Origin of the sequence: Mariniflexile fucanivorans (genome assembly GCF_004341235.1) — a bacterium.
Taxonomy (GTDB): domain Bacteria; phylum Bacteroidota; class Bacteroidia; order Flavobacteriales; family Flavobacteriaceae; genus Mariniflexile; species Mariniflexile fucanivorans.
Genome location: NZ_SLUP01000002.1, coordinates 57,672 through 173,014, shown reverse-complemented (window position 1 = coordinate 173,014; position 115,343 = coordinate 57,672). Strand labels below are relative to the sequence as shown.

Below are 115,343 nucleotides of genomic sequence, written 5' to 3'. Positions count from 1 at the left end.
GTTTTTAAAACCTGTGAGGTCTTTTTATGACGTACAGTTTTTAAAATTCATTTATTAGTTTAGTAAATAAAACATACAACTTGAAAAATCACAAAGCTATTTATATTTCGAATAACGATGATAAAGTTCAATTAATAGAGCGCATTAGTTCAGGCATTACTTTTGAAGATGTTACAAACTTAAAACCCGCTCTTTTTTCTGAAATTACGCTGAATAAATTTATTGAAGAAGAAATAATACATGGCCATTTTGGTGTAGAAACGGAAACAAAAAATAGTTTACTACATTCCTCGGAAGGCGAACGTAAAAAAGCCTTACTAGATTACATCATTTCACAAAACCCCGATTATATTATTGCCGATAATATTTTCGGTAATTTAGATGTAGAAAAACAAGTTGCCATTGAAAAAACATTTGCCTATTTAAGTAGTAAAACACTCATCATTCAAATAACAAATAGAAAGGAAGAGATTTTAGCATTTATAAAAAACACTTATAAATTAGAAGGTAAAACACTAGTTACTTTCAATCATAAAGAAATAACAAACACAAGCACTTCATTAAGTTTTGTGGAAGCCTTACCACAACCATACCGTCCTATTTCAGAAAACATCAATCCGTTAGTAAAATTCAATAAAGTATCTGTAAATTACAGCGACCGTCCTATTTTAAATGCCATTTCTTGGGAAATTAAACGCGGTGAGTTTTGGCAACTCATCGGTGCGAACGGCTCAGGAAAAAGCACGATGTTAAGTATGATTTATGGAGATAACCCAAAAGCATTTGGGCAAGATATTACCTTATTTGGTGTAAAAAAGGGGAGTGGCGAAAGCGTTTGGGATATTAAAAGGAAAATTGGTTATTTTTCTTCCGAAATGTTACGTGGTTTTAAACGGTTGGATTCTATTGGTAATATGATTGTATCTGGTTTTTTTGATTCTGTTGGGCTTTATAAAGAACCCACCAACGAGCAAATTAAAATAACCGAACAATGGCTGCATGTGTTAAAAATGTACGATATACGCAAGCAAAGTTTTTTAGATTTATCAAAAGGGCACCAACGCTTGGTTTTAATTGCCAGAGCCATGGTAAAACACCCACCATTACTTATTTTAGACGAACCCACAAATGGACTGGACGATTTTGATGCCAAACTATTCTCCGAACTTATAAATAAAATTGCCAAAGAAACAGATACTGCTATTTTATATGTATCCCATAGAAAAGAAGCAGGTTTAAACCCAAGTTTTATTTACCAATTAACACAAAACCCAACAGGCTCTACAGGTAAACAAGAAACTGCTTAGTAGTATTTATGTCTTTTTTTATTACGGTATTTATTTACAAAATAAATTTTATATTTACGTAGTAACAACAAAAAACGCATCATATTCTTACTTAGGTGCCGGCAATTTGGAATAAAAGTTGTTATATACTGTAGTTACCTAACATTTGAAAATGAACTTATGACAAAAAGAGATTTTTTTAGAATTATAATAAAGCTATTCGGACTTTATGCATTAATTCTAACCATTTTCACTTACATTCCGACTAACATCAGTTATGTAGCTTACCAATTTGAACCCATTGTTTTACTTTGGATTTTTGGAGTTGCTGCTTTAACCGTTTTGATTTATACTCTTCTTATTCGCAAAACTGACCTAATAATTGACTTTCTGAAAATAGACAAAGGGTTTGACGATGAACGAATTGAGTTCGGGAATTTTAATAGTCAAAAAATAATGCAACTTGCTTTGATACTAATTGGAGGATTTTTGATTATTGACTATTTACCTCAATTTTTACAATACACTTATCTCGCATTTAAAAAAGAGGTTTCACCAAGCGGATTAAATCAATTGGAGGAATTTAGTTTCGGTAAAACTAAAGATTATTTAGATTGGGCAATTTCTGGAATAAATTTAATTATTGGATATATTTTGTTGACTAATTACAACCGAATTACTAATTGGATAAATAAAAAAGAAAAAAATGTCTGATAAAACCGTATATAAAAATTCCTATTTTTAGCTTAACAAATGTCCAAAAAAAAAATTGAAACCACAAAAAGAAGACGATAACTATTTAGTTTTCGTCTTCTGGTTTAATAAATTCTGATTGATATTTTTCTAAAAATTTCTTCTGTTTTTCAAGCATTTGTTGTGTTATTTTGTCAATATCCATATAGTCCTTGCCAAAATCACTTCCAAAAAAATCTTCATTGAAAAAACGTTTGCTAAAAAGTGAATCTTTAGAAAATACATCATCGAATCCTTGATTTTCAAAATCTGAAAAATTCGTGAAGAATCTTGATTTGAAAGATTGCAGCAAACTATCCCTATCTAAAGTTGAAATATGATCCAATTCACCTTGCGATGACCAAGAATAAATACTGTCATATCTAATTAAATTCCCGTTTTCATCAAATTCTTTATCAACTTTCCAAGAACCTTTAGGAGCTTCAGCTACAGTTCCTTCACTTTCTTTAATTTCAATTTGTTTAGCATTATTTTTTTGACCATTGCAACTTACACTTAATAAAGCTACTATTATAACTAATACATGTTTTTTCATCACTTTGGCTTTTAAGTTAAACTTAATTTGCGATTTACCATATTTAAACTTTTTAGTATAGCATTAAACAAGATGAGTAATATAGAGGAGACCAATTTAATATTGGTCTCCTTCCATACACTTTAATCTAAAAATCTAGAGAATCAATTATGAAATTTGAATGCTTCTAGCAGGCTTTTGTTTAGCTTCTTCTTTTTTTGGTAAAAGAATACTCAAAATACCTTCATTATAACTCGCATTAATTTTTTCATCATTTACGCTCTCAGGCAGGGTAAAGGTTCTTTTGAAGGCAGAGTAACCAAACTCTCTACGAGTATAATTTTCTTCCTTTTGTTCGTTTTCTTCCTTCGTCTCTGTAGAAATTGATAATACTTGATTGTCAATATCAATATGGAAATCTGATTTTTTTAGACCCGGAACTGCCATTTCTACTATAAAGGCATCAGCAGTTTCTTTTATATTTACTTTTGGTAAAGTTATTCCAGTATTGAAATTTGATGTAAATACTGATGGTAGGTCTCGATTAAAAATATCATCTAACCAATTTGATAAGGTTGGGAAGGTTTGATTTGAATTGCTGTTCGCTAAACTTCCGTTTTTAGGAACACTAACTAAATTGCTCATAATTACAAAATTTTAAATTAAACATTATTTCAAATTTGAATTCCTTTGTTGAATTCGATATTAATAAAACAAAAAAAATACCAAAATTGATAAAACATATTTTGTGAACCATATTTTGTTAAAATGATCTGTTTCGCTGTCAATTTTTCAAAACATTGGTTATATTAGATTTAAATAAATGTCAAATTGACATTTTGAATTAATATAAAAGTAGAAAGTGCCAAACAAGAACCTCTGTTAGAAAGATGGGAAAACACTACATTTTTATGAAAGCTTACAGTAGTAACTGAAAATGCATCATAGCCTTGCTTAGGTGCTGGCTATGCGAAATAAAAGTTGTTATATACGTAAGCCAGTTACATATTTAACTTTATAAAATCTTAGCACACAAAACCGTATTATACACAAAAACCTAAACATAATGGCTGGAGAAACAAATATCTCTGAATTATTAAAAGGAATGACTCCCAAGCTAAACGATGGAGAATATATATTTTCCACTGTGAAAGATGTGAGTAAGATTAACCGAAGCGATACCATTTGCGAATTCAAAGAAAGGGAAGGAATAACAATTGTCATCGAGAAAAAAAAAGCAGACGAACTAAACTTGAACTATGAATATATAGCTTCTTGGATTACGCTTATGGTTCACTCATCGCTCGATGCCGTAGGTTTAACAGCTATATTTTCAACAGAATTAGCAAAGAATGATATTAGCTGTAACGTAGTTGCTGGATATTATCACGACCATATTTTCGTTGATAAAAAAGATTCAGACAAGGCTATTAATATATTAAAGAAATTATCTGAAAATCAATAATAAAAGGAGTCAACAATATAAACCAACCGTAAAATAATGAGCGAAAATTTAGTAAAAGAATATACTCTATCAAGTAGAAAAAGAAGAATAGCGGCATTTATAATTGACCATTTTGTATTTACATTTCTCATAGTAGGAACTGTATTCTTATCACTAGGAACTGATTTTAGGGACGAAAACAATTTAAGTAATTTAATATCCAAAATGCTGCCAACAATGCTTATTGGCTTTCTTGTATACTTTGCAAAAGATTCTATAAGAGGAATAAGTCCTGGAAAATGGATTATGGGAATTATGGTTCGTAATGAAAATAATCCTAATGAAGTACCTGCTTTAGGAAAACTGTTCACACGGAATCTATTTTTAATAATTTGGCCAGTAGAGTTTATAGTGCTTGCTTCAAATCAAGAGAAAAAAAGACTTGGAGATAAAATTGCAAAAGCAATTGTAGTTAAGAATCCAACCAAAGCAAAAAGTCTTCCGAGAATTTTAGCATTAGTTGGAATAGGAATTGCCTTTTTTACTTTTACATTCTTGTTTGCTGGTTCTGCAATGAAAAATTCAGACGCTTATAAAGTAGCAGTTTCTGAAATTGAACAAAATGAAGAAATAATATCGGAAACTGGTGGAATAATAGGTTACGGAATGATGCCAATAGGAAATGTTAGTATTTCAAACGGAAACGGTCAGGCACAGCTAGAAATAAAAGTTCTTGGAAATAAAAAGGACATGAATGTTGGTGTTTATCTAACAAAAGAACCGAATGGAGAATGGAAATTAATAGAACTGAATAAATAATTATGGGTGCTAGTATTGTATAAAAATAATGACGATTTAGTACTAAAACAAAGGTAGTTGCGTGCATAAATATTGGCAATAATTTAACCAGATACCACATTATGAAACAGGTTTTCACATTAATACTTTTACTTTATTTTTCTAATTCATTCGGACAATTTGCTATTGTGAATGATAAAGATAATGTTGTAAACGTCAGAGAGGATGGAGTACAAAATAGTAAGGTTATAGACAAGTTACAAAATGGGCACTTAATTTACTGTTTTGAAAACAAAGGAGATTGGACAAATATAGACTACGAAAACAAAGGAAAAGAACTTAACGGATATGTTTATAGTAACATATATAAGTTAATTTCCAGTTTTCCAGCTTTAACAATATCCGAGAAATCGGAAAATTTAATAACATTAAAAAATGATACTATTGAAGTAATAATTTCGCAAAGTAAATTTGATAAGAAAAAGCATGTCTTTAAATACGTTAAAGATTATACCACCCAAATTGAATTAATAGATAATAAACGATATTGGGGATTGGATGGCGGAATGCCTAAAACACAGTTTGAAAAAATTAGTATAAAAATAGGTCACAAATACATAACGCTACCAAAATTTGCTTTAGATGGACTTTACGAACCTAATATATACACCGCAGAAGTAAATTATGATAACGTTACTGGTACGTTTTATATCCAAACAATGAATAGTGACGGAGCAGGGGGTTATTTAGTAATGTGGAAAATTGAAAAAGGAATATATAAAGAGAGATTTGTAGTACATGGATTCTAAAAAAACAATTATAAACAATACATATTATAAAAATTGCTAGTATATCTTAGCATCGGATTTTCCTTCGGAAAATCCTCGCACACAAACATGCAACTTTCCAAGATATACATAAACATCAAAAGCCTTACTTCCGCTTATTCCGTTTATTATAATTCTTGTCGCCTCTGGTTTTTGGCTTTTTATATTTGGCAGCTATTTTAAACTTATACGAGCCTCCTTTGTTTTCTTGTGAGTTTTTTTCAGATTTCTCATGAAATGCAGCACCAATGTTTTCGTCGCGCTTTACAGGGTTGTTGCGTTCTTTTATTTGTGGACGTTCTTCTTCAATAAGTTCGGTGGATATTTCAACAGCTTCAGGAATATCCAATAGTGTTACCTGCACCTGCATTAATTTCTCAATACTTTCAACCGATTCCTGTTCTTTTTCCGTAGAAAATAAAATAGCATCACCCATACGTTCTGCTCTACCGGTTCTACCAATGCGATGCATATAGTTTTCGGGGTAATTGGGTGTATCAAAATTTATAACATGCGAAATGTTGTCAATATCCAACCCACGTGCCATAACATCGGTAGCTACCAATATACGCTTGTCACCATTTCTAAATTGCTCGATACTGCGCAAACGGTAATTTTGGGTTTTATTGGAGTGAATCACGCATAATTCATCGTGATATACAGCATCTAAAGTATCAAATAAACGGTCGGCCATTTTTTTGTTGGATACAAATACCAATACTTTATTAAAAGTCTCCACATCGTTCAACAGATGTTTTAACAAATTGGTTTTGGTATAAAAATTAGGCACGTTGTAGCGTGTTTGAGTAATATTTTCAAGTGGCGTACCAGAAACCGCAATAGAAACACGTTCTGGTGCTTTAAAGAAGTCGTTAATTAAACCGTCTACATCTTCCGTCATAGTTGCCGAAAACATGATGTTTTGGCGTTTTTCGGGTAGTAAATCGAAAATATTAATGAGTTGGTGTCTAAACCCTAAATCGAGCATCACATCCACTTCATCAATCACCAATTTTTGTATGGATTTTAATTGTAACACGCGGCTTAAAGCCAAATCGTACAAACGCCCTGGGGTAGAAACTAAAATGTCAACACCTTCAGCAATGGCTTGTTTTTGTGTATTAATATTGGTGCCACCATATACACCCAACACACGCGTATTCATGTATTTTGCTAGTTTTTCAATTTCATCAACCACTTGTACCACCAGTTCGCGGGTAGGTACTAACACCAGAACACGCGGCATTTCTTGCGTAGAAAACTTCAAATTTTTTAAAATAGGCAACATGTAGGCAAAGGTTTTACCTGTACCTGTTTGTGCAATACCTACAATATCTGCACCCGAATTAACCACATTAAAAGCTTCGGCTTGTATGGGTGTTGGGGTGGTGAAACCTAAATCGTTTAAGGCGTTGTATAAAGGCGTATTTAAATTTAAATCTTCGAAAGTCACAGCAGTTGTTTAAGTTGGCAAAGTTACACTTATTATTTTATTCAAGCGAAACGGTTATATGTCTTGGCAGATGTATTAGAATTACTGTGTAAAACATAGTATTTAATGTATTTCAATACTATAGCTTGCTTTAAAGGTTTCGCTCGTAGGTAATTTTATAATTCCTTCTTTGGTGCAGAAGTCTTGGTTCGTGTCATCATTATCAGCAATACCTAACCATGGTTCGATACACACATAATCGCCCGTTGGTTTTGCCCAAATGCCTAAATAATCAAAATCATGATACCTTACCGTTAAAATATCTCCGTGTGTTTTACTATTTAAAGTCACTTTTTTAGACTGTAAGTCTTTAAAAATAAGGGCGTCATCATTAAATAATTCGTGTGTTAATGGCAATATATTTGTGTTGTTAAAAACGAGTTTGGTTTTGGCTGAAATAAGTCCGTTTGCCATATTTATGAGGTGTGTTTTGGAGGTTTCGGTACGTTCAAAAACTAAAGCATAATCTTCATACGCTTCATTTTCAAACACAGGACATTTAAAAGCGGGATGCCCACCAACTGAAAAGTATAGTGATTTTTCATCTAAATTTTTAACGGTGTGAATTACTTCAATAGTGCTATTAGTAAGCTTATAGGTGATGAAAAATTCAAACTTAAACGGATATATTTTTAAAGTATCTTCATTATAACTCAACTTGAAAGTTAAACTATTTGCGGTTTTTTCGTGTAACACCACAGTATTGTTATTTCTAACCATACCATGTTTTGGTAAGTTGTACGCTTTACCTTCAAAAATATAGGTATCGTTTTTTAAAGCACCAATGATAGGGAATAGGTTAGGAGCAAAACTTGCCCAAACATTTGGGTCGGCATTCCACATATATTCGGTGCTATTTTTTACAGAGGTTATATTGCATAACTCGGCGCCAATGGTATTTACAGCTATTTTAAGTTGGTTATTTTCTAGAGTGTGCATAAAAAGTATGTATTAATCTAAAGGTATAATTAATGTTTTGTAAAATGAATGTTTTTGAATCATACTGAATTTAATCTGCTTCGAATTTACTGTAACGAAGTATTCCCTTTTAAAGTTTTCAACGGCACTTCTTACAACGAAAGCATGATTCACTTTTTAGAAAGTTTTATTTTAAACTTGTATAACTCCCAAATTAAATGGTTTTTCAATAGGCGCATGGTTTGCAGCTTCAATTCCCATGCTTATCCATTTTCTGGTGTCTAAAGGATCTATAATAGCATCGGTCCAAATACGTGAGGCAGCGTAATATGGAGATACTTGATTGTCGTATCGGTCTTTAATTTTGTTGTAAAGTGCTTCTTCTTTTTCTTTGGTTATTTTTTCACCTTTCTTTTCTAATGATGCTTTTTCAATTTGAAGTAAAACTTTTGCTGCTGAATTTCCGCTCATTACAGCAAGTTCGGCACTGGGCCATGAAACAATTAATCTTGGGTCGTAAGCCTTTCCGCACATAGCGTAATTACCTGCGCCATAGCTATTTCCAATAATAATTGTGAATTTGGGAACCACCGAATTACTAACGGCATTCACCATTTTAGCGCCATCTTTAATAATGCCACCATGCTCACTTTTACTACCAACCATAAAACCTGTAACATCTTGTAAAAATACGAGCGGAATTTTTTTCTGATTACAATTTGCTATAAAACGGGTGGCTTTATCGGCACTATCATTATAAATAACACCTCCAAATTGCATTTCACCTTTGGCATTTTTAACCAATTTACGTTGGTTAGCAACAATACCAACTGCCCAACCATCAATTCTGGCATAACAGGTTATAATGGTTTTCCCGTAGCCAACTTTATATTCATCAAATTCCGAATTATCAACCAAACGCTTAATAATGTCGTGCATATCGTATTGATCTGCTCTCGATTTTGGTAAAATACCGTAAATATCTTCAGGGTTTTCTTTGGGTTTTGCAGCGTCAATTCTATTGTAACCAGCTTTGTCGTAATCGCCAATTTTATCAATAATATTTTTAATAGTATCTAAAGCATCTTTGTCATCTTTCGCCTTATAATCGGTTACTCCAGAAATTTCACAATGCGTAGTGGCACCTCCTAAAGTTTCATTATCAATAGTTTCGCCAATGGCAGCTTTCACTAAGTAACTTCCAGCTAAAAATATACTGCCCGTTTTATCTACAATAAGGGCTTCATCACTCATAATTGGTAAATAAGCACCACCAGCAACACAACTACCCATTACAGCCGCAATTTGGGTAATGCCCATGCTGCTCATTACGGCGTTATTTCTAAAAATACGTCCAAAATGTTCTTTGTCAGGGAAAATTTCATCCTGCAATGGTAAATACACGCCGGCACTATCTACCAAATAAATAATTGGTAAACGGTTTTCAATAGCAATTTCTTGAGCTCTTAAATTCTTTTTGGCAGTAATAGGAAACCAAGCTCCAGCTTTTACCGTAGCATCATTAGCAACAACAACACATTGTTTTCCTTTTATATATCCAATTTTTACAACAACACCAGCAGACGGACAACCACCATGCGATTCGTACATGTCTTCTCCTGCAAAAGCAGCTATTTCAATAGATTTTGAATTTGGGTCCAACAAATAATTAACACGCTCATGTGCCGTCATTTTACCTTTGGCATGTTGTTTTTCAATACTCTTTTTCCCACCTCCTAAATGCACTTTAGCAAGACGATTATTTAGTTGTGATACTAAAAGTTTGTTGTAATCTTCGTTTTTGTTGAAGTTTAAATCCATTGCTATTTTGTTTGAAGCTAAAATACAAAAGTTTCAATGATACTATTATTTTATTGTTAATGTTTTATTAAATAATATTACATGGAAATAGTTTCCTTGGAAACTAAATATATTTTTTATACTTTTGCGTTAATAAAATATATAAATATGAAACATATAATAGCCTTTGCAGGCAGTAATAGTAAAGAATCTATCAATAAACAATTAGTTACTTATGCTTCTAGTTTAGTTGAAAATGTAAAAGCAACCATATTAGATTTAAACGATTTTGAATTGCCTATTTATGGTATTGATTTGGAAAAGGAGCAAGGTATTCCTAAAAACGCACATAAATTTTTACAGATAATAAAAGATAGTGATGGGATTTTGCTTTCATTGGCAGAGCATAATGGCGCTTATTCTACCGCTTTTAAAAATCTATTTGATTGGATGACCCGGATAGAAGGAAAAATGTTTTTTGACAAGCCTATGTTGCTAATGGCGACATCGCCAGGGGGTAGAGGTGGAGCATCAGTTTTAGAAATCGCTAAAAGTAGATTCCCATTTCACGACGCTAGCATCATTGAGGTTTTTTCATTGCCATTTTTCGGGGATAACTTTTCGGAAGGAAAAATCACAAATGATGATTTAGATGAACAATTAAAAAATGCTGTTAAACAATTTGAGAAAAGCTTATAAATTATGGAAATAAAGCACACAGATAACGAAGCAAAAGGCGTTTTTTACATTGAAAAAGAAGGTGAAAGGGTAGCTGAAATGACCTATTTACATGAAAAACCAAATAAGATTATTATTGATCATACTGAAGTTAGCGAAACCCTGAAAGGTAAAGGTGTTGGATATAAATTAATAGAAGCATCCGTTCAATATATGCGTGATAATAATTTAAAAGTGAATCCAACATGTTCATTTGCAAAAGCAATTTTTGATAAAAAGCATGAAGAATACAGTGATGTTTTATCTTAAATAATTTAGAAAATGGGAGACATTAGTAAAGATATCAATTCAACATTTCCAAATAACAAAATTAAAGCATTGTTGAATATTTTATATACAGCCAATTGGATTTCTAGCTATCAAAATGAATTTTTTAAGATTTACGGTATTTCACCTCAACAATATAATATTTTAAGAATATTAAAAGGAGCTGGCCAGTCAATAAATGTACAAGATATAAAAGATAGAATGATAGAGCGCGCACCAAATGCAACAAGGTTAATGGATAAGCTTTGTGCTAAAAATTATATTGATCGTTTGCCCAGTGAGTTCGATAGGCGTGTGGTTAAAATAGCAATAACCAAAGAAGGGAAAGCCCTTTTAGATGCCATTCCAGATAGTTTGAATAACGATTTGTTAAAAAATTTAAATGAAGCAGAAGCAGAACAATTAAGTAATTTACTTGATAAAATGCGTTAATTCCTGCGAAATCAGGAATCTATTGAAAAAAACAAAATGATTTTCGCTTTCTCGGAAATGAAAAAATATATTAAAAATGAAAACGATACTACATAAAGCTACCGAACGCGGTTTTGCAAACCACGGTTGGTTACAGGCAAACCATTCATTTAGTTTTGCTAGTTATAACAACCCAGAAAAAGTGCATTTTGGAGCCTTACGTGTTTTAAATGACGATATTATTGCGCCAAAAATGGGTTTTGGAACACATCCGCATGATAATATGGAAATTATTACCATTCCTTTAAAAGGTGTTTTAAAACACAAAGACAATATGGGTGATGAATGGATTCCAGTGTTACCAAACGAAGTTCAAATTATGAGTGCTGGAAAAGGTGTGCAGCATTCTGAAATCAATGGTTCTGTTAATGACCATTTAAGTTTATTTCAAATTTGGATATTTCCTGATAAACAGAATGTTGAACCTCGATACGACCAAAAGAAATTTAATGGAAATGAAAGAAAAAATAAGCTTCAAACTCTTGTAACTTCTATAGATGAAATACACGAAGGTAGTTTGAAAATTCATCAAGATGCTATCATTTCAAGAATTGATTTAGATAAAAATCATGATTTTGAATATAAACTTAAAACTGAAAATCATGGTGTTTATATAATGAATATTCACGGTAAAGTATCAATTGATGCTCATGTTTTAGAAACTCGTGATGCTCTTGGGGTTTCTAGTACAGATGTTTTTAGCATTAAAGCTTCAGAAGATTCTGCCTTACTTTTTATTGAAGTCCCCATGGAGTTTTAGGTAAAAAGCTATTTCTAAATTTTAAAATTAATAGAATTTCAACGGACTTATCTTTTTAAAGATTTGTCCGTTTTTTTTGTTAAGTTTCTTCAATTAAAATCTATCGAAAATAAGTTTTTCAAAAGTGAGCTTCTAATTTATAAAATCAACTCCTTGAACGGGATTCGTTACTAGTTCATTCACTTTCTTGGTTACAATGCTAAATGAATTAGTAGCTGTAAAATCGCCTGCTTCGTTATTGTTTTTATCTAATGATGTAACAACAAAAACTTTAGCAGCTAATTGTTCTTCGGTTAATACCAATTCATTTCCAGCGACAATATCTAGTATTTTTGATCCATCATTCATCTTGGAAATTGCTTCATCTGCATTATCAAAAGCATAAACAACATATTTTACAGGTAAATCTCCATCTGGAGCTGCTTCAGGAATATCCCATAAAATCTTTAAAGGTTCAAATCTAATATTGGCGGGTTTCATTGGGCTAATATCATCTTTGCCTAATCCTAAAACGGGCGGCGCAAAAGATTTGTATTTAAAATGCGAGTTATTTAAAACGCTATTTATTCCTTTTAAATTATTTTTTATAGCAGTATAACTATATGCTATTTGCCCAAAAGTAGCATCCATGTAAGGCTGTCTATTTTGATTTATTTGGTTTTGAATTTCTGAAATTTCCCAAGGATTTTTATGCTCAATTTTATAAAATGCTTGACTAACATACAATTGTTTGCAATAAAGTTTTGCTTGATCGTTCCACCATTTTGAAAGTGCAATATAATCTTGTTTTTTCTCTATTTCCCAATATAATTGAGGTGCTAGGTAATCTATTTTATTTGAATTTAACCAAGCAAGTGGATCACAATATAATGCACTGAACGAGGAGGTGCCTTTAATCCCAGATGGTGTGTCCGATTTCCATATACCAAACGGACTTACACCAAATACAATGTTTTTATTTTTAGTAGTATTAATGGTTTGTAAGGCATCGTAAACCATTCCAATCATAAGGTTTACATTATTTCTGCGCCAATCTTCAATGGTTTTAATATTGGCGGGATTATGCTCTTTAAACGTTTTTGCATCTTGAGGCAGAGTTTCCATACCAGCATAAGGATAGAAATAGTCATCAAAATGAATACCATCTACGTCATATCTATTTGCAATGTCTTTAACTACATCTACTATATAATCTCTTACTTCAGGAAGTCCAGGATTTAGCATTTTTAATAATAAAGCTTTGTCCGTGTTATTAATTTTAGCTTGAAACGTCCAATTTGGATGTAAATTTGCCACGTTATTTGGGGCTAATTCCATGGTTGGCGTTTGTTTAACTCGGTACGGGTTTAACCAAGCGTGTAAATCGAGCCCACGTGCATGGGCTTCGGTTACTGCAAATTCCAAGGGATCCCAAAATGGGGATGGTGCTTTTCCTTGCGTTCCTGTAAGCCAATAAGACCAAGGGTCTATTGATGAGGCATATAAAGCATCACTTTCTGGACGTATCTGTAAAAAAACCGTGTTGTAACCGTTTGCTTTTAAATCATCTAAAATTGCAATGAGTTCTGCTTGTTGTACGGCAGGTGTTGCTTTTTTGTTTGTTGGCCAAGACAAACTAGAAATGGAAGGTATGAAAATACCTCTTAAATCTCCTTTTGGAGCAACGGTTTCTTTGTTTACTTGTGCTTGTATAGCAAGACAAAAAAACAGAAAATAAGGGGCTAATATTTTCATATTGTTTGATAAAAATAAAATTGTTTTGAAATTTAACAGTCGTTGAGTTCGTTCATTACTTACTTAACTGAAAATATGTTTTTGTAATCGGTACTTAATTAAAAGCAGTAAATTTATATAATTTACAAACACGAATTTAAATTTTTACAAAATAAATGCAGACTAAATGAATTTATTATCAGATTAAGTGTAGCGTCTGCATATTTTAACTATAAAAATTAGTTTTCATTCAATTAAAATTAAACTTTTAAAAGAATGCTTTTTTGTTTAAAAATACGATATTTGTGCTGTTAATTTGCGCAAGGGATTGCAGCGGCATTCTTTTTTATGTGTTCGAGACACCTCTTGTGGTGTTATAAAATTAAAAACGCATTAAAATGATATAGCCTTCGGCTCCGCTCTGGATAAACTCCAAACCCGACCTTTTTTTAGGTTGCGCCCAAAAAACTAAACAACTTAATTATGGCAATGAATAAAAATACAGTATTGGCTTGGGCTACTTGGATTATGATTGTAGTAGGTTTAATTTTAATTGGTCTGGGTGCTTTTAGGTACAATGATGTGGCTGGTTGGGGTTTTGCATCTGTTGGTATTGGTTTTTTTGCCATTGCATGGGTTTTTAATGCACTAAAAGGACGTGTATAATAAAAGTTTAGTCGAAAGTTTTGGGTTATTTAGTCTATAAATAACTTAACATTAAACAGCTTAACAACAAAAAAACAATCAACAATGAGTGACGATAAGAAAGTAATCTTCTCGATGTCTGGTTTAACCAAGACATTTCAAGGGGCAAATACCCCAGTTTTAAAAAATATTTATTTGAGTTTCTTTTACGGAGCTAAAATTGGTATTTTAGGTTTAAATGGTTCTGGTAAATCGACCTTACTTAAAATAATTGCAGGTGTTGAAAAGAATTATCAAGGTGACGTTACGTTTTTACAAGATTATTCGGTTGGTTATTTAGAGCAAGAGCCACAGCTTGATGAGAACAAAACCGTTTTGGAAATTGTAAAAGAAGGTGCTGCGGAAACCGTTGCTATTCTAGATGAATACAATAAAATAAACGATATGTTTGGTTTGGAAGAAGTGTATTCGAACCCAGACAAAATGGATAAATTGATGGCTAGACAAGCAGAGCTTCAAGATAAAATTGATGCTTCTAATGCTTGGGAATTAGACACCAAGTTAGAAATTGCCATGGATGCCCTTAGAACACCCGATGGTGATAAAAAAATTAGCGTGCTTTCTGGTGGTGAACGCAGACGTGTTGCTTTATGCCGTTTGCTTTTACAAGAGCCAGATGTGTTATTATTAGATGAGCCTACCAACCACTTGGATGCAGAATCGGTACATTGGTTAGAACATCATTTAGCGCAATATAAAGGAACGGTGATTGCCGTAACCCATGATAGGTACTTTCTAGATAATGTTGCTGGTTGGATTTTAGAATTGGATAGAGGTGAAGGCATTCCTTGGAAAGGAAATTATTCATCGTGGTTAGATCAAAAATCGAAGCGTTTAGCACAGGAAAGCAAAACGGCATCTAAACGTCAAAAAACATTAGAACGTGAGTTGGAATGGGTGCGTCAAGGAGCAAAAGGACGCCAAACTAAGCAAAAAGCACGTTTACAGAATTACGATAAATTATTGAGTCAAGACCAAAAACAGCTTGATGAAAAACTGGAAATTTACATTCCAAACGGCCCACGTTTAGGCACCAATGTTATTGAAGCCGTTGGTGTAAGTAAAGGCTTTGATGATAAGCTGCTTTATGAAGATTTAAATTTCAAATTACCTCAAGCAGGAATTGTTGGAGTTATCGGACCCAATGGTGCGGGTAAAACCACTATTTTTAGAATGATAATGGGTGAACAAACACCAGATAAAGGCGAATTTGTGGTTGGTGAAACTGCCAAAATAGCTTATGTGGATCAAGCGCATTCTAATATTGATCCTGAAAAAACCATTTGGCAAAATTTTAGTGATGAGCAAGAACTTGTTTTAATGGGCGGACGTGAAGTAAATTCTCGTGCTTATTTAAGTAGATTTAACTTTTCAGGTGGAGAACAGAATAAAAAAGTAAAACTGCTTTCGGGTGGTGAGCGTAACCGACTTCATTTAGCCATGACACTTAAAGAAGAAGGTAACGTATTGCTTTTAGATGAGCCTACTAATGATCTTGATGTAAATACATTACGTGCTTTAGAAGAAGGTTTGGAAAACTTTGCAGGTTGTGCCGTAGTTATATCGCATGATAGATGGTTTTTAGATAGAATCTGTACCCATATTTTAGCTTTTGAAGGCGATTCGCAAGTATATTTCTTTGAAGGTAGTTTTAGTGAATATGAAGAAAACAAAAAGAAACGTTTGGGTGGCGATTTAACACCAAAACGTATTAAATATAAAAAGTTAGTACGTTAAAAAGTATAGACGCGCTCACTGAAAAGTGGGCGTTTTTTATTCATAAAGATGACCAGAGCCTAACTTATAATTTGATAGATCTATATCATCAATTGATTTTAAATTTTTATCAAATTCCTTAATATTCTTACTCCATTGTTTTTCTGGAGTAATAGTATAAAGACCTCTTTTGGTTCTAAAAGCAAAAAGTAAAATTACTATATTAAAAATAGATAGGATTAGAATAGATTCCATAACAGAGTTTGGGTTTAAATAGATTAGATTTTATTCTTATAAATATGTCCAGTCCCTAGTTTATATCCATAAAAATCAATTTTCATTATATAATCCTTATTAGAATCAAACTTTTTCAATTCAATTTTTATTTGCTTACCTAATGTTATTCTCCGATATAACAATTCAATAAAATAAGTTGCAATAAACGCGAAAAGGATAGTTGCCATATTTATTATTTTTAATTACCACCATACATATGGCCATCGGTAAAATCTTTATATTTTTCTTCAGCCCTTGCCATTTCCTCACTTATTTTATCGAGGCGTTCATTTTCTTTTTTAAGCTTATAAGATTTTCTAACTCCTAAAACTAATAATATGGAAAAGAAAACAACAACAATAATTAAAATGGTTACAATATCAGATTGGCTTATCAAAAGTAATATCATTTGAAAGCAGGTTAAAAAATTTGAGAGCATAGTCAGTGCAAAGTTTGTTTAATAGCTTCTCAAATATAGTGTAAATTATTCACTAAACAATTATAAATGATGGCGTTGAAATCTATAAAGTAAGTCTTATATCACAAATAAAACATGTAATTATTACTTATCTAAATGGTTAAAGACTGAAAAATGAAACAATGGTTTGATAATTAATTTTATCAGAATTTATTAACAATATTGAAATAATGTAGTCATTTAATAATTTTTACCGAAATTGCTTCACATATTTTAAAAAACTCATTTAACATTCACTATGCCATCTGAAAAATTAAAAAACATAAAAAAGGAACTACTTTCCAACCATTATTACACATTAAATAAGCTAACTTTTGATTATAAATTAAGCAATGGAAACTGGGTAACACAGGTTAGAGAATGTTATGATAGAGGAGATGGTGCCGGTATTTTACTTTATAATAAAGAAAAAGGCAGTATCATTTTAACAAAACAGTTTAGAATGCCTACGTTTTTAAATGATAATAAAGATGGTATGTTAGTTGAAATTTGTGCTGGCATGTTAGATAAAGATAACCCAGAAGCTTGTATAATAAGAGAAACGGAAGAAGAAGTTGGGTATAGGTTGAAAGAAGTTAAAAAAATTTTTGAAGCTTATTCGTCGCCTGGAGTTATGACCGAGAAAATGCATTTTTTTATTGGAGAATATACCGAAGCCATGAAAGTAAATGAAGGTGGCGGTTTAGAAAGTGAACACGAAGATATTGAAGTTTTAGAATTACCATTTACAGAAGCTGTTACAATGCTTAATAATGGTGAGATAACCGATACTAGAACTATTGTTTTATTGCAATATGCGATAATACATAAACTTTTGGATAAATAATAAAGCTTATTTAGTGTAACATTTTAATTTGTTCATGTACTTATAAATAAAAATTTGTTATGGGATACATGGGCTTTGGGATGCAAAGTTGGATTTATAAAAAATGCAACAGAAAGCCATTTGCCAAGAGACATAAATTGCCTTCATTTTCACCACTTCAAAAGTATTCAAGGGATTTTGGTATAAAACCTCATGAAGATGAAGATCAGGTTAAAAGAAAGAATGCTATCCTTACTATAGTTATTGTATTGTCCTTTTTAATGCTATGCGGTGTCCTTTTTAAGCAGTTTTATGTTTACTCAACTAATCATTCAAAGTCTATAACTGCCCACTATCGTTTAGAAAATGAAAAAGCATTTAATTATTTATACGATTCAGGAATTAGAAGATTGAGTCATAATAATTTAATAGGTGCTTATTCGGAATTGAAGTTAGCCTGTCAAATAGATTCTAAAAATGAAGAATTAAATAAATTATTGATAGAAACATTAAGTGCACTTTGCTCTAAAGACTTAAAATATTGTATAGAATTAGAAAATCTCTTAAAAAAATAACATATCAAAGTAACAAATTACTTTAATTAACTTTCATACGCTTCAATAAAATCGGTAATTAAATAAGTTATAAGTTTTCCAACCTGTGTTTCTGTTTTCTTTGTAGGTGCCGCTTCGCAAATATGTAAATAACGTGCGTTTTCATATTTACCAAAATAAGAAACATAACTTCTGGCTTTATTAACGCTAAAACCACTAGGTGTCATAGCACTACTAGGTATATTTTCTATTGCATCGCAATCTAGTTCAATACCAAAATTTTTATTGGTAACATGGTTGGAAGCACGTTCAAGCTCTTCCTTAAACTTCAATTCTTTACCAACAGCTATATCTTCAAATATATTATATTTAATTAATTTGAATTTCTTCAGCGATTTAAACAAGGTGTCCGGAGTAAAATTTCGTTGTAAACCGAAAATAAAATAATTATTTAAAAATCCTTCCGCGTAAGCGTAACTAAATCCGTTTCCGCTATGGCGTCCTTCTTCGGCTCTAAAATCGGAATGCACATCAAAATTTATAACGTTAATAGTTTTTTTTAAGGCTAAACTGGTGCCTTTTATGTTGCCGTAGGCATTGTTATGTCCGCCACCAATAATAATAGGTTTTTTTCCTGCCGAAACAATTTGTTGAACAATATATGTAACGTGTTTATCTATTTCGCTTACTATTTTTCTGGCTTTGGAAATGCTTTTCTTTTTGGAACTATCTAATTCTGAAACTTTTAATTGTTCTTCTGAAAAATCCAGATGCCCTAAAATTAAAACCTTGTTGGCCTTTGTAAATTCATTGCTTTGTATGTTCAATAACACATTTAAAGTAGCGTCCCAAGCTTTTGATGTACCCGTCTTTCCGAAGTTTGCATACACGCCAACATCTTCAGGCAAACCAATAATTACATGTGTAACATCCAAATTTAAAAGTTGGTCGTATATATTGGAAATGCTGGTTAATATTTGAATATGTTCACCAAATTTGGATTCGCCTTGGCGTTTGTTTAATAACTCATTTAAAGCGGTATTGTTAAATAAAACCAGTTTATCCATAAAAAAAGTAAATAAATTTCAAATAAAAATACATCATTATTTATTTAAAGCATTAAAAAAACAAAGAATTATAATTAAAAAACACTAGATTTTAAAAAGATTAAAAACAAGTAATTATGGAAAACAACAAAAGTAGTATGGGACTTAAAGTAGCATTGGGTATTGCATTGGTTCTATTTTTAGGAACTGCATTCTACACAATGAATTTGTATCAAAGCAGCTCGAAAACTCAACAAGACTTAACAGAGCAAAAACAATTAGTAATGAACGATTTAAACGCGATGGCTAAACAATACGATGAAGCTATTGGCGAAAATGAAGTTGCTAATAACGATTTAATTGAAGCAAGAGCGCGTATTCAAGGATTAATTGATTCATTAAAAATTTCTGAAACTAATATAAAAAGTTTATGGAGCTACAAACAAAAATACGTTTCATTACAAAAAGAAATGGATGTTTTATTAGCTGAAAACGATAAATTAAAAATTCAAAATTCATATTTAGCAACCTCTTTAGATAGTACACGTGTTCGTTTAGAAGAGCGTACTATATTTACCGATTCTTTACTAATACAAAACAATGCATTAGCTGAAGTTGTTTCAAATGCAGCCGTATTAGGAGCCGTAAATATGAAAGGGTTTGGAGTTATTGAAAGAACTTCAGGTAAATTAATTCCAACAGAAAGAGCAAGTAGAACCGATAAAATTAGAGTATGTTTTACAGTGCCTAAAAACAAATTAGTTCAATCTGGTGACCAAGAGCTATATGTTCAAGTTATAGACCCAAAAAGTAATACTTTAGGTTTAAACGAGCAAGTAAGATTTGGAGATAAAGCTTTAAACTACAGCATAGTAAGTAAATTTAATTACGAAAACACTAGCTTAGATGTTTGCGAGTTTGTTGCTGCAAAAGGTAAAACTGAATTTCAAAAAGGACGTTATATTATTAATGTTTATAATGAAAAGGATTTAGTTGCTACTTCTGAGTTTACTTTAAAATAATAAATTTCTAAAATTTATTTAAAAAAACGCAAGTATAATACTTGCGTTTTTTTTTTGTTTATTTAGTTATTGATGTAATAAAAATATTATATTTGATGCAATAATTTATAAAAACCCAAATCATGAAAAAAATTACAATTTTATTTATTGCGTTAGCATTAGCGCTTAGTTCTTGTTCCAGTGACGATTCATTGGATATCTCTGGAGACTTGGTTGGTACTTGGATAGGAGTCGATGTAGACTATACTGGTAGTACAGAAACAACGGTTTCAGGAGAAAAAATCAAAGCAACATTTGTTGGAGAAGCATATGATGTCGATTATTCATTAGTATTTACTGAAAATCCAAACGAGGTGGTTTCAGATGGTTCGTACAGTGTAAAATTAACCACTAAGTATAATGGTGAAACTGAAGTTTCAAATACTGAAAATCTTACATTTCTAAGTTCAGGGAGTTGGAATAAATCTGGAAATAAATTGACAATTGAAGATGATAACGAAACTACTACAGCAACAATTTTAGAGCTTACAGATACCACATTAAAAATAGCTATCAGTCAAACTGAAAATATTTCAGAACAAGGGCTAACATTTAAGTATGATGTTAAAGTAATAGCTACTTATATAAGACAAAATTAATTTTATAGAAAATAAAACGAAAACGCAACCATATTGGTTGCGTTTTTTGGTTTAGTTATGGTAAAGTAAGTACTTTAAATAAATTCGCCAGTATGGTTTGTTTTAATGTTTAAAACTTTATCGTCATTTATAATTTTAATTTTATAAACTTTTTTAGTTACACCTTTATCGTACTGATAACTAACATGATATGTGTCTTCTAAAACTGCCCAATTAGGAAAACGTTTTGAAATGGCTTGAAGCACCTCTAAAGGTAATCGTACGTTTTTATATTTTTCTTTTGTTCTTAATACTTTTCCTTCAACACTGTATTCAGCTATGGCATTTCCGTCTGAAGTGTTAAATTCAATAGTATAAGCTACTTCTCCGTCTCTATCAATGTCTTTAGCATCGCACTTATAATCTTTTACTTTTGCCTGTATTTTTTGAACGGGTAATGCTTCCGTGTTATGGTTAGTCGCTTCCACATAATTGTAATTAGCAACAACTTCAACTTCTTTTAATTCGATAGATTGTGAATGCATTTGGATGGTAAATCCAAAAATTATTAAACCTAAAAATATATTTTTCATGATATTAAATTTATAAAAATTATTCACGAATTTAGAATAATATACAAGTTTAAAATATGATAAATATCATCAAATCAGAAACTTAAGGCGTTGTAACATGTTATGCACGCATAACATATTGATAATCAGGTATTATGCATGCATAATATTTTTTAATTTTTTTAAAGTTAAATAAAAGTGATTCCTAAATAGGTGTTTATAGAAATAAAAAATGGATGTAATTCCTATTTTTATTCTAATAAACTCAAAAATTATGCGTGCATAATATTTTATTATATTTGTTCAAAACAATAGTTATGGAAACGAAACTAACCGAACTTCTCAAAATAAAATATCCTATTATTCAAGCTCCCATGTTTTTGGTATCAAATACCACTATGGTTATTGAAGCCATGAAAAGCGGTATTGCAGGTTGTATTCCAGCTCTTAATTACAGAACGTTAGATGAGTTAAAAACAGTAGTAATTGAGTTGAAAAAAGCGAAAGTTGCAGGCGGTTCTTTTGGTTTTAATCTTATTGTAAACAAATCGAACATTAAGTATAAAGAGCAGTTACGTGTATTGTGTGAAGAAGGTTGCGATTTTATTATTACATCCCTAGGAAGTCCTGAAGAAACCATCAAGCAAGCACATAAAGTAGGAATTAAGGTGTTTTGTGACGTGGTAGATTTAAAATTTGCTCAAAAAGTAGAAGATTTAGGTGCCGATGCTATTATAGCCGTTAATAATGAAGCAGGCGGACACCGAGGAAATTTATCGCCTGAAGTTCTCATTAAAGAGTTGGTTTCTAATTGCAATATTCCAATTATTTCGGCAGGTGGTGTTGGGTGTAAAGCAGATATTGATAAAATGTTGGCTTATGGTGCAGAAGGTGTTTCAGTAGGAAGTCCGTTTATAGCATCGGTTGAGGCGAATGTTACAGATGAATATAAACAAGCTTGTATCCAGTATGGCGCTAAAGATATTGTTATGACTGAACGCATTTCAGGAACACCATGTACAGTCATTAATACGCCTTATGTGCAAAAAATAGGGACAAAAACAACTTGGTTAGAATCTATTTTAAACAAGCATAAAAAGCTTAAAAAATGGGTAAAAATGATTCGTTTTTCAATTGGTATGAAAGCTACTGAAAAAGCAGCGACTCAAGCTACTTATAAAACGGTTTGGGTAGCCGGACCAAGTATTGAGCATACAAATGCTATTTTACCGACAAAAGAAATCATTAAGAAACTTACAGAGTAGAATGTAAGTTTTTATCCAATAGTTTTCAAAAACATAAAAAAACGCAGCTGAATTACCTCAAAAAGGGTAGGTTATTTATGCTTTTTGGCTTTAAAATTTGTTGGAATATTAGTTGAACTTCATCCAGTTTATGTGAATTGTGTAATATTTTTAAATTATATTGAAAATTTGATTTTATTTAATCCATAAAAAATATATTTACACTTATTTTAAAAATCCTAAAACTTAATTATGAGTTCTGAAAATTCAACTACTAAATGGGGTCAGTTCGTTCCACTGGTTACTGTTTTCTTTTTTTGGGGGTTTGTTGCTGCAAGTAACGATATCCTAATTCCAGTATTTAAAAAAGCATTTGATTTGACCCAAGGTGAAAGTCAACTGGTTTCCCTAGCATTTTACATTGCATATACGGTAGGTTCGCTTATATATATGGGAATTTCAATTTTAATGAAACAAGATATAATCAATAAAATTGGTTATAAAAACGGACTTGTACTAGGGCTTATTATATCAGCTTTAGGAACTTTACTGTTTTATCCAGCAGCAAATACGGGCTCGTTTGCACTCATGCTATCTGGGTTGTTTATTGTTGCTTTAGGGTTTTCATTACAACAAACAGTTGCAAATCCATTAGCAATTGCACTAGGACCTATTTCAACAGGTTCTCAACGTTTAACATTGGCAGGTGGTATTAATAATTTTGGTACTACAATCGGTCCTCTAATTGTGAGTTTTGCCATTTTTGGATCATCCATAGGTAAAACAACCAATATGAGTATCGAGAGTGTTAAAATACCTTACTTGGTTTTAGGTTTAGCATTCTTATTGGTTGCGGTTTTATTAAAATTTTCGTCGCTACCCGATAAACCAGAGACTATAGTTGAAGAAGAAGGAAGTTTAAATAAGGCTAGATCGTCTGCATTAAAATATCCACAGCTGGTATTGGGAATGATAGGTATTTTTGTATATGTTGGGGTAGAAGTTTCTACTGCAAGTAATTTACCTGCATATATGGAAACTGAATTGGGATTTGCAATATCTGATATTGCACCTTACATTTCGTTGTATTGGGCAAGTTTAATGATTGGACGCTGGACGGGTGCTGTTGAAGCGTTTACTAACGATATTAGCCTTCGTAAAATATTAAGGTTTATTGCGCCTTACCTTGCCTTCGGCGTGTTTTTAGCCGTAAATGCCATTGCAAAACACGATTTAACACCCTTTTATGTGTATGCCTTAATCATTTTAGTATTAATTGCGGCAGATATTGCCAGTAAAGGAAATCCGGCGCGTATGCTATTAATATTTTCGCTTTTGGGAATTTTAGCTTTAGGCATTGGCATGTCTTCAGATGGTATGATTAGTGTTTATGCTTTTACGAGTGTTGGGTTATTTTGTAGTACGCTTTGGCCTTGTATTTTTACATTGGCAGTTAGTGGCTTAGGAAATAATACAAGTCAAGGAAGTAGCTTTTTAATCATGATGATTATGGGAGGTGGTATTGTTAGCTGGTTACAAGGTTATGTTTCTGAAAGTATAGGGATTCAGGCAAGTTACATTGTTGGAATTCTCTGTTTTGCCTATTTAGCATTTTATGCATGGCGAGTTAAAGGAATTTTAAGATCGCAAGGAATAAGTTTCGATGAAAAAATTGCTGGTGGTCATTAAACCATTTTTAAAATAATTGTAAAAAAATCCTAATTTTCTGATTAGGATTTTTTTATTCGTTTTACATAAGAAATGTAATTTTTAATTTGCTTTTTTCTTTCCAAAGTACCAAAATACAAGTAAGATAAAAACAACAATAACACAAAGGCCTAATGAGAATTTAAAAACAGTCATTATACCTGCCAGTAAATTAGTGTTGCTGTTAGAGGATACGAGTGAATTAGAGTAATTTTCAGGAACATAAATTTGATATGAAGTCGTCTGGTCTATTTTTTTTACATCTTGAATATACTGCTTGTATTCATTTTTAGTAATGTGGTCTTTTTGGGTTTTTAAATAGTAGTAAAGGTCTAATGTTTTTTGTTTTCTGTTATAATTTACCTTCCATTCGTAATAAAAACCAGGAGAAGTAACAAATAATTTATCATCTTCAATATTCCAATCCATTGGAAGGTTAATTTTTATTTGATGCTCTCTAATCATTGGGTATATAATGTCCAATTCAGAATCTCTTTTGTCTTTTGAAGGTATATACAATGAATTTAACATGCTACTAGGTGTAAAGGTTACCGAAATAAAATTTCCTTTTTCAGGCATGGGGTGCCAAATACTATCTAAAGCGTATTCTTCATATACTTTAAAAATGTTACGGTTTATGTTATCGGCATATCGTGGTGATTGGGATGAAGACACATTGTAATAATAGTTAGAATAAAATTTTTCATATTCTTTTTCAATGGAATTGATGCTATTGTTTTTAAAATAGTACCGCATATTATCGGCTTCACCTTCATAATAGGTGGTTACTACTTTTAATGACGCACCTTTACCCAGTTCCTTAATGGTATATTCTTCAAATATTTCAATTTTATTTTCAGAATAGGGCTTAATCTCATCAAAAGAATCATTACCTTTTTTAAGAACTAAACCATAGGCATAATCTGGAAAATGAGTACTATCATGCTCACCACCTTGGTTGGTTATTGTAGGGTCGTACCAAAACGCTTTATCATTTATAACTTTTACAACACAATGGTCAAAAAGTTTAGGAGATGGTAATAATTGTTTAATGCTTTGCTTTAAAAGAGTATTTACAAACATGGGGTACGCTTCAATATCCATTTTGTTTAGCATGGTGGTCATTAACAAACTTTTGTCTTTGCAGTCACCAAAACGTTGTTTAAAAACCTGATTTGGAGAAAATGGTTTATAACTTCCAATACCAGATTCTAAACCCAAGTATCTAATTTCATTTTGCACAAAATTTAAAGTTGCTTTTATTTTCTCGCCATTGGTTTCATTTGAATTGTTTATTTCATTAATTTTTGCTTGTAATTCAGCGTTTATAGGTTCGTTAATTTTATATACATCCAAACCCCAATTAACAACATCGTTCCATGAATTAAATTCACTTACAAAAACCGACTCATAAATTAGTTTCCATGCAGGCGTATTTTCTTCATAGTCTAATTTCTTGGTATTGGTAGTAACCCAATTGTATTTGTTTAAATTATTTACTTTTGAAATTGTGGGTTTTACCGATGTGTTAAATGATTTATATTTTAATTCGTTTTGCGAAAGAAGTGTCACATTTATTTTTCCGTAGGACTCCATGTCGTTCAAATAAAAATGGCTGGAGAAAATGTTTTTGTGTATGGGGTTAAAACCAATGATGGAGTAGGAGTAATCTATAATATCATCGGTTCTTACGTCCGAAATATTCATCACAGCAGATAGGGAACCATCGTATAAATGGTTTTCAGCGTTTAGTTCCCGTCTCATTTCTTGAATATTCGCAAGATCCAATTTGTTTATAACTTCATCATTTCTAATAATATTTATTTTATGAAACATTAATTTTTGATAAGTTGGATCATAATTAATATTGATAGTTGATGCATTTTGAATACCAACATTATCTGTAACTTTAGTAGTAAGCCTATTAAAAACGACTTGTTTAGGAATGTTAACTTGCATATCGAAAAGTAAAACATGCGTTCCGGCAGATACTTCATTTTTATCTATTTCAGATTTTGAATAATTAATGGTATCAATCCAAGATGGTTCATTTTCTTTTGATACTTGTGAGTACATTTTTGAAAAAAAACAGGAAATAAGAAATAGAACGGTAAAAATGCGTCTCATAAGTAGAATTGTTTTATTGAAGTAAATGTAATTTTTTGTAATTTACCTACAAATTTATTGTGTTGAAAATCATTTTTAATCGTTTAATTATAAAATCATCTGATGATGTTTAAAACCCATCAAAAACACCATTTTTAATATCGTTCCATTCCTCTTTCAAAATACCATAACAGCACGTATTCCGTTTAAAACCGTCAAGCATCAACGTGTCTTTCCGTAAAATGCCTTCTAGTTTTGCGCCCAGTTTTTCTACTGCTTTTCTCGATTTTATATTACGTTCATCAACGCGAAACTCTACCTTATCAAACTCCAAAGTTTCAAATGCATATTGTAACATTAAAAACTTCATGTGTTTATTCAATCCGCTTCCATGAAATTGGGTGCCAATCCAAGTCCAGCCTATGTGCAATACTTTGTTTTTCCAGTTAATAAGTCCGAAACGCGTACAACCTGCATAACTATTTGTCTGTTTGTCAAAAATTATAAAAGGTATAGCTGTTTTATGTTTATAATCGTCAATGGCAGTTTTTACATAAGTTTTTAAATCTTCGGGAGTATCAATTTTACTGGGCGAATAGTACACCAAGTGGGGTTGTTTAGCGATATCTAAAAGATGTTTGTAATTATTTAAATCTAAAAGCGACAACTTAACACGTTGGTTTTCTAATGTTGATACATTCATAATCTATCATTTTTACTAAGTGGAAAACTTTATAATTGAAACTGATTTTTTACAGTCTTTACAGGTGCATTTTGTATTTTTGCAAGCACGATTAAAAATACACTATTTTATGATTTTAACTAAAGAAAATGTTATAGCAAAAGCAAATGCAGCTAGTAAAAACACTTTAATGGAAACATTAAATATTGAAATTATAGATTATGGTGATGATTTTTTAGTGGCTCGCATGCCCGTAAACTCAAGGGTGCACCAACCAGATGGCGTTTTGCATGGTGGAGCTACAGCTGCTTTAGCCGAAAGCGTAGGAAGTTTTGCATCACATATTTTTATTGATACCGAGAAGTTTTTTATACGCGGTATAGAAATTTCTGCTAACCATATAAAAAGTATAAAAGAAGGCTTTGTATATGCAAAAGCAACGTTTATACACAAAGGAAGAACCACGCAATTATTGGATATTAGAGTAACCGATGAAGCAGATAATTTAATATCGGTTTGTAAACTATCAACCATTTCATTACCAAAAAAGAGCTAATTAATGACTTTGGAAGATTTTTTTACCCGTATTGAAACCCAATACACCAATAAATTGCCGTTTGTTGTATATAGAAAACCGCGAGAAAGTAAATTAAATGCGTTGCTTCAGTCAACCAATCAACTACATATTATAAATGATTTTACTGAAAAAGGTTTTGTTTTTGCTCCATTTAATGATGCCGAAACTTCAGTTTTAATTCCTTTTGATGGTTCTGAGTTTGTTTCTTCACATTATGAACTATTGCCAGTTGGTGAAATTTCCAAAAAAAATAAGGTTTTAGATGAAAAAGAAAAGGTTCGGCATATAGACCTTGTAAATAAAGCCATTGACGCCATAAAAAATAAGGCGTTTAAAAAAGTGGTTTTATCAAGACAAGAGCTGGTTTTAGTAGGAAAAACCAATCCTTTATTTTTATTTAAGAAACTTTTAAATACATATACATCATCGTTTAATTATTGTTGGTACCATCCCCAAGTAGGTTTATGGTTGGGAGCAACCCCAGAAACACTTGTGAAAATTGAAGGTAACCAGTTTTCAATAATGGCATTGGCAGGTACACAGGTTTACCAAGGAAGTTTAGATGTCGCATGGCAGAATAAAGAAATAGAAGAACAAAAATTTGTAACCGATTTTATAGTTGACAGCTTAAAACCTTCGGTTGAAAGCTTAACTGTTTCAGATACCGAAACCGTAAAAGCTGGTAATTTGGTACATTTAAAAACCATGATTTCGGCACGCTTAAAATCCAATTCCACATTAAAGGATATTATTTGTACCATTCACCCAACACCAGCCGTTTGCGGTGTTCCAAAAGATATAGCAAAACAATTCATTTTAAAAAATGAAAACTACAATAGAGAGTTTTACACTGGTTTTTTAGGTGAATTAAACTTTGAAATTACTACTGCACCTCGTTCTGGCAAGCGAAATATTGAAAATAGAGCTTACGCCATCACCAAAAAAAGCACACAATTGTATGTTAATTTACGCTGTATGCAACTAAAAAATGACGAAGCTATAATATATGTAGGCGGTGGTATAACAGAAAATTCGAATCCAGAAAGTGAATGGGAAGAAACTGTATCAAAATCTTTAATTATTAAAAATATTTTGTAATGAGCTTATTTTAAGCTCTATTTATTACATTTACATCTTGATTTAAGTATATGATTTACCCAAAAATTCCTCTTGCGCAAACCGTTATTGAGCTTTTTAAAGCTAAAGGTATAAAGCATATTGTTATCTCTCCAGGTAGTAGAAATGCGCCTTTAACCATTGGTTTTACCAACAATCCTTTTTTTACGTGTTATAGCATTGTAGACGAACGTAGTGCTGCATTTTTTGCTATGGGTATTGCACAACAATTAAAAGTGCCCACAGCTGTGGTTTGTACCTCAGGCAGTGCTTTGGCTAACTATTATCCAGCTGTTACCGAGGCTTATTTTAGCAACATTCCATTGGTGGTTGTATCTGCCGATAGACCAAAGCATTTAATTGGCATTGGCGACGGACAAACCATTAACCAAAAAAATATTTTCGAGAGCCATATTCTATATTCGGTTAACCTTAAGTTGGATATTAAGGATGAAAATAATATTCCTGGAAATGAAGATTTGCCCATGTTGAAAAACCTAGAAGGTAAATTGGAGCGTTTTTTAGGCTTGCAAAAAGACATTCAAACACATAATGAAGAAGAAATTAATGAGGCTTTAAACTTTGCCTTAGTTAAAAATGGTCCTGTACATATTAACGTTCCTTTTGATGAACCGCTTTATATAACAGTTGAAAAATTACGAATAAACCCTAAAGCAACAAAACCAACTATAAAAACTAAAGCAATTGAAGATTATGTTTTGAATGAATGTTTGGAGGATTGGAATTCTGCCTCCAAAAAAATGATACTTGTGGGCGTTAATGCTCCCAATGAAATTGAACAAAAATGGTTAAACGAATTGGCGGATGATGATAGTGTTGTTGTGTTTACAGAAACCACGTCTAATTTATATCATGAAAGCTTTTTTTCGTCGATCGATCAAATTATTTCTCCATTAACCGAGGAAGAAAAAAAGGCACTACAGCCAGATATACTATTAACCTTTGGAGGTTTAATAGTATCTAAAAAAATAAAAACATTGTTACGTAAATTTCAACCAAAATACCATTGGCATATTGATGAAAAAATGGCGAACGATACGTTTTTCTGTTTAAGCAATCATATTGATGTAACACCCAATCAGTTCTTTTCTGCATTTTTGCCTAAAATAACACATTATGTAAAAAGTAGTTACAACGCTACTTGGAAAGAAATTAAGAAAAACCGTTTAGTTAAGCATGAGGAATATTTAGCAACAGCACCTTTTTCCGATTTTAAGGTGTTTGATATTTTGTTTAAAAACATACCGTATAATCAAATATTACAAATAGGAAATAGTTCTGCCATTCGTTATTCACAGTTATTCCCCGTTAATGATACTTTACAAATTTTTTGTAATAGAGGTACCAGCGGTATAGATGGATGTACATCTACCGCCATTGGTTGTGCGGTAGTACATGAAAAACCTACAACTTTAATTACTGGCGATTTAAGTTTTTTTTACGACAGCAATGCTTTATGGAACGCTTACATTCCTAAAAACTTTAGGATTATTATTGTAAATAACCAAGGAGGAGGTATTTTTAGAATACTTCCAGGACACAAAAACACAGAAAATTTTGAAACTTTTTTTGAGGCAACTCATAATTTAAATGCAAGTCATTTATGTAAAATGTACGGATTTGCATATGAAAGTGTTTCAGAAGAAGAACCTTTACAACAGTGTTTAAATGAATTTTTTAAGGAAGGAGATGGCCCTAAATTGTTGGAAATTTTCACGCCGAAAGATATTAATGATGATGTGCTACTTCAATATTTTGAATATTTAAAATAAATGAGATTGTGACTTTCTTTTTTTTATTGTGTCTAAAAAATAGCTATCTTTAAGACAGTTAAGAATTTGATTATTTTATTAACATATTAAAAACAACAATTTATTATGAGTAAACGCGATGAACTTATTGCAAAGTATGCTGCCGATTTAAAAGAAAAATGCGGTGTTACAGCAGACATGGATTTATTAACTAAAGTTACAATTGGTTGTGGTCCATCAATTTATAATGCAGATGCTGCTACGGTTTCAGGATCGGATGAAAGCGAGCTGGCAACTGTTAAGAACAATTTCTTAATTAAGAAATTAGGATTAAAAGACAGCGCCGATTTGGATAAAGGATTAGCTGCTGTTATTGAGCAATATGGTAAGTCGAACCGTAATAAATACAGAGCGGTTGTTTATTATTTATTAACAAAACATTTCAAAAAAGAGTCTGTTTATTAATTTTAATAGATTTATATAATTATAGGGCGTTACAAATTTAAATTGTAACGCTTTTTTTTTGATTTTACTATTAGAAATAAACAAAATGCTATGGGTTAAGTAATTATATGGCGAATATGCCCGCGTTAGGGGTTGTACTGGAAAGCCCACAGCGACGTAGGAGCGAGGACTTGGAAGGGAAAACCCGACCCGCTAGGGGAACGCCCAAATACATTTATTTAGAAATATGATGAATATTGTTACCTTTGCGGCATGATAAGAATTGGGCAAGTTAATACATTGGAAATACTACGCGAAACGGACCACGGCGCGTATTTGGTAGATGCAGACGGTAATGAGGTTTTATTACCGAATAGGTATGTGCCAGAATCGTTTCAAATTTGGGAAAAATTAGACGTTTTTGTTTATTTGGATAACGAAGAACGCCCTGTTGCAACTACCGATATGCCGTATATTAAGGTGGGTGAATTTGCCTTATTACGTTGTAATGCGGTGACTGAATATGGTGCGTTTTTAGATTGGGGATTGGTGAAAGAATTGTTTTGCCCATTTAAAGAGCAAGCTTTTAAAATGAAGCCAAAAGGATGGTATTTGGTTTATTGCTATTTGGATGAAAAAACCGGCCGATTGGCAGCGTCGAGCAAAACCAATAGTTTTTTGGATAATAAAGTGCTTACGGTGAACCAATTTGACGAAGTGGATTTGATTGTGTCGCATCCATCGGATATTGGTATGAACGTAATTGTTAATAAATTACACACTGGATTGATTTACAAAGACCAAATTTTTACCGAATTGAGTGTTGGTGACAAACTGAAAGGTATTGTTAAAAAGATAAGACCAGGAAATAAATTGGATATTACCTTGGGGCAAATAGGTTATAGAAATATTGAGCCTAATGCCGAACGTATTATGCACGAATTGCACGATAATAGTGGTTTTTTAAATTTAACGGATAAATCGGATCCTGAGGTTATAAAAGAAGTGCTTCAAATGAGTAAAAAGAACTTTAAGAAAGCCGTGGGTACGTTGTATAAGCAAAAACAAATTGAGATTAAACCAGACGGTATTTACTTAGTTTAAATAGCTAAATCGCATTTTCTTAACTTGTAAGTTAAGGCATCAATAGCTTCGTGTAAGTTATCATAATTTATAGTGTCATTTTCGCAAAAGCTATTTTCAATTACAGCATTCATTTTACTTGCAAAGTTATGACCTACGACAGCATAAGCACATAAATTTTTCGATTTTTCTCTAAATAAATCGATATCTAGTAGATTTACGGAATATGAATTGACTCTGTTCGCTATCACTCCAAAAGGTTTGGAGTAACCATAATAGTTATTTAACTCGTCAAATATTTGATCGGAATTATAAATATCTATATGCACCCCTTCATTAAATTCTACCACAGCAAAATTGTGGAAAAAATAAATATCTCCTAAATTTAATTTTTTTGAATTTAAAATATGGTTTGAAAAAACAGATGCACTAATTTTCATGGGTTATTAATTATTTAGCTTATACTTTTAAGACACTCTAATTTATTAAAAGTCACATGGTTAAAAATTATTTTTTTTAGTTTAAAATGAGATGTTAGGCAAATGCGCTATGTATGCATAGTATTTTTAGGGGTTACTGACGTTTTATAGGTTTTAAAAGGAGCGGTAAATAAATTATTTTTTTTTGTTATTTGATAATAAGTCAAAGTTTCAAAATCTATTATAAATCATATTGGCCTATATTTTTATAAATTATGCGTGGTATTTAGCATGTCAAATTTAGTATTTTTGCTGCATGATACATCAAGACACCATAGTAGCACTAGCAACACCATCGGGTGCCGGTGCCATTGCCGTTATTCGCTTATCAGGAAAAGATGCGATTGTAATAGCAGATACTTGTTTTAAATCGGTAAAAAACCAAAAGACGCTTAACCTTCAAAAAACACATACCATACATTTAGGTCATGTTATGGATGAAAATAAAATTATTGATGAGGTTTTGGTTTCTGTATTTAAAAACCCGAATTCTTATACAGGTGAAGATGTGGTTGAAGTGTCATGTCATGGCTCTAATTATATTCAGCAGGAAATTATACAATTATTTCTTCGGAAAGGATGCCGAATGGCAACCGCAGGTGAATTTACATTGCGAGCTTTTTTAAATGGAAAGTTAGATTTAAGTCAGGCAGAAGCTGTTGCCGATTTAATATCTTCAGATAATGAAGCGTCACATCAAATAGCGATGCAACAAATGCGTGGTGGTTTTTCATCTGAAATAGCTAAACTTCGTGAAGAACTTTTAAATTTTGCATCTTTAATAGAATTGGAATTAGATTTTGCAGAAGAGGATGTAGAATTTGCCGATAGAACCCAGTTTAAAGATTTAGTAGAACGCATCAGTTTTGTTTTGAAACGTTTGATAGATTCGTTTGCTGTTGGTAATGTGATTAAAAACGGGATTCCTGTTGCTATTGTGGGCGAACCAAATGTAGGAAAATCAACGCTTTTAAATGCGCTTTTAAATGAAGAACGCGCCATTGTATCACACATTGCAGGAACAACAAGAGACACTATTGAAGACGAAATTTCTATTGGAGGCATTGGTTTTAGATTTATTGATACAGCTGGTATTCGTGAAACCAAAGATGTTGTAGAAAGTATTGGAATTAAAAAAACTTTTGAAAAAATTGATCAGGCACAGGTTGTTGTTTTTCTGGCGGATAGTACTAATTTTAAAGATGAATCGTTTGTTCATACTTTTAAAATAGAAATAGAAAAAATAAAGAATAAGTATCCATTAAAACCTTTATTAATTGTTGCTAATAAAGTTGATAAATTGGATGACAAGCACATAAAATTTCTTGAAACCGATATCCCTAATATCCATTTGTTATCTGCTAAAAAAGGAATTGGAGTAGATACTTTGAAAGAAAAACTTTTAAGTTTTGTAAATACAGGTGCATTAAGAAATAATGATACAATTGTAACTAATTCAAGGCATTACGATTCGTTATTGAAAGCTTTAGAAGAAATTGAAAAAGTAAAACATGGTTTAGAAACAGGTTTGTCGGGCGATTTGTTAGCGATTGATATTCGGCAAGCATTATACTATTTCGGTGAAATTACTGGAGAAATTACAAGCGATGATTTATTGGGTAATATTTTTGCGAATTTCTGTATCGGAAAGTAATAATCTTTCTTTTATTACGTAACTACTTGTTTTTGTTGTGTTTATGTGAATTATTCTTCTTTTATTTGTTGCCAAATAACTCTTTATTCGTTATATTTGTTGTTCAATTGTTGCCCACTAATGTTTTTTGTTGCCCTAATCTATAAGCAACAACATAGGCGAAATGATGCTACATATTGCAACACATCGCTACATTAAGCAACATAATGCAACATTATTATGAGTAGCAATATGGCAATTCCAAAAACCTGTTCTTACTGTGGTAAGGCTTTTATAGCTAAGACCACTTTAACCAAATATTGTTGCCATAAGTGTAATTCTCGACATTACAAGCAAAAGATAAAAGAAGCCAAAATACAAACCTCCTTAATTGAGCAACAGCAGGCAATGCAAAGTCAGCAAACTTTGCAATTAGCAAACACCAACTCTTTAATTTCAAAAAACTTTTTATCTATTCAAGACACTGCTGAATTAATTGGTGTTAGTCGATGGACTATAAACAGAATGATAAAACGAGGAGAACTACAAATACACAAGTTTGGAAGAAAGAAAATAATTCAACGAGCACAAATAGATAAACTTTTTAATTGATGGTATTATGAAAGTTACATTAAGACAAAGACAGAAAGGCAACAAAATCAGTTTGTATCTGGATTACTATAAAAATGGTAAGCGAGAATATGAATATTTAGGTTTATATCTCATGCCAGAACCTGAAAAAGGAAAACTAACTAAAGCCGAAAAAGACGAAAACAGTAAAATTTTTAATCTTGCTGAAAGTATTCGTTCTAAAAGACATTTAGAAATTCAGAACGGATTATACAATTTCAATGACCAAGAAAAGTTAAAAGGCTTTTTTATTATCTATATGGAAACTTTAGCGGAAAAACGACTAGAAAGCAAAGGTAATTATGGCAATTGGGATAGCAGCATCAAGCATTTAAGAAAGTATTGTCCAAAGGATATTTCATTTTCACAAATAGACAGTAGGTTTGTTGAGGGTTTCAAAGATTACCTAACAAAAACCGCCAAAACTCCAAGTGGTAAGAACCTATCTGATAATTCGGCGCACTCTTATTTCAATAAATTTCGTGCAGCTTTAAAACAAGCTGTTAAAGATGGTATCATGCGTTCCAACCCAGCAGAACAAGTAGAATGTTTACCACAGGGCGATAGCGAAAGAGAGTTTCTAACATTAGAAGAATTGCAAAGCATCATAAAAAACGAATGTGAAATTCCAATTCTAAAAACAGCTTTTATTTTCAGTTGTTTAACGGGTTTAAGATGGTCAGATATAAACAAGCTTGTTTGGTCGGAAATACAACATTCTAATGATTATGGGTGGTATATTCGTTTCAGACAAAAGAAAACCAAAGGAGCAGAAACTTTGCCAATGTCAGACCAAGCACGTGATTTATTAAAGGAGATAGGAGAACCGGAAGAAAGAGTTTTTAAAGGTTTAAAGTACAGTGCATGGCATAATCTAAAATTACAACAATGGGTAATGAAAGGGGGCATTAGCAAAACGATTACATTTCATTGCGCGCGTCATACTTATGCAACGTTGCAATTAACATTGGGAACTGATATATTTACGGTATCAAAATTATTAGGCCATAAAGACATTAGAACCACACAAGTATATGCCAAAATAATTGACGAAAAGAAAATGGAAGCAGCCAATAGAATCAAACTCGATTTATAATATGGAATTAACTATTTTTAAAAGTGTTATCTACGGAGAGTTGAAACCCTGGGCAAGTAATGCTGTTAATGATAAATTTTACAGACAAAATTTATCATCAAACTTTATGAAGCCAGCACATAATATAAACGAGTATTATAATGCATTAAAAGAGCTTCTTAATAGCAAACCTAACTTATTCAAAGAAGATGGCTTAGAAATCTATTTGCAGCAGAAAAACAACGGTACAAATCATGAAATACTATATCCATTAGTTGAAACGTCGTTAATAGAACCAATTACAACAACACAAAAGTTTTATCACTTCCTTTTAAAAAATGAGACAACACGATTAACAAATAGAATTTTCGAATGTATTAATAAAGACATTGGAGAAATTCAAAAAAAAGAAATGATCCAAAACCTTGTTAAATCATGCAAACACATCTTGTTCTGTATCGGGTCGGATAAAGAAAAATTTCCTAAAACAGAATTAACAGATTATGTAATACCTCAATTAATTACCAACGTAATTCGATTGCTGAAAGAAACCGAAAAATTATATCCTCAATTCCTTTCAGAACTACCGTCAAACAAAAACGAGTTATACGGCGAACTACTACAACAACCAATTCCAGACATAGATATTGAAAAAACAACACCTGAATTTCAAACAGTGAATAACATCCTTTTAGGGAATGACAGTTTTAAACTTGAAAAAGATACCCGATTATCATTCGTGTTCAATGGAGATGCAATTAAATTAAAAACAGTCATAACTGCTTTGAACAGAAATATTGAGCTTCTGAATGAAGACAAAACAACAATTGAAAACTTATTAAGTGTTTTAACAAGTAAAGATTTAAAACTTGGTGCACCACAAATTCATTTAGGCTGCGAAACAACACAATTCAGTTATATAGTTAATAAATTAGGATACCATTTCAGTAATTTTAACCCTACGTCCATAGAACAATCCAATTTATTTTACTCTAAAAAAGGAACAGTGCTTAATCGTAACAATCTATATAAAAACAAAAACAACTTTCCTAAAGAACAAGATATTATAGATAACATAATTAAACAACTATAAATAAAAACAGTAAGATGAGTAAGATATAGTAGTAAGATGTTACTACCTAACTAATTACCATAGTGTTATAAAGGAATTTAGCTCTCAGAAATGATTGTTAAACCTTTAAAAATAACACCATGAGTAACGAAATTTTAATTTTAGAAAAGCTCGATAAACTTGAGCAAAAAATAGAGGCACAAAACCTCTTAATGAAAGAAGTGCTAAACTTCAATGATGCCTGTAATTATTTAGACATAAGCGCATCACACCTCTACAAATTAACCAGTCAGAAATCAATTCCGCATTTCTGTCCACAAGGTAAAAAACTCTATTTCAATCGTACAGAATTAGACGAATGGCTGCAACGCAATCGTCAAACGCCTACCGACGAAATCGAAACCATGGCAGCAAACTATTTACTAACTCATAAAAGAAAGTAAGCCATGCCATTCTACGAACCTACAGAAAAAATGTTCAAGGAAATCCAAGAGCAGTTAAAAGAACTCACTGTTATTCTCAAAGAAAAACAGCAGATGCACCCAGACGATTTATTTTGCGACAATCAAGAGTTTATGCAAATAATGAACATAAGCAAACGATTAGCACAAACCTGGAGAGATAGCGGATTTATTGGTTATTGTCAGTTAGGCAATAAAATCTATTACCGCCTAAAAGACATTCAAGACTTATTAAACGATAACTATAAACCGAAGAAAAAATGAGCGAAGTCGTAAACAACAAGCTGGTGGTAAGCGTGTATCAAAATTTCGGGACCAAGTTAAAAGATAGAAGTCTTATTGAAATACTTCAAGAAATCAAATCCGATAAATACCAAAGTGATATAAATTCTATCCGATATGCCATACATAAAGGTGACGAAAAAGTAGCTGATGAAATCAAAAGTGGTTTACTAGCATTTACGATGTCTGGAACGTTTGGAAAAAGCAGAACCAAAGCAAATATAAAATCCTATTCTCAAATTATAGGTTTGGATTTCGACCACATTCCAGTAACAGAACTCAACACAATGGTCACATTAGTAAACGATTGTAAATACACGTTTGCATCATTTATAAGCCCAAGTGGCGAAGGAATTAAAGTATTCATTAAAATCAATTCAAATGCAGCACAACACACAACAGCATACAATCAAGTGGCTAATTTTTATAAAAATCTATCAGGGTACGATTTTGACCCAAAATGTATTGACATTACCCGATTATGTTTTGTTTCTTTTGATCCAGAAACTTATCTAAATGAATCGGCAACAATGTTTGAAATTCAAGAAGAAGTAGAACAGCTTCCAAAAGAACACAAACTAGAACCTCAAAGTTTCGAATCCACAGACACCTTATTGGAAAAATGTCTAAAATTCACAGAGCAAAAAGAACAATACGCCAACGGAAACAGAAACAATTTTATGCATCTGTTAGCATCTAATGCCAACCGTTTTGGTATTAATGAAGCTGATACACTTGACTTTTGCATCACAAATTTCGATTTAAACGAAAAAGAAATTAAAGCATCCGTTCAAAGTGCCTACAAAAACCAAGCTGCAGACTTTGCAAAGTTTGCCGACTTTGCAAACCGCAAACCTATACAGCAAGCGGTATTGAAACCCATAGAAAAAAAAGAAACAACAGACGATGAAAACTATCTTCTTAATACGCCAACAATTCCGCAATCGGTTTACAATAATTTACCACTCATTCTAAAACAAGGTGCAGAAGCATTTACTGAGGCAAGAGAAAAAGACACATTCTTAACAGGTGCTTTAGCAGTTTTGTCTGGCTGTTTACCAAATGTAACAGGCGAATACGGCGGCAGAACGATGTACCCACATCTGTTTTCTTTCATTCTAGCACCTGCGGCGTCAGGCAAAGGGGCATTGCAATCATCTAAGGAGTTAGCTGATAAATACCACGAAGAAGTCCTCAAAAATTCAAGAGAACAAAAAAAGGAATACGACAAAAAAATAGAAGCCATTAAACACGCCAATAGATTTAAAAAGAAAGGGGATACCCATCAAGAAGAAATGCCTGAAGAACCGCCTTTTAAGGTCGTATTCATTCCTGCCAATACCAGCAATGCTAAAATTATTCAACACCTACAACAAAATGAAGGTTCTGGAATTATTTGCGAAACCGAAGCCGACACCCTAGGGCAAGTTTTCAAAAACGATTGGGGTTCTTATTCCGATTTACTCCGTAAAGCATTCCACAACGAAAAAATATCCATTTCAAGAAAAACCAATAATGAATATTTCGAAATTAACAATCCACGATTAGCCGTAGCACTTTCAGGCACGCCACAACAAGTATACAATATCATATCCTCGGCAGAAGATGGTTTGTTCAGTCGGTTTATTTTCTATGTGTTTAAAACCAACAGCAAATGGATAGATCCTTCTCCCTTTGGTTCAAGGGTAAATTTAACCGACCATTTTGCAAAATTGTCCATAGCAGTGTATGAAATGGTGTTGTTTCTCGATAGCGGTAAAACAACAGTGCATTTATCAAGAGAACAATGGGATAAATTCAACCCCGTGTTCAGTGAATACCTAAACCAAATTAGTGCTTTTGTTTCCGAAGATGCCCAAAGTATCGTAAAACGCTTAGGGGTCGTATTGTATAGAATATGCATGATTTTCACGGCCATTCGTAAATACCAAAATCAAGAACAGGGAACAGATATACAATGTCTAGACGAAGATTTCGAAATAGCCCTGCAACTCATAGAAGTCTATTTAAAACACAATATTTTAATGTTCGAAAACCTGCCTAAACAAACAAATGAAGAACAAGGTCCTTTCAAATCTGGCCAAAATAAAAAACGGTTTTTTGATGCGTTACCCAACCAATTCACAAGAAAAGAAGCCGTTGAACTTGCAAGTGCTTTTAATATGGCAGAAAGAACAGTAGGAACCTTTCTTAAAAGTTGTTTAGGTAAGTACTTGCAACAGCCTGAATATGGGGTATATAAAAAAACAGAAAGCACCTAGAATTTTAATAAAATAAGTAGATTCTTTATTTTAGAGTTAACCGCTTAATAAACGTCATATAATTAAATAGATGAAATTTTAAACAAATAAAAAAAAGCAATAAAAACTATATCGAAATTACTTACTTTTAAGCTTTAAAAATAACCTATCACACAGAATAACATATCTAATGGCGAAAACCGATAATTCCTCTTTTGAACAAAAACTCTTTAAATCAGCAGATAAACTGCGTAAAAATATAGATGCTGCCGAATACAAACATGTTGTATTAGGTTTAATATTCTTAAAATACATTTCGGAATCGTTTGGTGAATTATACGACGAATTACAATCCGACGAATATTCAGACCCTGAAGACAGAGACGAATATCTAGCGAAAAACACGTTTTTTGTTCCTAAAGAAGCACGTTGGAATCACATTCACGCAAACGCAAAATTACCAACAGTAGGGCAAACCATTGACGAAGCCATGCAAGCTATTGAAAGTGAAAATAAAGATTTAAAAAACGTATTACCTCAGGTATATGGTAAAGCGAATCTAGATAAAACAGCTTTAGGAGAATTAATTGATTTAATTTCTAATACAGATTTACAAGCCGAAAACGAAAACTCTAAAGACCTTTTTGGTCGCGTATACGAATACTTTTTAGGGGAGTTTGCCAATGCTGAAGGTAAAAAAGGAGGTCAATTTTACACACCAAAATCAATTGTAAAATTGATGGTAGAAATGATTGAACCCTACAAAGGAAGAGTCTATGACCCTGCTTGTGGTTCTGGAGGTATGTTTGTAATGAGTGAGAAATTTGTAACCGAACATCAAGGGAACATTCAAGACATTACAGTATACGGACAAGAAAGCAACCAAACCACTTGGAAATTGTCTAAAATGAACCTTGCCATTCGAAACATCAACTCTAAGTTTGTGGTTTGGAATACAGAAGGTACGTTCTTAAAAGATGCACACCCTGACTTAAAAGCCGATTATATATTAGCCAACCCACCCTTTAACCAAAGCGAATGGGGAATAGATATTTTACAAGAAGACGGACGCTGGAAATACGGAACCCCACCAAGCGGTAATGCCAATTACGGATGGATGCAGCACATGTTGTACCATTTAGCACCAAGAGGTGTTATGGCAACTGTTTTATCTAATGGTTCTTTGAGCTCGAATACTAGTGGTGAAGGAGAAATTCGTAAAAACTTAATAGAAAACGATTTGATAGAATGTATTGTGGCATTACCTAAACAATTGTTTTACAATACAGGAATACCAGCTTGTATTTGGTTTTTACGTAGAGAAAAAGCCAACCACAGTAAAGAAGTATTATTTATAGACGCTAGTGAACTGGGCTTCATGAAAGACCGTGTTCACCGTGATTTAGCAGAAGAAGACATAGACTTAATTACAAATACTTACCACAATTGGCGTAACGTCATTGCGAGTGAAACGAAGCAATCTGCCTATCAAGACATCAAAGGTTTTTGCAAATCCGCAACTATTGAAGAAATAGAAAAACACAACCACGTACTTACTCCTGGACGTTATGTAGGTATTGAAGCGGTAGAAGACGATGGTATTTCTTTTGAAACTAAAATGGAAGCATTGACCACTAGCCTAAAACAGCAAATGGATAAGGAAATAGCACTGAATAACGAAATTGCTACACAACTGGCTAAAATTGGTTTATCGTTATGAGTGAAGTAAAAAATATTTATACTGAGCCTAGTCGAAGTATACCAGATGGATGGGTTGAAACAACTTTGGGTGAAATATGTAACCCAAAAGGAGGTAAAAGACTACCAAAGGGAATGACTTTGGTTAATTATAAAACTAATCATCCATACATAAGAATTACAGATTTCAATGGTAATCAAATTAACAAAAACCAACTTCAATATGTAACTGATGATATTTTTAAGCATATATCAAGATATATTGTAAATGAAAATGATGTAGTAATTACAATTGTAGGCACAGTTGGTTTAGTTGCTCAAATAGATCGAGAGTTAGATAAAGCAAGTCTTACGGAAAATTGTACCAAATTAGTTGATTTAAAAAATGTTGATCATTCTTATTTGTATTATTTCTTAATATCAAAGAATGGTCAAGATGAGATTGTCAAAAATACTGTGGGTGCAGTGCAAAAAAAGTTACCAATATACGGTGTTCAAAACATTAATATAACATTACCAACAATACCAGAACAAAAATCCATAGCCGACATCCTAATCGCTTTTGACAATAAAATAGAATTACTACAAGCCCAAAACAAAACCCTAGAAGAAACAGCACAAACTATATTTGCAGAATGGTTTGGAAAATATCAAATTGAGGATGAATTGCCGGATGGTTGGAGAGTTGGGAAGTTGGGGGATTTGGTTATAAAAATTTCAAAAGGAACAACTCCAACAAAAAATGATTTAATTGGCTTACGGGGAGAAGTACCCTTTTTAAAAGTAAAAGATATTTCTAATGATGGATTAATTTTAAAAAACAATTTAGAATTAATTCCAAAAATTATACACGAAAATCAATTAAAAAGATCAATACTAGAAACAGATGATGTATTATTTTCAATTGCTGGCACAATAGGAAGAATTGCAATTGTTGATTTAGAAATGAATAATTCAAATTGCAACCAAGCTTTAGCTTTTATAAGATTAAAAGACAAACATAGTTTTCTTGAATACATTCATTTGTGGCTTAAAAGTAAAGAAACACAAGATGTAATAATTTCTAATATCGTTCAAGGTGTACAAGCAAATGTAAGTTTAACCGTGCTTAGTAATTTATTATTATTAATTCCAAGTTTAGAAAGCATTAATAATTGGTGTAATTTAATAAAACCAATTTATCAAAAATACCAAACAAATACCAAACAAATCCAAACCCTCACCAAAACCCGTGATGAATTATTACCACGGTTAATGAGTGGTGAGGTAAGGGTGTCTGAACTATGATTTTTTTAATGATTTTATGATTACTGTGATTTATAAATAAAATTAAAAACTAAATTTATGATAGATGAAACTTATAAATATTCTGATATAACCTCCAAAATAATTGGCTTGGCTATGGAAGTGCATCGTCAATTGGGTAACGGTTTTCAGGAAGTTATTTATCAGAGAGCATTAGAAATAGAATTTAGGAATAATGACATTTCGTATTCAAGAGAACACGAAATGCCTGTTTTTTATAAAAATCATCAAATAGGTTTGCGTAGAGTAGATTTTTTAATTCAAGACACCATTTCGGTAGAATTAAAAGCAATTATCGAATTGCAAGATGTGCATTTGGCACAAGCCATCAATTATCTAGAAGCTTATGATTTAGAAATTGGTTTGTTAATTAATTTTGGAGCAAAATCATTGCAGTTTAAAAGACTCAATAACAAGAAGTTTAACCAAAAAAATCAAGAAAATCCAAATATCAAATGAATCATAGTTCAGACAAATTGATACGAAATAGCACCACCGAATTTTTGATTTTTACCGCACAAGCTGGCGAAAGCAGCATCGAGGCACGCTATGAAGACGAAACAATATGGTTGAGCCAAAAGTTAATGGCAACGCTTTTTGAAGTAGATGTTCGTACCATAAACGAACATTTAAAAAATATTTATACCCAAAAAGAACAAACCGAATTGGCAACTATCCGGAAATTCAGGATAGTTCAAACCGAAGGCAATCGAGAAGTAAATAGAGAAGTAGCCTTTTATAATTTAGATGCCATCATTTCTGTTGGATATCGAGTAAACTCGATTAGAGCAACCCAGTTTAGGCAATGGGCAACCAAAGTCCTTAAAGATTTTGCTATAAAAGGTTTTGTTTTAGACAAAAAAAGATTAGAAAACGGTTCTTTTCTTAATGAAAATTATTTTGAAGAATTACTTGCCGAAATTCGAGAAATTCGATTAAGCGAACGAAAATTTTATCAAAAAATAACCGATATTTACGCAACAAGTCTTGATTACAACAAAGATGCGGTTTCCACCAAAGCTTTTTTTGCAAAAGTGCAAAACAAACTTCATTTTGCTATTCACGGGCATACAGCCTCGGAACTCATCTATAAAAGAGTAGATAGTAGCAAGGATAAAATGGGTTTAACCTCTTGGAAAAATGCACCCGAAGGAAAAATCATCAAAACAGATGTTGCCATTGCCAAAAATTATTTAAACAAAGAAGAGTTAGAATCATTAGGCAAAATTGTGAATGCTTTTTTAGATTTGGCAGAAAACAGAGCACAACGAAAAATACCAATGACGATGCAAGATTGGGCAACAAGAATAGACCAATTTTTAGCTTTTGACGAAAGAGAAATATTGCAAGATGGTGGGAAAATATCAGTACAAATTGCCAAAGAAAAAGCCGAAACTGAATTTGAAAAATACAGAATAATTCAGGATCGGTTATTTGAAAGTGATTTTGATAAAGAAATAAAACGATTACAAGATAATGATGAAGAATGAAATATTTTAAAAGAATACGAGGAGTATATAAATGCCGAAACCGCTGATTAAGGCGGCTTCTTTTCTCATTTAACACTTGGTCATTGAGATGGTGCAAAGATACATTATGTTTTAATATAAGCAAACGGCAACATTTTTAATAATAACAATGTAAAGTACAATTAAATACATTTTTAAATAAATTAAAATGATTAATGAAAACCACATAGAACAATCATTAATTGGGCAATTACAAGAGCAAGGCTATACCTATTATTATGGTCCTGATATAGCACCATATAGTGATAATCCCCAAAGAGAAAACTTTGCTTCGGTTATTTTAGAGAATCAGTTTAAGGAAAGTTTAAAAAAACTAAATCCTAATATTCCAGAATCGGCAAGAGTGGAAGCATACCAAAAAGTGCTCCATTTGGGTACAGAAGATAGTATGGAAAACAACGAACGTTTCCATAACTATCTAACCAATGGCGTTACGGTAGAATATACAAAAGGGGAAAACACTATTGGTATTCCGGTTACTTTATTAGATACTCAAAATATTGAAAACAATAGCTTTTGGGTAGTCAATCAATTAGTGGTTAAAGAAAATAATACCGAAAAACGTTTTGATGTCGTAATCTATGTAAATGGGTTGCCCTTAGTTTTTATAGAATTAAAAAATGCCACAGATGAAAAAGCAACAGTCTTAAAAGCATTTCAACAAATACAAACCTACAAACAAGCAGTTCCTAGTATTTTTTATTACAATGCACTATGTGTAATTTCCGATGGTATAGATGCAAAAGCATCTAGTATTTCGGCGCCTATAAGTCGGTATCTTTCATGGAAAGCTCCAACTGCTGCAGAATATCTAACAGAACCAAACCAAGAAAATTTTGCTATGGCCGCAGAGCCTTCACAAAATTATGGTGCTACAGACTTGCAAATTTTAACCAAGTACATGCTAGATAAAAAAACATTAATAGAATTAATACGCTATTGTACCGTTTTTGAATCAGAAGAAAAAAAAGATGCCAAAACAGGATTAATTTTTCAAACCAAGGTTAAAAAAGTAGCGGCCTATCATCAGTATTATGCAGTACAAAAAGCAGTAGCACAAACCATACGAGCAACACATAGTACCGATGGAGACAGAAAAGCAGGTGTTGTTTGGCATACACAAGGTAGTGGTAAATCATTAACAATGGTGTTCTATAGTGGTCAAATAATTACGCATCCACTAATGGAAAACCCAACCATTGTAATGCTAACCGACCGTAACGATTTAGACGACCAATTATTTGGAACCTTTGGTAATTGTATTGGCTTGTTACGTCAAAAACCCATTCAAGCTGAAAACAGAGAACACATCAAAGAATTATTAAAAGTGTCTGGTGGCGGTGTCATTTTTACTACCATTCAAAAATTTTCACCAGAAACAGGCAATGTGTATGATACCTTATCAGAGCGAACAAATATTGTTGTAGTGGCAGATGAAGCGCACCGTAGTCAATATGGCTTTAAAGGTCGAGAAGTTGAAACGGAGGAAGGTATGGAAACACGGTATGGCAATGCGAAGTATTTACGTGACGCCTTACCTAATGCGTCTTATATAGGCTTTACAGGAACACCCATAGAAAAAGAAGACAAATCAACACCAGCAGTATTTGGCGATTATATAGACGTTTACGACATCAAACAAGCCGTAGATGATGGAGCAACTGTACCTATAAGTTATGAATCTCGTTTAATAAAAATTAAATTAGACGATGCCACAACAGCCACGATTGATGCTGAAATTAATGCGATTTCTGGAGCTACAGAAGAACAATTAGAAAAATCCAAGCAAAAAGTAGCGACTATTGATGCCGTTGTGGGTCATCCAGACCGATTAAAAGACATTGCAAAAGATATTGTTTACCACTTTGAAAAAAGACAAGAAGTGTTTGAAGGCAAAGCAATGATTGTTGGTATGACGAGAACGATATGCGCTAAATTATATCAAGAAATTATAGAGTTAAAACCCGAATGGCATAATTCCGATATAGACAAAGGGAAAATAAAGGTGATTATGACCAGTGCTTCGGATGATATTGCTTTGTTGCAACCACACCATACAACAAAAAAGCAACGTAAAGATTTGGCAACAAGAATGAAAGACCCTAATGATGAACTAAAATTAGTCATTGTTAGAGATATGTGGCTAACGGGGTTTGATGCTCCTAGTTTAAACACCATGTACATTGATAAAAAAATGCAAGGGGCTAACTTAATGCAAGCCATTGCAAGAGTTAACCGTGTATATAAAGACAAACCAGGCGGATTAATTGTTGATTATATAGGTATTGGTCAAGATTTAAGAAATGCCATGGCAATCTATTTACAAAGTGGCGGTGAAGGAACACCCATATTTGATATAAAAGAGGCCATTGCAGGAATGAAAGAGAAGTTTGAAGTGATAGAGCAAATGTTTAATGGTTATGACTTCAAAGCCTATTTTAAATCAGAAACAGCACAAAAATTACAAATACTATTAGGGGCGCAAAACTTTATGTTATCAAGTGATAAATTAAAAGAACGATTCTTAAAAGAAGTGACTTTATTGTCAAAGCTTTTTGCAATGGCTATTCCAAGTCCAGATGCCAATAAAATTAAAGAGGGGGTTGCCTTTTTTCAAGCCGTAAAAGCAAGAATAAACAAATTCACAAGCAATGGAGTAAAGTCTGATTTTGAAGTAGAAACAGCTATAAAACAAATTGTAGACGAAGCCTTATCAAGCGATGGGGTCATTGATATTTTTGAAGCTGCAGGAATAAAAGCACCATCAGTAAGTATTTTATCAGACGAGTTTTTGTTGGAAGTAAAAAACATGCAACAAAAAAACCTCGCGTTTGAATTGCTTAAAAAATTGTTAAGTGATGAGGTAAAAGTGCGTAAAACAAAAAACCTAGTGCAAGGTAAAAAGTTCTCCGAAATGTTAGAATCTGTTGTAAAACGCTACCACAACAACCAAATCGATTCGGCACAAGTATTAGCAGAACTTTCAGAGATTGCAAAAGAAATGCAATTAGAAGATAAAAAATCAGATGACTTAGGTTTAACACCTGAAGAATATGCTTTTTATACGGTTTTAAAGGATAACGATTCCACTTCTTTCTTACAAGACGATAAAATGAAAGAACTAATTCATACGATTGTTGATTTAGTAAGAAAAAATGCAACTGTAGATTGGAGTAAAAGAGACGATGTTAGAGCCACTTTAAGATTAGCTGTAAAGAAAATATTAATGCGTTATGGGTATCCACCAGACATTGCAAGAATCCAAGCCGATAGAGTAATTGCGCAAAGTGAGAGTTTAGCAGACGTGTTTTCTAGAGAAAATTAAATTATTAAACGGTGATATTTTGGAAAATCTTAAAATTAACATCCTACCATTCAAACATCCTGAATTAATTAAAGAATTTGGGTTTTATAAAGATAAAACAGAAGGGTTTTTTCCTATTCACAGAGCACAGTTGCCAAATGAGGTATGGGATAATTTTAAAACAGAGTTGCAAGACCTCAAATTCTTGTATTCCAATTTTTTAGATACCCAAAACTGCGATATGTTGGCTAAGGTAGATATGTACCAAAACACAACCTTTGCAAAACACTACTACACCCAATTAGTTTATAATTATTTTACGCCTATTGCCGATGCTATTAAATGCAATTACGTAAAAGATACGGAAGTTTGGTTTTTAGATACGAAAGTAATGGCAACAGGTTATAAAACCTATAATAAATATACCTTAAAAATAGAATTTTCAGGGCTAACAAAAAGTCCAGCATTATTACTATCGTATGATGGTACTTCTAAAGTAGCCACAACAAGCATTGATAAAATAAATATCCCTTCTAACTATTTTAAAACAGTAGTTTACAAAAAAGAAATAATCAAATTCAATCAGCTTTCAGAAGAAGCAAAACAAAATATAGAGCAGGTATTTCCATTGCTAAACATACCTATTAAAAACCACCTCGAAATACCAAATAGCATACCTAAAAAAGGCAATCGTTACAAACCCTATTTCAAGCACATAACAGATTTTTACAACAACTATTTAAATACAGCAGCGTTTAAAAAGGTATTGCCTTTAAGTGAAAAAGGGTTTTTCACCGTTCCAGAAAAAGAAATCCATCATACGAATTACAAATCAAATAATTTAAGGTTCTTCAATAATACCGAAATAGACCCTAAAGTAGGTATGAAAAAAATGGGGCCATACAAAGCAAGTCCACACCCCAACGTTCGTTTTTTCTTCATTTACCACAAACCAGACCGTAAAGAGTATGTGAAAAAATTATACGATTATTTCGAAAATGGCTATAAAGAATTCTTTCCGCCACTTAAAAAACACATTAAACAACCATTCTTTATGGACGAGAATACCAGTTTAGCGTTTGAAAGTCCTGCAACGGCAATTAAAGAGTTAAAACACCATTTAATTAATCTAGAAAAAACACCAAATACAAGATACGTTGCCATTTATATAAGCCCAATCCACAAAGAAGATGAAGATAATAAGGAGCTTTACTACCAAGTAAAAGAAGAACTCTTAAAACATGAAATAACCTCTCAAGTAATTTTTAAAGAAAGCATCAGTAATGCCTATTTTGGAGCTTTTTTAGAAAACATAACACCTGCATTATTAGCTAAAATAGACGGCATTCCTTGGCGATTAGACCGAGAGTTAAAACAAGAGTTAATAGTAGGCGTAGGGGCTTTTAAATCATTAGAAACCAACACACGTTTTGTGGGTAGTGCCTTCTGTTTTAATAATAAAGGGGAATTCAAAGGTTTTGATTGTTTCAGAAACAACGAATTCGATTTAATAGCCGGAGCAATTGGTAAGCAAATTTTAAAATTTGTAGTGGATAATGATAGAAGTACAGTAGAACGGTTAATAATTCATTACTACAAACCAATGGGTAAAGAGGAAATCGACCCCATCCAAAAAGTATTGGAAACATTAGGTTTAAAAATTCCAGTAATCATAATAACAATCAATAAAACAGAATCAAATGATTATGTCGCTTTCGATACGAGTAGTGAAGCTTTAATGCCTTTAAGCGGAACCATTATAGAAATAGCAAAACTAAAATACCTACTATTCAATAATGCCAAATATAGCGCAAATGGGCAAACAACCGACCATCCATTCCCAGTAAAACTTACCTTATTCTGTACAGAACAAGACTATTTCGAAGATATAACGGTAGTTAAAGAATTAATAGATCAAGTATATCAATTCAGCCGAATGTATTGGAAGTCCATAAAACAACAAAATCTACCAGTAACCATAAAATACCCCGAAATGGTAGCGCAAATATTTCCTCATTTTGAAGGAGACAAACTACCAGATTTTGGAAAAAACAACCTTTGGTTTTTATAAACGCGTCTAAAGTAACAAATGGTTGTGTTTAATGAAACACTTAGTAATAGTAAAGATAAACATCTAAGTAATGTAACTTTTAAGGATGTAGAACGTCTAACTTATAAAGGTAACAGTAAAGAAACTAATGCTTAAAAACATAGTAAATCATTAAGCGATAGTTAATAAGTTACTAAATAAGATACAACATATGAAGCAATATTCTATATTTGCATCATTAAACTAAATTAATTATGGCAATTGCAATTAAATCAATACCTGTTTTAAAGGATAGAGCGGCACAAGCTTTTACTGAATCAGTTAGGGTTAATACAGCAAATAAATCTAGCGTAGATTTTTCCAAGCAAGCCACTGTTGCATCTAAAATTTTAGCTAAAGCTAAATTATAATTAAAATTGGGTTTCCTACTCAATAAGTGCACTTTCAAAGTTTACAATAGTGAACTTATAAATTCCTGCGCACCTTTCGATTGTGATAATCCCGATTTAAACGACTTCTTTCGTAACGATTCTTTAAAGTATCATGATGAATTATTGGGCAAAACATACTGTTTTACTTTAGATGAAAATCCTGAAATAATTGTATGTGCATTTACCATTTCAAATGACAGTATAAAAACTTTTTTGTTGCCAAATGCAAGGAAGAAAAAAGTTATCAAAGATATTCCACGAGAAAAAACAATGAAATCCTATCCAGCGGTATTAATAGGTCGTTTGGGAGTAAACAAGAAATATCGTTTTATAGAAGGAGAAACAGAAAGAACAGGGAAACAATTAATGGATTTTATTAAATCTTGGTTTATAGATGGTGCTAATAAAACAGGATGTCGTTTCATAGTTGTTGATTCATATAACGATGTAAGCCCACTGCGGTATTACACAGAAAATCAGTTCATCCCATTATTCAGTTCAGACGAACAAGAAAAGGAATACACAGGTATTCCCATAGATACCATATTAGCAACTAGGTTAATGTATTTCGATTTAATTGTACTTAAAAGATAATGATCAAACCTCTATTATCTGAAATAATCGATTTTATTAAAAATATTCCTAGCATCAATTAGTTGTTTACTCCATTGAGTTAATATTATCTTACTCATGAATATATTTTACCTTTATATGTATATAAAAAGGTATCATATGACAACTATAGAATTAACACGAAAAGAAGTGTACGACTTAGTTTGGTCAACCACACTATCTAAACTATCCAAGGAGTATGCTTTATCTACTGAAGGAATAAAGAAAGTTTGCAACGAATTTGAAATACCAATTCCAGGAAATGGCTATTGGTCAAAATTCAAGTACAATAAAAAAGTACATATAGAAAAACTAAACAGTAATTTTAAAGGTGAAGATAAAATAACAATACCTATAAGGGAAGATGGTAATTGTGTAAACCTAGACCAAAAACCACTAACGATTCTAACAAAACAAATCGAAAACGACCCAAAAGCGCCCCTATCAGTACCTTTCAAACTAAGCAAACCAGATATTTTAATACAAAACACAAAAGAAATACATTCTAAAAGAAAAAAAGAAACGTATTATCCTCATGAAAAGACAGATAGAATTAGCATTTATGTTGAAGAAGCAAATTATAATAGAGCACTTTTAATAATGGATACGCTCATAAAACTGCTTAGATTTAGAGGGCATTCATTCAAAAGAGATAGAAATAATTCGGGTCCAAATATTATAATAAAAGAAATTGAATTCCCATTTCATATACGAGAAGTACAAAAAAGAATACCACCAGTTAAACAATACGACAGTTCAACCTATGTGCCAACAGGAATACTTCTTATAAAAATTGGTGAAAGCTTTAGAGCAATAGAATGGAAAGATGGCCATATTAAATTAGAAAATCAATTAGCTAAAATAGTAGCTAAACTAGAATTAGAAGCCGATAAAGAAGTGCTATGGAAGGAAGAATGTAGATTACATGCGATTCAAAGAGCAGAAGAGGAAAAAATAGAAAAAGAATTTAAAACACGAAAAGAAAAAGAAATAATTAAAACCAAAAAGTTGTTTTCAGACGCAGAGAAATTTGATAAAGCAACAATATACAGAAACTTTATTGTGGCAACAGAGCAGAAAGCAATCAAAGAAAACAACCTTACCGAACAACTTAAAGATTGGATAAAATGGGCAAACGAAAAAGCAGATTGGTTTGATCCTTTCACAAACAGAGAAGATGAATTACTAAATGAATACGACAGAGACGAATTTCATAATCAAAAACAATCTAGCAACTATAACAAGTATTAAATAAAAGAACCCACCCAAGCCCAAGCTTTGCCAACGCTCCTGCGGTTTTGGCTTTTGCCAACGCTAAAACAGCACATTGCTTTTTTTAAAAGAGTTAATAATTTGATTTTTGTTTTTTATAAAAAAGCAAAGAGCTGTTCCCACCCCTCAAAGCCAAAACCACACCCAAGCTATGTTACATAATACAAGTTATAATACTTCCCTTTTTTGGTTGCACTAGCGTGCGTTTTATTATTTCGGGCGTAGTTATAACTGGTATTATGTAAAATATCCGACATACCCCACGCTCACATCCGTAACAGAACAGTATTTAGAATTAAATAGGAACATTTTAATCGGTATATTTTTTCATTGTTTTTTGAAGATGCTGCGACGTTTCTAAACAACATGAGTACTATACCGAAAACATCCATTTCAAAAGAAAATCAGGCATCCTCAAAAATCAAATTAGCCCACAAGAGTATAGTTTTTTATTTGCCAGAAACGGATGAGGTTATTAATTTCAGTAAAAGCCGATGCCAAAACGTTTTCAAGCGAACTATAAATAGGTATTAAATCACCAATTGCCATCATTTTATATGGCATCAGCTTTTCCTTGAAACCAATCACAAAAATCCAAGTAAGCAAATAAAAAAATATACACTTGTTTCGCTGCTGCCAGCGCACTACGATTGTTAATAATTGGGGAAATCTTCCATTTCCCCAAACCCCTATGGATGCAATTTTTTTTAAAATAACGCCAAATATTTTTCCTTCCAATTGAAAATAGGAGGTAAGCATTATTCCAAAAAAAACAGCGAGAGTTTAAACCCATCCGAATGGTCATTTCAAATTTGAAAGTTTAGGCACATTTGCAATTGCTAAATAGATAATAACCTGATTTTTTTAACTTTATCAATAGATACTTAGGACATATTTCTACAATAAGCCCTACATATTTGCACATTATAGATAAATGAATGCAAAATAAAAAAACCCTCTCTTTCGAAAGGGTTAACGTTTTAAAAGTAATAAACTTTACAAACTGATGGTCTTTTAGAATACCTCCTGTATTTTCATTGCATTTCCTGCGTTGAATAAATAATAATTTACTCCGACTTGCTGATAAAATTCAATTCCAATAGATCCTAAAACAGCTACATTAACTGTTATTGTTGGAGCATTTGGCAATGTCGCAACAACTTCAATTAATGCGGTTTCAGCATTAATAGGAGTGTAATCTGAATAGCCAATATTTGAAGTTTCATTTAAAATAGGTTCAGCAGCTTCATAAGCTCCAATTGCAGGATTAAAAACAAAATCAGAAATCACAGACAAAGCATTGATAATTCTGAAATGTGTAGCTCCCGTCGGAATATTTAAATAATTAAGGGGATTAAAAGCAGGTACGCTTAAAGTGCTTTCGTTTCTATCTACGTTAGGAGTTAATGTAAAAGGAGCGCTAAAAACACCATTAAAAGAAATGTTACGATTAAAATCTAAACCTTTTAAATATTGTGGTTGTTGAGAAACTAATACAGCACGTTGACCTCTGGCTTCAGAACCATCCTCGATATTTATTTTTTTCATTATAGCGGTTAAACGCCCTGTAAATTGACTATCAGTCATTTGTTTCATCAAAGCTGATAATCCCACTCTAACGGATTTTCCCGCATTAGCACAAGCTGCAAACTCAGACATGTTTTCTCGAGTACGAATGAATCCAGGTGCAGTTTTTATTTGTTCCGCAGTAGGTCCACCTTTCAGACCTGCAAAGTAACCTTCGTTACCTTTAATTTTGAAGTGACGAACTTCACCTAACGTCCCAACATATTTAATATGTCCTTTCTGTCTAGCCATTGCTATATGTTTTTTGTTGATTGAAAAATTTCATTTAAATTTACATCATAACAGAATGATATACAATAAGTTAAATAATGTAAAATGATGCAGTTCAACGCTAAGGAAACAACAACTATAAAAAAGCTTCTATAAAATGTAAAGTTTATTATATTGATGTGAATTTTTTAAAATGTAATTGTATTAATTTTTTTATTTTTGAACACTATAGACATTTTTTGTGTAAAAAAGGGCTTTTTAAAGCCATGAGGTGAAGTGTTTTGTTAAATGTTGCCAATGATATAAAGAATAGAATTTGTAAGTTAAAAACAGCTTAATTTGATTATATTCTATAGTAAGGTATCTCTTAAGTATTTATTTATATTTGCCTTGAATTTATTAATGTTATACGTATTTTGATGGCTATTTGTTGCCCAATCTTCGGAAACCGCTGTAAAACCTATAAACTTCAAATATTGTATCGGCAAATAGATTTACATGTATGATTTCATCTTAATTATACAGAGTTCTTGTGCGTTTTATTCTGCAACGGATACTACGGTTTATGAGTTATAACATTATAATCTTTTATCGGTTGCAATTGAACCTTTTTAACAGAAGTATTTTTAATTTTCATTGATTCAAATCAACTTTCTATTGATATTATTTGAATACTATAAATAGAAATAGCACCTTTGATTCATTGCTAATTAGCGTCCATTAAAAGGTCTATTAACTATGAATCAAAAAATATTAAATAAAAAACGCTCTCGATTTTTTGAGTCTATTTTTATCCTTCTGTTTTGGACACTACTTTTTGTTTTACCGCTATTTTATCAATGGATTAATAACAATACCATTCGGTGGAATGTGATTTTTAACGTTTGGATTGATTACTTACCATTATTAATTATATTCTGTGTAAACAGATTTATTTTAACACCTTACTTACTATTTAAGAACAAGAAAATTATATATATATTAGCTGTTATTGTGGTTATAGGATGTACCGTTTTAGGGTCTATTTCTATTCGGCAAGCGATTGGTTCTCAAAATATAAATCCGCCACAGCGAAATACAGGACTTCAATTTCCAAATTCAAATAAAGCAGTTGGGCAACCAGGGGATTTTGGGCGCCAAGTTCCTGCAGGAACTTTTCCACCGTATGTCAATTTAATTCTATTATCTATTTTATTAGTGGGCTTTGATACAGGCATGAAAACCTCTGTAAAATGGGCAGAAACCCAACAACAAAAAGCCGAAGTTGAAAAAGAAAGCATTAAAAATGAATTGGCCTTTTTACGCAACCAGGTGAGTCCTCATTTTTTAATGAATACCCTTAATAATATTCACGCTCTGGTTGATTTTGACACCAAAGAAGCCAAACGTTCTATTGGAAAATTGTCTGTTTTAATGCGACATTTATTATATGAATCTAGCGATAAACCGATACCATTAACCAAAGAAATTAAATTTATAGAGAGTTATGTGGAACTTATGAAGTTGCGTTTTCATGAAGACGTAAAGATTCAATTGAATCTCCCTGAAAATCCGCCAAATATTTCCATTCCAACACTCTTATTTACTAATATTCTGGAAAATGCCTTTAAATACGGTATAAGTTACGAGCAAAAATCGTTTGTATATATTAACCTCTTTATTCATGAAAATGAACTTGAATTTACGATTCAAAACAGTGTACACGACAAATTAAAATCAATTGAAAAATCAGGAATTGGTATTGAAAATACAGAGAAGCGTTTAAAATTATTGTATAATGGTAACTACGTATTTACAAACACAGAGCATGAAAATGTATATAATTCAACTATAAAAATACCTATATGATAACTTGCATAGCTGTAGACGACGAACCTTTAGCACTCAGACAAATTGTGTCTTACATTGAGCAAACGCCTTTTCTTCGGCTTAAAGGAAAGTTTACCAATGCTTTAGGGGTTAGTAGTTTTTTAAATGAAAACCCGGTTGATTTGTTGTTTCTTGATATTCATATGTCCGATTTAAACGGATTGGAATTGGCTAAGACTTTGGTAAATCCACCTCGCATTATTTTTACCACTGCGTATAGTGAATATGCCATAGAAGGTTACAAAGTAAACGCCATAGATTATTTATTGAAGCCAATTGAATATGTAGACTTTTTATTGGCATCAAACAAAGCGTCAGAAACTATAAATAAGGAGCGACAATTTGTAACTACGGTCAAAAAGAAAGATGATTTTTTATTTATAAAATCGGGTCAGCAACATATTAGAATTCAGTTTAAAGACATTAAATATCTTGAAGCACAAAAAGAATATGTATCTATAAATTTAGTGCATGGCGAACCTGTAAAAACATTACTTCGTCTTAAAAATATTGAAGATATTTTACCCAAGGAGTACTTTATGCGCATACACCGTTCTTTTATAGTTAACCTGAATCATATTGTTACCGTCGAGCGGAATCGGATTATTTATGGTCCAAAAGAGTTTATTGTAGTTAGTGACACGTATCAGGAAGCTTTCAAGACTTTTTTGAATAATAATTTCTTTAACTAAAATTTCATTGATAGAAAATGCCCTTCTATTGATTTTATTCTTTTTCTAACACATAAATACAGACCTTTGAAGCAAGTTAAATTTAAAATTATGAAAATGTATAAAAAAAGGGGGTTTGTAACGTTAAGTATCTGCTTATACATGGGATATTCTGCAGTCGCACAAATAACATATCCAATGGTGGATACTGGTGTTACTGAGTTTTATAGTGATAATTATGTAATTTCAAAACCGAGTATTGGAGATGATTTTTATGGTCAAGACGCCACATATACTGGAAACCAACCTTCGTATACCGATAATGGTGACGGTACCATTACCGATAATGTAACGGGATTAATGTGGGAAAAAGATATGGGTAAAAAAATGACCTTTGAAGCATCCTTTTCTAAAGCAGAACAATCCAAATTAGGAGGACATTCAGACTGGAGAGTACCCACAATTAAAGAGTTGTATTCTCTAATTCAGTTTACCGGTCAGGTTAAAGGCGCTAAATCTAATATACTGTTTATAGATACCAAATATTTTAATCAGTCATTAGGAAATACCAATATTGGAGAACGAGAAATTGATGCACAAACATGGTCATCAACCGAGTATGTAGGTTTAACGATGCGTGGTGATGCTACTATTTTTGGCGTAAATTTTATAGATGGACGTATAAAAGGGTATCCAAAATTCAACAAAAAGAGCAGAGCAGAAAACACCATGTATTTTAGAATGGTGAGAGGAAATACAAACTATGGAAAAAATAACTTTATAGATAATGGTGATGGCACCGTAAGTGATTACGCAACCGGACTTATGTGGCAAAAAGCGGATGATGGTAAAAGTCGTAATTGGGAAGCATCTTTAGCATATTCCGAAAGTTTAGAACTTGCTGGTCATACAGATTGGCGTTTACCAAATGCTAAAGAATTACAAAGTATCGTAGATTATTCTAGGTCTCCACAAACCACAAATTCACCGGCAATAGACCCTATCTTTTCTACTACAGAAATTAAAGATCCCGAAGGAAACTCGGGGCAATATCCATTTTTCTGGACGAGTACAACGCATTTAGATGGTGTAAATCCAGCTTCTGGAGCGGTGTATATTGCTTTTGGTGAAGGACAAGGGGAAATGAGAGGTCAGCTTATGGATGTACATGGCGCAGGATGCCAAAGAAGTGACCCTAAAAGTGGTAATAAAAATCAGTATCCTACCTATTTCGGACCTCAAGGTGATGTTCGGTATGTCTACAATTATGTGAGGAGCGTACGTACTATTAAATTGTAACAAGACCTTTCATCAACTATTTCATTGATTATAATACAGATTCTATGGATACTTCTTTCCTTAAATCCAACCATTATGCATCTTTGAACTATGTTTGATACAAATAGCATTTAAAAAAATAAATTATGAGTTATAAATATTTAAAATTATCAGCAAGCTTACTAACTGTTTTAGCATTTTTCTCTTGTGATAAGGATTCAGGTACGAGTACTGAAGATGAAGAAGAAGTAATAACTACCAAATTTCCTTACACTATTGTAGACACAGCTGTTTCAGATTTTTATAGTAACAATGCTATAATATCCAAGCCTGGAGTTGGAGATGCTTTCTATGGTCAAGATGCAACCTATTCTGGTAATCAACCTTCATATACAGATAATGGAGATGGCACGGTTACAGATAATGTAACAGGGTTAATGTGGCAACAAGATATGGGAAATAAAATGTCTTATGCCAATGCTATAACATTAGTAAAAACTTTCAATTTAGGTGGTTATACAGATTGGAGAATACCAACTATTAAAGAATTGTACTCGTTATCTAATTTTACAGGACGTTGTTTTGGTGATAATTCGGTTGACATGTTTATTGATGTCAATTATTTCGACCAACCTATTGGAGATGAATCTATTGGAGAACGAGAAATTGATGGACAAACCTGGTCGATTACAGAATACGTCGGACAAATAATGAACGGAAACGAAGCTGTTTTTGGATATAATTTTGTTGATGGAAGGTTGAAAGGCTATCCAAAATATAAACCAGCAACAGGAGCAGCAAATACCATGTATTTTAGAATGGTACGAGGAAACACATCCTATGGTGAAAATGATTTTAAAGATAATGGAGATGGAACAATTATAGATAATGCCACAGGGTTAATGTGGCAACAAGCAGATAATGGTGAAACTTACGATTGGGAACATGGTTTAGGGTATGCAGAATCGCTTACACTTGCGGGCCATAGTGATTGGAGAATGCCAAATGCTAAAGAATTACAGAGTATTGTAGATTACACAAGGTCGCCACAAACTACAAATGCTCCTGCTATTGATCCTTTATTTACTTGTACATCCATTTTAGATTCTAAAGGCAATTCTGGGCAATACGGTTATTATTGGACAAGCTCTCCGTTACAAGATGGCCCTTCACCTTATACGGATGCTGTTTATTTTTGTTTTGGAGAAGCTGAAGGTGAAATGAATGGTGTATTATTAGATGTCCACGGCGCTGGTGCACAACGTAACGACCCTAAAGCAGGTAGTACAGATGATTTCCCTGATACATTTGGACCACAAGGCGATATACGTAAGGTTTATAATTTTGTGAGATGTGTAAGAGATGCTAACTAATTTTTAAAACAATATAGATGAAAATCAGATGCTTTAATATATCGTTATTCCTTGTTATTTTGTTTTTAGTTTGTGCTTGCACATCAGATGAGGTAGGAAGTAGTGAAACAGATTCAGATACGGAGTCAACATCCAATATTACCGAAGGTTATGTGTTATATTCCTATATAGGAGATAAAACGACGCATCTTATTGATTCTTTGGGAGTAGATGTTAAAACATGGTCGTCTACTTTTACGTCTTCTGGAGGTTGTTATCTCTCAGAAAATAAGACTTTATTACGATTAGGTAAAACTACTGAAATTAGTAATGGCGCTTTTTCTACGGGTGGTCTTGTTGCAGGAATTATAGAAGAGCTCGATGATACTAGTAATGTAATTTGGTCTATTCAGAAAGCTAGTGACGAGGGCACATTTCATCATGATTTTAAAGAAATAGATGCTAATACCATTATTGCACTCACTTGGGAACTTAGAACATATAATAATTCAGAGTATTGGAATGAGGTTGTTATCATAATTGATAAGTCTGATAATTCAACTATTTGGGAATGGAGTGCTATGGATGATGGGGGTATTATTCCAGCAAATAATGACAAAGTAGATTATCTACATTTTAATTCGGTTGATTATAAAGACGGCAACATACTTATAAGTTCAAGAGGCAAAAACACCTTATACCTAATAAATAAAGCGAGTAAAGTTATTACGCAAAGTATTACTGCTTCTGGCGCTTTGTCTGGACAACATGATGCCACATTTATAGATAATGGAAACATACTCGTTTATAATAATAATGCCGAAACGAACAAATCAGCTATTTTAGAAATAACACTAGCAGATAAAGTCGTTTGGAGTTATTCAAGCAATTTTTATTCAGATCATATATCAGGAACACAACGTCTTGAGTCTGGAAATACCTTAATTTGTTCAGGAATTGAAGGACGTTTTATTGAAGTTACAGACTTAGGAGACGAAGTTTGGGATTTTACACCTGAAGTTATAAATACAAACAAACCATCTGAAATATTTAAGATTCGTAAATATGCTGACTATTAGTTTGAATTTGTCGTATTAAAAATTCAACTTCATGATACTAAAATTGAACTAGAAATTTCATGGTTATCATGATTGGATTCATATTGGACTAAGTATTAATATTTACTTATTAACAAACAAAATCCAATAAAAAGCAACTAAAAAAATACAGTTTTATTCTATTACTAAATTAACGCTCACTTGTCCGTTTGAATCTATAAATTCTCTATTAAAAACTTTTTTTCCAATTATTTCTTTGGCATCTTGTATTTTTTCTAAGGAACCACTCAATTCAATTATAAATAGACTTGCTCCTTGTTCATTTTCAGCTTCATAGGATTCAGATACATGTATTAAATATTTATCTAAAATATCTTCAAGAGGATATTGATTGTTAGTATTATCAGATTCTAGTTCGTATGATATAGTCATTCGAAATTTTGCCTCATCATCATCAGTCAAATCTTCATAAATGCCGTCTTCAATGGGTTTGTATTTTGATATATTTTCATATTTAACCATGTTAATTAATGATATATTGGTCATCAAATTATATTCAGATCTCATTTCAGAACTGAAAGGTTTTTTATTATTATTTCCGAATAATTTTCCAAATATTCCCATTTAATCTAATTTAAGTTTAGTTTTTCAATTTATATATAAGCATAGTGTGGTTTTGCAAGAGAAGATTTTCATAAGAAAAATCAGATACAAGCGAACAAGCAACTAAATTTGGTTTAGCTAAAACTACCAATTTTTTTACAGTGTTGTAAGCAGTTTTTTATTTTTAAACTTCTTTAAATATTCTTTTTAAAGCACCTTTTATTCCATCAGGTACAGTTTTTTTTCGCATCGGGATAATCCAAATATGAATTTCCTTTAGCTGTGTTATGTTTTGTATGTAATATCAAATTTCCATTTGAGTCAAAATATTGCATTTCAACTTCTGTGTCTTGACTTTTGCCAACAGGAATAAGCATCATACTATATTTTGTGTTAATGAATATAAGTTGTGTGAAAATGATTCCATCCAATTTATTTGAAGCGCATATATCAGATATTTTCTGTTTTTCAAGGTCAGTCCATTTTTCAAAGTTTGGGTATTCTATGTTATGAGATTCAATATCCATTTTATTGAGTTCGGAAGCCATAATTTGATCATAAATATCTGAAGTTCCGATTACAATTTTGTCAATTATTGGTTTGCTTTCCAGTTGACTAAATCCGAGAGTTTTTGGTTTTATAAGACTGTTCGTTTCTTTTTTATAAAGTGTTTTTGTTCCGAACGCAGCACAATTTGTCAAGAGAACAATTGTACATAAAATTGATGTTATTTTTAATAGGTTTCTCATTTTTACAAATTGATTATATGCGACTGCACCCCGTTTTTATTCGCTTTTTTGTTTTATTAAATAATTTTTTTCTTCTAAAAACAATAATGCTGTTACTATTTGCTTTGAACCATCTTCAATTGTATTCACATTAAAGCTTGACTCATATTGATGAACAAAATCGCCTGTATTTAAATCATAAAACCTAAAAGTAGCACTTCCGAAAGTCATTCCAATTGATTGATTAATATTGAACTTGATTGGGAATAATAATAAGTCCGCATTTTGTAAATTTTCTTTTAAGTTTTTCAAATCCGAAATACTTATTAACGTGTTCAGATTCGGATATTTCTTTAGGTCAGACTTTTTATATTTTTTTGACGCGATTCTTTTTAGAATATCTGTCGATTCCTCATTTAATTCAGTTCTTAATTCTTCTACTTTTAGATATTTTAATGACAATGTATCTTTAAAAATATCATTAGAAATTGAATCATTAAACTTTGTTAATTCGTTAGTTAAAGGAATGATTGCTACTTTTGATTCTTTATTCAAGAATCTGTAATCTTTATTCAATACTTTTTGTCCAAAGGATAAATTTGTAAATAAGATTAGTATTAAAATAAAAAAATTTGTTTTCATATGTCTGTTTTGTTCAAATTGCTTACAACAACTGGATACAATCAATAATCTATAGTCTTTTAAAAAGATACTATTTTTAATATCCACTTCATATACTCACGAATATAATGACCAATTACCAATGGTAAATGAACCATTACCATTTGTTTTTTTGGGTTTCATTCTACTTTTGTCCATCCAAACACCATCTTAAAAATAATCAGAACCGTAAACGAATAAAACCCACGTTTTTTTTACATGTTCAACCTCAAGAATAATGAATTAAACCTCTAAAAATTAGTTATTTGTATTAATATTTTGCGTCATATTTACCGCTGTTCCTTTATCGATACCCACAGGGAAGGTTATGTTTTTTATAAATGTGGTTTTTCCCGACTTGCCTTTGCTAGTAATTATAATTTGTCCCGATTTTAATTTTTGTGTAGGATCGCATACAGAAATACTTAATTGATCCTGATTTACTTTACACATTAAAATGGCGGGAACACTACAGCTTAGCTCAATCGTATCATGTATTTTCAAGGTATCAGACCGATGAAAAACAATAGACGTACACGCATCCAATTGAACCGCTTGTATGGCTTCGGTATTGGAAAGTATTTGGTAGGGTAGATGCTTTTCTGTTTTCGCAAGGTCGGTTTTATTCATGTTTGGAAATACAGCATACGCATATGTTTCGTTCTTAACGTTTGTACCATGATCAATGCCCAATGTAAAAACATCTTTTGCGTCTTCTTCTTTATCGACCCAACTAATGACCTTGGTCCAGTTAGCAGTCTTCTTTTCAGAACTCAGCACAATATCCAGACCTTGATTTATGATGTAGCCTGACCCTTGATGCCAAAAGCTTCGGGCATTAACCGATTGGTTTGTTCCTGAATTTTCAGGCTGTAATATGTTCCCATTTTTTAAATATATAGGGGTGGTACTAAAACATTGTGCTATGGTAGTTTGTAAATGCTGGTTGTTTTGCCCATGTATTGCCGACCCTAAACAGACTGTAAAATCGGGAAACAAAAAGTAAGATTTATTAGCATGAACACCATCGCGTATGTATTGCATGCTGGTAATAGCGCAATCTTCATAGGTCAATCCACCAACAAAGTCGCTTGTAATATTATAGCTATCCCATCCAAGTTCTGGAAGCTTTACGGTGTCTTGAACGGCAGTGGTACCGGGTATTTTACGCCAATCCCAATAAGGAAAAATATTGAGGTACTCTTTACCGGTTTTCATGGTGTACATGGCGCCATCGGCAAGGTAGTAGCTACTTAGGTTTTCACCATTTCCTGATTCCGAGCCTTTAATTCGGCTAGAACACATTCTAATGGTTGTTAGTTGGTGCTTGGTACGCTGAACCGTTAATTCAGAGAACGGAAAATATTTAACGCCCACCAAGTCGTTTTCTTCACATATCGATTGGTATAGATCGGCATGATTTGGGTCAATTTTTTTCATCTCTGAAGCGGCTTTGTGTACACGCATGTATTTTTTGTGTTGCTCATCTGGAAAGAGCTGGCGCCCACTGCTGTTAATATCGTACACACCGTTCCAAATAACCCACCGCTGTCCTTGGGCAAAGTAATTACGCATTAAATCAATCTGTTCTGGCGTATAATCGTATTTTGAATCTTTAAGTATGAACATCCATTTTACCTGATCTTCGAGAAAGTGAAGTCCATAGTTACCAAATTGCAACTGTCTACCGTGTTGATGAAAGGAGTAATCGGGTTGTAAACCTTCGGCGCTATTTGCCATTTGCATTTCATTCCGTATTTTTTCGGTAGCTTCGGCAACCAAAGTAGTATCCGTTTTTAGGATACTGCGCAAAATGATATTCGACGACACCCAAACTAAATTTTGCCCCGTTTTGTCTCCAAAAACTACTCTATTCATAATGGTCATGCCCTTTTGCCATTGTACTTCATCTATGTCGTCTTGCATTAACAGCATAATGATGCCTATGTTTTGCGGCACACCAATTTGAGGATACCACCAATTGAGGTTCACAATATCATGATCTACCCACCAGTTGTAGGCAAGAAGGATATGCACCTTCAATTTTTCGTTTTTATAATTCTGATTTCCCTTTTTTAGATATGCTTTAGCCATTTCTACGGTTCGCAATAGGTGGGTACGTAATGGCCAATTTCCACGTTGCCTATTCGTGTAATCTAAATCGCTCCAAGTTCCGTCCGGTTTTAGGTTATAAAAATAGGGGATCATGTCCTGGTTTACTTCTTCAGCGAGTAGGTAATTTTTCCAATTATCTTTTAAAATGGAAATTTGACTTTCCTGTGCTTTTATGGAAATAGAAAAAAAGAATAGAATAATCAGGATATAAGTGTTTTTCATGCGTAATTTTTTTATAGCATTATGGTATGGCTCAACGGGATAGAGTTTACATAGTGAGCCACCAGCAGTGGGCGAAAGGGAGCATAGCAAAGTAGGTGCTAAAAATCGATTCATAAGAAGTTAAAATTAGTGATTATTTTTTAATTTCTTAGGTATAGATTTGCCTTTAATAAATGCTGATAGAATATTTTTTTTAACAATTTAGGAAGATGTGAAATTTGAAAATCTTGTATGATTTAAATACAAATCTTTCTGGTATAATATTTTGCAAACCTGTTAGCGAGGATTTTTTAAAGGAAACTCAGATGTACGCAAAGACGCAATAAGCTTAATGAAAGCATAAAATAGCGTTTTTTTTCATACTTTGTTGTCGGTGGTTTTATGCTGCTTACCTATTTATGTTGGTTTTGTTTTTGATTGATGATAACATATCAATCCAATCTTCTTTATTGTTAATCCTTAAATCTAAAAGGTTGTACAAATCTTGTTCATCTATATATTTTATTGACAATACATCAAATTCGAAGTCAAATATTCTTGTTTCTAATTTGTTGCTTACTATTTTATCTATTTGTATAATCTTTTCAGCCGTTTTATTTATTCCTGGGTAATACTTAATTTTTAATTGATTAGCTTTTATATTATATTCAATCAAATAGTTTTTTGATTTATAAATGATGATTAAAGAAACTATTAACCACAAGATTATGTAATAAATCACGAATCCTAATGCTAAAGAGTTTTGTCTTAAAACATAGATTATTAAAATTATCAACAATATTGAAGGTAATAGAAATTTGTTAAGTAATATTTTATTCTTTAAAGTCATTAATTATCGTTAAAATTCCATTTCTATATTTTTATTTAATTGGTGTTATTCTTGTTGCTATTTGTTCAATTTAGAATAAGTTATCGCTGTTTTGATAAATTCTGAGTAACGTTTTTGTTAATTATTGAAAATCAATGTATTATAAATTTAATTTTTATCCCTCTCTTTTGCCCTGTCTTTAACCTGTACGTTAGCCCAAGAAGTCAATCCTTCGGTATATGGAGGATTGCTTACAAGGCTTAGGCTATGCTGCGTATCCCGAAGGGTATTTAGTTAAAGGTAATGTTGGCGTGTCGAGTTTTTATTTTCCCTTATTTGTTTGTCGCTGCTCAAACTCTCCAATCATTTGATTTAACACCTTTACTTGTGTCTTGTTAATCCGTCCCATTTGTTCAGCAACAACAATATTGTCAATTACGCTTTCGTACTCGTGAATGTCTTTAATTCTTTTTCTTTTCAAAACAGCTTGAATCGTATCTTTTTTCTCAAAGTCAATTCCGTTTTCATATAATTTACTCCAAAATTTTTCAATGTCTTTGCCATCCTCTTCATTCCAATAAATTAAGAAGTCATTTTTAAGATATTTAAGACTGGCTACTTTTTTAAATTGAGGTTCAGGGTTAAGAGCCATATTTTTAATATCTCGGCCCCAATTTAAGAAGTGGGTTCTGGTTTTATCGTCTAATGATTTTGAGTTAACAATGACTTTTTTAGCAATGTCAATTGTTTTAACAAGCTGTTCAGCTCTTTCTTGATATGTCTGTTGTTTTGTGGTCATTTTATATGCATGCCAACCCATTTGGCTTACTATGCGGAAGTTTAGATGTATTTCATCTTTTAAGCCTTCATATTTTTAAAGCAAAAAATTTAGTACGTAGCAATTTAGAAATGTTTTACAACATGGCAAAACATTTTTTCAATTAGCCATAAGCTTTTATTCATTTGTAAATAATCAATAGTCAATAATCAATAATCAATAGTCAATAATCAATAATCAATAGTCAATAGTCAATAATCAATAGTCAATAATCTAATAACAATTCTACATGGAATCCATCCTTATTCAGCCAAACCCCCATCTAAAAAAAATACACCCGAACCGTGGACGAACAAAACCCGAACAAAACCCGAACAAAACCCCTGTTTTTTTGGCAACTGTCTCAAATCGTCTCAAATTGTCCTAAATCGTCTCATGGTGTGTCAAATCGTTTCAATGTGTGTCAAGGGGTTGTAAATCGGGGAAAAGTGTATTAGTTTCACGGTCTATTAACCCCAAATTCTATAACATCATGGGAACATTTAGTAAAGGCATCCTAGGAGGCTTCTCCGGAAAAGTTGGCAACGTAGTAGGTGCACGTTGGCGTGGTAAAGACATTATGCGCAGTTTACCGCAACGAGGTAATTACACCCCTACACAAGCGCAATTGGACCAACGCGACCGTTTTGCAACGGCTATCAAGTTTTTAACGCCCATTAAGGAAATCCTCTCGGCATATTTTGGAAAACAACAGGGCGATAAGTCTTCCTTTAATTTAGCAACGGGCTACCACATAAAATACGCTCTATTGCCCGATCCTTTAGACGGGTATGTGATAGATTACCCTAAAGTACTAATTGGTAAAGGCGATTTGCGTGGCATATCCAATGGAACGGTAGCTTTGGATGTCAACCAAACCATAACTATCACCTGGGACGACAACAGTGGACAAGGCAATGCCTCCGGATCTGATGGCTTTGTGGTGGTGGTGTATTGCGAAGCACTCGATTTGTTTGTAACGGCAAACCCCGCAGGTACCCGCAATTTAACAATGGTACAAATACCCCTGCCAGCCTATTGGGCAGGACAGCTTATACATGTGTGGGCTACTTTTGCAACAGACGATGCCAAACTAGCAGCAACCAGCAGCTATTTGGGTACGGTAACACTGGCTTAAGGCCTTCCAACTTGTTTTTATAGCAGAGGCGACGCATAGGTGGTCTCTGCTATATATTTTAAAAAAAACCTACTCAAAAGGTTTGTTGTTTAAATACTGCCCCATAAGGGTTTCAATAAAATGTTTAGGAAAATAGCGGGTACCGCCCATAAGGGTATAGGGTACGAGTTTGGTTTGGCACCACCGGTATAAGGTGCTACGGCTTACTTTAAAGAATTGTTGCGCTTCATTGGTGGTCATCCAAATTTCATCTTTAAAGCGGTGGTGGTTTAAAAATTCAGACATAGGGTTGGGGTTTATGTTAAAATAACGGATTTATGCTTATAGCGTATGTATTTACTTATTAATAAGTATTATAAATGTAATCAATAAGACTAAAAAAGTAATAAAAAAGACACAAAAGTCGATGAAATGCAATTGCTAGCATGGATAAAAGGCTTGGTGGGGGGTAAAATAAATTGTTGTAGGGTGTGTATCTGTACTGAGATTTTAAAAAGCTTTTATAAGAAATGATAAAGAAAGCATGCATGCATTAGGGCTAAATGATTCAAAATTAATCAGTAACACGTTAGGTGTCATTTGGGTGTAATTAATGAAAGATACTCCAAGGGTTAAATCATTGATTGTATTGGTGTTTTAAATTCTTAAATTTTTTTTTATTTTAATGCAAGGATGCAAAGATGCAAGGATGCAAAGATGCAAAGACACAAAGATGCAAAGACACAAAGATGCAAAGATGCAAGGATGCAAAGAAGCAAAGATGCAAAGAAGCAAAGATGCAAAGATGCAAGGATGCAAAGATGCAAAGACACAAAGATGCAAGGATGCAAAGACGCAAAGACGCAAAGATGCAAAGATGCAAAGATGCAAAGATGCAAAGACACAAAGATGCCCAGTAAGTAATATATTTTTTGCGTCTTAGCAACTTTGCAAGCGAATAAATTATAATGCTTTAATACAATAAAATTTAATTTAACAATAATGCTTTTTTACATAAAATTATTAAGCCAATTATAGTCTAAATATCAGTTTGAGCTTGTCGAAAATTTCATAAAAAAACATTTCGATAAGCCTGTAAAAAGCGAAGTTGACGTGCTCCATCTAACATTAAGTATCCTAGAAAGCTGGATATGGGAGTCAGCAAATATAATAAGAGATAGCATAGACGCCTCCAATTTTAAAAACAACATATTCGGCTTGCTATTTTTAAAACGTTCTAGCGTTTTGTTTAAAAAAGGAGTAGAACCATCCATAAAATGCAATAGGCTTACTAGAGCAAACACCTAAGACGATACCTCTTTCCAGCTCCCATAGAATCCAGATAAAACAGCATAAAAACTCACACTCACACTCAGAACATGTTGTGTGTTGCGAGTTTATAATTGTACACTATTTCTTTTAATAAATATTCTTAATTAGTAATAAATGCCACCCAAACCCCAAAAAAAGTCATAGCCTAAAAACACTAATTATTTGAGGGATATTTTAATGGCATACTATTTTATAAACAATGCTATCAGGACAATAATTGTCTCAATCAAAATGTTTTATAGGAATTTTAATTTTAATTTGTTAACTTTCAAAATATATTACCGCATACTCCCGCATGAATTAGTTAATTTTTTTTGTTACCATATTTAATATGGTAATACCATAGCTGGTATTCGAAACATTTAAATAACTAAACCAATCCATATGAAAACCATTTTAAAATTAGCAGTATGCGTTCTTGTCATGCAATCGTCATTTGCACAAACAACATTAACAGATTATTTTATAGTCAATAAACAAAGGATAGAAATTGAAATTTCTAAACCAGAAAATAAATACGTAATTAAACTGTCAAAAGGAGATGTGGATAAGAATTTTAATTTAGGCGGAGCAGTAGGAAGTTTTTTTGATTTTAAAAAACAGTTTAGAAATATTATTTATGAAGAGCTTTTAGAATTTTCGTTAGATGAATCTGAAAATAAAATAGATAAAAATGCTTTAGAAAAAATAGATGAAAAGGCTGAAAGTGTTTATTATAGTTTTGCCAATAACCTAAGGGTGTTAGATAATTTAGATTACCAACCAAATACGGGAATTTTGAAGGTGAATGATAGAATTCCCATATATTTAGAGGAAAATCATTTCGTAGAACTTAAAAAGGTTTATGAAGATGAAGTAAAAAAGGTCTTTAAGGCAAAAATTCAGCGCATTGATAATTTAATTAAAGCAAAACCAATAGGATATTTAGATACATTGTTGGTTTTAACAGCGGAAACTAAAGTTCAAGAGTTTAACTTAAATAATTTAAGCGTTGCTGAGATTGAAAAAGAAAATTCGAAATTGGCAGCTAAAATTTCTGAGCTATTAAGTACTAAAGATACAGTAGCATATAAGGCTTTAGAAAATTTGTATGTAGCAACTCTTTTTTCGCAATACATACCAAGTAATATAGATAAAATGGTATTCACATACTTGGTAATAGATAATGTTGATTTTGAATTTTCTAAAGGATTTTTAGAGGTTATTAAAGTGTCTGGTCATTTAGATTGTGATAGCGATAATCTGCTTTATAACTGTAATCTAATACCAGATTTTTTAAAAAAGGAGGCTGGTTTAATACTTACAAATAAGTATGGAATTGGTTTTACGAGTAGAAAAAATTACAAGACATTGGCTAATGTAAGTTTAAGTTTAAATCAGGTAAATAAAAAATTTAAAAAAGAAAATTTTGAAACCCTCACAAGAGATACTGAAATATATAATTCAAAATTAAAAAACAAAATGTTTATTTTAATGGATGACTTAATTAACTATGACTTTTATACAAACAAACTAACCAGGGATTTTAGTCCAATGGATCAAAAAGTCAATGTGGAGGGAGGAGCAAGTCTCACATTAAAAAAAGAAGAAACCCGTAAAATTTTAGAAGTGGAAGTGTTTAGTGATTTTCAAGGTTTTGATGCTGAATCGCCCAATGGATTAATTCAAATGGAGCTTTCAAAACATTTTAATTTAAACACAAGAAGATTTGATGGTTGGAGGGGATTAAATTGGGTGTTTGGTGGCTATGGTTTTTTTCAATATATAGAAGTTGCTGGGGGTATTACCAAGATTGAAGACAAGGAAAGACGTTTAAACCCTGAACGTATAGACAACGAACAATTGTCACAGGACAGCGTTTTAGTGTTCAACTCTAAACGTTATTCAACACCCATAGACTTATTACATTATAGTAACTGGAATATTGGTTCTGATATTAATGTACTTCTAGTTGATAGTCCAGATCTTAAATATCAATTCCATATTAACGCAGGGGTGAGATTTGGTAAAACAGCCATTCAAGATAGTATTAAACAAATTGGCTCAAATAATTTAAAGCCTTTGGAATATTCGGTAAGCTACTGGACTTTTTATCCAGAAGTTAAAATGCATTTATTGCCAGAGGAGCGTTATGGGTTTTATGCTATGTGGCGACCGAAGTACGTCCATTTAATATCTGATAAATTAGAGTTTAAAAGTGTTGCGAATCCCATAACAGGGGATAGAAGAGGTATGTCCAATTGGGTGAGTGAATTTGAGTTTAAAGGCTATGTAGATGTAGGTTCTAAAGGGCAAATATTTGCAAGGTGGCGTTTAAACCATGAAATGGGATACTCTGCCAATAATTTTTCGCAAATTCAATTAGGGTATTCATTCTATATTTTTGGACGGAATGAAGCGAATGCTCAATAAAACGACCTCAGGACAAGCCCAGGAGGTATTAAATTCCAAAAAAAGGAAATTCCAAATTCTATAAATAAAAATAAGGCAGGCTTGGGGTATTAACCCCTAAAAAATCAATAAAATATAAAAGTAACATTAAGTTGGAGTAAGAAAGTTGCCGTGTTAGCTTTTTTACTCCAATTTATTAATTTAAGCACTGCCAAGATAAGAATTTCTTGCCTAGCCAAACCACCATACCCCAATGTTAATAAAAACCCTATTTAAATTCAAATAAATATCAATTAGTCTTGTAAGAATTTATATTTTTATAATCTTCGATAACTAAATTAAATAAACAATTTAGAAGAAGCTTAGGTATTAAATTTTTTAAAGCTAAAATGACCCAAAATAAACTCACATTAAGTACCCTAGAAAGCTGGCTATGGGATTCAGCAAATATATTACGAGGCAGCATCGACTCCTCCGATTTTAAAAATTACATATTCGGGTTGCTGTTCTTAAAGCGTTCCAACGATGTGTTTGAAGAAGAAGTAGAAACCATCATGAAACGGGACGGGGTTTCCAGAGCAGACGCCGAAGACGACACCTATTTCCAACTGCCCATAGAATCCAGATGGAACAGCATAAAAACCCACACCGAAAACATTGGTATTGCTTTAGATAAAGCCTTTGCAGCCATCGAGCGCGAAAACACCAGTTTAGAGGGTGTGATGACCGCCACCAAATTTGGCGATAAAGAAAAACTGTCCGATGAACTATTGCAACGTTTATTGCGCCATTTCAACCAACATTCCTTGCGTAACGATCATTTAGAATCGAATGACCTTTTAGGCGATGCCTACGAATACCTTATTAAAATGTTTGCGGATGATGCTGGTAAAAAAGGAGGCGAGTTCTACACACCCAGAGGTGTGGTGCAGTTGATAGTACAACTTATTAAACCAGAACCCAAACAAAAAGTGTACGACCCCACCTGTGGGTCTGGGGGTATGCTTATTGAGTCTGCCAGATACATAGCACAACAACCCCACGGTAAAGTGGGTAACAACGTAAATGTGTCCTTATTTGGGCAAGAAAAGAATTTAGGCACTTGGGCCATTGGTAAATTAAACATGTTGCTGCATAATTTTATGGATGCCGATATTCGTAAAGGCGACACCCTAACCACCCCACAACATAAAAACGATAGCAACGAATTAACGCTTTTTGACCGGGTGATTGCCAACCCGCCCTTTTCTATGGATGGGTGGTGGACGCCTGCAGAAAACTCCATAGAAGTAAAACTCGATAAAAACGGCAAAGAAAAGAAAGTAACCCCCAATTACAGCAAGGTGGTAAGCGACCCTTACGGACGTTTTCAATATGGCATACCACCACGGGGCTATGCCGATTTAGCCTTTTTACAGCACATGATAGCCGTTTTAAAACAAGATGGTAAGGCAGGGGTGGTATTGCCACATGGCACGCTTTTTAGAAGTGGTACCGAAGGCAACATACGCCAAGGTTTGTTAGAAGCCGATTTGGTAGAAGGCATTGTTGGCTTACCAAGTGCTTTGTTTTACAATACGGGCATACCAGCCAGTATCTGGATTATTAATAAAAACAAAACCGACGCCCAAAAAGGAAAGGTGATTATTATAGATGCCAGTAACGATTATAAAGAAGGCAAGAACCAAAACGAGCTAGAAGAAAAACACATTAAGCAAATTGTAAAAGCCTATGATGCGGCAACCGATGTAGATAAATACATGCGCGTGGTAGCTATTACCGAATTAGCTGAAAACGATTATAACCTAAACATATCTAGATTTATTGATACGTCGGAACCAGAACCCGAAGTAGATATTAAAGCCGTACACCAAAAGCTGGATGCTTTAGAACAAAGAGAAGCTGAAATTGATAAAAAATTGGCTGAATTTTTAAATGAGTTGGGGGTATGAGTGAGGGTTATAAAAACACGCCTATTGGAAAGATTCCAAAAGATTGGGAGGTTGAAAATTTAGGTAGTTTCTTGGATTATGTTCAACCAAAAAATTACATTACAAATAATATTAATGAGACTGGAAAAACACCTGTTTTGACAGCAAATAAAGCATTTATTTTAGGTTTTTCGGATGAAATAGAAAATATTTATAATGATGTTCCAGTAATTATTTTTGATGATTTTACTACTGATTCTAAGTTTGTTAATTTTCCTTTTAAGGTACGTTCTTCTGCTTTAAAAATCCTTAAAAGGAAAAATAAGAATTTTAATTTACCTTTTGTGTTTGAATCTTTAAAGAGGATAAACTATCAATGCACAGAGCATAAAAGGTATTGGATATCAGAGTATCAACATTTAAAGATTCCTGTACCACCCCTCCCAGAACAACAAAAAATAGCCGACATATTAAGCACCGTAGATGCTAAAATAGCCGTGATAGACCAACAAATTACCGAAACCCAAGCACTCAAAAAAAGCTTGATGCAACGTTTGTTAACCAAAGGCATTGGGCACACCGAGTTTAAAGATTCGCCTTTGGGTAAGATTCCTAAGAGTTGGGAGGTGGTTAAACTAGGTAATTTAGTTACTAAAGTTGGTAGTGGAAAAACACCTAAAGGCGGAAGTGAAATTTATACTGATAAAGGAATTATATTTATTAGAAGTCAAAACGTTTTAAGAGGAAAATTGAACTTGTCGGATGTTGTATTTATTTCAAATGAAATACATAGTTCAATGAATAATTCTAAACTACAACCAAATGATGTGCTTCTCAATATTACAGGAGCTTCTATTGGCAGAAGCTGTGTGCTTCCTAATGATTTTAAAGAAGGGAATGTTAATCAGCATGTATGTATAATCCGAACAAAATCGAGACTTAATCCACATTATTTGTCTCAACTTTTAAACTCGTCTTTTGGAGTTAATTCCATTAATAAATTTCAAGCAGGAGGCAATAGAGAAGGTTTGAATTTTCAGCAAATAAGATCATTTGATATTCCTTTTCCTGTAATAGAAGAACAAGATAAAATATCCAATATTTTAAGTTCAGTAGACGAAAAACTAGAAGTCTTATCCGAAAAGAAAACCCACTACCAAGAACTCAAACAAGGCTTGATGCAACAATTGTTAACGGGTAAAATACGGGTTAAAACAGGTGTAACCGTATGAGTGTAACCAGCCAAGACTTAGAAAAATTTGTTGAGGAGTGCGAACCCAAATTGCACACCATTAAAGAGGCATTAACCGCCTTTAGTATTTTTAATGTATTGGGTATTCAATACCGAGAAATACGGCACAGTAATTTTTTAGGTTGGTTGTTCGACCCTAATGAGTCGCACGGTTTAAAGGATGCGATATTAAAAAGCTTAATAAAGAATATTAGTATCGTAATACCAAATAAGCAAACCGAGTTATGGGCGCTATTGGATAGACGTTTATTGGACACACAGGTTTATAGAGCAACAGATAGAAGTGTTATACAAACGGTTTCAGACCCTATTAGAAACCAGAATCAAACACTTTCAAATACCTGTGATAAAATAGTTTATGTATGGGGGAATGTAGTAGGCAAACCAAAAAGGATATTTAGTGAATTTAATAATTTATATAACTTGAATCTAAACGGAGATAGAAAGATATCACCAGTACACCCGTTATATTTAAGTGAAGATTTAAACCCAAAGACTTTTTAAATATGTCGACTAAAACAGAAAAATATCAAAAAGGAAATAATTGGCAAAAGCATGCTTACAGTAAAATGTCTGACTATTTCCAAGATAAAGGAGTAAGTGAATTTAGCATCCCAGTAGGAGGGAAAACACCATATAAACACCTACTTACTGAAAGTGATTCTAAACTCAATTTTATTAATGAAGCTATTTATAATGCGGTGATAGAACGATTTTCAAGTCATAAAGCAGGAGACCAAAAGAGAGTAAAAATTAACACAGTTGCTTCTCAAACGTATTGTTTCAACCTCTTTGTGCCATTACAGTTAAATCTAGCATTAGCATCAAGACTATTTTCAACTTTATTGGATAAAAATGTTGAAGTAAAACATATCGAAATTGAATTTACACCTAACCAGCTTGATTCTATTAAAGAATTTGAACGACATGGTAAAGATGAAAGTATTGGTGACCAAGCAGCTTATGCTGGTACAGATGCAGATGTTGCAGTTTTCTATAAAGATTCAAAAGAAAAAAAAGGGGTGATACTTATAGAGTTTAAGTTTATTGAAGCAGAATTTTCTATGTGTTCCTCATATAAAAAAGAAGAAGTACCAGCAATTTGTAATACTTCCAACTTTTGGGATTTAATGGTTGAAAGTAAGAAGGTTAATTCAAAAGGTAAATTATTGTGTGGGTACAATAAATATGATAATTGGAAGCTAACACAAACATCAGAGTGTTTTGATGTCCAGAAAATAAGAGACTCGAATGTTTGCCCGTTTCGGTTTTCACTAAATCAGTTGTGGCGAAATATGTTGCTTTCTGAGAAAGTTAAGGAAGCACGCCAATTAAACGAGTCACATTTTTGGGTGTTCTCTCCTAAGCAGAATAATGATTTTCTATGGAATAATCATGGTGAAAACATTGAGTTTCAATTTAAGTCATTTCTTTCAGAAAAAGGAAATGAAAGGTTTAAAAAGTATTCTTTGGAAGCTATAATTTCAATATTGGATACACTTGATTTATCCTTAGCTGAAAGCGTTTGGTTGAACGAATTAAAGGATCGATATTTTATATAATTTTTTACAATGAACCATAGTCCAGAATATATCCATAGCGAGTTACCCGCCATCTTCCCCTCCGGGGAGGGGTGCCCGCAGGGCGGGGTGGTGAAAAACCCCCAAATAACCCCCCAAACACCAAAAAAGAAATTAAAAGATAACAGCTACCTAAACCCATAAACCGCCTATGCCTCCACAAATACTGACCTATATTCATGAAACACCAATTTATAAGCAAAATATGGCGATATTACCCCGCCAAAAAGAGTTATTGATCAGGGCACAAGCCTTGCGTAAAGCAGGTGTTTTATCAGAAGTTATTTTTTGGAAGGAGGTACGGCATGACACATTTTGGAACATCGATTTTGACCGGCAGCGGGTTATTGGCCATTATATTGTTGATTTTTATATAAAAACTTTGGGATTAATAATTGAAATTGACGGTTCAAGCCATGAGAACAAACAAGAGTACGATGCGAAACGAGAGCTGTTTTTAATGCAATTGGGTTTAAAGGTTTATAGAATCTCTGACTATAGAGTAAAGCATGATTTAGGAAACGTAATGAAAGAATTAGAGGCGTATGTCATTTCCCAGTTTGGCCCGCGCTCATTTTAATTGGGCTTAGTAAAAGCGTGAGAAAACCGTGGCACACGGGTTGAATTATTGTAAAGCCCACCCCGCCCTACGGGCACCCCTCCCCGGAGGGGAAGGTAAAAAATGAAATTATGAGTAACACATCAGAATACACACATAGCGAATTACCAGCAATAGCATTGCTTCAACAATTAGGTTATCAATATCTTAATGGGACTATTAAAGATGAAAGAACAGATGTTACAGAGGTTTTCTTAAAAAACCGCCTATTAGCTTCCATTAAAAGAATAAACCCTTGGATAAACGATAATAACCTTAATAAAGCTTACACCACTTTAACGTCGGTTAATGGTGCTTCCCTAATGGAAATCAACCAAAAAGTTTGGGAACTCATTAAAGGGGGCACGTTTACCGTAAAGCAAGTTATTAATGGCGTTGAGGAATTTAAAGCGGTTCACTATATCGATTATACCAACCCCGATACTAACGATTTTTTGGTGGTGAACCAAATGTCGTTTCGCAACCGTGTGGGCTGTAATTCGCGCCCCGACTTGGTGGTGTATATTAATGGCTTACCCATAGCCGTTATAGAATGTAAATCGCCTACATCATCAAACGCATGGCATTCGGCTTTTAACGATTTAAAAGAATATCAAGATTTAAATGAAAAGCTGTTTCACTTTAACCAACTATGCGTAGGTATTTGGCAGGTAGATGGGAGGTATGGCGCCATTAATGCACCGCAACAGTTTTATTCCGTTTTTAAAACCAGTAAAGACGATATCGATATACTAGCGCAAGCCACCACCGAACAAGATAAATTACTCATTGCCTTGTTTAAAAAAGAACGGGTGTTAGATATGATAAGGCACTTTGTTCTGTTTGAACTCGATGAAGGTATGACTATTAAAAAGCTACCCAGATACCAACAAATAAGGGCTACCAACAAAACCATTGCACGCTTAAAAGCCGGTGAAGGTGGGGTGGTGTGGCATACACAAGGTTCTGGTAAATCGTTAACCATGGCGTATGTGGCTAGAAAACTGCAAGCGCCCGAATTTGGTTTTAACAATCCCACGGTTATGATTATGACCGATAGAAAGGATTTGGATAGGCAGATAACAACTACCTTACAAAATGTGGGCTTTAAAAACTTGAATCAAGCGGTATCGGTGGTGCATTTAGATACATTACTGCGTAATGATTATGGCGGTATCATCACCACCACCATACAAAAGTTTCAGGAAACCGATAAGGAAGCCACCGCCACCACAGACCAAACCGAAATGGAAGAACGTGTTAATGTGCTGATAGAAAAGCACATTAAAGAAAAGACCCTTATTAAAATTACCAAAGAACTCCAAAAAGGGAAATGGGTTGAAATAGAACGGGAGGAAATACAACTGGAAGAACTATCAAAAAAAGAAAACCTATACATATTGGTAGATGAAGCACACCGTAGCCATTATGGGTTTTTAGCATCGTTTATGCGTACTGTATTGCCCAATGCAAAGTTTATTGCTTTCACAGGCACACCCATCTCTAAAGAAGATAAATCAACCCTAGGTGAGTTTTACGGGGGCGATTATATTGATGTGTACACCATAAAAGAAGCCGTAGCCGATGGTGCCACGGTAGAACTGTTGTACGATGAAGGCATTGCCAAACTGGATGTTAAAAAAGAAGCTTTAGATAAAGAGTTTGAAGACAAGTTTGGGCATTATTCCGCAGAGAAAAAAGATAAGCTTAAAAGCGAAGCCTTACGAAAATACCAGCTTTCTAAAGGACGTATCAACGACATCACCAAACACATCATTGATAATTTTAGAGATAAAATATATCCCGATGGGCATAAGGCCATGATCGTGTGTAGTGGTCGCCCACATGCCTTGAGATACCAAGAAGCGTTACAAAAGTTAAGAGACGACGGGTATCATGATTTTGAGTCGAAAGTGGTGATGAGCATGGGGTCGCCAAAATCGGATCCCATTGCTAAAGAATACTACGAAACCTTGGAGTGGAATAGAAACCACCCACACAACAAAAAGCCCATTCATGTGGTGGCCCCAGAAGACATCAAAGAGGTGACCGATAATTATAAATTACCGTACGGAAACGAAAGTGAAACGGAGAAATCGGGTAAAAAGAAGTATGATAATACGGCCTTCATTATTGTGTCCGATATGTTGCTTACAGGGTGGGATGCTCCCATAGCTTCCTGCTTATATTTAGATAAACCACTTAAGGAACATAACCTGTTGCAAGCCATTGCCCGGGTAAACCGTTCTAAAAAAGGCAAAGTAGCGGGCTATATAGTAGATTATAATGGGATTACGGCGTATTTAATTCAAGCCCTAGAGATATTCTCGGGGGATATTCGTCCTGATGATATTTTAAAGAATATTAACGAAGAGTTTCCTAAGTTGGAAATGAACCATACGAAACTGGTGGACTTTTTCAAGCCCATGCGCATCGACAGGAATTATAATCGTGCTGAGTATATGGATGCCGCGGTTCGGTTTATTGAACCCATCAATAAAAGAGACGATTTTAAAACACTGTTAAAAGAGTTTAATAAGTCTATTAACATCGTGTTGCCGAACACCAAAGCCATGAAATATCAGGGTGATTTTAAACTCTTCAATGAAATAAAACTAAGGGCTCGAAATGCCTTTCCCGATGATGAAGAATTAAAGATTACTAAGGATGAAAGCAACATGCTTCAAGGGATGATTGATGCCCATTTAATTGCCGAAGGTGTGGAAAACCTATTGGAAGAACCCGTTTCCATAATTGATAAGGAGAAGTTTAAGGAAGACATTATGAACGCATCGCCAGCCACTAAAGAGCTGAAAATGCGAAACAATTTAATGCATACCATAAAAGTGGGTATTGATAAAAACTCAGACTTTTATAAACCATTGGCCCAACGCTTGGATGAGTTATTGAAGCTAAAAGCCGAAGAACGCATCACCCAATTGGAACTGCTAAAAGCCTATGCCGATATACAGGACGACATTATTACACAACAAAAAGAAGGCGAAGAAAAAGGCTTTAAAACCGAACGGGAGCGGGCTGTTTACGATTCCATGAAAGTGCTTTTTAATACCAATGCCGAGGATGCGACAAAAACCATATTCGACCTGATTGCAGGCGAGTTGAACATTGTGGGTTGGCAAGTAAAAGGGCAGGTTAAAAAAGACATTGAAAATAAAATTAGAAGGTATTTAACAACCGCCAAAATAGAACGCGACAACGCCAAAGAAAAAGCAAAGGAACTGGTGGATGTACTCATAAAAAATAAAGATGCCTAAAGTTCAATACGGAGATCAAGTAATAGCATACACCTTTATACCAAAAGAAGGGCTAAAATCGCATTACATTAGTGTACAGAAAGACACGGGTGTGGTGCTAAAAGGCAATCCTGTTTCTCTGGAAAAGGAACAGGCTTTAATCCTTAAAAAAGCCCGTTGGATACTTGAAAAATTGGATTTGGTTGAGGCTATTGGTTATGATGCTATTGTAACAGGTTCTAGAATACCCTATTTGGGAAAAAAATATTATGTGGAGGTATTAATTACCGATGATATTGAAGACATTATAATAGATTTTACAGAATCTAAGTTTAAAGTAAATGTACCAAAAGACCAAAACAATCAAGACAGCTTACAACAAGCCTTTGAAACCTTCTTTAGAACGAAAGCCTTAGAAAAAATAGTGCCTAGAATAAAAAAATGGTCCAAAGAAACAGGATTAATTTTTAATGATGTAAAAATTAGAAAACTAGAAAAGCGTTGGGGGAGTTGCACACCAACAAATAAGATCATCATTAACCTTGATGCTATTAAATTACCATTTAGCCTCATTGATTATTTGATAGTTCATGAATTGGTACATACCAAAGTTAAAAGTCATTCCAAAGAGTTTTGGGCAGAACTTTCCAAGCACATGCCCAATTGGAAGGCGTTAGATGCTAAGATGTATGGGATGAAATTGTAAGTAACATTTATAGCATTAAGTTTGTTTAATTTACTTGTTACTAAGCATTTAATGACTGGTCTTATTTTAACGTTTTATGTATTACAGTTAGGCAAACAATACCACAAGGTTTTCAAAACCTTGCAGGGTTACCCTAATAAACCTAAAATCAATAATTTATTAATCGAACTTAGGTTAATAAGTTTACAATCAATAGGAATATAAACAATATGAAAACTAACATTATTTAAAATGCATAACGGATAATATTTAGTATTTTTAAGGCTTGATTCAAAACAAAATAACATGAAGAAAATATTTTTAACAATTGCTGTCTTTTTTATTTCACTTTCGTCGGTCATGGCAAATGAAGGTATGTGGTTTTTAATGCATATCGAGCGATTAAACTATCGGGATATGCAAAAAATGGGGTTACAATTAACTCCCGAAGAAATCTACAGCATTAATAATCAAAGTTTAAAAGACGCTATTGTACAATTTAATGGAGGTTGTACAGCGAGTATCATTTCAGATAGTGGCTTGGTGTTAACTAATCACCATTGCGGATATAGCGCCATTACAGAATTATCAACTGCCGAACAAAATCACTTAAAAAACGGATTTTGGGCAGGATCTTTAAAAGAAGAATTGAAACCAGAAAGTTTATATGTTCGCTTTTTTGTTAGAATGGACGATGTGTCTAAACGTATTTTATCTCTTGTAAATGATAAAATGAGTGAAAAAGAACGTGAAGCAACCATTAATAAAGAAATTGCTAAAATTGAAAAAGAAAATAATGAAGGTGGAAAATACACCGTTTCCGTGCGACCTTTTTATCAAGGGAATGAGTATTACTACTTTGTTTATGAAGATTATAAAGATGTTCGTTTAGTAGGAACACCTCCAGAAAGTGTAGGCAAATATGGTGGCGATACAGACAACTGGGAATGGCCGAGACATACAGGAGATTTTTCATTATTCAGAGTTTATGCTGATGAAAATGGAAATCCGGCAGACTATTCAACTAACAATGTGCCTTTAAAAGCAAAATATCATTTACCGGTTAATATTGATGGTGTAAAAGAAAATGATTTTGCCATGATACTAGGATATCCAGGTAGAACCAATCGTTGGATGCCTGCATCTGGTGTTGAACAAAATATAAAATTCGCTTATCCTGCTTGGGTAGAAGGCTCAAAATTAAGTATGGATGTGATGAAAAAATACATGAATGAAAGTGAAGAAGTTGGCTTAATGTACGCATCTCAATACGCCCAAATTGCCAATTATTGGAAGAATAGAATGGGTATGATTGATGCCTTAACAGCGCACAAAACAGTTGAAACAAAGCGAGAAATTGAAAAACAATTCGAAAATTGGGCTAAGGAGAAAAAAAACAAATCGAAATATGGAAAGGTTCTTGAAAATATTAATAACTATTATAACTTAACAAACGAAAAAGCGAAACAAGACAATTATTTATTGGGCATGTTACGCTCTAGTAAATTTGCTGTTATACCAAGTAGAATTGGTCAAAATCTTCAATATTATATAGGTCAAAATGAAGCAAAGCGCAATGAAATGCAACCTAAGCTTGATGCGTTAATTGAAAGCTCTTATAAAGATTTATTTATGCCTTTGGAAAAAGAAGTCTTTGCTAAGCAATTGGGTTTATATGCGTCAAAATCTAATTATCCAATCCCGGAAATTGTTGCAGAAATAGGAGCAAAAAATAACAACGATTTTACTTCTTATATCGCCAATATTTTTAGTGAAAGTATATTTTCTTCAAAAGAAAAAGTAGAAGCATTCATGAAGAATCCCGATGCCACCGTGTTGGCTAACGACCCCTTATACAAATTATCTAGTCAATTACTTGATAAATATAGAGAAAGCCCTAAAAACTTAGTGCAACCTGAAAATGATTTCGAAGCATCATACAGATTATTAGTTCAAGGTTTGCGAGAGTCTGGATTGAGTAAAATACAATATCCTGATGCGAATTCTACTTTACGCTTATCTTACGGAAAAGTAAGAGCATTACCAGCAGATAGCAGAAACGATGCCAACATAAATAATTACACAACCTTTGAGGGCATGATTAACAAATACAAGCCTAACGATGATGAATTTGATTTAGAACAAAGCATGTTGGATATTTATGAAAAGAAAGATTATGGTCGTTATGCAAACGAATTTGGCCAATTACCTGTAAACTTTTTAACCGATAATGATATTACTGGAGGAAATTCTGGTTCACCTGTTATTAACGGAAAAGGGGAGTTGATTGGTTTAGCTTTTGATGGAAACATTGAGGCTATGGCTGGTGATGTAATTTTTGATTCTAATTTACAACGTACCATTAATGTAGATATTAGATATGTGCTTTGGTTAATTGATAAATACTCTAACGCAAAACATATTGTAGATGAGTTAACAATTATTAACAAATAATATAAAAAGAAACTAGTATTTATAAAAAGCGATCTAAAAAAACTTAGGTCGCTTTTTTGTTAATAATGTCGAACAATCACGGTTCAAAACCTTTAATACAATTCTAACAGCTTAAATACTAATTTTAGAACTATACCAAACTGTTTTTTAACAGAAGCTAATGAATCAGCTGAGTTTAGAAGAAGATTTTAGTGGTACCTGATTTGCCCTTTTTTATAGTTAAGTGCCGAATTAAGTACCTCTTTTTAATTATTATTTGATATAAATAAGTGTTGGCTTTGTTTTAATTAAAATGACTAGAATAATTTTATATTATCTGTTAAGTTCATAACCCGAAGGTTACTGGTTCGAGTCCAGTTCCCGCTACTAGAAAAATCGAGGCTGTCTGAAAAGTGTCATTCTGTGTCATATTGAGCCTGTCGAAATATATTAACTTACTGATAATCAATATCAGTTTCGACAATCTCAACCTGACGAAGTAAATATAATACACTTTTCAGACAGGCTTTTTTGTTTCACACAGTACAGAATAAATACAGAATTTTGATATTTAACTTTTGCTAAATAGTATTTGGCTCAGTTTAATTTCATTTAGTATTTATAAGAAAGCTTATTGTTATTTTTATATCTGGTAGTTTCTTTTTCAACTTATGAATTATGAATTATGATCTCAATTCATTATTTAAATACAAATAGCTAATTATTTTTTTAAATTCTAAAATAGGTAACACAACTTTATACTCTTATCCCTCTTAAGCATCATACTAATATACAAAATATTCAACATCAGTACTATCCAGCTGTTAGTTGTCATTTGTATAGATTTTGAATTTGGTTTCTGTAAATTATCTTGAAAATAAAAGTACATTTTCACCTCCAATTTTAACCAAACCATGAGTGGTATTATTTGCAAAATATATACTGTCTTTTTTAGAGAGTCTCCTAATCCTTTATTCATGCCTTGGTTTTGCCAAATATATTTTTTAATCAAACCAAAAAATCAAAGAATGTATCAAATGTGTTGTGTTTAATATACATTTAGAAATTAAAATTTAACATTTTTATCACCATTTATTTGTAATTTTAAATGCTATTTTCAATTATATACTTTAAACTATGAATTCAATGAACCATGCCATATTACCAAAATTTTTGCCTAAGAATAGCGAAATGGCCCAAATTATTTTCGATAAAAATTGGCAGTCCCACCCCTTAGGTTTAACAGAAAATTGGCCAACGGCATTAAAACTGAATCTCAGTAATATTCTTAATACAGCGTTTCCTAAATTTTTATTATGGGGCCAAGAGTTTTATTGCTTTTATAATGATGCCTATCGCCCTAGTTTGGGTAATGATGGCAAACACCCTTTCATTTTAGGACAAAGGTTTGAAGATGCTTGGCCAGAGCTTAAAGATACCATGCTGTCTGAAGTTGAACAAGTGTTTAAAACAGGTAAACCTACATGGCATGAAAACCAGCTAGTTCCAATATTTCGAAATGGCAGAATGGAAGAGGTTTATTGGACTTTTAGTTATAGTGTTGTATTAGGTGATAATATGGATATAAATGGTGTGTTAATAACATGTATTGAAACTACCGATGCCGTTAATGTTTTAAAACAACTTAAGGAAAATGAGGATGAACTTCAATTCGCCATTAATGCAACCGATTTAGGTACTTGGGATTATGATCCATTAAAGGATAAATTGAAAACAAATGAACGTCTAAAAAGTTGGTTCGGCTTACCTCTACAAGAAGAAGTAGAATTAACCCAAGCAACCAATGCTATAATAGAAGCAGATAGGGAACGGGTTAACAATGAAATAATAAAAACATTCGTTTTTGAATCAGGTGGGAGATATGATGTTACTTATACCATTCGCAACCAAAAAAACGGAAAAGAAAGGATTGTTAGAGCTTTAGGTCGTGCTTGGTTTGACGAAAATAAAATAGCTTACCGATTTAACGGGACTTTACAAGACATCACCAGTCAACAAAAAAGTATTAATAAATTAAAATTAAGTGAAGAAAATTTTAGACGTTTAGTTAAGGAAATTCCTGTGGGTATTGCTATTATTAATGTTGAGAATTATATCGTAAAAGTAGTTAACGATATGGCCTTATTAATATGGCAAAAAACATTTGAAGAATCTCATAATAAACCTTTGTTTGAGATTTTAACCGAAATTGAAGCGACAATTACACCTATTTTTGAAGATATAATTAAAACCAAAAAACCAAGCAAAGGCATACAATACCCTTTTAAATTATCGCGCAATGGGATAATTGAAACCGCTTATTTTAATTTTATATTTAAACCTGTACTTGAAAATAATAAGGTTGTTGAAATTATGCTGGTCGCTTTTGAAGTTACAGAAACTGTTAAGGCAAAATTTGAGCTAGAACAATCTGAAAAACAATTTAAAAATTTTGTAATGCAGTCTCCTATTGCCATGGGTATTTTAAAGGGAGAAAACATGGAAATTGAAATGGCTAATAACACCCTGTTAAACCAATTTTGGCACAAACAGATGGAAGATGTCGTTGGGAAAGGGTTATTGGAAATTTTTCCAAATTTAAAGGATTCCAAATATCCCGAAATTATAAGAAATATTTTAAAAACAGGAATTCCTATATCAGAAATAGAATCTTACGCTACCCTGGAGGATGAAAATGGAATTTGGGATTTTTATGTAGATTATGATTACATACCTTTAAGGGAACTGGATGGAAGTATATCTGGAATCATGTTAACATCAACCGATGTAACAGATAGAGTAATATCAAGAAAAAAATTGGAAGAATTTTCCAAAGACCTTGAAAAACAGGTCAGTTTGCGAACCAAACAATTAAAAGTCGCTAACCTCAAACTGCAAAAATCAATACAAGCTCTTGAAAATAGAAATGTAGAACTTGAAGCCTTTGCCTATGTTTCTAGTCACGATTTACAAGAACCTTTAAGAAAGATTCAATTATTTATTTCACGTATTAATGAAAAAGAGACAGTAAATTTATCAGATAAAGGGAAGAACTATTTTAACATTATAAACAATTCTGCTGTTAGAATGAGAACTTTAATAGATGATTTATTGGCATATTCAAGAACAAATATAATTGAAGATAATTTTGAACAGGTAAATTTAAATTCAATTGTTGAAGATGTGCTTGAAAACCTCTCCACTGTTATTCAGAACTCAAAGGCCGAAATTGAATTTTCCAATTTACCTATTATAGATGCCATTCCTTTTCAAATGAATCAGGTGTTTTCAAATATACTAAGTAATGCCATTAAATTCTCAAAAATAGATTCCATTCCTAAAATCAAAATTACTTCAGAGCTTGCTACAACAAAAGAACTTAAAAATTTGAAACTTAAGTCTACTATTATAAATTATAAAATAACCATTTCAGATAACGGCATTGGTCTGGTTAAAGGTATGGAAGGTAGAATTTTCGAAGTATTCCAAAGGGCACACAGCAAAAATGAGTATGAAGGTACAGGTATTGGTTTGGCTATTGTAAAAAAAATAATTACAAATCATGGTGGAGAAATTTATGCAAAAAACAATAATGACCAAGGCACCATTATTACAATTATAATCCCAAAAGAAAAACAACAAAGCAAAGCAAACGTTAGTGTGAAAAATGACTAAAATCCAAATAGAGAAAATTAATATATTTAAGGTTTTGGAAAAAATGTGCTTGCACCTTAATGGGCATTATACCCAAGATGTTGGTGAAGGCACTATGGTATTAAATAATGAAAACGGAAAGGGAACTATAAGTGCTTTCGAGTTTATAGGAGGCATATCATGTTTGGCTTATAATATCACATTTACTAACGAGCATATTTTTGAAATTGAGGAATATGAAGATAGGCATCTATACTTTAACTATATTTTGGAAGGCTATTTTCAATATAGAATTGGAGAACATGCTAATTTTAAAAAGGTAAACAAATTACAAAACATGATTGCGCTTGCCCATCCAGAACATATAACTTATATAAAGCTTCCTAAAAATGTTAAACTTCGCTATTTAGCTATAAATATTGATTACACCTGTAGTAACATAAGGTTTGAAAAACCTCTTATGATTTTAAAGAATAATTTAAAAAATGACATTTCAGAGAACCAAAACGCATCATATGTACAGTTTAATTATTTGGACTACAGTATTTTAGAATCAGTTGAAGAATATTATAAACTTAATGCAACTGGAATGTTAAGAAGTTTATTAATAGAATCTATTGTAATACGTATTCTTGGTTATCAATTAGAAGAGTATACAGGTCATTTAAATAGTAAATTTTTATCAAACATATCTCAGAAAGATCAAAGTAAAATATTACTCACCATTCATTTTATTGAAGATAATATTTCTAAAAAAATGTCATTGAAGAAACTTGCCGAAATGAGCGGCATGAGCGACAAACAATTTCAACGCTATTTCAAGAAAAATTTTAACAAATCGCCCATTCAGTTTATTACAGATTTAAAACTTGATAAAAGTCGGGAATTGTTATTAAATTCGGATTTTAATATCGCAGAAATAGCCGATAATTTAGGTTTTGCCAACCCGAGTTACTTTGCTAAAATATTTAAAAGAAAGTATCATTTAACTCCAAAAGCATACCAAAAAACCTATAAAATTATTTAATTTGTCTTTAAAATGCTATAAATAGTCTTTTTTGTGGCAATTTTTTTATTAAAATTATCTTAACTTTACGTACCCCATTTCTGCTTCAATTATAAATTATAACATATTACGATGAAAAATATTAAGATCATTCTTGTAGATGACGATGAGGATGACCGTATGTTGTTTACAGAAGCATTTGAAGAATTAAAATTAAATGCCAATCTTTTTGTTTTTGAGAATGGCAATAAATTATTAAATTTTTTAAAAGAAGTAGACGATTATATGGGCACACATATTTTTCTAGATTTAAATATGCCTGTTATTTCAGGAATGGAATGTCTAAAAAAAATTAGAGAATTTACAGATAGAAATATTCCATTAGTTACCATTTATTCTACATCGTCGGCACAGGCAGACATTGAAGAAGCTTACAAGTTAGGAGCCAATGGTTATTTAATAAAACCAAGTTCTTATTCTATACTAAAAGAATCACTTGAAAAATCGATTTTAGAAGGAATTTCAAATTAAATATCTTTTTTGCAGTACTCTAATAATAATTACTCCTAAAATTTAAGAGACATTTCACTTCAATGCTTAAATTTTATCAAAACATTAAAATTATATAATACAATCGTAAAATTGTATAAGGCCTACTTTCTACACTTTCTTCAAATTTGTAAATATTAATTTATAATAATTTGAGCGTTTTATATACTTGAAAATATAAAGTAATATATAGGTAAAATTTATATATATCTTTTATTGATGGTCATTTTTCATGAAACATTTAAAGTTATTACCAAATTTTGAAATCATGATATTTAATTTAATAACAGGAATTTTGTTGGGGTGTTTAATTTATTCATCAGCAAAATTTGTTTTTGAAAAAATTCACAGTCGTAAAAGACATTAAAAATATATACACCTAATTTTTATTGGAGTGAAGGATGTAATACATTGGGCATCCCTAAAAAAACCATTGATAATATAAATACATATAATTATGAATAATTACACAGAAAATATAAGTGATAAATTAAACGACTTATTAGAGAAAACTTATGATGCCGAAAAAGGCTTTAATACAGCTTCAGAAAACACAGAACATGCAGCTTTAAAAAGATATTTTGAAAGAAAATCTAAAGAGCGCTATGATTTTGGGCACGAATTAAAAAGTGAGATAAAATCTTTTGGCGGTCATGTAGATAAAGGAGGAAGTGCAACAGGAACTGCACACAGAACCTGGATGAATGTTAAAGCGTTTTTCTCCATCGATAATGATGAATCTATGTTGGAAGAAGCCATTACAGGCGAAAAAGCAGCATTAGATGAATATGAAGATGTGCTGAGTGAAACCGATTTGCCATCGAGTACGCATTCCCTATTGGTTAAACAAAAAAACACCATTGAAGCCGATTTAAATACCATTAAAAGATTGGAAGATTTAAAATAAATAGTCTTTAAATAGTTTTTTATAAAAAGCGCACCATTTGGTGCGCTTTTAACATTATTAATAATATACTACTTAGTTTTTTATATAATTTAACATATTAAGCTGCGTTTTAATACAAGTCAAAATTACTTAAAAACTATCTTTGTAAAAAGGACAAATTGCATGAATTATGAACGTATAAAAGAAAAACTTGAGATTTTGGCAGATGCTGCTAAATATGATGTGTCTTGTTCTTCAAGCGGCAGCAATAGAAAAAACAATAATAAAGGCCTTGGTAATGCCGCCCCTTCAGGAATTTGCCATACTTATACCCAAGATGGCAGGTGCGTTTCCTTATTAAAAATACTTCTAACCAACCATTGTATTTATGATTGTGCTTATTGTGTTACACGTAAAAGTAATGATATAAAACGTGTTGCCTTTACCGTAAGAGAAGTGGTAGATTTAACCATGAATTTTTACCGTCGTAATTATATTGAAGGCTTATTTTTAAGTTCTGGTATATTCAAAAATGCCGATTTTACCATGGAGCGTTTGGTAAGAGTTGCAAAATTGTTACGTTTAGAAGAAAACTTCAATGGCTATATTCATTTAAAAACTATTCCAGGTGCTTCTGATGAATTGATGCAAGAAGCTGGATTATATGCAGATAGGTTGAGCGTTAATTTAGAAATTCCCACACAATCGGGATTAAAATTATTAGCGCCCGAGAAAGACCATCAGCAAATGATGAAACCTATGGGTTTCGTTAAAAATAAATTGATTGAGTATAAAAGCGAACGAAAAATTATCAAACATGTTCCCAAATTTGCACCGGCGGGACAAACCACACAAATGATTATTGGAGCAACCAATGAAAACGATTTTCAAATAATTAAGGTGGCTGATCATTTTTATAGAAATTTTAATCTAAAACGGGTTTATTATTCGGGGTATGTTCCAGTTTTGAGTGATTCCCGATTGCCATCAATTGGAACACAAGTACCCATGGTTAGGGAGAATAGATTATATCAGGCGGATTGGTTAATGCGATTTTATGGTTTTAAAGCCGATGAAATTTTAGATAAAAACAATCCTTTTTTAGATTTAGAAGTAGATCCTAAAATGGCTTGGGCACTACGAAACATTCATGAATTTCCTGTTGATATTCAATCGGCATCTTTAGAAATGATTTTAAGAATTCCGGGAGTTGGAACCAAATCGGCTTACAAAATTTTACAAGCTCGAAAGTTTCAAAATTTAAGCTTAGAGCATTTATCTAAAATAGGGGTAAGTATCAATAGAGCAAAATATTTTATTGACACGCGTTCCATAAATAAAAATTTAAGATTTTTAAACCGATTGAACTTTAGGGAGTTACTTATAAATCAAACAAAAAGTAAATTCGATAATCCTTTCAACCCACAACTTTCCTTATTTGATAATGACGCTTTTAGTTTACGATAACACATTTGAAGGATTTCTAACAGCCATCTTCGAGATTTATGAATATAAGTATATTCAACCGAAAATTGTTAAAGATAAAAACCATACGTTATCACTTTTAGATGAAACTATTGATGTTTTTACAGATGAGAAAAAAGCCAATAGAGTTTTATTGAAAATTGAAAAATCTATAGGTAAAATAGGTGTTAAGATTTTATTATATAGTTTTTTATCTGAAGACATAAATTTAGAAAAATATCTATTTGAGGTTATTAAGTATATACTTGAATTTCCGGACAAGAATGTCATTAATAATTTTTCAAACCCAAATGTGATGCAAGTGCATAAGCTTTCAAGGAGTGTTGCTAGGGAAAAACATAGAATGGAAGCGTTTGTAAGGTTTGAAGAATTATTAAATGGAATATATTTTTCCAAAATCGCTCCAGATTTTGATGTATTAATGCTCATTTTAAATCATTTTAAAAATAGATATCAAGATCAGGAATGGATAATTTACGATATTAAAAGAAATTATGGTTTATATTATAATTTGCAAAAAGTAGACATTATTACTCTAGATATTGAGTTAAATAATATTAAAACGAACCAAGATTTACTTTCAGATGAGGAATTGAAATATCAAAATTTATGGAAAGAATATTTCGATCATACCAACATAACAGAAAGGAAAAACATGAAACTTCATGTGCAGCATCTACCAAAAAGGTATTGGAAATATTTAACCGAAAAAAGAGATATTAAATAAAAATCTTACCGTTGTGTAATTATTTTAAAAAGTCCAATTTCTACTAATTGTCACATGGAGTTTGTCCAAATGTTTTTGATATTAGGTCTTTGACAAGCTCAGACTGACATCTAGGTTCTAATTGGTTTATGAATTTCAAATAAAACTGATTTTCATAATTTACACCCAACAGGTTAATCTATTTATCATCTTCCTTTCTATTTTCATCAAAATTGTTTTTTCGTAAATTCATCCCATAAGTATAATTAGTACTTAAAATCACATCATTACAATCAAAATGCTTAATAACACCATTGTGCTGCAGTGCAACCACCCAACACGTATTTTGGTGCATGCCATAATCTATTATAAATAGGGCTTGACCTACTCCTAATGGGGTGTTAACCATAATACTAGGGTTTAATTGTAAGATCATTGTTGTAATTAATTAGGTTCAATTTAATCTTAATTTATACCTTTAAAATAAATTTTGCATCTATTTTAAGCATTGTTCAATTAATCAAAATGATACTTACAAATTTTACATTTTTGGGAAAGATTATGTTACAATATTATTCGAATCTTTTATATAACTTCAATTTTCGAAATGGTGTTTAAATGGTAATATAAATACAAATTCAAATAATCATGTAAATTATCTCTATTAAGTTTAACTAAATTTAGGGTTAAATTATAAATTGTAATTATATGATACCTCTTTTGGCTTTTAATGATAATGGCATTTACTGTGAACAAGCCAATGTATACCTAGATCCTTGGAAACCAGTAAAGAATGCAATTATAACGCATGGGCATGCCGATCATTCCAGGTGGGGACATCAAAACTACATGACCCATATCTCCAACGTACCAATAATCAAACACCGCTTGGGTGATATTAATGTAACGGGTAAAGAATGGAATGAAAGTTTTACAATAAATAATGTAAAGTTTTCATTGCATCCAGCCGGTCATATTATTGGTAGTTCGCAAATTAGGGTAGAATACAAAGGTGAGGTTTGGGTATTTACAGGCGATTATAAAACGGAAGATGATGGTGTTTCCGTGCCTTATGAAGTGGTAAAATGCAACACCTTTATTACGGAATGTACCTTTGGGTTGCCCGCCTTTAAATGGACACCTCAAGCAGAAGTTATGTGTAATATAAATAACTGGTGGGCAGAAAACAAAGCAGATAAAAAAACGTCCATTCTTTTTGGGTATTCCTTAGGAAAAGCACAACGCCTATTAAAACATTTAGATGCCAATATAGGCACTATTTATACGCACGGTGCCATTGAAAATATGACCAATATAATTAGGCCAATGGTTGAACTTCCACCAACTACATTAATAACAAGGGAAACGAAAAAAGAAGATTTATTAGGGAATATTGTTTTAGCACCACCAAGCGCCCATGGTAGTACTTGGATACGGAAAATGACACCTTTTGTTACCGGGACTGCAAGTGGTTGGATGGCCTTTAGAGGTGCCAGAAGACGACGTGCCATCGATAAAGGTTTTGTTTTAAGCGACCATTGCGATTGGTTTGCATTGTTGGAAAGTATTAAAGCAACCGGTGCCGAAAAAATTATTTGCACGCATGGATACACCGAAGTGTTTTCAAGATATTTAAGAGAATTAGGTTATGATGCTAGAACTGAAAAGACACAATATGAAGGTGAATTAACTGAAAATGAAAAAGTAGCCGATTCTGAAATTATCTAGTTGCAATCATCAAAATAATTATGAATGAAAAATTTTGCCACTTTAATAAAACAATTAGATAGCTCAAACAAGACTTCAGTGAAAGTGGAAGCGTTGACGGCCTATTTTTGTACCGCTTCACCTGAAGATAAAGTTTGGACTATTGCCATCCTTTCCCATAGAAGACCTCCACGACCTGTTAATACAACTTTATTAAGAATTTGGGCGAACGAGCTAGCCAATATTCCCATGTGGTTATTTGAAGAAAGTTATCATATAGTGGGCGATTTGGCAGAAACCATTGCATTAATCATTCCAGCGTCCAATCAGCATTCAGATAAAAGTTTATCGGAATTCCTTCAAGAAATCATTCAACTTAAGAAAAAGACTGATGATGAAAAACGAAGTTACTTGCAAAAAAACTGGCTCACTTTAAATTATTATGAACGCTTCGTTTTTACAAAATTAATTACAGGTAGTTTCAGGATTGGCGTGAGTCAAAAATTAATGACTCGTGCTTTAGCTAAAGCAGAAAATCTAGATGAAGATATTTTGGCATATAAACTTATGGGGAATTGGGACCCCAATAAAATAAGTTTTCAGGAATTGGTTTTAGATGAAAAAAGCAGCGATTATTTATCAAAACCCTATCCTTTTTATTTGGCGTATCCTATTGATGGTGAGGTATCAAACCTTGGTAATGTGGAGGATTGGGCTGTTGAACATAAATGGGATGGCATCCGTTCGCAAACTATTATTCGCGATAATCAGCTATTTGTTTGGTCCAGAGGCGAGGAATTGGTAACCGATAAATATCCTGAATTTCAATCCTTTATACACGTCATTCCATCTGGAACGGTGATAGACGCAGAAATTTTGGTTTTTGCAAATAACAACATTGGAACTTTTAACGATTTGCAAGCCAGAATTGGACGTAAAACAGTTTCGGCCAATTTATTGAAAAACAATCCAGTTATTTTAAAAGCGTATGATTTATTGGAATGGCAAGGAGAGGATATTCGAAACCAACCTTACGAACATCGCAGACTTTTACTGGAAGCATTATACAAAAACATTCAACATCATAATATCCCCTTTCATTTATCCGAAAGAAAAACATGCAACTCATGGCAAGAAGTTGAAAATGAACGTATGTTGGCAAGAGAGATGCGAAGTGAAGGCTTAATGCTGAAAAGAAAAGATTCAACCTATCAAGTAGGAAGAAAAAAAGGCAGTTGGTGGAAATGGAAATTAGAACCACTTGTTATTGATGCAGTGCTTACTTATGCCATGAGAGGAAGTGGACGACGCACCAATTTATTTACCGATTATACATTCGCATTGTGGCAGAATAACGAAAATGGCGAACGCGAATTGGTAACTTTTGCAAAAGCATATTCTGGTTTAACCGATGCTGAATTTAGAAAAGTAGATAATTTTATAAAGAAAAACACCATTGATAAATTCGGCCCCGTAAGAAGTGTAAAACCACAACTGGTTTTTGAAATTGGTTTTGAAGGCATTTCATTATCCAAAAGGCATAAAAGTGGTATCGCCACGCGCTTCCCCAGAATTATGCGTTGGAGACAAGATAAAAAAATAGAAGAGGCAAACACCATAGATGATCTTAAAGACATGATTGTATAACATAAATTAATGAACAATAAAGAATTATTTAAAATAGCCGAAAATTGGTTTTCTGAACAAAACTGGAAACCTTTTCCTTTTCAAAAACATACTTGGAAGGCTTTTTTGCAAGGGAAAAATGGATTGCTTAATGCACCAACGGGCAGTGGAAAAACCTATGCGCTTTGGTTTCCTATAATTCTAAGTTATATTAAAGAAAATCCTGAGTATAAAACAAAACATAAATCGGGTTTAAAAGCTATATGGATAACCCCATTAAGGGCGCTTTCTGTTGAAATAAAACAAGCTGCCGAAAAATTAGCATCCGATCTTGGTACACAGTTAACCGTTGGTATTAGATCGGGAGATACTTCCGCTAGTGAAAGGGCAAGACAAAAGAAAAAAATGCCCGACCTGTTAATTACAACTCCCGAAAGTTTGCAGTTATTACTGGCAACAAAGGATTATTCCAAAATTTTCGCTAATTGCAACGCCATTGTGGTAGATGAATGGCACGAATTGTTAGGTACAAAACGAGGTGTTCAAATGGAGTTGGCGCTGTCAAGATTGAAAACAATAAACCCAAAAGTACTAATTTGGGGCATTTCTGCCACTATCGGAAATCTTGAATTGGCTCAGGAAGTTTTGTTGGGAACTTATCAAAATACATTGAAAAACTCTGTATTAATTAAGGCATCAATCAACAAAAAAATAACGGTAAAATCTATCATTCCAGAAAAAATAGAAACCTATCCGTGGCGCGGGCATATGGGCTTGCATCTTATTGATGAAGTGGCGCAAATCATAAGAAACAGTAGAACTACTTTAATTTTCACCAACACGAGATCGCAATGTGAATTATGGTTTCAAACCTTATTAGATAAATATCCAGAATTTGCAGGAGATATGGCCATGCACCATGGAAGTATTGCACGAGAAACACGCACTTGGGTCGAAAATGCCATTAGAAATGAAGATTTAAAAGTGGTGGTCTGTACTTCTAGTTTAGATTTGGGAGTGGATTTTGCACCTGTAGAAACTATTGTTCAAGTAGGAGGTCCAAAAGGTGTCGCACGTTTTTTGCAACGTGCAGGAAGAAGCGGCCACCAACCTGGTAAAGAAAGTGTCATTTATTTTTTGGCCACACATGCCATGGAATTAATTGAAGCTTCAGCCTTAAAAAAAGCGGCGGCTAACACTATTGTGGAAGACAGAGTTCCTTATTTGGACAGCTACGATGTATTAATTCAATATTTAAATACCTTGGCCGTATCTGATGGATTTTTTCCAGCAGACATTTTTAAAGAAGTAAAAACAACATTTTGCTACCAAAATTTAACCCCTGAAAAATGGCAATGGATTTTAAATTTCATTACACAAGGAAGCCAAAGCTTACAACATTATGACGAATACAAAAAAGTTGAAATAGAAGAAAATGGGCTATTTAAAATCAATAGTAGAAAAATTGCCATGCAGCATCGTATGCAAATTGGAACTATTGTGGGCGATGCTGTATTACATGTTAAGTTTTTAAAAGGCAGTTATATTGGTTCCATAGAAGAATGGTTTATTTCAAAACTGGAACGTGGTGATACGTTTATTTTCGCAGGAAAAAAATTGGAGTTTTTTGCTATAAAAGATATGAAAGTGCTTGTTAGAAAAGCAAATATTAAAAAAGCAGCAAAAACGGTGAGTTGGATGGGAGGGCGGATGACTTTTTCTGCTCAAATGAGTCAATTGTTAAGAGAGGAATTGTATCTATTGGAAAAAAATATCAATTCAATCGAAGCAAAAGCATTGCAGCCCATTTTTATTCGGCAGAAAAAAGAAAGTATCGTACCAAATTCCAATCAGTTTTTAATAGAAACGTTTAAAACACGAGAAGGGTTTCATGCGGTTTTTTATCCTTTTGAAGGACGCTTTGTACATGAAGCATTAGCGAGTGTTTTATCTTATAGAATAAGTTTATTGTCTCCCATCACTTTTTCTTTGGCATACAATGATTATGGTTTTGAATTGCTCTCAGACCAAGAAATTGATATTCAAGCGGTATTGGATAACGATTTGTTTTCGACGTCTTATATTCACGACGATTTGCAAAAAAGCCTGAATGCAACCGAAATGGCTAGAAGAAAATTTAGGGATATTGCTGTTATTTCTGGATTGGTTTTTACAGGCATGCCGGGGAAACCTATTAAAACAAAACATTTGCAGAGCGGTTCCCAATTATTATTTGAAGTATTTAGAGATTACGAACCCGAAAATTTATTATTAAAACAAGCCTATATTGAAACTTTTGAGCATCAAATGGAAGAAGGTAGGTTAATACAAGCCTTGGAACGTATTGCAACACAAGACATTATTTTGAAAAATTGCGGGAAACCCACGCCGTTTAGTTTTCCAATTATTACGGATAGGTTGCGTGAAAAACTATCCAGTGAAACCTTGGCAGATCGTATTGCAAAAATGACTGCGAGTTATTTAAGAGAATAGATTTTATGACTATTAAAATTCAAAATCAAACATTTATATTACATCATTTTGGTGCCATTTTTTGGCAGGAGAAATCTATTTTATTGGTTTCAGATGTTCATTTTGGAAAGGTCAGCCATTTTAGGAAACATGGAATTGCAATTCCCATGGAGGCTATTTTAGAAAATTTTAAACGTATGGATACATTAATAAATGATTTCAAACCTCAAACTATTATATTTTTGGGCGATTTATTTCACAGTACCATAAATAATGAATGGGATTTATTTATGAATTGGGCCAAAACAGTACCACAAGAAATTATTTTAGTAAAAGGTAATCATGATATTCTAACAGATAATCATTTTGAAGAAATTGATATAAAAGTGGTACCAAAACTTGTTATTGATTCATTTATATTAACACATCATCCATTGGAAGTTTCAACATTATATAATTTTTGTGGACACATACATCCTGGGATAAAATTAAAAGCAAAGGGCAAACAATTTTTAAATATTCCCTGTTTTTTCAGAAAACCTAATCAAATGATTTTACCTGCTTTTGGAGAGTTCACGGGCAATTTTTATTTAAAGCCCACAAATAAGGATTTGGTGTATGGAATTACTCCGGAAAAAGTTATTGAAATCACTTTACAATAGTGTAATTTATATTTTAATAATTTAATGAATCCTTAACAATTTCCTCCAAAGTATATATATATTTATCAATGAAGAACTCTCTATAATTGTGACGTATTTTTTATACTGTGTGTGTTTTAATTTCTTAAAATAATTTTAAAATGGACTTATTTAACGATAATTTTGATAACAACATTTTACCATATGATGGAGAAGTATATTATTATGGTAGAATATTTAATTTTAAAGATTCCCAATTTTATTTTGATAAATTACTTAATAATATTGAATGGAAGAATGACCAAACACTCATTTTTGGAAAATGCCTCGTTACTAAACGCAAGGTAGCATGGTACGGTGACAAACCTTTTGAATATACCTATTCTAATAATACAAAAGTTGCCTTGTCATGGACTAAAGAACTTTTAGAACTAAAAGAAATAATAGAGAATAAAACTGGAGAAATATTTAATTCCTGTTTATTAAATCTTTATCATAGTGGAGAGGAGGGTATGGGGTTTCACAGTGATAATGAAAAGGACTTAAAAGAACATAGCGCCATAGCATCAGTAAGTTTTGGTGCTGATCGTAAATTCGTTTTTAAACACAAAATAGAAAAACAAAACTTTTCCTTAATATTGGAAAACGGAAGTTTATTGCTTATGAAAGGGGCTACGCAAACACATTGGCTACATAGGCTACCTCCAACAAAAAAAGTAAAAACCCCACGAATTAATTTAACATTTAGAATGATAGCATACTAAACTAGCATTGTAACATTGGAAATAAATTTTAACAGAAAGTTTTAAATTTTATTTAATCGTCTTTGTTTTGTGTTAAAACGATGCTAAGCATTATTGCATTTAAAATAAATGAAATTCCATTGGTTAAAATTATTGGTAAATCCCATTTAATTACACCATAAACAGTCCATAAACCTACCCCAATACATAAAATAACAAACATTAAAGGACTCACATCCTTAACCTTTTTTGTTTTAATTGCTTTAATAATTTGTGGCAAAACTGCGATAGTTGTGAATACTCCGGCTAATATGCCAACAATTTCTTCCATTGTAATCTTGCTGTAGAGTTTTTGATTTTTTATTAATTTAAACTATTTGATATTACCGAAAAATAAATTCAACAAGCCTATCTATCGTCATTCTTATTGGCCCAATCTTTATAGTTTTCAAATTGAGAATCATCCAAAATCTCCTTCAATATATCTCTCTCTTTTTCAATTCTCTCGTTTGCAGATAATTTATCATATTGATTTTCTACATCCTCATTCCACCATTTTTTCAATGCCGTTTTATATTTTTGGATTTGATTTTGTGACATATCAAAGGTTGAAAATAATAATTTTTGTCTATTTGGGTCGTTCAAATTCCAATTTTCATTTAAACTATCCGTTTGCTTATTGATGTCATAAGTTTCGTCATTAAAGTTTCCATTATTTTCTTTATAATTCGTTGTGTTGGTCAATTCCTCATTAGTAGCGTTGGGAGTGTCTATAGTAGTGCTTTTCGAGGATTCGTTCTTGCAAGACATTAAAAACACTAGCAGTAATAAACCTAATAACTTAATTGAATTTTTCATAACTTGAATATTTAAAAATGAAAAATAAATATAGTTTATAGTATCATGCATTGTTTGCTCATATGATTTAAATATTAATCCATTAAATAATAAACGTCATAAGAAAATGAATAGATACTTAAATATTGATTTATTAAATATGTCAATTTTTTTGAAGAACCTTAATCAATGCTTTGGCAGTTGGTCCAGCAGATAGGGGATTTTGCCCTGTAATTAATAAACCATCACGTTCTACATGCGGTATAAAAGGTATGGGTGAGGAACAGTAATCGGCACCTAATTCCTTTAATTTATCTTCTAAATAGTAAGGAATATTATCAGATCTCATAGCTAACTTCTCTTCCATGTTAGAGAAGGCTGTTATGCGTTTACCCGATAGTATTTTTTTGTCTAGATGAGCTGCTTTTAGTAAGGCGGCAGGACCATGACAAACGGCTGCAATTGGTTTTTTACTTTTAATGAATTCTAAAATTAAAGATGCACAGGTTTCGTTTGATGCCAAATCGAACATGGGACCATGTCCACCGGGTAAGAAAATCGCATCGTAATCAAAACCTGTAATAGCATCCAATCGCAATGAATTCATTAAAGCTTGTTGTGCTTGCAAGTCATCTTGATAGCGTCTGTTAGAAGCGGTAATATTTTCCGTGAGTTGGCTCAAATTGTCAATAGGAGGATCTCCACCTTTTGGACTTGCAATAGTAATTTTAAAACCTGCATCTATAAATTCATAGTATGGTTCCGTAAATTCACCAATCCATAATCCTGTTTTGTTATCGGTATTGAATAAATTGCAATGAGAGGTAACTATAATTAAAATATTTTTCATAATATTTAATATAAGAGTTATGTTATTTACCCAAGGTATTTAAAATGTTGCCTCTACTTTTCAAGACGAGGTTTGTTTAGCGCCCTATGATAAGTAACTTTATTCAAAAAATTCAAATTTGGGTATTATTGTTTTATTGCAATAATATTAAGCTGGTATCTTAGCCGCTATATCCATTCTATCCCAATTTCGATGTTTTGAAATGGCATCAATAAAATCTTTTGGGTTTTTATTTATTAATACTGAATTATCATCTTTATAATCTACTACAAATGTTGTGTCAATTAAGCTTTCCGCTTCATTGTTAGCTGCAATGGCTTTACAATGTTTGAAAATTTCATTAATAAATTTTTTAAATTTGGGTTCTTTTTTTAGGCTATCAATACTTTTCTTTCCACCAGGAATATATACCGCATCAAATAGTACACTTTCTGTGGTCATGATGGCAGCATCCACTTCATGCTCCATATTTTCATCACAAGTAATGGTGCCTCCGTGAGGCGAAATTAATTTTAACATAGCACCTTCTTTTTCCAATGGTTTTGCCATAGAATTATAATCGCTCATAGAAAATCCGTCTGCTGCTAAAACAGCTATTTTTCTGGTTTCTATACTGTTAAATTTAGTATTGGCTTGACTTAAAGCAGGATCGCTGTTTAAATAATTTTTTTTCTTTGGTGGTTGATGTTTCTCAATATCTGCATCTGCACCAATAGCCTGATTAATGGGTTCTTCAATATTTTCTGGAATTTTTAAGCCTAAACCTTTTGCTACTTTATTTGCTAAATCCATATCAATTTGTGAAATAAGCCATAACATTCTTTCCTTGATATGCTTTTGGCTGCATTTACCAAGTTCAAAAGTATAGGCTTCTGCCACATGTTTTTGTTCCCAATTTGCAAGACTTCTGTAGAATAATGCTGGTTGAGAAAAATGATCGTTAAAGCTTTCGCTTCGAGTTCTTATTTTCTTGGCATCGATACGTTCTTCATAAGAATGAAATGCCCCTTCGGCCATTTTTGCTAAATGCGGACAACCACCTCCTAAACTGTTGGGGAAATAGGCTGTTTGACCTTTAGGTATATCCATTTGCATGTGTCCATCACGCTGATTGTTGTGCACCTCGCCAACTGGCCTATTGATAGGTATTTGGTGGAAATTAGGACTACCTAATCGTGATAATTGTGTGTCTCTATAAGAAAACAAGCGTCCTTGCAATAATGGGTCGTTTGTAAAGTCAATACCTGGAACTATATGTCCAGGAAGAAAGGCAACCTGTTCAGTTTCTGCGAAAAAATTTTCAGGATTCCGGTTTAAAGTCATTTTACCTATAATTTCAACGGAAACAAGTTCTTCAGGAATTAATTTAGTAGGATCTAATAAATCAAATTCAAATTTATGTTCATCTTCTTGTGCCACAATTTGAATACCTAATTCCCATTCAGGATAATGCCCTGCTTCAATGGCATCCCATAAATCACGTCTATGAAAATCAGAATCTGCTCCATTTATTTTCACGGCTTCATCCCAGGTTACCGAGTGTACGCCTAATTTGGGTTTCCAATGAAATTTTACAAAATGCGATTCCCCTTTTTTGTTTATTAATCGAAAGGTGTGAATTCCAAAACCTTCCATCATACGGTAACTACGCGGAATAGCTCGGTCGCTCATCACCCATATTTGATTATGGAGCGTTTCGGTGGTGCGAGATATAAAATCGTAAAAAGTGTCATGGGCAGATGCCGCTTGCGGAATTTCCTTATTTGGTTCTGGTTTTACAGAATGGATTAAATCTGGAAATTTCATAGCATCTTGAATAAAAAATATGGGCATATTGTTTCCTACCAAATCCCAAGTACCTTCTTCAGTATAAAATTTAACAGCAAACCCACGTACATCCCTTGCTAAATCTGGAGAACCTTTGGAGCCAGCAACAGTTGAAAATCTTGCAAATACTGGAGTTTTACGGGTTGTATCAGTAAATATTCCAGCTTTACTATATTTTTCAATGCTATCATATAGTTCGAAATGCCCATGTGCCCCGCTACCTCTTGCATGAACAATACGTTCTGGAATACGCTCATGATCAAAATGAGTAATTTTCTCGCGTAGCAAAAAATCTTCTAAAAGAGTAGAACCACGATCACCATTTTTAAGAGAATTATTAGTGTCATTTACCTTCAAACCTTGGTTTGTTGTCATAACCTTATTCTCAGCATTTTTCTCAAATTGCTTTAAACTTTTTGTTTTCTGATTAGTAGAGTTTATATTTTTTTCCATGAATAAAAAATTAAAGATTTGTTTTAAAAGTCGAAAAAATTAAATGCTCTAAATTCTTAGATTTTAAATAAAATAATTAACACAATTGCATTAATTAATGACTGTATTGCATTACGCTAGAAATTTATGCGGTATGGCTCATGAAAATATTTTTAATCAAAATAAATTCTTAAATAGTATTCAGTTTATGTTTATTTCTAACAATTTAAATTCATTTGAATTGGATCATTTTGATTGTATTTTTAAGAATAAATTATAGAAAATTTTAATTTTTTTTACGGTAATGGCTTACAAGTTTAAAAGCTAAACTTATGGAGCACTTTCAAAGTTAAAACCTATACTAATATTAGAAAACATACGAAGTTTTATCCTTTAAAATATTCTATCATTACCATTTTAAGTGGCATTAAAAAAAGGACTTTTAATACTGGTTTTTATATTTTGTTTAATTAATGAATAATTTAAATAAGTTAATTTTTTGATGATTTGAGATAATTAATCAGGTAATTAATAGAGATATTGCTGCTTTAATACATAAAATAAAATAAAAATGGAAAATTATAGATTTAAAGAAACGCGTATAGATAGAGTGTTTTCTACTGCTGAAAGCGCAAACGATTATTATGATTTTTTAATAAAATCAGGTTATAAAAATGATGACATCACAGTTATCATGTCAGAAAAAACCAAGGAAATTTTTTATGCCACTAATGAACATGTTTCAAATACTGGCGAAGACGCATTGAAAGGAGCAGGTGCCGGGGTTGCCATTGGTGGATCTGTTGGTGCGGTAGTAGGCGCAGTGGTAGCTATTGGTACATCAATTATTATTCCTGGACTTGGTATTGCGATTGCAGGACCCATTGCTGGGGCTCTAATTGGTGCAGGTGCAGGTGGAACAGGAGGCGCAATTATAGGTGCTTTAACTAATGCAGGTTTATCAAATTCTGTTGCAACGGAATATAAAGACGCTATGGATAAAGGTCATATTATTATTTCTGTAGAGCCTAAAGACAGACATGACATTGTTTTGAGCAAAACTTATGGAACAGAAATTTATAATGGGTACAATATGAGATAACGTGCTTAAATAAATTGAAAATTAAGGGATAATATTATTATCCCTTTTTATATAGCTTTAGTACCTATCATTTTTGAAAAGTCAAATCAAACTAAAGTATATTTTTTTCAATTTATAAATTATAAAACCATAGTACATAGGTATAAATAGATTTTACTTAGTTACACGTATAATATAAATTTAAAAAATTATGAAAATTCAAGCATATTTATCATTTAGAGGAAATTGTCAAGAAGCATTAAGTTTTTATGCCGATTTATTTAATGCAGACATTATTAATCGTCAAACTTACGAAGATAAAAAAATTGATATTCCATCTTCTTATAGAGATAAACTACAACATGCGGAACTGAAAGGGAAAAATGTTCACTTCATGGCATACGATGTATCGCCAGATACACCTCTTAATAATGGCAATCAAATTCAAATGAGTATTGAGGCTTCTAGTGTAGCTGAAGGAAAAGAAATTTTTGAAAAATTGTCGAGTAAGGGTCAAATACATCATAATTATCGAGAAAGAGAATGGGGGTATTTTGGTCGGTGTACAGACAAATATGGAATTGATTGGATGGTTAACCACAACAACAATTAGTATTCTATTAAAATAAATTCTATAAATACGTAGCCGTTTAAAATAGGATAGAAGTAGAAACGAGTTTTGATAATGCCACATAACCCTCATTATTTTATATGCTGCTGTTGGATATTTAATTTGGTTAAAAAAGTGAAAGATTTTAAATAATTTAATTAATAAAGAACGCTATCATGAAAATAATTTATGAACCTTGGCCTTGGTATGTTGGAGGTCCTTTGATCGCTATTGTCATGTTTTTACTATTATTTGCAGGTAAAAAATTTGGAATGTCTTCAAATTTGCGCACCGTTTGTGCCGCCATGGGTGCAGATAGTGTAACTGGTTATTTTGATTACAAATGGAAATCGAAACGTTGGAATTTGATGGTTGTATTAGGTGCCATTATTGGTGGCTTTATTGCCTCGCACTATATGGGTAACAGTAGTGTGGAAATAAATCCGTTAATAGCCCAACAACTTGCAGAGGACTTTAAAATTAAGAGTGCTGGAGAAAGTTACATGCCACCAGAAATTTTTTCGACTAGTGCGTTAAGCGATCCATTTAATGTTGCTGTGCTATTAATTGGAGGCATATTGGTTGGATTTGGAGCAAGATATGGAGGTGGATGTACTTCAGGGCACGGCGTTTCCGGGTTGAGTAATTTACAGTTACCGTCTTTTATTGCAGTAATAGGATTTTTTATTGGTGGCATAATAATGGTTCATTTTATATATCCTTTAATTTTTACTTAAAAATGAAATATACAACGTATTTAATAATTGGTGTTTTTTTTGGTATTATAATGTATAAATCTGAAGCAGCCTCATGGTTTCGCATTTATGAAATGTTCCATTTTGGTTCATTTCATATGTATGGTCTCATGGGTTCTGCTGTCGTTATCGGAATTTTAGGAGTTCAAGTAATTAAAAGAAACAACATTAAACCAATCGACGGTAATAAAATGAAGTTAAAACCTAAAAAGAAAACAGTGATACGCTATATTTTAGGTGGTATTATTTTTGGCTTAGGTTGGGGGCTTGCTGGTGTATGTCCAGGGCCTATGTATGTACTAGCAGGAGCAGGTTATTATTCCATATTTATTGTAATTGTTGGGGCTTTATTAGGCACTTTTATTTATGGAATACTTAAAAAAAAGCTGCCCCATTAATCTCAATTAATAAATTTAACTGGTATGCATAATTTTATTTTATGTGCAGATATCATTAAAGGTTAATTTAATTGTTGAATAAGTTTATGTGTAAAAATACAGGTTATGGCACTAAAGGAAATTTTAATACTCATTGCATCAGTTTTTGGAATCTTTTCAATAATAATTATAATTACTCGAATTTTTGGTTTAAGAACTTTTGCAAAAATGTCTAGTTTTGATTTTGCATCAACAATAGCTATTGGTTCAGTTTTAGCATCGATAATTTTAAATTCTGATTATTCCCTTTTTAAAGGAGCTGTAACATTATTCACTATCATTGGATTTCAAACACTTTTTTCGTTTTTGGTGAGAAAAAACGAATTCTTTAAGCAGCTCTTTACCAATAAGCCTCGCATAATAATGTGGAATGGAAAAATTTTGAACGATAGATTAAAACGATGTAATGTGGGACATGATGATCTTATTGCAAAGCTAAGAGAAGCGAATGTTCACAATTTTGATGAAGTAAAAGCCGTAATTTTTGAAAGTACGGGAGATATATCTGTAATCCACAATAGCCATGATAAGTCAATTGAGCCACAATTATTAAGTGATGTAAATACGCTAGGGGTTAATGATAACCATTAGGAATAAATAAATAATTGATTAACGTGCGGTAGTATTAAGATTGTCTAAAGCTTTTTCCATAATGATACAATTATGAAGAATTCCTAAGATAGGAACTTTAAAATTTTCAAATAGTTTTGGTACTGTTTAGATGTTATAATCTTCAATATATTTGAACTACTTTTAATTTTAGACCATTTTAAAAATCTGGAAATAATGATATTTGGGTTAGATATAACTGTTATGTTATAATAATTGATATTTCTTATTCGAGATGATTTCTCACTTTTTTATAACACTAATTCCACATAAATTGGAAAATGATCAGACCCTATATAATCCAAGCGCTCAATTTTTTTTAAACGAAATTCTTTAGTAACATACACATGATCTAGTGGCCAGCGCATTAAAAAGTTTTCAGCGTTATAAGAATTATAAAAACCTCTTCCTGTCCTTATATCAAAAAGTAAATTTTTTGTGTTAGTTAATTCATCAACATTGGACCAAACCACATCATTTAAGTCCCCCATAACTATAGTTGGTGAATTCTTGCTTTCAATTTGTTTTCCCAATTTTTTCATAGCAATTTCATGCTGGCCTTCATTGTCGGGCAAATTCTTAAAATGGGCTGGTGGGACGGGATGAACGCAATATAGGTCTACTTTTTTGCCATTTAAAAGTGTTAACATACTTTCAATTAAAGGCACATTTTTATTATTTACGTAATCAACCTTTAACTTGTCCAAAGGAAATTTACTATATAAAACCATTCCATAAGCGACTTCATTTATTATTTCTTTTGAATAAGGATATAACATTTCAATGCTATGTAATTGCCTATCCAACCATGTATCAATTTCCATAGCTAACAGGAGGTCGGGTTTTTTTATGTCAATTTGCTCCAGTAGCGGTTGCATATTTCGATTAGACATTTTTACATTAACAATTAAAATACTTATCAATTCGTCATTTGGATTCAAAAAATTTTGCGAAGGAACCGTTGTTGCTACAAATGGTGTGTAGTTAATAAGGTATCTTCCATTTATTACTAAACCGAGAAGTAAGGCGAAAATTATTAAATAATTATACCAATATCGGAATTTAAATACAAAAAATACAATTATTAAACAAACTAGGGTTACTAAAAAAAACTGAATTCTAGGAAAATCTAACATTTTTAAATAGCGAGATTCCGTATTACGGAAAACCGATAAAATTGAGCTTACAACAACCAACACTGCTATTGAATACAAAATGATGATTAATAATTTCCTTATTTTTTCCATTTTTTTATTTTCAAATTCCATTGTTATGGAATATACAAACAGGTAAAAAAGTCTAATATTTATCTTTCACACTTGCTCTAATAAATTACTTTTTCTTTATTGATTTCTACTTAATTTAAATTTTAAGATTCGATTATTAAATTTAATTGATTCGTTTACAATAGATTGACTCATATAAAATTATTTATATCCTTATCAAGACCATTGAAATTATTTAAAAACTAACTTAATAAGAAATAGTTAAAGAAAACTTTTTTAAAATTTTCATTTTTCATATATTTAAATTGGAAGCCAAATGATATTGGTTTTTGAGATAGGTTTATTAACCAAAACAGTTCCGTAGCAAACATAGCAAGCCCACTTCTTCCTTTGAAAGACTTTTAGTGTTATTTAAAAGTTTATTAACCTCTTTTCAAAATATTGAATAGTACCTCCTTCAAGATATTGCCGCTTTAATGTTCTCGTCAAGTAATTTTTGGTCTTCCTTATTAACCACACCTAATTCAGCTAAAGCAATCGAAGCAATCATTGTTTCTGACTGGGTTCTAAAATATTTAGCCGAAAATTCTTCTCCCATAACTTCACGAATATAAGGACTATACATTAAACGCTTTTTGCATCAATTCTATTTCTTTATTAGGAATACCAATTTTTGTTGCGATTTCTTTCCAAGGTGTTACAGCTGCTATAACTTCATCTAAAATACGATTCATTTTGTTTTCGTCTAAGCGAAAATACATGCCTATACTTTTTGCTAAATCATAATCTAACGCATTGTTATCCATGTCTATGTTTAAAGCTAAGACATCTTTATCTATAGACGGGTTGAGGTCGTAAGCAGGGGAGAGTTCCCAGCCGTCTTCATTAATTATAAACCCATGATTGCGTAAATGATCATCGGTATTTGAAATGGCAATATTAAAAACAATACGGCGCCAAAGTTGCTCAAGATTACTTTCGATATTACTACCATGGTTTTGGATAAACTCTGCTAATTCCAAATAACTTGCTTGATGATCTCTGATGGTATCTTCGTTATTACCTGTTATGGTAATAGATGATGCAAAATGAATTCTTTCGCCATTTTCTCTATCGAAACGTTTTGTAAAAAACGTATTGTAGTTTCCGATAACCTTTTGGATTTTACATTCGGACATGTATATACCTGCTTTTATTGCCAATTGATATGCTAGATATTCCCAGGCAGCTTTATCTGTAGTATCGTTTTTTGCTGGAAATTTAGCAATCCACAAATTTTTATCGTTATCTAGAATGTTGGCTTTCGGTCTTGCACCCCCTAAAGAGGAACCAGGTGCCATTAAAATCGCTAACCATTGTCTTGCGTCATCGCTGTCGGTATCATTTTCAAAGTTTTGAGCGGCATCTTGAAGTTCTCGTATTGATGACCAAGGTGGTGTTGGAGTCAGATTGTTATTATCTAAAAATGGACCATTTAAGTCTGTTTTAAATCTTAATGCTCCCATACGGCTTTCGTCATATACACCCAACAAGTAGTCGATTTCATATAGCGTTTTTGCTTTTTCTCCAGTTGTAGCAGCTTCTTGTGAGGCTCTTCTTTTCATAAGTGTACGTCCCCAAGTATCTGGCATACTGTCTAAAAAGACACCAAAATTTTCTTTGTTATTTGGATATTGTGGACCACCATAAAACTGAATATCTGGATCTAATAGCATTTGGTTTTTAGATTTGATCCAGTTTTTGTAATACTCAAAACTAAAGGCCTTTTTTCCTTTCGCGTTTAGAGCTGAAAGGGTGCCTATTAATTGAGGTTCTTGCATTGGTTTCCAATGGGCGAATACGTATATGTCTAGTTTCTTGGACATTTTTAGATTACTTTATTTATTAACTTTAAATTATACCTGACTGCCACTGGCAGTCCTCCTCTTAATATCAAATGGTTGGCATATTAGGTTTTTTCGTGAGATTGCTTCGCATTTGCTCGCAATGACGGGTGTTTTTATAATAATTCTAAATCTTGTAATTTTCTTCCAAATTCATCATCGGCTGCTAGTTTTAAGAAATCGTCTTGCAATCCTAATACTCTTAATACATTGAAATAGGCACCTATTGATACTTTAGAACTGCCTTTTTCTATTTGATATAAGGTTGTTCTGTCTATATCTGCTCTCTCAGAAACTTGAGTTGTTGTTAACTTTCGCCTTTTTCTAGCTAGCTTAATATTTTCTCCCAAACGTTCCATAATTTCCTGATGTTTCGGGAAGATTATGTTTTTCTTTGATTTCATTTTGTTGATTATTTTCCCCAAAAAATATTATAATTGTGGATAATATGCAACATTTTGTGTTTTTTATTTTTTTTACATGATCTTTTAAATAATTAAAATATCAGTTTAAACTGATGAGATTGCCACGTCTCGCACTCCTCGCAATGATGTAAACACGAGTAAATTATTGGATTATTTACGCTCGTTTAATAAACATGGGTAAAATTTACCTTCGTTTGTCTTTTGAATTATTATTAAAGGCTATTAGATTGAAGGATTCTCTTAATCTGCTTCTCACGCGATTGCCATAGTAGTATTCTAATTCTGATGCTGATAGATTTGTTGTGAGATGTGTTTTAACCCTTCGGTCTGAAGATTTTTTAAGAACTAAATTATTAGCTATGTATTATGATAAACACCAAGACGATAAAGCTGTACAACGAGAAAAATTACAGAAGCACTTAAGAGATTTAGATATTTAAAATGATTCCACTTAACACTTTATCGTTAGCTATTGTAAATGCTCATTTTGAATTTGTAGTCGAAAGATTAGAAAAAAGTATCACGTATGTTTTGAAAAATGGTTGTAGGCATAAAGGGAGTAAATATACAGAAGTAGGTAATGAACGTATATTTTTAAATTCTCTAAAGCGGAGAACTAATTTAAAACGCTTAATAACTGCAAGTCCAAAAGAATTAGAGATATTAAGACGTTTTATGTTGATTCGTTTTCCAAACATACATTCGAATAATGATAACTTAAATCGTTTGTTATATAAAATTTTTGTCTCTGATGGTTATGGCGCTATAGATAATCACGCTTTTATAGCCAATTTAAAAGTAGACACTTGTCCTTATTGTAATAGAAATTTATAGTTTGTCTAAAACTGCGATGATAAAACCAGAGTTAGACCATTATTATCCAAAAAGCTTATATCCTTATTTTGGTGTTAGTTTTTATAATTTAATTCCAAGTTGTCAATCTTGCAATGGTTTAGGAGTCAAAGGAGAGAATGATCCCTTTTCAATAAAAATGGGTCGCCTTATTTGATTAAAAATGATGCTTATAAATTTACTTTTAATTTAACAAAATTAGATTATCTGTCACCTCTTGATGGCAAGAGTAGTGTTGAGATAAAATTCTCAAAAAAAGTAAATGGTAATGTAGATGTTTTTAAACTTGACCAACTATATCAATTGCATAATGACCACGTTTTAGAATTAATTGTTAAGTCTAAAGTAAATTACAATGATAAATACAGAAAGTATTTAAAGGATTTCAAAGGCTTGTCATTCTCAGATGCTGAAATAGACAGAGTTTTAATTGGTAATTATACTTCATTAACAGAACTACATAAAAGACCTTTTTCAAAATTATATAGAGATATAGCTTTGGAGTTAGGCTTAATCATATAAAACTTACAATAAAAAAAACACCCAAATCTAATAGATTTGGGTGTAATACTGGGTGTAAAAATCATAAATAACTGATTGTCAGTTGAAATTACGGAGAAAGAGGAACTATCCAAAATCTGATTTTTATAGCATTTACAGAGCTTAAAACGCCCCTAAAAATTTACTGACACCGAATTAGCCCCTTTTTAACATTTATTTAACTTTACTTATGTCATTTGACCTCAATTAGTTTAATATAATAGGTCAACGTTTAGTTTTAATTATGGTGTTTTAAAACCACTAAATATCTTTTTTTCAAATTAATATTATTTAGCATTATTTTAGTTAAAATGACACAGCTCATTTTAATGAATTTGGCTACAGTCAAATATATAACAAAAAAGTAGATGCTTAAATCTCGCTATTAATTGTCCATTTTTTTGTTATAAGTTTAGTAATCATTTGGTCAAATATGATAGTTTAATTCTCAAATTTAGCATAGTTTGTAAAAATGAAATAATTAAGGCAATAATGATGGATAAGAGTAAATAGTTGATAGAATAGAGAAAATACCCCTAGGAATGTTTTTTTAATTTTAAAAAATTATTAAAATATTCAATTAGGGTGTAGTTAATGAAATCTGCAATCAAAAATGCATTTAGGATTTTATTTTTGTCGCGAAGGAGTTAAGACTTCTGTACAATGGAGTTTGGATAAAAAAATAATAGAAATATCTCATTTCGCAGAGAGATACCGTGTTTGATTAAAAATTTCCTTTTGAAATAGGTAACATATGATTTAATGCGTACAATAATATCAGTTATTCAAAATATGGTGATTTTTATCATTCATTGAATCTTAAAAAAGGAAATGAAATGGATACCAAGGTGAACCTAAAATAGTATTTTTAATTATCAAAAAGTTGATGAATATTACAAAAATCAATATGAAAAATTTTAAAGCATGTTTATGTATCTACGTTTTTTTATTTGCAATAAGCAATTTGTTTGCTCAAAAAATAAATTTTACTGAAGCTCCAGAAGATTATCGATTATATGCCCGTGATGCATCGGATAGTGCTTTGGTTTTTATCTCAGGGAATATAAAAGGTGAGCCAGATTTTGAAGAATACTCATTAAAAGTATTTAAAGATGATGAGCTCTTTGTTAAAGAAATGGGGAGTCTGGAGAATAAGAAATTTTCAATTTCGACAAAAATCAATTCAGGTTTACACAAGTATAGGTTTGAGTTTTATGTCAGAAAAAATAATAAAGACAATCTTTATTTTGTCGCAGATAACATTGTTTGCGGTGATGCTTACATAATTACAGGCCAATCCAATTCCCATGCTAGTAGTCCCTTATCAACCTATAGTAATCCCTATTGCAGAAGTTTTGGTGTAAAAACAGGTTTTGAACTTTATAATAATGAAGATCAAGAAGTACGCTGGGGTTTAGCTTCTGGTAATTGTCCTGATTTGAAAAAGGATATTGGCGGTTGGTTTACTAAAAATCCATATGGAGTAGGTGTTTGGGGAATGGAACTCATGAGGTTAATTGTTGAAAAATACAAAGTGCCCGTATGTATCATCAATGGTGGTAGCGGTTCTTCATCAATTGAAGAAAATATGCTATATCCAGAACAATCCTCTCTTGAAACTAGCTTTGGTCGATTGGCTTATCGTGTAAATCAAGCAGGTCTAAAAGATAAAATTAAAGCTGTTTTTTGGCATCAGGGTGAATCCAATTCGAATACAAAAGAAAGTGTTCAAGCGTATGAATCAAATTTTGACAACCTGCTAAAAGATTGGAAAAGAGTATATACAGGATTAGAAAAAATTTATTTGTTTCAATTGCATCCCGGTTGTGGTCAATCGCCTGAAAGTTTTGGTGGTGAGATGCGTGATCTTCAAACCCATATTACTGAAAAATATGATATGATTGATATTATGTCGACCCTAGGAGTACCTGGGCACGATGGTTGTCATTTTTCGTATGAAGGCTATCTTGAATTTGCACGACGTATTTTTCCTTTGGTTTCAAGGGATTTCTATAACCAAACTCCTAAAGGAATGATCAGTCCACCAAAACTGGTTAAAGCACAATATTTAGATAAAACCAAAATCGTTTTAGAATTTGATCAAGCTGTTGTTCTAGAAGATAAAAAAGAAGTTAAGGGAAAAGAATGTTTTCTAAAAGACCAATTCTTTTTTGATTTTAAAGACGATAGCAGTACAGCACTTGGTATTATTAATAGGATCGAAGTGAAGGATAAGAATGTAATTCTGACTCTTAACAAAGAATCTGATTTTAAAGATGTTACTTATTTGCCTAATAAATTTTATACAGGTACAACTACAATTTACAATGGCCCATGGTTAAACGGTGCCGAAAATAATATAGGAGCTTTGAGTTTTTATAAGAAACCTATTTTGGATCAAAATGCGTTGTCTAATAAAGAAGCTTCATTATGGAAAGGTTTCAAGATGATAGATTCTACCTTGAATGGAGTGAAATTTAAAATTGTTTTTCCAAAAAAAGCCAATGCGAATAAGCATTGGATTTGGCGTGCACGTTTTTGGGGACATGAACCACAAACAGATTTAGCGCTTTTGGAACAAGGTTTTCATTTGGTTTATATTGAAGTAGGAGGGTTGTTTGGTAATGAGCGGGCTATGAAAATTTGGGATGGTTTTTATGAATATGTTACCAATAAATACAAGTTAAACTCAAAAGTGGTATTGGAAGGAATGAGTCGAGGCGGTCTTATTATTTTTAATTGGGGTAATCGTAATGCTGAAAAAGTAGCCTGTATCTACGCTGACGCTCCTGTTTGCGATTTTAAAAGTTGGCCTGCAGGAAAAGGAAAGGGTGAGGGATCTGCAGGGGCATGGGCGAGTTGTTTAAAGGCGTATGGTTTTTCTGAGGAGGTAGCATTACTCTACAACGGGAATCCTATCAATCACATGGAAAACCTAGCTAGTCACCAAGTGACTATTTTATGCGTAGTTGGAGATGTTGATACCGTAGTTCCTTTTGCGGAAAACACAGCTTTACTACAAAAAAGATTGATTTCAATGGATTGGGATTTAACAATTATTCATAAACCAGATGTAGGGCATCATCCCCATTCGTTTAAAGATCCAAAACCTATTGTTGACTTTATTTTACTGAACACTCAAAAATAAACAAAAGAAGTAAAAAAGGAAGTTAAAGACGTGATGTATTGCGTTTATTCGGAGGAACAAAATCAAGTATGCGTGCTATAAAAAAGGAGATTGGGAATTGATAAAGGATGATGCTATAGGAGTATTATATTTTCTTTTTAAGGAAGTTTAAAGTGTATAAAAAACTGAAAAGGAGATATAAGGTACTTTGTATGCATGGTTTCGGACGATATACACTTTTTCAGCAACATAATGGAGGAATAGAGCAAATCTATGAAGAGGTTTTATATGATATTTACTTTTTAAATAAAAGACAATGAAATATAAAATTCAATTTGCGGTTTTAGGGATAATCACTCTTCTGATTTTTTCTTGCAAAAATGTTTCAATTAAAGAATCGTCTTTTGTTAAATCTCAGGTGTCAGGTAAATACATTTTAGATGCACCGGAAGGAGTTTGGCATTGGGGAATGGCACCTATTTATGACGTAAAGGGGAAGTTACATGTGTTCATGTCCTCAATTCCTAATAAAGGAAGTTGGGTACGAAACAGTAGTATTGTGCATTATACCGCCAATTCTCCCGAAGGGCCTTATACCTTTGTCGATACCACATTTACGAGTAAAACCCATACCTATCACAATCCACAAATTTCTAAAGTTGGCGATATCTATGTTTTAGTGTATTTATGGAAAAATAGTAAAACGGAAACTATTAATCAGGAAATTGGCATTGCAACTACCAAAACATTAAATGGACCTTGGATCGAAAGTCCTAATAATCCAGTACTTAAAGCTTCAGGAAAACAAGGAGACGGGGCGACAATTATTCACGCTTCAAATCCTACTTTTTTACAAGACAAAGATGGGAAATTCAGGATTTATTATAAATCAATAACCGATGCTTATGGTAATGAAAGACACCGAGAGATTTCGATGGCTATTAGTGATAAAATTGAAGGACCTTATCGCAATTATGATAAAAACCCGCTCATCAGTTATGCCGAAAAAGGTTTGGATATTGAAGACTGTTATGCTTTCCTATATAAAGATTCCTATTACATAATTGTCGAAGATCGTAAAGGGATTAAAAATATGTTAGAGAATAAAACCGTTGCAGACAGCTTAAACAAACCAGGGGGTTGGAGACCGGGGCTCATTTATAAATCGAATAATGGTTTAAATTGGGAACGACCTGAAATTGGATACAAAACAAATCAAGAATACTTTGGTACCAAATTAGCTCGTACAGAACGTCCCCATATTTTATGGAAAAATGGGGAACCTGAATGTCTTTTTCTTGCTTGTCATGATGAAGATCCTTCGGCAGGATTTTTTGTTAGAATAAAAGGATGGAATCCATAAAAATAATTATCAGTATATCAAACTATATCAAATCATGAATAAATCTGTTAGAATGTTAAATTACCTATTTCTTGTAACTTTATTTTG

The 115,343-nt window shown here is 32.4% G+C and carries 106 protein-coding genes and 1 pseudogene (1 of these 107 only partly in view); 75 read left to right on the top strand and 32 right to left on the bottom strand.

Translation table 11 applies throughout. From position 1 onward, the window contains the following. The first annotated feature begins 80 nt into the window (after positions 1–80). Positions 81–1,307, top strand: coding sequence for an ABC transporter ATP-binding protein (locus EV196_RS04245; protein ID WP_165876100.1), 1,227 nt, complete (start codon positions 81–83; stop codon positions 1,305–1,307). Positions 1,308–1,466: 159 nt separating this feature from the next. Continuing rightward, on the top strand, positions 1,467–2,000 hold the full coding sequence (locus tag EV196_RS04240) for a hypothetical protein (protein WP_132215267.1): 534 nt from the start codon (positions 1,467–1,469) through the stop codon (positions 1,998–2,000). A gap of 85 nt (positions 2,001–2,085) precedes the next feature. On the opposite strand, the gene EV196_RS04235 is transcribed toward EV196_RS04240, so the two are convergent. Further along, positions 2,086–2,574, bottom strand: coding sequence for a hypothetical protein (locus tag EV196_RS04235; protein WP_132215265.1), 489 nt, complete (start codon positions 2,572–2,574; stop codon positions 2,086–2,088). Between the two features lie 147 nt (positions 2,575–2,721). Further along, entirely contained in the window at positions 2,722–3,198 is a 477-nt protein-coding gene (locus EV196_RS04230; RefSeq protein ID WP_132215263.1) for an Hsp20/alpha crystallin family protein, read from the bottom strand. Between the two features lie 421 nt (positions 3,199–3,619). On the opposite strand from EV196_RS04230, the gene EV196_RS04225 reads away from it, so the two are divergent. From EV196_RS04225 to EV196_RS04215, 3 genes are all read left to right on the top strand, one after another. Next, positions 3,620–4,018 carry an ACT domain-containing protein gene (locus EV196_RS04225; RefSeq protein ID WP_132215261.1) on the top strand — a complete coding sequence of 133 codons (399 nt, stop codon included), beginning with the start codon at positions 3,620–3,622 and terminating at the stop codon, positions 4,016–4,018. 36 nt (positions 4,019–4,054) lie between these two features. Continuing rightward, positions 4,055–4,816, top strand: a complete 762-nt coding sequence (locus tag EV196_RS04220; RefSeq protein ID WP_132215259.1) for an RDD family protein — start codon at positions 4,055–4,057, stop codon at positions 4,814–4,816. Between the two features lie 101 nt (positions 4,817–4,917). Beyond that, positions 4,918–5,604 carry an SH3 domain-containing protein gene (locus EV196_RS04215; protein ID WP_132215256.1) on the top strand — a complete coding sequence of 229 codons (687 nt, stop codon included), beginning with the start codon at positions 4,918–4,920 and terminating at the stop codon, positions 5,602–5,604. A gap of 124 nt (positions 5,605–5,728) precedes the next feature. Here the strand turns inward: EV196_RS04215 and EV196_RS04210 are convergent, their stop codons facing one another. The 3 genes from EV196_RS04210 to EV196_RS04200 all read right to left on the bottom strand — a co-directional run bounded on the left by EV196_RS04210 (position 5,729) and on the right by EV196_RS04200 (position 9,853). Further along, positions 5,729–7,075: a DEAD/DEAH box helicase gene (locus tag EV196_RS04210; RefSeq protein ID WP_132215254.1), complete on the bottom strand. Its 1,347-nt coding sequence runs from the start codon at positions 7,073–7,075 to the stop codon at positions 5,729–5,731. A gap of 102 nt (positions 7,076–7,177) precedes the next feature. Continuing rightward, positions 7,178–8,053: an aldose 1-epimerase family protein gene (locus EV196_RS04205; protein WP_132215252.1), complete on the bottom strand. Its 876-nt coding sequence runs from the start codon at positions 8,051–8,053 to the stop codon at positions 7,178–7,180. Positions 8,054–8,224: 171 nt separating this feature from the next. After that, the gene (locus tag EV196_RS04200; protein ID WP_132215250.1) at positions 8,225–9,853 is read right to left on the bottom strand and encodes an acyl-CoA carboxylase subunit beta; all 1,629 of its coding nucleotides are present in this window, start codon (positions 9,851–9,853) and stop codon (positions 8,225–8,227) included. Between the two features lie 147 nt (positions 9,854–10,000). On the opposite strand from EV196_RS04200, the gene EV196_RS04195 reads away from it, so the two are divergent. The 4 genes from EV196_RS04195 (at position 10,001) to EV196_RS04180 (ending at position 12,068) form a co-directional block, all read left to right on the top strand. Further along, positions 10,001–10,531 (top strand): NADPH-dependent FMN reductase, encoded by a 531-nt coding sequence (locus EV196_RS04195; RefSeq protein ID WP_132215248.1) that lies wholly within the window; start codon positions 10,001–10,003, stop codon positions 10,529–10,531. 3 nt (positions 10,532–10,534) lie between these two features. Further along, complete coding sequence (locus tag EV196_RS04190; RefSeq protein ID WP_132215246.1) at positions 10,535–10,819, top strand: GNAT family N-acetyltransferase; 285 nt, start codon at positions 10,535–10,537, stop codon at positions 10,817–10,819. Positions 10,820–10,831: 12 nt separating this feature from the next. Continuing rightward, entirely contained in the window at positions 10,832–11,269 is a 438-nt protein-coding gene (locus EV196_RS04185) for a MarR family winged helix-turn-helix transcriptional regulator (RefSeq protein ID WP_132215244.1), read from the top strand. Between the two features lie 76 nt (positions 11,270–11,345). After that, a complete protein-coding gene (locus tag EV196_RS04180) occupies positions 11,346–12,068 on the top strand; it encodes a pirin family protein (protein WP_132215242.1) in 723 nt (240 codons plus the stop codon). A 132-nt stretch (positions 12,069–12,200) separates the two neighbouring features. Here the strand turns inward: EV196_RS04180 and EV196_RS04175 are convergent, their stop codons facing one another. Next, the gene (locus EV196_RS04175; protein WP_132215240.1) at positions 12,201–13,802 is read right to left on the bottom strand and encodes a glycoside hydrolase family 10 protein; all 1,602 of its coding nucleotides are present in this window, start codon (positions 13,800–13,802) and stop codon (positions 12,201–12,203) included. 462 nt (positions 13,803–14,264) lie between these two features. Here EV196_RS04175 and EV196_RS04170 point away from each other — a divergent pair, with 462 nt between their 5' ends. Together EV196_RS04170 and ettA are read left to right on the top strand one after the other, a co-directional pair. After that, complete coding sequence (locus EV196_RS04170; RefSeq protein ID WP_132215238.1) at positions 14,265–14,447, top strand: CAL67264 family membrane protein; 183 nt, start codon at positions 14,265–14,267, stop codon at positions 14,445–14,447. 84 nt (positions 14,448–14,531) lie between these two features. Then, on the top strand, positions 14,532–16,223 hold the full coding sequence (gene ettA / locus EV196_RS04165) for an energy-dependent translational throttle protein EttA (RefSeq protein WP_132215236.1): 1,692 nt from the start codon (positions 14,532–14,534) through the stop codon (positions 16,221–16,223). 36 nt (positions 16,224–16,259) lie between these two features. Here ettA and EV196_RS04160 read toward each other — a convergent pair whose 3' ends face one another. After that, positions 16,260–16,457 (bottom strand): hypothetical protein, encoded by a 198-nt coding sequence (locus tag EV196_RS04160; protein WP_132215234.1) that lies wholly within the window; start codon positions 16,455–16,457, stop codon positions 16,260–16,262. Positions 16,458–16,677: 220 nt separating this feature from the next. Then, positions 16,678–16,887: a hypothetical protein gene (locus EV196_RS04155; protein ID WP_243652176.1), complete on the bottom strand. Its 210-nt coding sequence runs from the start codon at positions 16,885–16,887 to the stop codon at positions 16,678–16,680. Between the two features lie 307 nt (positions 16,888–17,194). Between EV196_RS04155 and EV196_RS04150 the strand changes: the two genes are divergently transcribed. Further along, positions 17,195–17,782, top strand: a complete 588-nt coding sequence (locus EV196_RS04150; RefSeq protein WP_132215230.1) for an NUDIX domain-containing protein — start codon at positions 17,195–17,197, stop codon at positions 17,780–17,782. 59 nt (positions 17,783–17,841) lie between these two features. Further along, a complete protein-coding gene (locus EV196_RS04145; RefSeq protein ID WP_132215228.1) occupies positions 17,842–18,336 on the top strand; it encodes a hypothetical protein in 495 nt (164 codons plus the stop codon). A gap of 26 nt (positions 18,337–18,362) precedes the next feature. Here EV196_RS04145 and EV196_RS04140 read toward each other — a convergent pair whose 3' ends face one another. Further along, positions 18,363–19,382: a formimidoylglutamase gene (locus tag EV196_RS04140; protein WP_132215226.1), complete on the bottom strand. Its 1,020-nt coding sequence runs from the start codon at positions 19,380–19,382 to the stop codon at positions 18,363–18,365. 116 nt (positions 19,383–19,498) lie between these two features. On the opposite strand from EV196_RS04140, the gene EV196_RS04135 reads away from it, so the two are divergent. Together EV196_RS04135 and EV196_RS04130 are read left to right on the top strand one after the other, a co-directional pair. Beyond that, positions 19,499–20,383: a chromosome partitioning protein ParA gene (locus EV196_RS04135; RefSeq protein WP_132215224.1), complete on the top strand. Its 885-nt coding sequence runs from the start codon at positions 19,499–19,501 to the stop codon at positions 20,381–20,383. A gap of 122 nt (positions 20,384–20,505) precedes the next feature. After that, entirely contained in the window at positions 20,506–21,021 is a 516-nt protein-coding gene (locus EV196_RS04130) for a lipocalin family protein (protein ID WP_132215222.1), read from the top strand. Between the two features lie 74 nt (positions 21,022–21,095). Here EV196_RS04130 and EV196_RS04125 read toward each other — a convergent pair whose 3' ends face one another. Next, positions 21,096–21,593, bottom strand: a complete 498-nt coding sequence (locus EV196_RS04125; RefSeq protein ID WP_132215220.1) for a nicotinate-nucleotide adenylyltransferase — start codon at positions 21,591–21,593, stop codon at positions 21,096–21,098. 296 nt (positions 21,594–21,889) lie between these two features. Here EV196_RS04125 and EV196_RS04120 point away from each other — a divergent pair, with 296 nt between their 5' ends. Then, complete coding sequence (locus tag EV196_RS04120; protein ID WP_132215218.1) at positions 21,890–22,837, top strand: NAD(P)H-dependent flavin oxidoreductase; 948 nt, start codon at positions 21,890–21,892, stop codon at positions 22,835–22,837. Positions 22,838–23,068: 231 nt separating this feature from the next. Then, complete coding sequence (locus tag EV196_RS04115) at positions 23,069–24,505, top strand: MFS transporter (RefSeq protein ID WP_132215216.1); 1,437 nt, start codon at positions 23,069–23,071, stop codon at positions 24,503–24,505. A gap of 81 nt (positions 24,506–24,586) precedes the next feature. Here EV196_RS04115 and EV196_RS04110 read toward each other — a convergent pair whose 3' ends face one another. Beyond that, positions 24,587–26,599, bottom strand: coding sequence for a DUF3857 domain-containing protein (locus tag EV196_RS04110; protein ID WP_207902810.1), 2,013 nt, complete (start codon positions 26,597–26,599; stop codon positions 24,587–24,589). A gap of 160 nt (positions 26,600–26,759) precedes the next feature. Then, a complete protein-coding gene (locus tag EV196_RS04105; protein WP_132215212.1) occupies positions 26,760–27,332 on the bottom strand; it encodes a GNAT family N-acetyltransferase in 573 nt (190 codons plus the stop codon). Between the two features lie 109 nt (positions 27,333–27,441). Here EV196_RS04105 and EV196_RS04100 point away from each other — a divergent pair, with 109 nt between their 5' ends. The 5 genes from EV196_RS04100 (at position 27,442) to EV196_RS04080 (ending at position 32,324) form a co-directional block, all read left to right on the top strand. Continuing rightward, positions 27,442–27,867 carry a PaaI family thioesterase gene (locus EV196_RS04100; RefSeq protein ID WP_132215210.1) on the top strand — a complete coding sequence of 142 codons (426 nt, stop codon included), beginning with the start codon at positions 27,442–27,444 and terminating at the stop codon, positions 27,865–27,867. A gap of 3 nt (positions 27,868–27,870) precedes the next feature. Beyond that, positions 27,871–28,986, top strand: coding sequence for a chorismate-binding protein (locus EV196_RS04095; protein ID WP_132215208.1), 1,116 nt, complete (start codon positions 27,871–27,873; stop codon positions 28,984–28,986). Positions 28,987–29,036: 50 nt separating this feature from the next. Continuing rightward, positions 29,037–30,797 (top strand): 2-succinyl-5-enolpyruvyl-6-hydroxy-3-cyclohexene-1-carboxylate synthase, encoded by a 1,761-nt coding sequence (menD, locus tag EV196_RS04090; protein ID WP_132215206.1) that lies wholly within the window; start codon positions 29,037–29,039, stop codon positions 30,795–30,797. 105 nt (positions 30,798–30,902) lie between these two features. Further along, entirely contained in the window at positions 30,903–31,241 is a 339-nt protein-coding gene (locus EV196_RS04085; protein WP_132215204.1) for a DUF2853 family protein, read from the top strand. 252 nt (positions 31,242–31,493) lie between these two features. Next, positions 31,494–32,324, top strand: coding sequence for a CvfB family protein (locus EV196_RS04080; protein ID WP_132215202.1), 831 nt, complete (start codon positions 31,494–31,496; stop codon positions 32,322–32,324). Here the strand turns inward: EV196_RS04080 and EV196_RS04075 are convergent. Next, positions 32,321–32,743: a hypothetical protein gene (locus EV196_RS04075; protein ID WP_132215200.1), complete on the bottom strand. Its 423-nt coding sequence runs from the start codon at positions 32,741–32,743 to the stop codon at positions 32,321–32,323. The genes EV196_RS04080 and EV196_RS04075 overlap by 4 nt on opposite strands. A 295-nt stretch (positions 32,744–33,038) precedes the next feature. Between EV196_RS04075 and mnmE the strand changes: the two genes are divergently transcribed. The 16 genes from mnmE to EV196_RS04000 all read left to right on the top strand — a co-directional run bounded on the left by mnmE (position 33,039) and on the right by EV196_RS04000 (position 52,355). Then, positions 33,039–34,436: a tRNA uridine-5-carboxymethylaminomethyl(34) synthesis GTPase MnmE gene (gene mnmE, locus EV196_RS04070; RefSeq protein ID WP_132215198.1), complete on the top strand. Its 1,398-nt coding sequence runs from the start codon at positions 33,039–33,041 to the stop codon at positions 34,434–34,436. A gap of 231 nt (positions 34,437–34,667) precedes the next feature. Continuing rightward, a complete protein-coding gene (locus tag EV196_RS04065; RefSeq protein ID WP_243652175.1) occupies positions 34,668–35,027 on the top strand; it encodes a helix-turn-helix domain-containing protein in 360 nt (119 codons plus the stop codon). A 7-nt stretch (positions 35,028–35,034) separates the two neighbouring features. Then, positions 35,035–36,141, top strand: coding sequence for a site-specific integrase (locus EV196_RS04060; protein ID WP_132215194.1), 1,107 nt, complete (start codon positions 35,035–35,037; stop codon positions 36,139–36,141). Position 36,142: 1 nt separating this feature from the next. Further along, the gene (locus EV196_RS04055) at positions 36,143–37,213 is read left to right on the top strand and encodes a DUF6617 family protein (protein ID WP_132215192.1); all 1,071 of its coding nucleotides are present in this window, start codon (positions 36,143–36,145) and stop codon (positions 37,211–37,213) included. Between the two features lie 119 nt (positions 37,214–37,332). Continuing rightward, on the top strand, positions 37,333–37,635 hold the full coding sequence (locus tag EV196_RS04050) for a helix-turn-helix domain-containing protein (RefSeq protein WP_132215190.1): 303 nt from the start codon (positions 37,333–37,335) through the stop codon (positions 37,633–37,635). Between the two features lie 3 nt (positions 37,636–37,638). Next, complete coding sequence (locus EV196_RS04045) at positions 37,639–37,917, top strand: helix-turn-helix domain-containing protein (RefSeq protein ID WP_243652174.1); 279 nt, start codon at positions 37,639–37,641, stop codon at positions 37,915–37,917. After that, positions 37,914–40,196, top strand: coding sequence for a DUF3987 domain-containing protein (locus EV196_RS04040; RefSeq protein WP_132215188.1), 2,283 nt, complete (start codon positions 37,914–37,916; stop codon positions 40,194–40,196). The genes EV196_RS04045 and EV196_RS04040 overlap by 4 nt, the downstream gene beginning before the upstream one ends. Before the next feature lie 169 nt (positions 40,197–40,365). Beyond that, the gene (locus tag EV196_RS04035; RefSeq protein ID WP_132215186.1) at positions 40,366–41,895 is read left to right on the top strand and encodes a class I SAM-dependent DNA methyltransferase; all 1,530 of its coding nucleotides are present in this window, start codon (positions 40,366–40,368) and stop codon (positions 41,893–41,895) included. After that, positions 41,892–43,160: a restriction endonuclease subunit S gene (locus tag EV196_RS04030; protein WP_132215184.1), complete on the top strand. Its 1,269-nt coding sequence runs from the start codon at positions 41,892–41,894 to the stop codon at positions 43,158–43,160. The genes EV196_RS04035 and EV196_RS04030 overlap by 4 nt, the downstream gene beginning before the upstream one ends. A 57-nt stretch (positions 43,161–43,217) precedes the next feature. Then, on the top strand, positions 43,218–43,637 hold the full coding sequence (locus tag EV196_RS04025; protein WP_132215182.1) for a GxxExxY protein: 420 nt from the start codon (positions 43,218–43,220) through the stop codon (positions 43,635–43,637). Then, positions 43,634–44,668, top strand: coding sequence for a virulence RhuM family protein (locus EV196_RS04020; RefSeq protein ID WP_132215180.1), 1,035 nt, complete (start codon positions 43,634–43,636; stop codon positions 44,666–44,668). The genes EV196_RS04025 and EV196_RS04020 overlap by 4 nt, the downstream gene beginning before the upstream one ends. A 187-nt stretch (positions 44,669–44,855) precedes the next feature. After that, positions 44,856–48,032 (top strand): type I restriction endonuclease subunit R, encoded by a 3,177-nt coding sequence (locus EV196_RS04015; protein WP_165876099.1) that lies wholly within the window; start codon positions 44,856–44,858, stop codon positions 48,030–48,032. Between the two features lie 19 nt (positions 48,033–48,051). Beyond that, positions 48,052–50,082 (top strand): Piwi domain-containing protein, encoded by a 2,031-nt coding sequence (locus tag EV196_RS04010; RefSeq protein WP_132215176.1) that lies wholly within the window; start codon positions 48,052–48,054, stop codon positions 50,080–50,082. Between the two features lie 233 nt (positions 50,083–50,315). After that, positions 50,316–50,471 (top strand): hypothetical protein, encoded by a 156-nt coding sequence (locus tag EV196_RS19845; RefSeq protein WP_165876098.1) that lies wholly within the window; start codon positions 50,316–50,318, stop codon positions 50,469–50,471. A 6-nt stretch (positions 50,472–50,477) separates the two neighbouring features. After that, positions 50,478–51,086, top strand: coding sequence for an N-acetyltransferase (locus tag EV196_RS04005; RefSeq protein ID WP_132215174.1), 609 nt, complete (start codon positions 50,478–50,480; stop codon positions 51,084–51,086). 138 nt (positions 51,087–51,224) lie between these two features. Then, positions 51,225–52,355 (top strand): hypothetical protein, encoded by a 1,131-nt coding sequence (locus EV196_RS04000; protein WP_132215172.1) that lies wholly within the window; start codon positions 51,225–51,227, stop codon positions 52,353–52,355. Between the two features lie 447 nt (positions 52,356–52,802). Here the strand turns inward: EV196_RS04000 and EV196_RS03995 are convergent, their stop codons facing one another. Together EV196_RS03995 and EV196_RS03990 are read right to left on the bottom strand one after the other, a co-directional pair. Further along, on the bottom strand, positions 52,803–53,114 hold the full coding sequence (locus EV196_RS03995; protein WP_132215170.1) for a hypothetical protein: 312 nt from the start codon (positions 53,112–53,114) through the stop codon (positions 52,803–52,805). A gap of 276 nt (positions 53,115–53,390) precedes the next feature. Beyond that, positions 53,391–54,194 (bottom strand): hypothetical protein, encoded by an 804-nt coding sequence (locus EV196_RS03990; RefSeq protein WP_132215167.1) that lies wholly within the window; start codon positions 54,192–54,194, stop codon positions 53,391–53,393. Between the two features lie 717 nt (positions 54,195–54,911). On the opposite strand from EV196_RS03990, the gene EV196_RS03985 reads away from it, so the two are divergent. From EV196_RS03985 to EV196_RS03965, 5 genes are all read left to right on the top strand, one after another. Then, positions 54,912–56,021 carry a sensor histidine kinase gene (locus EV196_RS03985; protein WP_132215165.1) on the top strand — a complete coding sequence of 370 codons (1,110 nt, stop codon included), beginning with the start codon at positions 54,912–54,914 and terminating at the stop codon, positions 56,019–56,021. Continuing rightward, entirely contained in the window at positions 56,018–56,734 is a 717-nt protein-coding gene (locus tag EV196_RS03980) for a LytR/AlgR family response regulator transcription factor (protein WP_132215163.1), read from the top strand. The genes EV196_RS03985 and EV196_RS03980 overlap by 4 nt, the downstream gene beginning before the upstream one ends. 96 nt (positions 56,735–56,830) lie before the next feature. Next, positions 56,831–58,012: an Lcl C-terminal domain-containing protein gene (locus EV196_RS03975; protein WP_132215161.1), complete on the top strand. Its 1,182-nt coding sequence runs from the start codon at positions 56,831–56,833 to the stop codon at positions 58,010–58,012. Positions 58,013–58,137: 125 nt separating this feature from the next. Further along, positions 58,138–59,364: an Lcl C-terminal domain-containing protein gene (locus EV196_RS03970; protein WP_132215159.1), complete on the top strand. Its 1,227-nt coding sequence runs from the start codon at positions 58,138–58,140 to the stop codon at positions 59,362–59,364. A 17-nt stretch (positions 59,365–59,381) separates the two neighbouring features. After that, positions 59,382–60,422, top strand: a complete 1,041-nt coding sequence (locus tag EV196_RS03965) for an arylsulfotransferase family protein (RefSeq protein ID WP_132215157.1) — start codon at positions 59,382–59,384, stop codon at positions 60,420–60,422. A gap of 153 nt (positions 60,423–60,575) precedes the next feature. Here the strand turns inward: EV196_RS03965 and EV196_RS03960 are convergent, their stop codons facing one another. The 6 genes from EV196_RS03960 to EV196_RS03935 form a co-directional block, all read right to left on the bottom strand. Beyond that, a complete protein-coding gene (locus EV196_RS03960; protein ID WP_132215155.1) occupies positions 60,576–61,025 on the bottom strand; it encodes a hypothetical protein in 450 nt (149 codons plus the stop codon). Positions 61,026–61,231: 206 nt separating this feature from the next. Beyond that, positions 61,232–61,753, bottom strand: coding sequence for a hypothetical protein (locus EV196_RS03955; protein ID WP_132215153.1), 522 nt, complete (start codon positions 61,751–61,753; stop codon positions 61,232–61,234). Positions 61,754–61,789: 36 nt separating this feature from the next. After that, entirely contained in the window at positions 61,790–62,374 is a 585-nt protein-coding gene (locus tag EV196_RS03950) for a hypothetical protein (RefSeq protein WP_132215151.1), read from the bottom strand. 276 nt (positions 62,375–62,650) lie between these two features. Then, on the bottom strand, positions 62,651–64,729 hold the full coding sequence (locus EV196_RS03945; RefSeq protein WP_165876097.1) for a polysaccharide lyase family 8 super-sandwich domain-containing protein: 2,079 nt from the start codon (positions 64,727–64,729) through the stop codon (positions 62,651–62,653). Positions 64,730–65,117: 388 nt separating this feature from the next. Continuing rightward, a complete protein-coding gene (locus EV196_RS03940; protein ID WP_165876096.1) occupies positions 65,118–65,450 on the bottom strand; it encodes a hypothetical protein in 333 nt (110 codons plus the stop codon). Positions 65,451–65,859: 409 nt separating this feature from the next. Then, on the bottom strand, positions 65,860–66,336 hold the full coding sequence (locus tag EV196_RS03935) for a hypothetical protein (RefSeq protein WP_132215145.1): 477 nt from the start codon (positions 66,334–66,336) through the stop codon (positions 65,860–65,862). A 511-nt stretch (positions 66,337–66,847) separates the two neighbouring features. Here EV196_RS03935 and EV196_RS03930 point away from each other — a divergent pair. After that, the gene (locus tag EV196_RS03930) at positions 66,848–67,492 is read left to right on the top strand and encodes a DUF6266 family protein (RefSeq protein ID WP_132215143.1); all 645 of its coding nucleotides are present in this window, start codon (positions 66,848–66,850) and stop codon (positions 67,490–67,492) included. Between the two features lie 69 nt (positions 67,493–67,561). Here the strand turns inward: EV196_RS03930 and EV196_RS03925 are convergent, their stop codons facing one another. After that, positions 67,562–67,777, bottom strand: coding sequence for a helix-turn-helix domain-containing protein (locus EV196_RS03925; RefSeq protein ID WP_132215140.1), 216 nt, complete (start codon positions 67,775–67,777; stop codon positions 67,562–67,564). 807 nt (positions 67,778–68,584) lie between these two features. Here EV196_RS03925 and EV196_RS20310 point away from each other — a divergent pair. The 16 genes from EV196_RS20310 to EV196_RS03845 all read left to right on the top strand — a co-directional run bounded on the left by EV196_RS20310 (position 68,585) and on the right by EV196_RS03845 (position 91,234). After that, positions 68,585–68,779: a type I restriction-modification system subunit M N-terminal domain-containing protein gene (locus tag EV196_RS20310; protein WP_132215138.1), complete on the top strand. Its 195-nt coding sequence runs from the start codon at positions 68,585–68,587 to the stop codon at positions 68,777–68,779. A 408-nt stretch (positions 68,780–69,187) separates the two neighbouring features. Continuing rightward, positions 69,188–71,215 carry a hypothetical protein gene (locus EV196_RS03915; protein WP_132215136.1) on the top strand — a complete coding sequence of 676 codons (2,028 nt, stop codon included), beginning with the start codon at positions 69,188–69,190 and terminating at the stop codon, positions 71,213–71,215. A gap of 368 nt (positions 71,216–71,583) precedes the next feature. Beyond that, a complete protein-coding gene (locus EV196_RS03910; RefSeq protein ID WP_132215134.1) occupies positions 71,584–73,146 on the top strand; it encodes a type I restriction-modification system subunit M in 1,563 nt (520 codons plus the stop codon). Beyond that, on the top strand, positions 73,143–74,357 hold the full coding sequence (locus EV196_RS03905; RefSeq protein ID WP_132215132.1) for a restriction endonuclease subunit S: 1,215 nt from the start codon (positions 73,143–73,145) through the stop codon (positions 74,355–74,357). The genes EV196_RS03910 and EV196_RS03905 overlap by 4 nt, the downstream gene beginning before the upstream one ends. Beyond that, positions 74,354–74,881 carry a PD-(D/E)XK nuclease family protein gene (locus EV196_RS03900; protein ID WP_132215130.1) on the top strand — a complete coding sequence of 176 codons (528 nt, stop codon included), beginning with the start codon at positions 74,354–74,356 and terminating at the stop codon, positions 74,879–74,881. The genes EV196_RS03905 and EV196_RS03900 overlap by 4 nt, the downstream gene beginning before the upstream one ends. 2 nt (positions 74,882–74,883) lie before the next feature. Next, complete coding sequence (locus EV196_RS03895; RefSeq protein ID WP_132215128.1) at positions 74,884–75,939, top strand: PGN_0703 family putative restriction endonuclease; 1,056 nt, start codon at positions 74,884–74,886, stop codon at positions 75,937–75,939. A gap of 169 nt (positions 75,940–76,108) precedes the next feature. After that, positions 76,109–76,537, top strand: a complete 429-nt coding sequence (locus EV196_RS03890) for an endonuclease domain-containing protein (RefSeq protein ID WP_243652173.1) — start codon at positions 76,109–76,111, stop codon at positions 76,535–76,537. A gap of 110 nt (positions 76,538–76,647) precedes the next feature. Further along, positions 76,648–79,830, top strand: coding sequence for a type I restriction endonuclease subunit R (locus tag EV196_RS03885; RefSeq protein ID WP_132215126.1), 3,183 nt, complete (start codon positions 76,648–76,650; stop codon positions 79,828–79,830). After that, positions 79,823–80,515: a M48 family metallopeptidase gene (locus EV196_RS03880; RefSeq protein WP_132215124.1), complete on the top strand. Its 693-nt coding sequence runs from the start codon at positions 79,823–79,825 to the stop codon at positions 80,513–80,515. Before EV196_RS03885 ends, EV196_RS03880 begins: the two co-directional genes overlap by 8 nt. Before the next feature lie 285 nt (positions 80,516–80,800). Continuing rightward, a complete protein-coding gene (locus tag EV196_RS03875) occupies positions 80,801–82,948 on the top strand; it encodes a S46 family peptidase (RefSeq protein ID WP_132215122.1) in 2,148 nt (715 codons plus the stop codon). Between the two features lie 1,116 nt (positions 82,949–84,064). Beyond that, complete coding sequence (locus EV196_RS03870) at positions 84,065–86,602, top strand: PAS domain-containing sensor histidine kinase (RefSeq protein ID WP_132215120.1); 2,538 nt, start codon at positions 84,065–84,067, stop codon at positions 86,600–86,602. Beyond that, the gene (locus tag EV196_RS03865) at positions 86,595–87,608 is read left to right on the top strand and encodes a helix-turn-helix domain-containing protein (RefSeq protein ID WP_132215118.1); all 1,014 of its coding nucleotides are present in this window, start codon (positions 86,595–86,597) and stop codon (positions 87,606–87,608) included. The genes EV196_RS03870 and EV196_RS03865 overlap by 8 nt, the downstream gene beginning before the upstream one ends. 111 nt (positions 87,609–87,719) lie before the next feature. Further along, positions 87,720–88,118 (top strand): response regulator, encoded by a 399-nt coding sequence (locus EV196_RS03860; RefSeq protein WP_132215116.1) that lies wholly within the window; start codon positions 87,720–87,722, stop codon positions 88,116–88,118. 475 nt (positions 88,119–88,593) lie between these two features. Then, positions 88,594–89,043 carry a ferritin-like domain-containing protein gene (locus tag EV196_RS03855; RefSeq protein WP_132215114.1) on the top strand — a complete coding sequence of 150 codons (450 nt, stop codon included), beginning with the start codon at positions 88,594–88,596 and terminating at the stop codon, positions 89,041–89,043. A 162-nt stretch (positions 89,044–89,205) separates the two neighbouring features. Next, positions 89,206–90,489, top strand: a complete 1,284-nt coding sequence (locus EV196_RS03850; RefSeq protein WP_132215112.1) for a putative DNA modification/repair radical SAM protein — start codon at positions 89,206–89,208, stop codon at positions 90,487–90,489. Next, positions 90,467–91,234 carry a TIGR03915 family putative DNA repair protein gene (locus EV196_RS03845; RefSeq protein ID WP_132215110.1) on the top strand — a complete coding sequence of 256 codons (768 nt, stop codon included), beginning with the start codon at positions 90,467–90,469 and terminating at the stop codon, positions 91,232–91,234. The genes EV196_RS03850 and EV196_RS03845 overlap by 23 nt, the downstream gene beginning before the upstream one ends. 178 nt (positions 91,235–91,412) lie before the next feature. Here EV196_RS03845 and EV196_RS03840 read toward each other — a convergent pair whose 3' ends face one another. Further along, entirely contained in the window at positions 91,413–91,622 is a 210-nt protein-coding gene (locus EV196_RS03840) for a hypothetical protein (protein ID WP_243652172.1), read from the bottom strand. Between the two features lie 299 nt (positions 91,623–91,921). On the opposite strand from EV196_RS03840, the gene EV196_RS03835 reads away from it, so the two are divergent. From EV196_RS03835 to EV196_RS03815, 5 genes are all read left to right on the top strand, one after another. Further along, on the top strand, positions 91,922–92,941 hold the full coding sequence (locus EV196_RS03835; protein ID WP_132215105.1) for a ligase-associated DNA damage response exonuclease: 1,020 nt from the start codon (positions 91,922–91,924) through the stop codon (positions 92,939–92,941). 24 nt (positions 92,942–92,965) lie between these two features. Beyond that, the gene (locus tag EV196_RS03830) at positions 92,966–94,567 is read left to right on the top strand and encodes an ATP-dependent DNA ligase (RefSeq protein WP_132215103.1); all 1,602 of its coding nucleotides are present in this window, start codon (positions 92,966–92,968) and stop codon (positions 94,565–94,567) included. Between the two features lie 9 nt (positions 94,568–94,576). Further along, the gene (locus EV196_RS03825; protein WP_132215101.1) at positions 94,577–97,039 is read left to right on the top strand and encodes a ligase-associated DNA damage response DEXH box helicase; all 2,463 of its coding nucleotides are present in this window, start codon (positions 94,577–94,579) and stop codon (positions 97,037–97,039) included. 5 nt (positions 97,040–97,044) lie between these two features. After that, positions 97,045–97,680, top strand: coding sequence for a ligase-associated DNA damage response endonuclease PdeM (gene pdeM, locus EV196_RS03820; RefSeq protein ID WP_132215099.1), 636 nt, complete (start codon positions 97,045–97,047; stop codon positions 97,678–97,680). A gap of 140 nt (positions 97,681–97,820) precedes the next feature. Continuing rightward, positions 97,821–98,423 carry an alpha-ketoglutarate-dependent dioxygenase AlkB family protein gene (locus tag EV196_RS03815; RefSeq protein ID WP_132215097.1) on the top strand — a complete coding sequence of 201 codons (603 nt, stop codon included), beginning with the start codon at positions 97,821–97,823 and terminating at the stop codon, positions 98,421–98,423. A gap of 52 nt (positions 98,424–98,475) precedes the next feature. Here EV196_RS03815 and EV196_RS03810 read toward each other — a convergent pair whose 3' ends face one another. The 4 genes from EV196_RS03810 to EV196_RS03795 form a co-directional block, all read right to left on the bottom strand. Beyond that, on the bottom strand, positions 98,476–98,733 hold the full coding sequence (locus EV196_RS03810) for a SemiSWEET family sugar transporter (protein ID WP_243652171.1): 258 nt from the start codon (positions 98,731–98,733) through the stop codon (positions 98,476–98,478). Positions 98,734–98,810: 77 nt separating this feature from the next. Continuing rightward, complete coding sequence (locus EV196_RS03805) at positions 98,811–99,260, bottom strand: hypothetical protein (RefSeq protein ID WP_132215093.1); 450 nt, start codon at positions 99,258–99,260, stop codon at positions 98,811–98,813. A gap of 142 nt (positions 99,261–99,402) precedes the next feature. After that, positions 99,403–100,089 (bottom strand): type 1 glutamine amidotransferase domain-containing protein, encoded by a 687-nt coding sequence (locus EV196_RS03800; protein WP_132215091.1) that lies wholly within the window; start codon positions 100,087–100,089, stop codon positions 99,403–99,405. A gap of 147 nt (positions 100,090–100,236) precedes the next feature. Beyond that, positions 100,237–102,369, bottom strand: a complete 2,133-nt coding sequence (locus EV196_RS03795) for a catalase (RefSeq protein WP_132215089.1) — start codon at positions 102,367–102,369, stop codon at positions 100,237–100,239. Between the two features lie 550 nt (positions 102,370–102,919). On the opposite strand from EV196_RS03795, the gene EV196_RS03790 reads away from it, so the two are divergent. The 5 genes from EV196_RS03790 to EV196_RS03770 all read left to right on the top strand — a co-directional run bounded on the left by EV196_RS03790 (position 102,920) and on the right by EV196_RS03770 (position 105,822). Continuing rightward, the gene (locus EV196_RS03790; protein WP_132215087.1) at positions 102,920–103,450 is read left to right on the top strand and encodes a hypothetical protein; all 531 of its coding nucleotides are present in this window, start codon (positions 102,920–102,922) and stop codon (positions 103,448–103,450) included. 190 nt (positions 103,451–103,640) lie between these two features. Beyond that, entirely contained in the window at positions 103,641–104,042 is a 402-nt protein-coding gene (locus EV196_RS03785; RefSeq protein ID WP_132215085.1) for a VOC family protein, read from the top strand. A gap of 173 nt (positions 104,043–104,215) precedes the next feature. Next, positions 104,216–104,776 carry a YeeE/YedE family protein gene (locus tag EV196_RS03780; protein ID WP_132215083.1) on the top strand — a complete coding sequence of 187 codons (561 nt, stop codon included), beginning with the start codon at positions 104,216–104,218 and terminating at the stop codon, positions 104,774–104,776. A gap of 2 nt (positions 104,777–104,778) precedes the next feature. After that, positions 104,779–105,192 carry a DUF6691 family protein gene (locus EV196_RS03775; RefSeq protein ID WP_132215081.1) on the top strand — a complete coding sequence of 138 codons (414 nt, stop codon included), beginning with the start codon at positions 104,779–104,781 and terminating at the stop codon, positions 105,190–105,192. A gap of 105 nt (positions 105,193–105,297) precedes the next feature. After that, entirely contained in the window at positions 105,298–105,822 is a 525-nt protein-coding gene (locus EV196_RS03770; protein ID WP_132215079.1) for a DUF421 domain-containing protein, read from the top strand. Between the two features lie 269 nt (positions 105,823–106,091). Here EV196_RS03770 and EV196_RS03765 read toward each other — a convergent pair whose 3' ends face one another. The 5 genes and pseudogenes from EV196_RS03765 to EV196_RS20105 all read right to left on the bottom strand — a co-directional run. After that, positions 106,092–107,087, bottom strand: coding sequence for an endonuclease/exonuclease/phosphatase family protein (locus tag EV196_RS03765; protein WP_132215077.1), 996 nt, complete (start codon positions 107,085–107,087; stop codon positions 106,092–106,094). Positions 107,088–107,523: 436 nt separating this feature from the next. Further along, positions 107,524–107,691, bottom strand: a complete 168-nt coding sequence (locus EV196_RS19840) for a hypothetical protein (RefSeq protein ID WP_165876095.1) — start codon at positions 107,689–107,691, stop codon at positions 107,524–107,526. Next, a complete protein-coding gene (locus EV196_RS03760) occupies positions 107,684–108,931 on the bottom strand; it encodes a type II toxin-antitoxin system HipA family toxin (protein ID WP_132215075.1) in 1,248 nt (415 codons plus the stop codon). Before EV196_RS03760 ends, EV196_RS19840 begins: the two co-directional genes overlap by 8 nt. A gap of 134 nt (positions 108,932–109,065) precedes the next feature. Beyond that, positions 109,066–109,308 (bottom strand): helix-turn-helix domain-containing protein, encoded by a 243-nt coding sequence (locus EV196_RS03755; RefSeq protein ID WP_243652170.1) that lies wholly within the window; start codon positions 109,306–109,308, stop codon positions 109,066–109,068. A 250-nt stretch (positions 109,309–109,558) separates the two neighbouring features. Continuing rightward, positions 109,559–109,705 (bottom strand): annotated as a pseudogene (locus EV196_RS20105) (ATPase); the annotation flags it as partial. Positions 109,706–109,815: 110 nt separating this feature from the next. Between EV196_RS20105 and EV196_RS03745 the strand changes: the two are divergent. The 5 genes from EV196_RS03745 to EV196_RS03725 all read left to right on the top strand — a co-directional run. Next, positions 109,816–110,208: a hypothetical protein gene (locus tag EV196_RS03745; RefSeq protein WP_132215071.1), complete on the top strand. Its 393-nt coding sequence runs from the start codon at positions 109,816–109,818 to the stop codon at positions 110,206–110,208. Between the two features lie 171 nt (positions 110,209–110,379). Continuing rightward, positions 110,380–110,748: a hypothetical protein gene (locus EV196_RS03740; protein WP_132215069.1), complete on the top strand. Its 369-nt coding sequence runs from the start codon at positions 110,380–110,382 to the stop codon at positions 110,746–110,748. Between the two features lie 925 nt (positions 110,749–111,673). Then, complete coding sequence (locus tag EV196_RS03735) at positions 111,674–113,914, top strand: sialate O-acetylesterase (RefSeq protein WP_165876094.1); 2,241 nt, start codon at positions 111,674–111,676, stop codon at positions 113,912–113,914. Positions 113,915–114,209: 295 nt separating this feature from the next. Further along, a complete protein-coding gene (locus EV196_RS03730; protein ID WP_132215065.1) occupies positions 114,210–115,256 on the top strand; it encodes a glycoside hydrolase family protein in 1,047 nt (348 codons plus the stop codon). Between the two features lie 34 nt (positions 115,257–115,290). Beyond that, positions 115,291–115,343, top strand: the beginning of a protein-coding gene (locus EV196_RS03725) for a putative glycoside hydrolase (protein WP_132215063.1). It continues 1,150 nt past the right edge of the window; the window shows 53 of its 1,203 coding nt (coding positions 1–53); the start codon lies at positions 115,291–115,293; its stop codon lies off the right edge, out of view.

Bases quoted from the DNA above. Each gene is read 5' to 3' on its own strand.
- EV196_RS04200 (WP_132215250.1), bottom strand. From the start codon at position 9,853: ATGGATTTAAACTTCAACAAAAACGAAGATTACAACAAACTTTTAGTA.
- EV196_RS03860 (WP_132215116.1), top strand. From the start codon at position 87,720: ATGAAAAATATTAAGATCATTCTTGTAGATGACGATGAGGATGACCGT.
- EV196_RS03790 (WP_132215087.1), top strand. From the start codon at position 102,920: ATGGAAAATTATAGATTTAAAGAAACGCGTATAGATAGAGTGTTTTCT.
- EV196_RS03875 (WP_132215122.1), top strand. From the start codon at position 80,801: ATGAAGAAAATATTTTTAACAATTGCTGTCTTTTTTATTTCACTTTCG.
- EV196_RS03930 (WP_132215143.1), top strand. From the start codon at position 66,848: ATGGGAACATTTAGTAAAGGCATCCTAGGAGGCTTCTCCGGAAAAGTT.
- EV196_RS04045 (WP_243652174.1), top strand. From the start codon at position 37,639: ATGCCATTCTACGAACCTACAGAAAAAATGTTCAAGGAAATCCAAGAG.
- EV196_RS04100 (WP_132215210.1), top strand. From the start codon at position 27,442: ATGATTTTAACTAAAGAAAATGTTATAGCAAAAGCAAATGCAGCTAGT.
- EV196_RS03760 (WP_132215075.1), bottom strand. From the start codon at position 108,931: ATGTCCAAGAAACTAGACATATACGTATTCGCCCATTGGAAACCAATG.
- EV196_RS04110 (WP_207902810.1), bottom strand. From the start codon at position 26,599: ATGTACTCACAAGTATCAAAAGAAAATGAACCATCTTGGATTGATACC.
- EV196_RS03850 (WP_132215112.1), top strand. From the start codon at position 89,206: ATGAATTATGAACGTATAAAAGAAAAACTTGAGATTTTGGCAGATGCT.
- EV196_RS03830 (WP_132215103.1), top strand. From the start codon at position 92,966: ATGAAAAATTTTGCCACTTTAATAAAACAATTAGATAGCTCAAACAAG.
- EV196_RS04135 (WP_132215224.1), top strand. From the start codon at position 19,499: ATGGAAAACAACAAAAGTAGTATGGGACTTAAAGTAGCATTGGGTATT.
- EV196_RS03980 (WP_132215163.1), top strand. From the start codon at position 56,018: ATGATAACTTGCATAGCTGTAGACGACGAACCTTTAGCACTCAGACAA.
- EV196_RS03970 (WP_132215159.1), top strand. From the start codon at position 58,138: ATGAGTTATAAATATTTAAAATTATCAGCAAGCTTACTAACTGTTTTA.
- EV196_RS04215 (WP_132215256.1), top strand. From the start codon at position 4,918: ATGAAACAGGTTTTCACATTAATACTTTTACTTTATTTTTCTAATTCA.
- EV196_RS03780 (WP_132215083.1), top strand. From the start codon at position 104,216: ATGAAAATAATTTATGAACCTTGGCCTTGGTATGTTGGAGGTCCTTTG.
- EV196_RS04155 (WP_243652176.1), bottom strand. From the start codon at position 16,887: ATGATATTACTTTTGATAAGCCAATCTGATATTGTAACCATTTTAATT.
- EV196_RS03985 (WP_132215165.1), top strand. From the start codon at position 54,912: ATGAATCAAAAAATATTAAATAAAAAACGCTCTCGATTTTTTGAGTCT.
- EV196_RS04075 (WP_132215200.1), bottom strand. From the start codon at position 32,743: ATGAAAATTAGTGCATCTGTTTTTTCAAACCATATTTTAAATTCAAAA.
- pdeM (WP_132215099.1), top strand. From the start codon at position 97,045: ATGACTATTAAAATTCAAAATCAAACATTTATATTACATCATTTTGGT.
- EV196_RS03900 (WP_132215130.1), top strand. From the start codon at position 74,354: ATGAGTGTAACCAGCCAAGACTTAGAAAAATTTGTTGAGGAGTGCGAA.
- EV196_RS03815 (WP_132215097.1), top strand. From the start codon at position 97,821: ATGGACTTATTTAACGATAATTTTGATAACAACATTTTACCATATGAT.
- EV196_RS03890 (WP_243652173.1), top strand. From the start codon at position 76,109: ATGCCTCCACAAATACTGACCTATATTCATGAAACACCAATTTATAAG.
- EV196_RS04240 (WP_132215267.1), top strand. From the start codon at position 1,467: ATGACAAAAAGAGATTTTTTTAGAATTATAATAAAGCTATTCGGACTT.
- EV196_RS04035 (WP_132215186.1), top strand. From the start codon at position 40,366: ATGGCGAAAACCGATAATTCCTCTTTTGAACAAAAACTCTTTAAATCA.
- EV196_RS03965 (WP_132215157.1), top strand. From the start codon at position 59,382: ATGAAAATCAGATGCTTTAATATATCGTTATTCCTTGTTATTTTGTTT.
- EV196_RS04140 (WP_132215226.1), bottom strand. From the start codon at position 19,382: ATGGATAAACTGGTTTTATTTAACAATACCGCTTTAAATGAGTTATTA.
- EV196_RS04040 (WP_132215188.1), top strand. From the start codon at position 37,914: ATGAGCGAAGTCGTAAACAACAAGCTGGTGGTAAGCGTGTATCAAAAT.
- EV196_RS04170 (WP_132215238.1), top strand. From the start codon at position 14,265: ATGGCAATGAATAAAAATACAGTATTGGCTTGGGCTACTTGGATTATG.
- EV196_RS03805 (WP_132215093.1), bottom strand. From the start codon at position 99,260: ATGAAAAATTCAATTAAGTTATTAGGTTTATTACTGCTAGTGTTTTTA.
- EV196_RS03810 (WP_243652171.1), bottom strand. From the start codon at position 98,733: ATGGAAGAAATTGTTGGCATATTAGCCGGAGTATTCACAACTATCGCA.
- EV196_RS03855 (WP_132215114.1), top strand. From the start codon at position 88,594: ATGAATAATTACACAGAAAATATAAGTGATAAATTAAACGACTTATTA.
- EV196_RS03865 (WP_132215118.1), top strand. From the start codon at position 86,595: ATGACTAAAATCCAAATAGAGAAAATTAATATATTTAAGGTTTTGGAA.
- EV196_RS04195 (WP_132215248.1), top strand. From the start codon at position 10,001: ATGAAACATATAATAGCCTTTGCAGGCAGTAATAGTAAAGAATCTATC.
- EV196_RS04060 (WP_132215194.1), top strand. From the start codon at position 35,035: ATGAAAGTTACATTAAGACAAAGACAGAAAGGCAACAAAATCAGTTTG.
- EV196_RS03880 (WP_132215124.1), top strand. From the start codon at position 79,823: ATGCCTAAAGTTCAATACGGAGATCAAGTAATAGCATACACCTTTATA.
- EV196_RS04125 (WP_132215220.1), bottom strand. From the start codon at position 21,593: ATGAAAAATATATTTTTAGGTTTAATAATTTTTGGATTTACCATCCAA.
- EV196_RS04130 (WP_132215222.1), top strand. From the start codon at position 20,506: ATGAAAAAAATTACAATTTTATTTATTGCGTTAGCATTAGCGCTTAGT.
- EV196_RS03755 (WP_243652170.1), bottom strand. From the start codon at position 109,308: ATGGAACGTTTGGGAGAAAATATTAAGCTAGCTAGAAAAAGGCGAAAG.
- EV196_RS04225 (WP_132215261.1), top strand. From the start codon at position 3,620: ATGGCTGGAGAAACAAATATCTCTGAATTATTAAAAGGAATGACTCCC.
- EV196_RS04000 (WP_132215172.1), top strand. From the start codon at position 51,225: ATGACAACTATAGAATTAACACGAAAAGAAGTGTACGACTTAGTTTGG.
- ettA (WP_132215236.1), top strand. From the start codon at position 14,532: ATGAGTGACGATAAGAAAGTAATCTTCTCGATGTCTGGTTTAACCAAG.
- EV196_RS04145 (WP_132215228.1), top strand. From the start codon at position 17,842: ATGGGATACATGGGCTTTGGGATGCAAAGTTGGATTTATAAAAAATGC.
- EV196_RS04190 (WP_132215246.1), top strand. From the start codon at position 10,535: ATGGAAATAAAGCACACAGATAACGAAGCAAAAGGCGTTTTTTACATT.
- EV196_RS03910 (WP_132215134.1), top strand. From the start codon at position 71,584: ATGACCCAAAATAAACTCACATTAAGTACCCTAGAAAGCTGGCTATGG.
- EV196_RS04015 (WP_165876099.1), top strand. From the start codon at position 44,856: ATGATTAATGAAAACCACATAGAACAATCATTAATTGGGCAATTACAA.
- EV196_RS04065 (WP_243652175.1), top strand. From the start codon at position 34,668: ATGGCAATTCCAAAAACCTGTTCTTACTGTGGTAAGGCTTTTATAGCT.
- EV196_RS03955 (WP_132215153.1), bottom strand. From the start codon at position 61,753: ATGAGAAACCTATTAAAAATAACATCAATTTTATGTACAATTGTTCTC.
- EV196_RS04080 (WP_132215202.1), top strand. From the start codon at position 31,494: ATGATAAGAATTGGGCAAGTTAATACATTGGAAATACTACGCGAAACG.
- EV196_RS19840 (WP_165876095.1), bottom strand. From the start codon at position 107,691: ATGTATAGTCCTTATATTCGTGAAGTTATGGGAGAAGAATTTTCGGCT.
- mnmE (WP_132215198.1), top strand. From the start codon at position 33,039: ATGATACATCAAGACACCATAGTAGCACTAGCAACACCATCGGGTGCC.
- EV196_RS03825 (WP_132215101.1), top strand. From the start codon at position 94,577: ATGAACAATAAAGAATTATTTAAAATAGCCGAAAATTGGTTTTCTGAA.
- EV196_RS03800 (WP_132215091.1), bottom strand. From the start codon at position 100,089: ATGAAAAATATTTTAATTATAGTTACCTCTCATTGCAATTTATTCAAT.
- menD (WP_132215206.1), top strand. From the start codon at position 29,037: ATGATTTACCCAAAAATTCCTCTTGCGCAAACCGTTATTGAGCTTTTT.
- EV196_RS04025 (WP_132215182.1), top strand. From the start codon at position 43,218: ATGATAGATGAAACTTATAAATATTCTGATATAACCTCCAAAATAATT.
- EV196_RS03845 (WP_132215110.1), top strand. From the start codon at position 90,467: ATGACGCTTTTAGTTTACGATAACACATTTGAAGGATTTCTAACAGCC.
- EV196_RS03885 (WP_132215126.1), top strand. From the start codon at position 76,648: ATGAGTAACACATCAGAATACACACATAGCGAATTACCAGCAATAGCA.
- EV196_RS04030 (WP_132215184.1), top strand. From the start codon at position 41,892: ATGAGTGAAGTAAAAAATATTTATACTGAGCCTAGTCGAAGTATACCA.
- EV196_RS04185 (WP_132215244.1), top strand. From the start codon at position 10,832: ATGGGAGACATTAGTAAAGATATCAATTCAACATTTCCAAATAACAAA.
- EV196_RS04235 (WP_132215265.1), bottom strand. From the start codon at position 2,574: ATGAAAAAACATGTATTAGTTATAATAGTAGCTTTATTAAGTGTAAGT.
- EV196_RS03935 (WP_132215145.1), bottom strand. From the start codon at position 66,336: ATGACCACAAAACAACAGACATATCAAGAAAGAGCTGAACAGCTTGTT.
- EV196_RS04220 (WP_132215259.1), top strand. From the start codon at position 4,055: ATGAGCGAAAATTTAGTAAAAGAATATACTCTATCAAGTAGAAAAAGA.
- EV196_RS03775 (WP_132215081.1), top strand. From the start codon at position 104,779: ATGAAATATACAACGTATTTAATAATTGGTGTTTTTTTTGGTATTATA.
- EV196_RS03925 (WP_132215140.1), bottom strand. From the start codon at position 67,777: ATGTCTGAATTTTTAAACCACCACCGCTTTAAAGATGAAATTTGGATG.
- EV196_RS03950 (WP_132215151.1), bottom strand. From the start codon at position 62,374: ATGAAAACAAATTTTTTTATTTTAATACTAATCTTATTTACAAATTTA.
- EV196_RS04095 (WP_132215208.1), top strand. From the start codon at position 27,871: ATGACTTTGGAAGATTTTTTTACCCGTATTGAAACCCAATACACCAAT.
- EV196_RS04230 (WP_132215263.1), bottom strand. From the start codon at position 3,198: ATGAGCAATTTAGTTAGTGTTCCTAAAAACGGAAGTTTAGCGAACAGC.
- EV196_RS04050 (WP_132215190.1), top strand. From the start codon at position 37,333: ATGAGTAACGAAATTTTAATTTTAGAAAAGCTCGATAAACTTGAGCAA.
- EV196_RS04105 (WP_132215212.1), bottom strand. From the start codon at position 27,332: ATGAATGTATCAACATTAGAAAACCAACGTGTTAAGTTGTCGCTTTTA.
- EV196_RS03975 (WP_132215161.1), top strand. From the start codon at position 56,831: ATGTATAAAAAAAGGGGGTTTGTAACGTTAAGTATCTGCTTATACATG.
- EV196_RS03795 (WP_132215089.1), bottom strand. From the start codon at position 102,369: ATGGAAAAAAATATAAACTCTACTAATCAGAAAACAAAAAGTTTAAAG.
- EV196_RS03730 (WP_132215065.1), top strand. From the start codon at position 114,210: ATGAAATATAAAATTCAATTTGCGGTTTTAGGGATAATCACTCTTCTG.
- EV196_RS03745 (WP_132215071.1), top strand. From the start codon at position 109,816: ATGATTCCACTTAACACTTTATCGTTAGCTATTGTAAATGCTCATTTT.
- EV196_RS04175 (WP_132215240.1), bottom strand. From the start codon at position 13,802: ATGAAAATATTAGCCCCTTATTTTCTGTTTTTTTGTCTTGCTATACAA.
- EV196_RS03990 (WP_132215167.1), bottom strand. From the start codon at position 54,194: ATGGCTAGACAGAAAGGACATATTAAATATGTTGGGACGTTAGGTGAA.
- EV196_RS03785 (WP_132215085.1), top strand. From the start codon at position 103,641: ATGAAAATTCAAGCATATTTATCATTTAGAGGAAATTGTCAAGAAGCA.
- EV196_RS03945 (WP_165876097.1), bottom strand. From the start codon at position 64,729: ATGAAAAACACTTATATCCTGATTATTCTATTCTTTTTTTCTATTTCC.
- EV196_RS03895 (WP_132215128.1), top strand. From the start codon at position 74,884: ATGTCGACTAAAACAGAAAAATATCAAAAAGGAAATAATTGGCAAAAG.
- EV196_RS04020 (WP_132215180.1), top strand. From the start codon at position 43,634: ATGAATCATAGTTCAGACAAATTGATACGAAATAGCACCACCGAATTT.
- EV196_RS03765 (WP_132215077.1), bottom strand. From the start codon at position 107,087: ATGGAAAAAATAAGGAAATTATTAATCATCATTTTGTATTCAATAGCA.
- EV196_RS04115 (WP_132215216.1), top strand. From the start codon at position 23,069: ATGAGTTCTGAAAATTCAACTACTAAATGGGGTCAGTTCGTTCCACTG.
- EV196_RS03735 (WP_165876094.1), top strand. From the start codon at position 111,674: ATGAAAAATTTTAAAGCATGTTTATGTATCTACGTTTTTTTATTTGCA.
- EV196_RS04205 (WP_132215252.1), bottom strand. From the start codon at position 8,053: ATGCACACTCTAGAAAATAACCAACTTAAAATAGCTGTAAATACCATT.
- EV196_RS04180 (WP_132215242.1), top strand. From the start codon at position 11,346: ATGAAAACGATACTACATAAAGCTACCGAACGCGGTTTTGCAAACCAC.
- EV196_RS04085 (WP_132215204.1), top strand. From the start codon at position 30,903: ATGAGTAAACGCGATGAACTTATTGCAAAGTATGCTGCCGATTTAAAA.
- EV196_RS04055 (WP_132215192.1), top strand. From the start codon at position 36,143: ATGGAATTAACTATTTTTAAAAGTGTTATCTACGGAGAGTTGAAACCC.
- EV196_RS19845 (WP_165876098.1), top strand. From the start codon at position 50,316: ATGGCAATTGCAATTAAATCAATACCTGTTTTAAAGGATAGAGCGGCA.
- EV196_RS03770 (WP_132215079.1), top strand. From the start codon at position 105,298: ATGGCACTAAAGGAAATTTTAATACTCATTGCATCAGTTTTTGGAATC.
- EV196_RS03870 (WP_132215120.1), top strand. From the start codon at position 84,065: ATGAATTCAATGAACCATGCCATATTACCAAAATTTTTGCCTAAGAAT.
- EV196_RS04150 (WP_132215230.1), top strand. From the start codon at position 17,195: ATGCCATCTGAAAAATTAAAAAACATAAAAAAGGAACTACTTTCCAAC.
- EV196_RS03960 (WP_132215155.1), bottom strand. From the start codon at position 61,025: ATGGGAATATTTGGAAAATTATTCGGAAATAATAATAAAAAACCTTTC.
- EV196_RS03905 (WP_132215132.1), top strand. From the start codon at position 73,143: ATGAGTGAGGGTTATAAAAACACGCCTATTGGAAAGATTCCAAAAGAT.
- EV196_RS04160 (WP_132215234.1), bottom strand. From the start codon at position 16,457: ATGGAATCTATTCTAATCCTATCTATTTTTAATATAGTAATTTTACTT.
- EV196_RS03840 (WP_243652172.1), bottom strand. From the start codon at position 91,622: ATGGTTAACACCCCATTAGGAGTAGGTCAAGCCCTATTTATAATAGAT.
- EV196_RS03915 (WP_132215136.1), top strand. From the start codon at position 69,188: ATGAAAACCATTTTAAAATTAGCAGTATGCGTTCTTGTCATGCAATCG.
- EV196_RS03835 (WP_132215105.1), top strand. From the start codon at position 91,922: ATGATACCTCTTTTGGCTTTTAATGATAATGGCATTTACTGTGAACAA.
- EV196_RS04120 (WP_132215218.1), top strand. From the start codon at position 21,890: ATGGAAACGAAACTAACCGAACTTCTCAAAATAAAATATCCTATTATT.